This is a genomic window from Streptomyces graminofaciens (assembly GCF_030294945.1).
GTDB classification, from domain to species: domain Bacteria; phylum Actinomycetota; class Actinomycetes; order Streptomycetales; family Streptomycetaceae; genus Streptomyces; species Streptomyces graminofaciens.
This window is the reverse complement of the sequence record NZ_AP018448.1, coordinates 8641113-8756455: the sequence shown is the minus strand read 5'-3', so window position 1 is coordinate 8756455 and position 115343 is coordinate 8641113. Positions and strand designations below refer to the sequence as shown.

The following is a 115343-nucleotide window of genomic DNA, read 5'->3' as shown; positions in this document are numbered from 1 at the left end:
TCGCCGAGGTTTCTGCCCGATGAAACCCGATTGCCACCAGGTGGCAGAGCGGCCTGCTCAGGATGTTCTTTCGGGCTCCGCGCATATCTGTGGCAGTGCAATCCAGCCCTTCGGGGAGAATTTCTCCTGCCGGGCGGTGACTCTTCGTGCGCAAATCGCCACCATGCGTTTCGCGTATTCCGTCTGGTGGCAATCGGGATTCACTCAACAGAAACCGTACTGAATACATCTGAAAAGAACCGTCCCTAGTGTTGCGACCTATTCAGGAGGTGGGGCATGGGTGAAACGTCGACACGGACTGCGGAGCGGGCGATGGCTCTGCTCGGCGTGGTCTGCGAGCACGGGGCCATCACCCTGGCGGAGAGCGCCCGGGAGACCGGGCTGGCGGCCAGCACCGCGCTGCGCCTCTTGCGCGCGCTGGAGAACGGCGGTTTCGTACGACGCGAGGCCGACGGATCGTTCCGCCCCGGCACCCGGATCGTGCAGTTCGGGGCACGGGCCCTGAGTCACGAGTCCCTGGTGCCGTACTGCCGCGAGGCGATGGAACGGATCGTCGCGGTGACCCGGGAGTCGGTGTACCTGAGCATCCCCTCGCACGAGGACACCGCCCTGTACATCGCGATCACCGAGGGCACTCACTCGGTCCGGCACACCAGTTGGGTGGGCCGGACGATCCCCCGGCGCGCCAGCGCGGTCGGGGCGGTGTTCGCGGGGGAGACGCCGGCCCGGGGTTACGTCGTCGTGGAGGACGGCGTCGAGAACGACGTCACCGCGATCGCGGCACCACTGCTCACCGGGTCCAGGGTGATCGCCGCCCTGAGCGTGGTGGTCCCCGACTACCGGCTGCGCGGCGACAAGGTCGTACGGATCGGGGTCCGGCTCGCCGGTGAGGCCCACGACCTGTCGCGTTCGCTCGGCGGGCAGCTACCGCCGCCGGCACAGCTGGCACAGCCGACATACGGCCCCGTAACGGAGAGAATGTCATGATCCGATTCGACAACGTCACCAAGGCATATCCGGACGGTACGGTCGCCGTCGACCGGCTCAGCCTGGAGGCACCGACCGGGAAGATCACCGTTCTGGTGGGGCCGTCCGGCTGCGGCAAGACCACCTCCATGCGCATGGTCAACCGCCTGATCGAGCCCACCTCCGGCACCATCACGCTGGGCGGACAGCCGGTCTCCGGGACCGACGCCACCGAGCTGCGGCGGAAGATCGGTTACGTCATCCAGCACGCCGGCCTCTTCCCGCACAAGAACGTCGCCGACAACGTCATGGCGCTGCCCCGGCTCCTCGGGCTCGGCCGCCGCGAGGCCCGGACCCGGGCCCTGGAACTGCTGGAACGGGTCGGCCTCGGCCCGCAGTTCGCCGACCGCTACCCCTGGCAGTTGTCCGGCGGCCAGCAGCAGCGCGTCGGTGTCGCCCGCGCGCTGGCCGCCGACCCGCCCTACCTGCTGATGGACGAGCCGTTCAGCGCCGTCGACCCGGTCGTACGCGCCCAGTTGCAGGAGGAGTTCCTCCGCCTCCAGCGCGAGATCGGCAAGACGATCGTGCTGGTCACCCATGACATCGACGAGGCGCTCAAGCTCGGCGACCAGGTCGCGGTGCTCCGCGAGGGCGGGCGGCTCGCACAGGCCGCGGCCCCGGCCGAGCTGCTGGCCCGGCCCGCCGACGCCTTCGTCGCGGGCTTCGTCGGCCGTGACCGGGGCTACCGGGCGCTGGGCTTCGCCGGTACGGGAGACGGCGTGATTCCCGCCGCCGAGCCTGCCGTCGTGCTCGGCGCGACGCGCGCCGAGGCCGAGGCGGCGGCGCTGGACGGCTGGATCCTGGTCACCGCCCCCGGCGGTGAGCCGATCGGCTGGGCCGCGCTCGACCGGCTCGACGGCGACCGGGTCACCGAGCAGGACCTCAACCTCAGCGCCACCACGGCCCGTACGGACGGCACCCTCCGCGAACTGCTGGACGCGGCACTGTCCTCTCCCAGCGGTCGCGGTGTCCTGGTCGACGCCGAAGGGCACCTGGCCGGGACCGTGTCGCCGACAGCCGTGGCCCGCGCGATCGAAGAGGCCGCGTCGGTGACCGCCCCTGCGGGGGCCATCGCCGGGTCCGCCGTCGAGTCCGCCGCAGGGGTCACCGCCGGGTCCGTCGAGCCCGCCGCCGGGTCCGCCGCCGAGGCCCCCGCCGGGAGCCACCTGTGACCGCCGCGGAATGGCTCCGCCGCAACGCCGGAGAGATCGCCGACCTCACCGCATGGCACCTCTGGCTGTCCATACTGCCGCTGCTCATCGGCCTGCTGGTCGCGCTGCCGCTGGGCCGGCTGGCCCACCGCAGCCGCCGGCTCTACCCGATGCTGGTGGCGCTGGCCGGGCTGGTCTACACGGTGCCCTCCCTCGCTCTGTTCATCCTGCTGCCGAAGTTGCTCGGCACCCGGATCCTCGACCCGGTCAACGTGGTCATCGCGCTGAGCGTCTACACAACGGCGCTCCTGGTGCGGGTCGTGGCCGACGGGCTGGCGGCCGTACCCGCCGACGTCATCCAGTCCGCCCACGCCATGGGCTACCGGTCGCACCAGCGGCTGATACGGATCGAACTGCCCATCGCCGTACCGGTCATCGCCGCCGGGCTGCGGGTCGCGGCGGTCTCCAACGTCAGCATCGTGTCGATGGCCGCGCTGCTCGGTGTGCCGCAGCTCGGCTCGCTGTTCACGCAGGGCTTCCAGCTGCACTTCTTCACCCCGATCGTCACCGGCGTCGTACTGAGCCTGGTCATCGCGCTGGTGCTGGACGGGCTGATCCTGCTCGCCGGCCACTCGCTCACCCCTTGGCAGCCCAGGAGGTCCGCCCGATGAGCACGAGCATCACCGGCTGGCTCACCGATCCCGTCAACTGGAGCGGTCCCGACGGCATCCCCGCCCAGACCCTGGCCCACCTCGAACTGTCCGGCATGGCGCTGACCATCGCCCTCGTCATCGGCGTGCCCGTCGGCCTCCTGATCGGTCACACCGGGCGCGGCGCCTTCCTGGTCGGCGGCCTCGCCAACGCGCTGCGTGCCCTGCCGACGCTGGGTGTGCTGATGATCGCGGTGCTGCTGATCACCCCGCACATCGCCTCCGACCTGGCGTTCACCATTCCGAGCCTGATCGTGCTCGTCCTGCTCGCGGTGCCGCCGATCCTGACCAACACCTACGCGGGTGTCTTCGCGGTGGACGCCGCTGCCGTCGACGCCGCGCGCGGCATGGGCTGGCGTGGCCGGGACATCCTGCTGCGCGTTCAACTGCCGTGCGCGCTGCCGCTGATCCTGTCCGGGATCCGGGCCGCGGCGCTCCAGATCATCGCGACCGCGACCGTGGCTGCTTACGTCTCGCTCGGCGGTCTCGGCCGGTTCCTCATCGACGGCCTCGCCCAGAGCGACTACGCGCAGATGGCGGGCGGAGCGATCCTCGTCGCCGCGCTCGCCCTGGCCGTCGAACTCCTCCTGCTCGGGCTGGCCAGGCTCCTCGTCTCGCCCGGCCTCACCCGCAGGGTCTCCCGCCGCACTTCCCCTCCCGCAGTACCGGCATCCGCCACCGCCACCGCCACCGCACAGTGAAGAGAGTCCCATGAACAGCGCGTCCACAAGAAGCAAGAAGCTCCTCGGCCTCGCGGCCTTGACCGCCACCGGCGCCCTCGTCCTCACCGCGTGCGGCAGCGGCGGTGACCCTATGAGCACCAGCGCCACGGCCGGCGCCTCGTCCGCCGCCGACACCATCACCGTCGGGTCGGCGAACTTCACGGAGAGCCAACTCCTCGCCACCATCTACGCGGAGGCGCTGAAGGCCAAGGGCGTCAAGGTCAAGACCCGGCTGAACATCGGCAGCCGGGAGACGTACATCCCCGCGCTCAAGGACGGCTCGATCGATCTCCTCCCGGAGTACACGGGCGCGCTGCTCCAGTACTTCGACCCGAAGACGAAGGCCAGCAGCCCGGCCGAGGTCTCCGCCGCGCTGACCAAGGCGCTGCCCTCTGGCATCTCCGCGCTCAAGCAGTCCACGGCGGAGGACAAGGACGTGCTGGCCGTCACCCAGAAGACGGCGACCGCCCACGACCTCACCACCATCTCCGACCTCGCCCCGGTGGCCGGCACGATGGCACTGGGCGCACCGCCGGAGTGGAAGACCCGGGTCAACGGCGTGGTCGGGCTGAAGAGCGTCTACGGGTTGTCCTTCAAGAAGTTCGTCTCGCTGGACGCCGGAGGCCCGCTGACCCTCGCCGCCATCACCAACAACCAGGTGCAGGTCGGTGACCTGACCAGTACGGACCCCGCCATCGCCAAGAACAAGCTCGTCACCCTCAAGGACGACAAGAACCTCTTCCTGGCCGAGAACATCCTGCCCGTCATCAACAAGGACAAGGTCACCCCCACCGTCACCAGCACCCTCAACGCCGTGTCCGCGGCGCTGACCACCGAGGGACTCATGGAGCTGAACAGCAAGGTCGCCAAGCTCGACGACATGAGCGACGTCGCCAAGGCCTGGCTCACGTCCGCCGGTCTGAGCTGATCTCCATCGCCTTCTCAGCCTCGTCTCACGTTCTCTCGCCAATCTGGGTCTTCGAACTTGAGCGGTGTGCCCTTCGTGTGCGCTGACTGACAGTCACTGCATGGTGGTGGGTGGGCTGTTGGTGGCCCTGGACGCAGGACGCCCGTGGTCCTGGGCGATCATTTCTGTTCTCTAGGCAGAATGATCGTCTGGGAGCCACGGGCTTGGTCAACGATACGACGTTGCTGCTGGACCTCGACGGGGTGTCCGTCATGCGGGTCGAGCGGCTTCAGTGCGGTGGGCGCCGGGTCCATCTGGCCACGGCGGATGCCTCGGCCAGGGCCTGCCCGGCCTGCGGGGTCTTCGCCTCCCGCGTGAAGGGCTGGGCGGCCCTTACCAATCAGTGCCGATTCACGCCGTTCTTGCAGGTCAGGTGGGTTGATGTATGTCGGTGCTCCTCAACCCTTGTCGGTCTGTTCCTGTCCTTGCGGCCCCAACGCGGCCTCAATGAGGCTCAACGGGACCAGACCAAAGGTTTGGGGGACGATCGCGCCAGCTCGGAAAAGGGTCTCGAACTCGCCCGCAGCGGATTGACCTTCCAACGCGCAGAGGCTGCGCTCGTGGATCGGGTCAGCCGAGGACATAGGTCTTGTCACCGAGGGGTGTTGCCGCACCTGAGCGGAGTGCGGGTGGAGCAAGCGAGCCCAGAGGGCGGGGTGTTGCGCATCGTGGCCTCAACCCCGGAGTGGGCTCCGGTGCCGGTCGGCGCGTGAGTCCCTTCGGTCGGATCTTTCTGTCGCAAGATCGTTCCTACCAGGGGCCCTGCATCTGCCTGAACTTGGGGATGCCGCAGATCACGCGACGCACCTCGCACTCACGGACGGTGGCCGACGGTTACCGGGAACAGCTCATCGGAGACGAAGAGTGCGCTCGTTCCCTTTCGTCAGCACGGGCGCGGATCCCTTCATTCGAACAGTATCCGGTTCCGTCTCGCTTCAGGCATAGCAGACCCAGCAGTCGACCGAAATCATCGACCACCGCCAACCGACGTCGCGCCTCGAATCTCATCGCTGTTGTAGCAGCATCAAGTGGGTATGACGCCAGCACCGTTCTGCCGACGAGAGTTCCGAACTCCGTGACGGCCGCGGAATTGGAGGCGGATTCGGGGATGTCCGGTCGCTCGATCGTCGTCATGAGCCGTCCGTCGTCCGGGTGGACGACCAGGGCCATGTGGACGTGATCGTCGCTGAAAAAAGCTCGGAGGTCGTCCACCCTGGAGAGCGGTCCCAGGGTCTTGGGACAGGTGACCATGACATCTGCGACGCGACTCCGCACAGCGGATTCACAGGTCATGGATCTGCCAGTGACGTTGCTCATTACAGGTACCTGTACTTCATCTTCGATTCCTCATCTCACGGCATTGCTCCGAAACTGAAATGCCTTCTTCCGCGACACCCGCAACGGTGTGGGCGCGTGCCCGAACTCGGCGGATCCGAGGACGGTTTCGCGACCCAGCACCGGCGCATGGTTCCGGCGCCGGGCGACTCGGGGTCGCCGGCCGGGTAGTGCCGTCAACGCGGCGCGGTAACCGTCGACGGAGAGCAGGACCACGTGTGATCATCCGCCGCTGATCGGTGGCAGCACGGCGATCTCGTCGCCGGCCACGCACGGGGCGCCGTACATCGCGTCGTTCAGCATCTCTCCGTTGAACCACACCCGTGAGTTCGCCAGCACGTGGGCGAACTCACCGCCGTAGCGCCGGCGTGCCTCGTCGAGCACCTCGCCGAGCGTGCCGCCGGGAATCACGTCGCGCCCTCGGCCCGCCGCCTCCCGCGCGGCCGCGAACAGCAGCATTGTGGGCATGAGCCAATCTCCCCTTCGTTCCAGGTCACCCACCGATGTAGGACATCTCCACCCGATCACCGCGCGAGGGTGCGCGGCTTCCGCGCAACTCCGAATAGCGGTCCTCCCGGGCGCCCCAGAGTGCGCGCACGGCGGAGCACAGTTCCTCGTCGGAGGCGCCCGCTCGCAGCAACGCCCGCAGGTCGGTCCCGCCGGAGGAGAACAGGCACGTGTGGACCTTCCCCTCGGCGGACAGCCGGGCTCGCGTGCAGTCCCCGCAGAACGGCCGCGTCACCGAGCCGATGACACCGATCTCCCCGGCGCCGTCCAGGAAGCGGTAGCGGGTGGCCACCTCACCGACGCCGGTCGCGTCGAGAGGTTCGAGCGGGTAACGGCCGTCGATCAGGCGCACGATCTCGGCGGCGGGCAGCACCTCACCGAGCTGCCACTCGTTCGTGGCCCCTACGTCCATGTACTCGATGAAGCGCAGGATGTGGCCGCTGCCCCGGAACCGCTCGACCATCGGCAGCACGCAGCCGTCGTTGACTCCCCGCTTCACCACCATGTTCACCTTGACGGGGTTGAGGCCGGCGCGTGCGGCCGCGTCGATCCCTTCGAGGACCCGGCGCACCGGCACCGCGGTGTCGGCGACCGCCCGGAACACGGCGTCGTCGAGCGCGTCCAGGCTCACCGTCACCCGGCGCAGCCCGGCCTGTGCGAGGCGCTCCGCGAAGGCCGGCAACAGCAGCCCGTTGGTCGTCATCGCGAGATCGAGCCCGGGTACCGCGGCGAGCAGCGCCACGAGGTCCGCGACGCCGCGACGCAGCAGCGGCTCACCCCCGGTGAGCCGGATCTTGCGCACGCCGAGGAAGGCGAACACCCGCGCCAGGCGCGCGATCTCGTCGAAGGTCAGCAGGTCGGCGGGGTCGAGGTAATGGTGCCCCGGGCCGAAATGCTCGCGCGGCATGCAGTACCGGCATCGGAGGTTGCACCGGTCGGTGATGGAGATCCGCAGGTCGCGAAGGTGACGGTACCGGCGGTCGGCGACGGGCATCATCATCATGCCGGTTCCGGGTTCCGGGCGAGGCACCAGCGGTGCGCCGCGGCGGGGACGTCGTCGATCCGGTTCCCGGTCGCCACCCAGCCGCTCGTGCCGTCCCCGCTGTATTCGCGTTTCCATACCGGAACGGAGTCCTTGAGGACGTCGATGCAGAAGCGGGCCGCGGTGAACGCCTCGCCGCGGTGGGGTGCGGAGACCACGACCAGGATGCTCGCCTCGGTGACCGGCACCGGCCCGACGCGGTGGAACAACGCCACGCGCCCGAGGGCGGGCCACCGGTCCCGGGCGGCTTGGGCGATCTGGCGGAGTCGCGGCTCCACGTGCCGGTCGAACGCCTCGTAGTCGATCCCTACGATCCCGGTGCGGTGGCCCTCCAGGTCGTCGTTGTGGTCGCGCACCGTACCGGTGAACGTGACGACCGCGCCACAGTGCGGCACGGTCGCCCATTCGATCGCCTCGGCGACCGGGACGCGGTCCGGGGTCAGGGCCACTCGGACGTCCTCGACCGGTTCTTCCGGACTGCGGATCTGATCATTCACGACGGCTGTCACGATGTGTTCCCTCGCGTTCTGGACCGGCACTGGCGTTCATCCTCACCGGCCCGGGCCTGCCGTACCGGACTCCGCGCGACAGGCATTTGACCGGCGACGACGGGTACGTGCCGCTGAATCAGGGTTTTCCAGTTATTTACACGGCAACAACGATCCGCCTCTGGACATGGCCGACACTCTGGTGGACGAGTATTCGTGCAACGCCGAGCCGAGTGGACACGGGATACGAGCGAGGTAGGCCATGACGGTGGTGGGCTCGAACGAGACGAACACCAGCCGGCGAGAGGTCTGGCGGGAGCTCCTCCGGGACCATTTCGTCAGCCTGGACGTGGACGTCGAGCGGGACGGCGGCACATTCGACGGCGCCGTGCGCAGCGACTTCCTCGGCCACCTCCGGGTGTCGGGAGTCCGCTCGGTGGACCAGGACGTCCTCCGTACGAAGGAACTGCTGCGGCGCGACGGCGACCGCTACCTCCAGGTCTGCCTGGTCCGCCGCGGTGCGGCGCGTGCCGAGCAGGACGGGCACGACGCGGTGCTCCGCCCCGGCGACTTCGTCGTCTACGAGACGGAGCGGCCCTTTCACTGGTCGCTTCGCTCGGGTGCCGGCTCCCCCTGCTGGGACATCGCCGTCTTCACCTGGCCCCGCGACACGATCCGGCTCAGCGACAGCGAGTCGGCCAGGCTGACCTGCCGGACGCTGGACGGCGGCAGCGGTATCACCGGGGTGCTGAGCAGGATGCTGACCGACCTGCTCGTCGAGAAGCCGGCCATCAGCGAAGGGGGCGCCATCCGGATCGCCGACGAGATCGGCGACCTGGTGGCGACCATCGCGACAGAGGCACATGGCTTCGGCGCCGGCACCGACCGCCACGCGAGCCTGCTGCGGCAGATCGACACCTACATCGCGGAGCATCTCGGTGATCCGGACCTGTCCCCGGAACGCGTCGCGCAGGCGCACTTCGTGTCGACACGCCAGCTCCAGCGGATGTTCGCCGGCCGGGGACAGACGGTGTCCCAGGTGATCCGGCGGCAGAGGCTGGAGCGGTGCCGGCGCGACCTGCTGACCCACCGGGGAGGCGAAGCCACCCTCACCGAGATCTGCGTCCGCTGGGGGTTCACCGATCTCGCCGTGTTCAGCCGGGCGTTCCGCGAGGTGTACGGCACCTCGCCGACCGCCTACCGCGCTCGGGCCCGGGCGTAAGGGCCGCTCACAGGCCGTCGCTGGAGTGCCCCGGCACGGTGCCCAGCGTGGGATCGACCACGGGGGCGAGGTGGTTCACCGCGAGTGCGGCCTCGCCGAAACCGACCGAGATCAGCGCGACCTTGCCGTCGTAGTCGGCGATGTCGCCCGCGGCGTACACGCGCGGCCGGCTGGTGCGCATGGTCCGGTCGACCACGATGTGCCGGCCCCGCATCTGAAGCCCCCACGTCGCGAGCGGGCCGAGGTTCGCGACGAAGCCGAGCGCCGCCACCACGGCATCCGCCCGCAGGCTCTCGGTCGCGCCGGTCTCGAGGTTGCTCAACTCCACCTGTTCCACGCGGGTCTCGCCGCTGATCCGCTGTACCTCGTGCGGGGTGTACAGCCGCACCGACGACGTGCGCAGCAGCCGGACGCTGTGCTCGTGTGCCCGGAACCGCGGCCGGCGGTGGACCAGCGCGACCGAGCGGGCGAGGGGTTCGAGCGCCAGCGCCCAGTCCACCGCGGAGTCCCCGCCGCCGACGACCACCACGTCGGCGCCGGTGAGTTCGGCCGGCTTCGGCACGAAGTAGCGCAGGCCGCGGTTCTCGTACTCGGAGCCCGCGGGCAGCGGGCGCGGCGTGAAACTGCCGATCCCGCCGGTGACCAGTACGGCCTTCGCCGTCACCACGGTGCCCCGGTGGGTGGTGACGGCGATGCCGTCCGCCGTGTCCTCAAGGGCCTGCGCGGTGTGGCCCAGCAGGTACCGGGGCTTCGCCTGCGACGCCTGCCCCACCAGGGCGTCGACGAGGTCCTGCGCCTTCACGGCAGGGAATCCGGCGACGTCGTAGACCTTCTTCTCGGGATACAGCGCCGCCATCTGGCCGCCGGGCTGGTCGAGCGCGTCGATCACCGTGACCGACATGCCCCGGAACCCGGCGTAGTAGGCCGCGTAGAGACCGACCGGCCCGGCGCCGACGATCAGCAGGTCGCTGGCGTACCCGTCGGCGCCGCAGCCGATCTCGTGCTCAGCCTTCACCGGTGGCACGCCTTTCCCGCAGCAGGGGGTGGTCGACACCGACGGGTCCGCGCGAGGACGCACCGCCGGCCGCGTCCTCGTGCTCTTCGAAGAACTCGACGGCAGCCGTGGTGAACGGGGCCAGTTCCACGGGAATCCTGTGCTCCCAGTGGATCGCGTCGCTGGGGCAGACGGTCATGCACTTCCCGCAGTCGACGCATTCGTCGGGGTGGATGTACATCATCCGGTCCCCCTGGTAGATGCAGTCCACCGGACATTCCTCGACGCAGGACTGGTCGAGGATGTCCACGCAGGCGTCGGTCACGACGTAAGCCATGGTCAGGCCTTCTCTATCTGGACGAGGGTGTCGGAGAACGTGGGCGCGTTGCCCAGGTCGGCGAAGGCGGTGGGGTTCAGGGACGCCATCGTGGACAGCGACTTCGTGTGCATGCGCCAGCCGCCGTACGCCGACACGGCGACGCCCGCCAGGACGGACTTGTCCGCCTTCGCCTTCACCACGAACGAGCCGCGGTCGTTGAACACCCGCACGTCGTCGCCGGTGGCGATACCGCGCTCGGCGGCGTCGTCGGGGTGGATGAGGACGGTGGGCTCCCCCTGCACGCGCCGGTGGAGCGGCAGGTTGGCGCTGCTGGAGTTCAGGTAGGCATGCGGCTTCGGGGTGACCAGGTTGAGCGGATGCCGCGCGGCCAGTTCGGGGTTCGCGCGCGCCGATTCGCGAGGCGGGATGTAGTGCGGCAGCGGATCGACCGGCGTGCCCGGCTGGTGGTCGTTGGAGCCTTGCCGGAACAGCGGCACCACGAAGTTGCCTACGGCTTCCGCGATGGAGGATTTGAGCTCCACCTTGCCGGACGGGGTGGGGAAGTTGCCCTCCGCGTAGGGGGCGTACTGGTCCGGGGGCGGCACGGTCAGCCGCTGCCAGCCCTTCTCCCGCAGTGACTCGAGGGTGATGCCCTGCATTGCGGGCGCCGACCAGTCGAACGCCTCGGCGATCATCTCCTCGTCCGTGCGCCGGAACACCGGCTCGGTGAAGCCCATGCGCGCCGCCAGCCGCCGGAACAGCTCCGTGTTGGGCACGGCTTCGCCGAGCGGCTCGATCGAGCGGTGGTTGTAGGTGACGTAGAGGTGGCCCCAGGAGAACATGATGTCGTCCTGCTCCAGCTGGGTGGTGGCGGGCAGCACGATGTCGGCGAACTGGGCGGTGTCGGTCATGAACTGCTCACTGACCACGGTGAACAGGTCGTCCCGCTGCAGCCCCTCGATCAGCCTCTCCTGGTCCGGGCACACGACCACCGGGTTGGAGTTGTAGACCACCAGCGCCTTGATGGGCGGGTCCAGGTCGAGACCGCCGGTCAGCGCCTGCCCCAGCAGATACTGGTTCACGACCCGCTTGCCGGGTTCGAGCATCTCCGGGTGCATCATCGCGCCCCAGTTGACGGGGAACGCCCACAGCGGCAGCTGAAGAATCCCGCCACCGGGCTTGCGCCACGCGCCGACCAGTCCGGGCAGACAGGCGAGCGCCCGTACCGTCTGGCCACCGCCGGCGTGCCGCTCGACGGCCACACCGATCCGGATGACGGACGGCTGTGTGGTGGCGTACGCCCGGGCCAGCTTACGGATGTCCTCGGCCGGAACGCCGGTCTCCTCGGCGGCCCACTCCGGTGAGTACTTCCGTACGCGCTCGGCCAACTCCTCGTATCCGACGGTGTAGTCGGCGATGTAGTCGTCATCGGTGAGTCCCTCTTCGATGATCACGTTCATCATCGCCAGCGCGAGGGCACCGTCGGTGCCCGGCCGGATCGGGATGTGCCAGTCGGCCGCCTTCGCGGTACGGGTCTTCACCGGGTCCACCACGACCACGGTGGCGCCCCGCTTGCGGGCTTCGGCGATGAACGGCCACAGGTGAAGATTGGTGCTCATCACGTTGCAGGCCCAGATCAGGATGAACTTGGAGTGGACGAGGCTTTCGGGGTCCACTCCCGCACAGTCGCCGATGGTCATCGTGTACGCGGTGCACGAGCCGGAGTCGCAGTAGGTGCGCTCGGCGATGGTGGCGCCCAGCTTGGCGAAGAAGGGGTCGCCCACGTTGAGGCCGTTGAGGATCCCCTGCGTGCCGAGGTAGCTGCACGGCATGACGGCCTCGGGCCCGAACTCCGCGGAGATCGCCCGGAACCGGTCCGCGATCTCGTCCAGCGCCTGATCCCAGGTGATCCGCTCGAACTGTCCGCTGCCCTTCGGCCCCGTGCGCCGCATCGGGTACAGCACACGGTCCGGGCTGTACACCCGGTCCAGATAATTGTCGACCTTCACACACAGGCCACCGCGCGTGTACGGGTGCTCCCGGTCGCCGGTCACGCTCACGGCCTTGCCGTCCGTGACGGTGATCCTCATCGCGCAGGTGTCGGGGCAGTCGTGCGGACACGCACCCCGCACCTCGACAGTACCGGTGGTCGCTGCTGTTGCGCTCATCTGTCTTCCCCTCGGATCGTGTCTGTCTCGATCGTCGAAGTTCCGGCAGCCGGCGGGTAGGCGACAGGCGACAGGCTCTTGGCCAGGCGCGACAGACCCGGGTCACGCGTCTGTGCGCTGACGGTCCGTCCGCGGGCAGCGTCGCCACGCCTGGGCCGTGGTTCCCGAGGTGTCCGGTCACCGGCCTGACGAAACCGAGACCGTCTTCGTCGCCTTCGTCGCGCCGCAAGACCCGCTCGCGGCGCCCCTCCGCGCGCCGATCAGCTCGGTTTCGAGTCCGGTGCTCAAGCTGGTCGGCTTCGGCACGGCAGAAGCCGTGGCGGGCGAAGACCACGCGAACGTCGCCGCCGACTCTCCCACCCCGCCAGCAACGCTTTCCGCCCCCTCGCCATCCTCCACATCACGTGATCAAACCGGACACAACCCCTTGCGTACCGGTCCTGCGGCGAACAGGCTCTCGAACGTGCATTTGCTCGGCTCGGCAACGAAAAGACCACCAGGCAGAACCCGCGGGAGCACGGTTGGTCCCGCCGCCATCGACACGCTTCCCCGGTACCGTCGGCCTCAGGATGGCCTCAATTCATTGCCCTGTCGCAGCAGAGCCGACCAGAACACGTCTCACCAGCCACGCATCCGCGCGCATACGTGCAGGTCAGAGGAACGTCAGCCGACGCAGACCAACCTGGCCCCAGACTCGCGAGCAGCGGATTCAGTCCGTTCAGGCAAAGTTGACGATCCGACACCCAAAAATGAACGTTTCCGCAGGTCAGAGACCTGCATTGGTGGGGCGGGTGGGACTCGAACCCACGGCCGACGGATTATGAGTCCGCTGCTCTAACCGGCTGAGCTACCGCCCCGTACGGCGTGTCGCGCACATTTGTGCGCGCCGTCTGCCGCAGCATAGCCGCTCATACGATCTCCTGCTTCGGATGGTCGGCCTTCGCATGCGCTTCTTGACCTTGAGGACTTCGGCGCGGCTCGCGCGGTTCCCCCGGACATGAAAAAGGACCCCGTCGGGGCCCTCCTTCAGGTTGCTCTCCCGACTGGACTCGAACCAGTAACCTGCCGGTTAACAGCCGGCTGCTCTGCCAATTGAGCTACGGAAGATCGAAGCTCCCCCGACTGGACTCGAACCAGTAACCTGCCGGTTAACAGCCGGCTGCTCTGCCAATTGAGCTACGGAGGAATGCCTCGTTGCATCGAACGCACTCACCTGGGTATTCGCCAGGGGGCGTGCGCTCGCTGCGACACATACATTAGCGCAAGCTGGGGGGTGCTCCGCCAATCGATACTCCCCGCGCCCCGCGTCCCACGCCGGGGCGACGCAGACGCAGAAGCAGACGCAAGGAAGGGTGGCCGCCATGCGCTATCGGCTCACGTTCGTCGTCGGACTGGCCCTGGGATACGTGCTGGGCACACGCGCGGGGCGCGAACGCTACGAGCAGTTGAAGAAATCCGCACAGCACGTCGCCCAGAACCCGGCCGTACGCAACACCGCGGAGTCGGCGGCCCAGCAGGGCCGCGTCTTCGTGGGCAAGGCGTACCACCTGGTCAGCGAGAAGGTCGGGGACCGGGTGCCCGACTCGGTCGCCGGGCGTGTCCGGTCGCTCCGGGAGCGCAACGGCTCCGTCGGGGACGACTGGGGGACCAGCAACACGTAGACGCTCCGCCGAGGGCGCCGAGGAACGCGGCGGAGCCGCATACGCCAGGGCCTCGCGCCCCCTGCGGGCCCGAACCCCGGCGCCCGGCACGCCCCACCCCTTCCCGTGCGGCAGAATTTATGGCATGGGGATAGTCGCCGGGCTGGATAGTTCGCCCGATTTTACGCGCATTGTCGTCTGTGACTCGGACACAGGGGCCGTGCTCAGGCAGGGGTATGCCCCGCACCCGTTGGAGTCGGCCGACGGCGGGGGGCGTCCGTCGGACGTCGATCCGCAGGCATGGCTGCTGTCCCTGGGGGAGGCGGCCGGCGGCGGGCTGCTCGAAGGTGTGCAGGCGATCGGGGTGTCCTCGCAGCAGAACGGGCTGATCGCGCTGGACGCGCAGGGCAACACCGTGCGTCCGGCGATGGTCGGCGGCGACAGGCGGTCGCAGGTCGCGGCCGCCGATCTCGTCGACGCGCTCGGGGGGCGCGGGGCGTGGGCGGAGGCCGTCGGGTGCGTCCCGGGGGCCGCGCAGCCCGTGACCAAGCTGCGCTGGATGAGCCGTACCGAACCGGATGCCGCGATGCGTACGGCCGTGCTGCTCCAGGCCCACGACTGGCTGGTGTGGCAGTTGCTCGGGCGGCCGGTCAGGAGGACCACCGACCGAGGGGGCGCCTCGGGGACCGGGTACTGGAACGCGGCGACCGGCCAGTACCGGACCGATCTCGTCGAGCTGGCGCTCGGCCACCAGGTGATGCTGCCCGAGGTGCTCGGGCCCTCGGACGCCGCCGGTACGACGCCGGAGGGGCTCCTCATCTCCGCCGGCACCGGCGAGACCATGGCCGCGGCCTTCGGGCTGGGCATAGGGCTCGGTGACGCCGTGGTGTCGCTCGGGGCCTCCGGGTCCGTCATGGCCGTACACCACGAGGCGCTCGTCGACTCCAGCGGGATGATCACCTCGTTGGCCGATGCGACCGGGATGCACCTGCCGGTGGTCACGACGCTCAACGCCGTACGGACGCTGCGGGGCGCCACTGAGATGCTCGGGGTGCCCGATCTGGAGGGGCTGTCCGACCTCGCGATGAAGTCCACGCCCGGTTCGCACGGGCTGGTGCTGCTGCCCTATCTGGAGGGCGAGCGGACGCCGAACCTGCCGCACACCGCCGGGACCCTGGCCGGGCTGCGGCGGGAGTCGATGCGGCCGGAGCACTTCGCGCGGGCCGCGTTCGAGGGCATGCTGTGCGGGCTCGCGGACGCGCTGGACGTGCTGCGCGGGCGCGGGGTCGACGTACGGCGGATCTTCCTGCTCGGCGCGGTGGCCGAGCTGCCCGCGGTGCAGGCGGCGGCGCCCGCGCTGTTCGGGGTGCCGGTGGTCGTACCGCAGCCGGCGGACTACGCGGCGGTCGGCGCGGCGCGCCAGGCCGCGTGGGCGCTGGGCGTCTCGCAGGGGACTCTCGATCCCCGTATGCCGCCCGTCTGGCCCGGGGCGGCCGCGCAGCTGCTGGATCCGGGGGACGAGCTGGCTGTGGGGCAGGCGGTACGGCAGCAGTACGTGTCGGTTCGGGAGCAGACCCATCCGGGGGCTTTCCGCGCCTGAGGGCCGCTGGGCACCGGTCGGGTTAATTCAGTTGAGGTAACACGGGTGGAGTGTTCGACGATGGGGGGTGGTGCATCCCATCCCCGTCGCCGACTCCGAGAGATCTCGCGTGCTCATACGACTACTACGGACGTATCTCCGCCCGTACAAGAAACCCATCGCCCTGCTGGTGCTGCTGCAGTTCGTGCAGACCTGCGCCACGCTCTACCTGCCCACTCTCAACGCGGACATCATCGACAACGGTGTCGTCGAGGGCGACACCGGCTACATCCTGTCCTTCGGGGCCCTGATGATCGGCGTCTCGCTGGTGCAGGTCGTCTGCAACATGGGGGCCGTGTACTACGGCGCCCGTACCGCGTCGGCGGTCGGCCGGGACATCCGGGCAGGCGTCTTCGACCGGGTCCAGTCGTTCTCGGCACGTGAGGTCGGTCACTTCGGGGCGCCTTCGCTGATCACGCGGACGACGAACGACGTCCAGCAGGTGCAGATGCTCACCCTGATGACGTTCACGCTGGTGGTGTCGGCGCCGATCATGTGCGTCGGCGGCATCGTGCTGGCGCTCGGGCTGGACGTGCCGCTGTCGGGGGTGCTGCTGGCGGTCGTTCCGGTGCTCGGTGTCTCCGTGAGCCTGATCGTGCGCCGGCTGCGCCCGCTGTTCCGCACGATGCAGGAGCGGCTCGACACCGTGAACCAGGTGCTGCGCGAGCAGATCACTGGCAACCGTGTCATCCGTGCCTTCGTGAAGGACGACTACGAGAAGGACCGCTTCCGCAAGGCGAACGTCGAGCTGACGGACGTGTCCCTGGGAACGGGCCGGATGCTGGCGCTGATGTTCCCGATCGTGATGACGGTCATCAACTTCTCGTCGATCGCGGTGGTCTGGTTCGGCGCCCATCGGATCGACAGCGGCGGGATGGAGATCGGCGCCCTCACCGCGTTCCTCGCCTATCTGATGCAGATCGTCATGGCTGTGATGATGGCCACTTTCATGTTCATGATGATGCCGCGCGCCGAGGTGTGCGCCGAGCGCATCCAGGAGGTGCTCGACACCGAGACCAGTGTCGTACCGCCCGTCGAGCCCGTACGGGAGCTGCGGCGGAGCGGGTTCCTGGAGATCCGGGGCGCGGGATTCAGGTATCCGGGTGCCGAGGAGCCGGTGCTCAAGGCCATCGAGGTCGTGGCGCGGCCGGGTGAGACGACCGCCTTCATCGGGTCCACGGGCAGCGGGAAGTCTACGCTGCTCGGGCTGGTGCCCCGGCTGTTCGACGTCACCGAGGGCGAGGTGCTCGTGGACGGCGTGGACGTACGGACGCTGGATCCCCAGCTGCTGGCCAGGACGGTGAGCCTGGTGCCGCAGAAGCCGTACCTCTTCTCCGGGACGGTGGCGACGAATCTGCGGTACGGCAATCCGGACGCCACCGACGAGGAGCTGTGGCACGCGCTGGAGGTCGCGCAGGCGAAGGAGTTCGTGTCCAACCTCGAGAACGGGCTGGACTCCCCCATCGCGCAGGGCGGGACCAATGTGTCGGGCGGGCAGCGGCAGCGGCTCGCGATCGCGCGGACGCTGGTGCAGCGCCCGGAGATCTATCTGTTCGACGACTCGTTCTCCGCGCTCGACTACGCGACGGACGCGGCCCTGCGGTCGGCCCTGTCCCGCGAGACCGCCGAGGCGACCGTCGTGATCGTCGCCCAGCGTGTGGCGACCATCCGGGACGCCGACCGGATCGTGGTCCTCGACGAGGGCCGGGTCGTCGGCACCGGACGCCACCACGAGCTGATGGCGGACAACGAGACGTACCGCGAGATCGTCCTCTCCCAGCTCACGGAAGCGGAGGCAGCCTGATGGCCGGGCCGTTGGCACGGATGGCGGGCGCCGGAGGCCCCGATCAGCACTCCATGGACTTCAAGGGGTCCGGGAAACGGCTGCTCGCGCAGTTCAGGCCCGAGCGGTTCACGATGTACGCGATGCTCGTGTGCGGAGTGCTCAGCGTCGGGATGTCGGTGCTGGGGCCGTGGATACTCGGCAAGGCGACCGACCTCGTGTTCGCGGGGGTCGTGGGGCGCGAGATGCCGGCGGGCAGGACCAAGGCCGAGGTGCTCGAGGGCATGCGTGCCGGCGGGGACGGCGGCGTCGCCGACATGTTGCAGGGGACGGACTTCACGCCCGGCAAGGGCATCGATTTCGGGGCGGTCGGCGGCGTGCTGCTGGTTGCCCTTGGCATCTTCCTGGTCGCCGGGCTGCTGATGGCGGTGTCCACGCGGCTCTCCAACCGGGCCATCAACCGGACCGTGTACCGGATGCGCGAGGAGCTTCAGGCGAAGCTGTCGCGGCTGCCGCTGTCGTACTTCGACCAGCGGCAGCGGGGTGAGGTGCTGAGCCGGGCGACGAACGACATCGACAACATCGGGCAGACGTTGCAGCAGTCGATGGGGCAGCTCATCAACTCGCTGCTGACGATCATCGGTGTGCTGGTGATGATGTTCTGGGTGTCGCCGTTGCTGGCGCTGGTCGCGTTGGTGACCGTGCCGCTGTCGTTCGTCATCGCCACGCGGGTGGGCAAGCGGTCGCAACCGCACTTCGTGGCGCAGTGGCGGGTCACCGGGAAGCTCAACGCGCACATCGAGGAGATGTACACCGGGCACACGCTCGTGAAGGTGTTCGGGCGGCAGGAGGAGTCCGCGCGGCGGTTCGCGGAGGAGAACGACCGGCTGTACGAGGCCGGGTTCAAGGCCCAGTTCAACAGCGGGATCATGCAGCCGCTGATGTTCTTCGTGTCGAACATCAACTATGTGCTGGTGGCCGTGGTGGGTGGACTGCGGGTCGCGTCGGGCACGCTGTCGATCGGTGATGTGCAGGCCTTCATCCAGTACTCCCGCCAGTTCTCGATGCCGCTGACTCAGGTGGCCTCGATGGCGAACCTGGTGCAGTCGGGTGTGGCGTCCGCCGAGCGGATCTTCGAGCTGCTGGACGCGGAGGAGCAGCAGGCCGACCCCGTGCCCGGCGTACGGCCGGAGGAGCTGCGGGGGCGGGTGGCGCTGGAGGGCGTGTCCTTCCGGTACGAGCCCGAGAAGCCGCTCATCGAGGATCTGTCGCTGGTCGTCGAGCCTGGGCACACCGTGGCGATCGTGGGGCCGACCGGGGCCGGGAAGACGACTCTGGTGAACCTGCTGATGCGGTTCTACGAGGTCACCGGTGGGCGTATCACGCTGGACGGTGTCGATATCGCGGCCATGTCCCGGGACGAGCTTCGGGACGGCATCGGGATGGTGCTTCAGGACACCTGGCTGTTCGGGGGGACCATCGCCGAGAACATCGCGTACGGGGCGGCCACGTCGCGGAAGGTCAGCCGGGGGGAGATCGAGGAGGCGGCTCGGGCGGCGCACGCGGATCGGTTCGTGCGGACGTTGCCGGACGGGTACGACACGGTGATCGACGACGAGGGGACGGGGGTCAGCGCGGGTGAGAAGCAGCTGATCACCATCGCTCGGGCGTTTCTGTCCGATCCGGTGATTCTGGTGCTGGACGAGGCGACGAGTTCCGTGGACACGCGGACCGAGGTGCTGATCCAGAAGGCCATGGCCAAGTTGGCGCACGGGCGGACCTCGTTCGTGATCGCGCATCGGTTGTCGACGATTCGGGATGCCGACACGATTTTGGTGATGGAGAACGGGGCGATCGTCGAGCAGGGCGCTCATGCCGAGTTGTTGGCGGCGGATGGGGCGTATGCGCGGTTGTACAAGGCGCAGTTCGCGGAGGCTGTGGCTGAGGTGGATTGAGTTCGCCGGGGGGGCGGGCCTGGTTTGGTTCGCCCCCGCCGCCCCTGCCCGTCCCATCCCCAGGGGCGGCCGCCCCTTCGACCCCGCCTGCGCCTGAGAGCTCGGGTGGGGTCGGTGCGTTGGCGGGTGCGGGTTCGTCGTGGTTGCTCGCGCGGTTCCCCGCGCCCCTGGAAAGACGGGGCTGCGCCCCTGCCTTTCCAGGCCCGCAGAGCGCGGCCCCAGGAGCTTGTCGGAGACTTCTCAGTCCAAGTAGCCCCTCAGCTGGTCCGCGAAGGCGTGGTCCCTGAGTTTGTTCAGGGTTTTGGATTCGATCTGCCGGATGCGTTCGCGGGTCACGCCGAAGATGCGACCTATCTCCTCCAGCGTGCGGGGGCGGCCGTCCGCCAGGCCGTAGCGGAGTTGGACGACCTTGCGTTCGCGTTCGCCCAGGGTCGACAGGACCGCTTCGAGGTGTTCGCGGAGGAGCAGGAACGCCGCCGATTCGACCGGGCTCGTCGCGTCGCCGTCCTCGATGAGGTCGCCGAGGGCCACATCGTCCTCCTCGCCCACGGGCGCGTGGAGGGACACCGGCTCCTGGGCGAGGCGGAGGACCTCGCTGACGCGTTCGGGCAGCAGGTCCAGGTGGGCCGCCACCTCCTCCGGGGTCGGCTCGTGGCCCCGCTCCTGGAGCATGCGGCGCTGGACGCGGACCACGCGGTTGATCAGTTCCACGACGTGGACCGGGACGCGGATCGTCCGGGCCTGGTCGGCGAGGGCCCGGGACATGGCCTGGCGGATCCACCAGGTCGCGTACGTGGAGAACTTGTAGCCGCGGGCGTAGTCGAACTTCTCGACCGCCCGGATGAGGCCCAGGTTGCCCTCCTGGACCAGGTCGAGCATCGTCAGGCCACGGCCGACGTAACGCTTCGCCACAGACACGACCAGCCGCAGGTTCGCCTCGATCAGGCGGCGCTTGGCCATGCGGCCCATGACGACCAGACGGTCCAGGTCGAGGGCCAACTGGCTGTCCAGATCGGGGGTGTTGCTCAGCTTCTCCTCCGCGAACAGGCCTGCCTCGACCCGGCGGGCGAGTTCGACCTCCTCGGCGGCCGTCAGGAGCGGGACACGGCCGATCTCGCGGAGGTACTGGCGGAACAGGTCCGAGGACGGGCCACTGGTGTCGGCACGCGCGCGCGTCGGTACTTCGACGGGCTCAGGGGGCTCCGCGAGCTCCGCCGGTTCCTCGGGCGGGCCGTCCGGGCCTGCCTCGGGGTGGTGCGCGGCGCGGCTCTGCGCGGGAACCGCCGTGATGACGTCGGTCTCCGCGTCGGTCTCCGCGCCGTCGGTACTGATCTCGGTACTGCTGTCGTTCTGGACGAGGGTCTGGGTCTGCACGGGGGCGACCTCCAGGAATGTCGCTGCCAAGGCGTACGACAGCGGTACGTCTGGGATGGCGCGGCGGCCCCGCCGCCGTCCATCCCGTACTCATCGAGCGGAACCGCGGGGATCTCGGACCCGTGGGGGGACGGGTCGGCCGCGCTCCGAGGACTCAGGCACCGGAACCCAGTGTGGAGTACGACACACAGCCGCCACGAGGGGCGTGCGGTGACTTTTTGCGTCCGGTGCGTGACCCATCGGTCACTCAGCCGTTCGTGTTTTCCCGGGAATGCGCTGCTGAGAGGGCGTGGAAGCGCGTTCTGTCGGGTTCCGCGGAATCCTCAGAGCGCTTCCGCGCCGCGCTCCCGCAACGCCTGGTCGTACTGCTGGAGGACCCACAGTTCGTTCTGGGCGGCGGCCAGGGCCGCCGGGTCTCCGACGGTCGACAGGCGGGTGAAGGTGGACTGGACGTCGAGGATGCGGCGCTCCACCGCTCGGCGGCGGACCGTGACCAGGACCATGCCCGCGTACATCTCGTCGACCGTGCGGCGCATGATCGGTTCGACGGCCAGTTCGGTGACCATCGCGCGGACGGCGTCGTCCGGCGCCACCTCGCGGGCCTGGACCACGTAGTCCTGCGGGTTCTGCACGCCGTACTCGACGCCGCCGGCGTCACCGATGACCCGACGCACGGCGGCGTACGGCTCGGCGGTGAACTCGTCGACCTCGAACGCGTCGAAGGCCGGGGAGACCAACTCCGGTCGCTGGAGGGCCAGTTTGAGCAGTTCGCGTTCCGTCTTCGCCGCCGGGTTGCGCAGCGTCAGGGGTGGGCCCGCGAAGGGGCGGGCGGATGTGACTCCCTGGGGCTCCCCCGCGCGGCCGGTTCTCGGTGCCGGGCCCTGGCCCTGGCCGGAGCCGCGTCGGTGGAGGAAGCCGACCCGGTCCACCACGAACTCCGGGTCGAGGATGCCGACCAGGCCCGCGAGCTCCACAGCCATCTCGCGGCGCGCGGTGCGCTCCTTGATCCGGGCGGCCACGGGAGCCGCCTCGTCCAGGGCCGCCGCCCGGCCCCCGGCCGTGTTCAGGTCGTAGCGCTGCACGATCTGTTGGAGCGCGAACTTGAACAGCGGGGTGCGAGGCTCGGCCAGGTCCGCGACCGCCTCGTCACCCTTGGCGAGACGCAGGTCGCACGGGTCCATGCCGTCCGGCGCGATCGCGATGTATGTCTCGGCGGCGAACTTCTGGTCGTCCTCGAAGGCGCGCAGGGCCGCCTTCTGGCCGGCCGCGTCGCCGTCGAAGGTGAAGATCACGCGTGCGCTGCCGTTGTCCATCAGCAGCCGGCGGAGGATCTTGATGTGGTCGCCGCCGAAGGCCGTGCCGCAGGTGGCGATGGCGGTGGTGACGCCGGCGAGGTGGCAGGCCATGACGTCGGTGTAGCCCTCGACGACGACGGCCCGGCTGGCCTTGGCGATGTGTTGCTTGGCCAGGTCGATGCCGTACAGGACCTGGGACTTCTTGTAGATCGCCGTGTCGGGGGTGTTCAGGTACTTCGGGCCGTTGTCCGCCTCGTAGAGCTTGCGGGCGCCGAAGCCGACGACGTCCCCCGCGATGTCCCGGATGGGCCACATCAGGCGGCCACGGAAACGGTCGATGGGGTTGCGGCGGCTTTCCTGCGACAGTCCGGAGAGGAGCAGCTCCTTGTCGGTGAAGCCCTTGCCGCGAAGGTAGCTCGTGAGGTGGTCCCAGCCCTGGGGGCTGTAGCCGACACCGAAGTGGACGGCGGCGGCCTGGTCGAAGCCGCGCTCGGCGAGGAAGATCCGGCCGGTCTCGGCCTCGGGGCTGGTGGCCAGCTGCTCCGCGTACCACTCGGCGGCGATCTTGTGCGCCTCGACCAGGCGGATGCGCTCGCCGCGCTGGTGGGAGGGGTTGTACCCGCCCTGCTCATAGCGAAGGGTGATGCCGGCCTGGGCGGCGAGCCGCTCGACCGCCTCCGAGAAGGAGAGGTGGTCGACCTTCATCACGAACGTGATGGTGTCGCCGCCCTCCTGGCAGCCGAAGCAGTGGAAGAGCCCCTTGCTCGGGCTGACCTGGAAGGAGGGCGACTTCTCGTCGTGGAACGGGCAGAGCCCCTTGAGGTTCCCTCCGCCCGCGTTGCGCAGCTGGAGGTACTCGGACACCACGGCGTCGATCGGGACCGCGTCCCGAACCGCCTTCACGTCCTCGTCGTTGATCCGTCCTGCCACGCAGTGATTCTAAGGGGGTCCGCCGACAGCCACGGGGCACGGGAGCGCCCCCGTAAGGGGCGCGGGGCTGTATGTGATCTGCGGCTGCGCCGCGTGGGCGCGAGCAACCACACACCACCCGCACTCGGCCCCACGCCCCCCATCCCGCAGCCCCTTAGGGGATCAGGCCCTCCAACGAGACCTGTGGACTCGACAGCGCCTCCACATCCACCCGCGCCCGGGACCGGATCAGCCGCTGGATCGGCTCAGTGACATCCCACACGTTCACGTTCATCCCGGCCAGCACCCTCCCCTCCTTCACCCAGAACGCGATGAACTCCCGCTTCCCCGCGTCCCCGCGGATCACCACCTGGTCGTAGGAGCCCGGGGGCGCCCATCCCGAGTACTCCATCCCCATGTCGTACTGGTCGGAGAAGAAGTAGGGCACACGGTCGTACGTGACGTCACGGCCGAGCATCGCGCGGGCCGCCGCCGGGCCGCCGTTCAGCGCGTTGGCCCAGTGCTCGACGCGCAGGCGGGTGTCGAAGAGGGCGTGCGGGAACGACACGACGTCGCCGGCCGCGTAGATCGAGGGGTCCGAGGTGCGCAGCTGTGCGTCGACCACCACTCCCCCGCCGTGGGCGCGGTCGGCGATCTCCAGGCCCGCGGCTTCGGCGAGTCCGACCCGCGGGGCCGCGCCGATCGCCGCGAGGACGTCGTGCGCCGGGTGCTCGTCGCCCGTGTCGGTGCGGGCCGCCAGGACCATGCCGTCCTGGCCGACGATCCCGGTGAGTTTCGCGCCGAAGTGGAAGCGGACGCCGTGCTCGCGGTGCAGCTCGGCGAAGAGGTTGCCCAGCTCGGGGCCGAGGACGCCGTGCAGCGGGGTGGCCTCGGGCTCGACGACCGTGACCTCCGCGCCGTATTCACGGGCCGCGGCCGCCACCTCCAGGCCGATCCAGCCCGCGCCGGCGATCACCAGATGCCCGTTGTCCCGGCCGAGGGCGGTGAGGACGCCCTTGAGGCGCTCGGCGTGGGCGAGGCGCCGCAGGTGGTGGACGCCCGCGAGGTCCGTGCCCGGGATGTCCAGACGGCGGGGTTCGGCGCCGGTCGCGAGGAGCAGTTTGTCGTAGTGGACGAGGGTGCCGTCGTCGCCGAAGCGGACGGTCTTCGCGGTGCGGTCGATCGCGTCGACGGTCTGGCCGAGGTGCAGTTCGATGTCGTTGCGCGCGTACCAGGACGGCTCGTGGACGAAGACACTGTCGCGTTCTTCCTTGCCGAGCAGATAGCCCTTGGACAGGGGCGGACGCTCGTAGGGGTGGTCGCGCTCGTCGCAGATCAGTATCACGCGGCCGGTGAAACCCTCCGCGCGGAGCGTCTCGGCCGCCTTGGCGCCGGCGAGACCACCTCCGACGATCACGAATGTCTGATCCGCGTCGACCACTTGTTGCCTCCTCTTTGAGGGTGCCGCCATATGCGAGCGTCCCGCACACTGCGTGAAGCGGGAAGAGGGAGTGACCCGATCAGGCCACGGAGGGTCACGTACGAGTCACACCCGTCTCGTCAGTCTCGCGTGCAGCGTGCGGGCCGAGGCGTCGGTGAGGGAGGCGATCTGGTCGACGATCACCCGCTTGCGCGCGCGGTCGTCCGGCGCCCGGTCGAACGTGGCACGGAACTGGGGTTCGAGTCCGTCGGGTGCGCGGGCCGTGAGCGCCTCGGCCAGTTCGGCGACGACGATCCGCTGGTCGGCGCGGAGCCGCGCCTGCTCGGCGCGCTGCATCACATACCGGTCGGCGACGGCCTTGAGCACCGCGCACTCCAGCCGGGTCCCGTGCGGGACGACGAGTTCGGCGGCGTACCGGCTGAGGCGGCCGCTGCCGTACGCCTGTCGGGTCGCGCCCTCGGCGGCCAGGCAGAAGCGGCCGATGAGCTGGCTGGTGGCGTCCTTCAACCGGGCCTGCGCGACGGCCGATCCGTCGTAGCCGTGCGGCCACCACTCCTGGTCCAGCAGGCGGTCGAGGGCCTCGGCGAGCTCGGCCGGGTCGGTGTCGGCGGGGACGTAACGGCCGCGGGCCACCTCGAACACCGCCTGCCGTTCCGGCTCGGCCTGCAGGACGTTGGGGTCGATGTGGCCGGCGTGCAGACCGTCCTCCAGGTCGTGCACCGAGTACGCCACGTCGTCGGACCAGTCCATGACCTGCGCCTCGAAGGTCGTACGGGTGCCGGGGGCGCCCTCTCTGACCCAGTCGAACACCGGGCGGTCGTCCTCGTAGACGCCGAACTTCGGCGACTTGGGGTCGGTGGGGTGGGAGCCGCGCGACCAGGGGTACTTGGTGGCGGCGTCCAGGGTGGCGCGGGTGAGGTTGAGGCCCACCGAGCGGGTGCCTTCGGCGGTGAAGCGTTTGGGTTCGATGCGGGTCAGGAGCCTCAGGGACTGGGCGTTGCCCTCGAAGCCGCCGCAGTCCTCGGCGAATTCGTTGAGGGCCTGTTCGCCGTTGTGGCCGAACGGGGGGTGGCCGAGGTCGTGCGAGAGGCAGGCCGCCTCGACGAGGTCCGGGTCGCAGCCGAGGGCGGCGCCCAGTTCTCGGCCGACCTGGGCGCACTCCAGGGAGTGCGTCAGGCGGGTGCGGGGGCTGGCGTCCCAGGCTTGACTGCGGGTGCCGGGCGTCACCACTTGGGTTTTGCCTGCGAGACGTCTCAACGCCGCGGAGTGCAGTACGCGGGCGCGGTCGCGTTGGAAGGCGGTGCGGCCTGGGCGTTTGTCCGGCTCTGTGACCCAGCGTTCGGCCGAAGTCGGGTCGTAGCCGGGGGGTGAGATGTGGTTTTCGCCTTCCATGTCTCGACAGTAAGCGGAGGGTGTGACAAAAGGGGGCCTACTCGTCTGCCGGGTTCTGTTTTACGGCGGGTGCGGGTTGTTCGTGGTTGCTCGCGCCCACGCGGCGGAGCCCCACATCGATACAGCCCGCGTGCCTAAAGGGGTGCTCCTGCCAGCGCCCGCTGCACGATCGTCCCCGGCGTCGCCATCGCCTCGTCGTAGCGGTGCAGGACCAGGCGGGCCATTGCCGGGTGGGCGCCCAGGGGGGCCGCGGCGATCCGAGGGGCCGCGTTCGCGCACTCCGTCGCGAAGCGGCCGGGGGCCGTGAAGTAGGAGGCCACGGCTATGCGGTGGTGGCCGCTCGCGGTCAGGGAGCGGACGGCTTCGTGGACCGTGGGGGCGGCGGCGGAGGCGTACGCGTTGACGACGGGGACGCCCAGGCGGTCGGCGAGGAGCGCGGCGGTGCGGCCCGCGTCGACGGCCGCCTCGGGGTCGCGGGAACCGGCGGCGGCCAGGACGACGGCGGCGCGCTCGTTCGTCCCGGTGCGCCAGCCGGCCTCGACGAGGCGGGTGTGGAGGGTCTCCACCAGGAGGGGGTGCGGGCCGAGCGGGGCGGCCACGCGCGTGCGTGCCTCCGCTGCCGCGGCCATCTCGGGGATGTCCTGCTTGACGTGGTAGCCGCGGCTGAGGAGGAGCGGGACGAGTACCGCCTCCCGGTCACCGAGGGCGGCGAGCGTGTCGGGGAGCAGGGGCTCGTTCAGCTCGATGTGGCCGAGGTGAACGGAGAGACCGGGGCGCTGCTCGCGTACGCGGTCTATGAGGGCCCGCACGGTGGCCAGTGCGCGGGGGTCACGGCTGCCGTGGGCCACGAGGACCAGGGCGGGCGCGGCGGGGCGGCGCCGGGTTCCGTCGCGGGAGACGCGACCGAGCTGGCCGGCCGGCTGAGTGGTCCTCTGGTGAGTCGCCGTCATGAACCGATGGTGGCGGGAGGACGTTGCCTTCCGGTTGCGCCCGAATAACGGGTGTTTTCCACGGGATCACAGTGGGCGGGTAGGGGTGTGTGAGGCGTGCTGACCTGCCCTTTCCGCTGATCCGAGTGAAGCGTGTCACGGTGTGGACAATGAACCGGATCGCTGCGGATGACGTCTTGCCGAGGACGGAGACGGTCGAAGACCGGTCGGGGCGGACGGGGGATCACGGTGATGCGAGGCGTGCTGCGACGCGTGGAGCGGCGGCTGCGTCTGCCTCGTATGCCGCGTACGCGTGCGGGGCGGCGGCGGGCCGTGCAGGTGGTCATGCTGCTGTGCGTACTGGCGCTGCTTCCCGCCACGTGGATGTTCACGGCCGCCGACGGCCGGCTCCGGACGACCGCGGATGTACCGCGAACGAAGGTGGCGATGGTCTTCGGCGCGGGGCTGTGGAACGGCGAGCCGTCGCCGTATCTGGCGCGTCGGCTGAACGCGGCGGCGGAGCTGTACCGCTCGGGCCGGGTCGAGGTCCTGCTGGTCACCGGTGACAACAGCCGCAAGGAGTACGACGAGCCGGACGCGATGCGCACGTATCTCACCGAGCACGGCGTTCCCGACAAGCGCATCGTCAGCGACTACGCCGGGTTCGACACCTGGGACTCCTGTGTCCGTGCCAAGAAGATCTTCGGTGTCGACCGGGCGATCCTCATCAGCCAGGCCTTCCACATCCGCCGCGCGGTCGCCCTGTGCCAGGAGGCGGGCGTCGAGTCGTACGGCGTCGGCGTCCAGGACCGGCACGACGAGACCTGGTACTACGGCGCCACCCGGGAGCTGTTCGCCGCGGGCAAGGCCTCCCTGGACGCGCTGTTCGAGCCGGACCCCCGGTTCCTCGGACCCGAGGAACCGGGAGTGGCTCAGGCGCTCGCCTCGGACCGCTAGGGCGTGCCCTGGGCCCCGACCGGCCCAGGCGTGATCCGAACGGCAGGAGCTAGCTCTGGTGGACGGTGCCCCACGTGCCCTGGTCCACGGCGCAGGCCCACTTCTTGCCGGCCGAGGTCTTGCCGTACACGGTGAACTTCACCTCGTACTTCTGGGTGTTCAGCATGTGTGTGCTGACCTTGAAGGCGGCGCTCTTGCCCGGCTTCAGCGTCTTGGCGGCGATCTTGACGATCTGGTTCGTCTTCTGGGTGATCCGGGCGCCCTTGGTCGTCACGGTCGCCTTGCCGAAGCGCAGGCCCTTGGTGTTCTGGACCTTGAGGCTGACCTCCTTGAAGGTCTGCTTCTTGCTCACGTTCTTGAGGCCGAAGCGGAGGCCGCCGTTGGTCACCCAGTTGTTCTTGTCCAGGTAGAACTTCGACAGGTAGGTGACCTCCATCGGGCAGGCGGCCTCGGTCGGCGCGGCGGTCGACGCGGACGCGGCCCCGGCGAGGCCCAGCTGAGCGGCGGTCAGGGCGCCGGCTGCGCCCAGGACGGCGGCGGTCGTGCGCATGCGGTTCACTACGGGTTACCTCTCCCCCTACGGCCCTATGGGGCCATGTGACAGGACACGCGCCACATCGGTCGTACCGGGTGACCCCCGTCCCGGTGGCGCCCGTAGTTCCTAGCACGCCGAGACGGACGTCGAGGCGCCTCTCGGTACCGCGACCGCAGACGGTGACAGAACCGGGACAGACGGGGCCCTCACGCCGTCGCCGGGCCCGTCGGGAGGTCCCCGTCCCGGCCGCGTAACGAGGTTCGTCGCGGCGCGTAACACGCTCGACGCACGCTGAACGGTATGCAGACCTCCGCGACGCCCACCCACTGCCCGTACTGCGCCCTGCAGTGCGGGATGAGCCTCACGCCCGAGCCGGAGGGTGGCGTCGCGGTGGTCGAGCGCCCGGACTTCCCGGTGAACCGGGGCGCGCTGTGCGGCAAGGGACGTACGGCGCCGGCGGTGCTCTCGTCCCGGGTCCGGCTGACCACTCCCCTGGTCAGAAGGGCGGGCGTCCTGGAGCCCGCCTCCTGGGAGGAGGCACTCGACCGGATCGCCGAGGGGCTCACCCGCACGCGTACGGAACATGGCCCGGACGCGTGCGGAGTGTTCGGCGGCGGCGGGCTCACCAACGAGAAGGCGTATCTGCTCGGCAAGTTCGCGCGGATCGTGCTCCGCACCTCGCAGATCGACTACAACGGCCGCTTCTGCATGTCCTCCGCGGCGGCCGCCGGGATGAAGGCGTTCGGTCTCGACCGGGGGCTGCCGTTCCCGCTGGAGGACATCCCGAAGACCGGGTGTGTCGTCCTCGTCGGCTCGAACCTCGCGGAGACCATGCCGCCCGCTCTGCGCTATCTCACCGAGCTGAAGGAGAACGGCGGCACGCTGATCGTCATCGATCCGCGTCGCACCCGCACGGCCGAGCAGGCCGATCTGCATCTGTCCCCGCGCCCCGGCACCGATCTCGCGCTGGCGCTCGGACTGCTGCATCTGATCGTCGCCGAGGGACGGACGGACGAGGAGTACATCCGGGAGCGGACCAGCGGCTGGGAAGAAGCCCGGGCCGCGGCGATGGCGCACTGGCCGGAGTACGTGGAACGGATCACGGGGGTGTCCGTTCCCCAACTCCGCGAGGCGGTACGGCTGTTCTGCGAGCCGGAGAACGCGATGGTGCTCACCGCACGCGGGCCGGAGCAGCAGTCCAAGGGCACGGACACCGTCGGCGCGTGGATCAACCTGACGCTGGCGACGGGCCGCGCCGGACGGCCGCTGTCCGGGTACGGCTGTCTCACCGGGCAGGGCAACGGGCAGGGCGGGCGGGAACACGGCCAGAAGGCCGACCAGCTGCCCGGCTACCGCAAGCTCGTCGACCCCGAGGCGCGGCGGCACGTGGCCGAGGTGTGGGGCGTCGACCCGGACTCGCTGCCGGGGCCCGGCCGGAGCGCGTACGAGCTCCTTGACGCACTCGGCACCGACATCCGCTCGCTGCTGCTCATGGGGTCGAACCCGGTGGTGTCCGCGCCGCGCGCCGCGCACATCGAGGACCGGATCAGGTCGCTGGACTTCCTCGCGGTGTGCGATGTCGTGCTCTCGGAGACGGCCGAGCTCGCGGATGTCGTGCTGCCGGTTACCCAGTGGGCCGAGGAGACCGGCACGACGACCAATCTGGAGGGCCGGGTGCTGCTGCGGCGGCGCGCGATCACCCCGCCGGACGGCGTCCGCAGCGACCTGGAGGTCATGCACGAGCTGGCCGCCCGGCTGGGCGTCGAGAAGGGCTTCTCGACCGACGCCGAGGAGGTCTTCGAGGAGCTGCGCCGGGCCAGTGCGGGCGGGGCGGCGGACTACTCGGGGATCACCTACCGGCGGCTGGCGGAGGAGAACGGGGTGTTCTGGCCCTGTCCCACAGCGGCCGAGGAGGCGCACCCGGGCACGCCCCGGCTCTTCCTCGACCGGTTCGCCACCGAGGACGGGCGGGCGGTGTTCGCGCCCGTGTCGCACCGGGCGATCGCCGAGGAGCCGGACGAGGAGTACCCGGTGCTGCTGACCACCGGGCGGGTCGTGGCGCAGTACCAGTCCGGCGCGCAGACCCGCCGGGTCGACGAGCTGAACGCCGCCGCGCCCGGCCCGTTCGTGGAACTGCATCCCCGGCTGGCCGAGCGGCTCGGGGCGGCCGAGGGCGACCCGGTGGCCGTGGTCTCCCGGCGGGGCCGGGCCGTGGCGCCGGCGCGCATCACGACGAACATCCGCCCCGACACGGTGTTCATGCCGTTCCACTGGCCGGGCGAGGGCCGGGCCAACACGCTGACGAACCCCGCCCTCGACCCCACCTCACGCATGCCGGAGTTCAAGGCGTGCGCGGTGCGGCTGGAGACCGTCGGGAAGTGAACCGCCGTACATTTCGCTGACATTCCCCTTGTCGTTCCCCCCTGACATTCCCCTTGTCGTTCCCCCCTGACATTCCCCTTGTCATTCCCCCTGGCATTCCCCCTGCCGCCCTGATCGACGACATCGTTCCGCGAATCGCTTGAACTTTCATGCGTTCCGATGCGTAGATCCTGTGTGGTGGAGACTCGGCACGACGGCCGACCCGGGGGGATCGCATGCCGCAGGACGACAGAGACCGGTGGACCCGCTCCTACCCGTGGAGCCTCTCCTACCGCTGGGGCCACTCCGCGCTGACCGCCGACTTCGACCTGAGCGGCGACACACCCCGGCTGGTGCGCGTACGGCACCCCGGCGATCCCGAGCCGGCGGTGCCCGAGGAGGGCAAGGCCGAGGTCACGCTCCCGCTCCTGGATGTCGTCCTGCTCGGTGACGGCGTCGGCTACTCGGGCCCGCGTTTCACGGGCACGGCGCTCGGGCGGCGTATGACGTACCGGGCGCACCGCTCCACGTACGGCGACGGCTGGCACCGGCTGACCTTCGAACTCCGCGACGCGGCAAGCGGGTTGACCGCCTTCGTCGAGTACGCCTCACCGGACGGCGTCGCCGTTCTGCGCTCCCGGGTGCGGCTGCGCAACGACGGCGCCGGAACCGTCACCGCGCGCTCGGTGGGCAGTCTGCTCGTGGGCGGGCTGCCCGGCGCCGACGAGCTGCTGGTGTTCCGGGCGCGCAACGACTGGGGCGCGGAGTGCCGTTGGTACGCCGAGCCGCTGCGGGACTCCGTGCCCGACATCAACCGGGAGGCGCACGGGCACACCGGGCACGCGGCGGCCCGTCTCGCCGGGCGCGGCAGCTGGCCCACCGACGGGCATCTGGCGATGGGCGGTCTGGTGCACCGTACGGACGCGCGGAGCTGGCTGTGGCAGATCGAGTCGGCGTCGAGCTGGAGCTGGGAGGCCGGCGAGGCGGAGGGGCACACGTATCTGGCGCTCGGCGGTCCGAACCACGACGAGCACCAGTGGCGTGAGGTCCTGGCGCCCGGCGGGGAGTTCACGGGCGAGTGGGCGGCGCTCGCGCTCGGTACGTGCTTCGACGGGGCTCTGGCCGAGCTGACGGCGTACCGCCGGCTCGTCCGCCGTCCGCACCCGGACCACGAGCGGCTGCCGATCGTCTTCAACGACTACATGAACACGCTGATGGGCGACCCGACGACGGAGAAGCTGTTGCCGCTGATCGACGCGGCGGCGGAGGTCGGTGCCGAGTACTTCTGTGTCGACGCCGGGTGGTACGACGACGAGCCCGAGGGGGAGGGAGCGGGCGGGGGCTGGTGGGACAGCGTCGGAGCGTGGCTGCCGTCGGCCCGGCGGTTCCCCGGCGGGGGCATCGGGGTCGTGCTCGACCGGATCCGGGAGCGCGGGATGGTGCCGGGGCTGTGGCTGGAGCCGGAGGTCGTCGGGGTGCGCAGCCCACTCGCCCGGGAGCTGCCGGACGAGGCGTTCCTGCGGCACGCGGACGGCAGCCGGGTGACCGAGCAGGGCCGTCATCAGCTGGACCTGACCCATCCGGCGGCGCGTGCGCATCTCGATCGGACGGTCGATCGGATCATCGGCGAGTGGGGAGTCGGCTATCTGAAGCTCGACTACAACATCACGACATCGGCGCCGGGGCATCTGGACCACTCCCGGGCGTGGCTCGCCTGGCTGTCGTCGGTCCTGGACCGGCACCCCGGGCTGGTCGTGGAGAACTGTGCGTCGGGCGGTATGCGGATGGACGGCGCCTCGCTGGCGGTGGCGCAGGTGCAGTCCACGTCCGATCAGCAGGATCCGCTGCGTTGTCCGCCGATCGCGGCCTCCGCGCCTACGGCTGTGCCGCCCGAGCAGGGGGCCGTGTGGGCGTATCCCCAGCCGTCGTACACGGACGCCGAGATCGCGTTCACGCTCGGGTCGGCGCTGTTGGGGCGGGTGCATCTGTCCGGGCGGCTGGATGGAATGACAGAGCGTCAGCGGGGGCTGGTGCGGGAGGCGTTGGCCGCGTACAAGGAGATCCGGGGGGATCTGGGGGCGGCTGTCGCCTTCTGGCCGTTGGGGCTGCCGGGGTGGGAAGACGACTGGGTCGCGTTGGGGGTGCGGGGGGCCGACGTGGAGGCGGGGCCGGTGTATGTGAGCGTGTGGCGGCGGGGTGGGGACGTCGCCGAGCGGGTGCTTGCGGTGCCGCGGGTGGCGGGGCTCGGGGAGCGTGGGGTGCGGGTGGAGGTGGTGCATCCGCAGGTGACGGGGGGCACGGCGGAGTGGGACGGGGTGGGGGTGCGGGTTCGGATGCCTGAGGCGCCGATGGTGGTGGTTCTGCGGGTGACTGTGGTCTAGGGGATCTTTTCGCCCCCGCCGCCCCTGTCCGTCCCGTCCGCGTCCCGTCCGCGTCCCGTCCTCCAGGGGCTGCCGCCCCTTCCACCCCGCCGGCTTGCGCTTGAGAGCTCGGGCTTGCGCTTGAGAGCTCGGGGGGCTTCGTGCGTTGGCGGGTGCTGGATCGTTGTGGTTGATCGCGCCCACGCGGCGGAGTCGCAGAATGGCACAACCCAGCGCCCCTTACAGGGGCTCCCTCCGCCACTACCAAGCTATAGCGCACCCTGGGGGTTGCGGCAAGGGCCCCTGTGTGGCGCATCATCACTGGGCTTACCGTCTGGACCTGCGGAAATGAGGGATCTTCTACGTGAGCCCGCTTAGCACTAGCGCGTTCGACCTGCCCGAGCGGCTCGCCCCCAAGGCCGATCCGGCGCTGATCGGTCGGGACGAGGAGCACTTCGCCGCCGTCGCGGAGTGTCTGGAGCAGTCGATCGCCGAGCTGTCCGGCCGTCTCGACGCCGAGCGCAGGGCGCCCGGCGGCATGGGGCGGCAGGCGATGGAGCGGGACATCGAGATCCATCGGCTGACCAGTCGGCTGCGCACCCTGCGCCGGTTCGGGCTCGACCTGTGCCTCGGGCACATGGCCGGGGCGGACGACGCCGAGCCCGTGTACGTCGGACGGCTCGGCCTCACCGACAGCACGGGGCGCCGGCTGCTGCTCGACTGGCGCTCCCCCGCGGCCGAGCCGTTCTTCGCGGCGACCCACGCCAACCCGATGGGGCTGGCGAGCCGCCGCCGGTATCGCTGGACCCGTGGCCGGATCAGCGACTACTGGGACGAGGTGTTCACCGCCGACGAGCTCGAAGGGCACGCCGCGCTCGACGACCAGTCCGCCTTCATCGCCAGCCTGGGCACCAACCGGTCGGAGCGGATGCGTGACGTGCTCGCCACCATCCAGGCCGACCAGGACGCCATCATCCGCGCGGGATCCCGGGGCGCCCTCGTCGTCGACGGCGGGCCCGGCACGGGCAAGACCGTCGTCGCGCTGCACCGCTCCGCCTATCTCCTCTACTCCGACCCCCGCCTCGGTCACCGTCGGGGCGGCGTCCTGTTCGTCGGTCCGCACCGGCCCTATCTGGCCTATGTCGCGGACGTCCTGCCCAGCCTCGGCGAGGAGGGCGTGCAGACCTGCATCCTGCGGGACCTCGTCGCCGAGGGAGCGGCGGCCACGGCCGAGTCCGACCCGGACGTGGCCCGGCTGAAGTCGTCCGCGGACCTGGTGAAGGGGATCGAGAAGGCCGTCAGGTTCTACGAGGAGCCGCCCGGCGAGGGGATGACGGTCACGACCCACTGGAACGACATCTGGCTGAGCGCCGACGACTGGGCCGCGGCGTTCGACGCGGCGGAACCCGGCACTCCGCACAACGAGGCGCGCGACCAGGTCTGGGAGGAACTGCTCACGATCCTGGTGGACGCGCACGAAGGCGACGCCTCGCCCGAACTGCTCCGCAAGTCGCTGCGGCAGAACAGGGAGCTGCTCACCGCCTTCAACCGCGCGTGGCCGCTGCTCGAAGCGGCCGACCTCGTCTCCGACCTGTGGTCGGTACCCGCCTATCTGCGGCTGTGCGCTCCCTGGCTCGACCGCGACGAGGTGCGAAAGCTCCAGCGCGCGGACGCCCAGGCCTGGACGGTGTCCGACCTGCCGCTGCTGGACGCGGCACGGCAGCGGCTCGGCGACCCGGAGACGGCCCGGCGCAAGCGCCGGAACAAGGCCGTCCTCGCCGACCAGCGCGAGCAGATGGAGCGGGTCGTCGACAACCTGATCGAGGCCGTGTCCGGCTCCGGCGCCGACGGTGACGACGGCGAAGGCCTGGTGACCATGTTGCGCGGCGAGGACGCCAAGGCCAGCCTGGTCGACGAGAGCGCGCTGCCGGTTCTCGAACCGGACGTGCTCGCCGGGCCGTTCGCGCACATCGTGGTCGACGAGGCCCAGGAACTCACCGACGCGGAGTGGCAGATGCTGCTGCTGCGCTGCCCGTCCCGGAGCTTCACCATCGTCGGCGACCGTGCCCAGGCCAGGCACGGGTTCACGGAGTCGTGGCAGGAGCGGCTCGCGCGGATCGGGCTCGACCGGATCGACGTGGCCTCGCTGAGCGTCAACTACCGGACGCCGGAGGAGATCATGACGGAGGCCGCGCCGGTCGTGCGGGCCGTGCTCCCGGACGCGAATGTGCCGACCTCCATCCGCAGCAGCGGCGTCCCCGTCGTCCACGGATCCGTCGCGGAACTGGACGCCGTCCTCGACCGCTGGCTCGCCGAGCACGCCGACGGGATCGCCTGCGTCATCGGCGCGGGTGACATCGGGGAGGGCAGGTTCCGGGCGACTTCCCGCGTCCGGTCGCTGACCCCGGAGCTGTCGAAGGGGCTCGAGTTCGACCTGGTCGTCCTCGTCGACCCCGAGAAGTTCGGCACGGGCGTCGAGGGAGCGGTCGACCGCTATGTCGCGATGACCCGGGCGACCCAGCAGCTCGTCGTGCTCACGAGCCCCTGACGCCGGCACCGGCGACCGCAGGCCGCCGGGGTGCGTCCCCGGCGGCCGGCTCCGGTCAGCGGCGCGCCCGCCAGTCCCCGCCCTCGATCAGCTTGCCCCACGCCCGCAGACGGACGGCGACGGCCGGGGCCGCCACGTACACCCAGGCCCGTACGACCGTGCCGTCGTCGAGGGTCGCCGGGCGCTCCACCCGCTCGTACAGGTTGGCGGGGTCGCCCGGCGCGTACTCCTCCAGCAGGTCGAGGGAGCGCAGGAGTTCGCCGTACGCCTCGGGGCGGGCGGTGACCACCTCTCCGGTCACGAGCCCGTCGGCGCTCCCGGGCTCCTCGACGGCGTACGGGTACCCGGGGCCGTCGTAGAGGACCACGCCGCGCATCGTGGCCGGTTCCTCGGCGTGGGTGCGGCCGCGCAGGAAGAGGTCGTGGTTGGGCTCGCCGGGGCGGAGGGTGCCGTAGACGAAGAAGGGGAGCATGAGCATCGTCCGCATCGTTCTCCAATCCTCCAAGGACGGCAACCACGTGCAACGGCTCGACCGTGACCGGCTTCGGCTTCGGCTTCGGCTTCGGCAACGACAAGCTGGGGGCGATGCGGGGAGCACCGAGCACAACGCGGTGGCGGCGACGTGGAGCGCGGTGTCCGTGGGCAGACACAGACTCCGCTAATTGCGTGGCCGGTGCGCGGCGGGCGTGGTTACGCTCCACCGTCCCCCTGCCACGCGACCTACGGAGACCCATGACCTCCAGGGCCAGACTGCACGCCGACGAGCTCGACATCGACGAGACGCTCGTACGGCGGCTGCTCGCGCGGCAGTTCCCGCACTGGGCCGGGCTGCCGCTCACGCCGGCGCCGGCCGCCGGGACCGACAACGTCATGTACCGGCTGGGCGACGACATGGTCGTACGGCTGCCCCGGAAGCCCGATGGCGCCGCGCAGGCCGACAAGGAGCACCGGTGGCTGCCCAGGCTCGCCCCGCTGCTGCCGCTGCCCGTGCCGGAGCCGCTCGGCAAGGGGGAGCCCGGGGAGGGGTATCCGCTGCCGTGGTCGGTGCTGCGGTGGCTGGACGGGGAGAACGCCTACGACGCCCCCATCACCGAACTCGCCGCTGGCGCCGATATGTTGGGTGGTTTCGTGGCGGCGCTGCGGAAGGTGGACGCCATCGGTGGGCCCGTCTCCTTCCGGGGCGGGCCGGTGGGTGTGGAGGACCGCTGGGTGCGGGACGCGATCCGGGAGCTGGGTGCCGACGGCTCGGTGGACGCGGTCGCCGCGACCGCGCTCTGGGAGGAGACGCTGGCGCTCCCCCAGTGGACGGGCGACCCCGTCTGGGTCCACGCGGACCTGCTGCCGGGCAATCTCCTCACCCGCGGCGGCCGACTCGGCGCGGTCATCGACTTCGGCGGCCTCGGGGTGGGCGACCCCGCCTGCGATCTGATGCCGGCCTGGACCCTCTTCACCTCCGGCACCCGCGCCCGCTTCCGGGAGGCCGCCGACGCCGACGACGCGACCTGGGCACGGGGACGTGGCTGGGCCCTGTGCTTCGGACTCGTCGCGGAGCACTACTACCGGGACAAGGGGCACGTGCTCGCAGAGGTGGGGCGGCGGGCAGTGGGTGAGGTACTGACGGAGTACGTGGGCGGCGCGTGAGCGAGGGCTGTTCACGGGGGCCGGAATGCGCCCATCGGAGTGGGGCTGTAACCCGTGCGACGGCCCCGGATGGTGGGACCGCGCGGCCTGACTGACGGTGGATCACGCCAGGGCCGGGTCACTTGAGCTGACGTAGGGCCAGCTGCTCGGGCTTGGCGGAAGGACACTGACATGCGTTCTGCCCGGATGCTGTTCGCCGCGGCGACGGTCTCGGCCGCCCTCGCGGTCACCGCGCCCACCGCCTTCGCCGACTCGGCGGAAGACTGGAGCCGCGGCGACTCCGCGGTCAGCAAGGAGAGCCACTCGTCGGAGACCGACCAGGGCGACCACGGCAAGGAGTGGGAAAGCAAGCAGGACAAGGAGTGGAGCGGCAAGGAGGGCAAGGAGGAGAAGGACTGGGGCGCCAAGGAGGAGAAGGACTGGGAGGGCAAGGAGGACAAGGAGGACAAGGAGGACAAGGAGTGGGGCGGCGACCACGACAAGCCGAAGGGCGGGATTCACACGGGTGGCGGCGGGCTCGCCTCGCCGGGTGTCACCGGCGGCGGGCTGGCCGCGCTGGGCGTCCTCGGCACCGGGATGTACGCGCTGCGACGCAAGAAGGCCGCCGAAAGCGGGGTCTGAGCCGTGCCTGACGCCATAGCCGCGATAGCGGTCCGGGTCGCCACCCCAGCACTCCGGTTCTCCGGTGGCGGCCCGGCCGTCGTCCCACCGCATCACCAACCCCCGTGCTCCCCGTTGTGTCCGCGTCGTGTCCGCTCCCCTCCGCACCCGAGCGAGGTCGTCCTTCGATGGCAGCCAGCCCTCCTTCCCCTTCCTCACCCACATCCGAAAAAGCGTCCGGCACCTCTGCGGGCGCATCGTCCGGAGCGCTCTCCGGAAGGTCGTCCCGGCGGTTGGCCCGGGTGAGCGCGGCCGTGTTCTGGGGCCTCGTCGTACTCGTCGCCACAGTGATCGTGGTCGGGGGCTCCGGTGGGGACGGCGACAAGGAGTCGTCCGGTCCCGCGCGACACGCCCCGCAGGTCCCCGCCTCCGAATCCGCCGCACCGTCCGCGCCCTCGGACACGCGGTCGGCGGGCAAGCGGCTGCCCCGGTCCCGGCCGACCCGTCTCGTCATTCCGAAGATCTTCGTCGACGCCCCCTTCACCGACCTCGCCATCGACCGCTCGGGGCAGTTGGAGCCCCCTCCGGCCAAGGACACCAATCTCGTCGGCTGGTACGCCAAGGGCGTCTCCCCGGGCGAGGCGGGCACCTCGATCATCGCCGGGCATGTGGACACCGCGACGTCCCCGGCCGTGTTCGCGAGCCTCAGCGACCTGAAGAAGGGCGACGAGTTCCATGTCGTGCGGGAGGACGGGAGCAAGGCCTCCTTCGTCGTCGACGGCTCGGAGTCCTTCGAGAAGGACCGCTTTCCGAACGAGCGCGTGTACGCCGACACGGACCAGGCCCAGGTGCGCCTGATCACCTGCGCCGGGAGCTACGACCACGAGGCCAAGGACTACACGGAGAACCTGGTGGTCTTCGCGCATCTCGTCTAGGGCCTGTTCCAGGTTTCCCGTCGTCCGCCCGTAGGGCGGGCCCTGCGGCGTCCGGCGCGGTGCCTCGGCGTGCGGCCGGATCGTCCTCGTACTGGACGTACTTGGATGATCCGGCCGTGCGGCGAGGTGCCGTGCCGGGCGTCGCGGGGCAGGCGGGAAACCTGGAACAGGCCCTAGGGCCCTTCCGGCGGGCCCTGGTACGGCCCGGCCGAGGGACCGGCGCACGCGGTCACACCCCGCCCAGGAGGGAGGCGAGGCCGTCGTCGAGGACCGGTTCCAGGTCTTCTCCGCCCGGTGCGACGACCGTGAACGAGCGGCGCAGGAAGCGGTGGAGGGCGGCTCTGCCGAAGAGGATCATGGCCATGCCGTACGGGGAGTGGAGTTCGACGACCGTGCGGGTCGGGCCGCAGGGCCAGATGTGGACGTCGCCGATGCCGGTCGGGGCGGTGAGACCCTCGGCGAGGAGGGTGCGGGCGAACGTCCAGGTCACGCCCTCGTCGTCGGCCGAGGCCGCGGGCGGGAAGTCGATGTGCACGGCGAAGGGGTCGGCGGAGGTGTAGCGCAGGGTGACGCGTACGGGGACCTCCTCGTAGTCGGGGGTGACCAGGCGGGCGAGGGCGGGCTGTTCGAGAACGGTGTGCATGGGGGGCTCCGATTCGGGCGGCGTCGGCGGTCGTGAGGTGCTGTGCCTTCTCGACCTCGGGGAGGGGCCCGGTATTACGCCGATACAGAAGTAACTCACTGTGACGTGTATCACCTTCTGTAGATTGTTTAACTTTTTGCCATCTGGCCATACAAAATCATCGTCGTCCCATCAGCAGGCCACTGAGAGAGCGTTCCTGCCATGAACGACGGTCACGCCACCGCCACCATCGAGTACACGCAGATCTTCGAGGAGCAGCACCCGCGGCTCGTCGCGTACGCCCGCTCCCTCACCCGGAACAGCTGGGCGGCCGAGGATCTCGTCGCGGAGGCGCACTTCCGGGTCTGGCGGCGGATGTCCGCGGGGCACGAGATCGACAACGTACCGGCGTATCTGATGACGACGGTCCGTCATCTCGCGGCCGCCGTCGGGAGCGCCACGCGGGAGACGCCGCAGGATCCGCTGACCGCCGCCGAGCGGGTCGAGGCGGGTGGCGCGGGCGGTCCCGTGGGTGCCGCCGGCGGTCACGCCGACGACCCGGCCGAGCAGGTGTCCTCCGTCGACCTGCTGGTGCGGGTGCTGGGGCAGTTGCCCGAGCGGTGGGTGGAGGCGTTGTGGCTGGCCGAGGCGGAGGGGCAGCCGCTGGAGGCGGTCGGGCGGCACATCGGCGCCAAGCAGGGCGCGACGGCGGTGCTGCTGCACCGGGCCCGTGAGGGGATGCGCCAGGCCTTTCTGCGGGTGCAGCCCGGGGTGCCGAACGATCCCGCGTGCGAGGCGTATTGGGGGCGGATACCCGCGTACGTACGCGGTACGGCCTCGGCGCGGCAGTCCGAGCAGTTGCTCGGGCATGTCGACGGGTGCGACGACTGCCGGGCGCGGCTCGCGGCGCTGATGCGCACGAACGACCGGCTGCCCGCGCTCGTCGGCCCGGCCCTGCTGGTGTTCGCGGTGGGCGGCACCGGCAAGTACCTGCTGTCGTCCTTCGCCTCGGCGTCCGCGCTGGGCGCGCACGGCGGGGGTCAGTTGCTGCACGCGGTACAGCACACCGTGACCGGCGGGGCGAAGGTGAAGGCGCCGACGGCGGTCGCGGTCGGCACGGCCGCGGCTGCCGCCGCCGTCGCGGCCGGCATCGTCCTCGGCTCACTCGGCCCGTCCTCGGTCCCGCTACGGCGCATACCGGTCGCGGAGGCACCGGTGGCCCAGCTGCCGCAGGGGCCGGCCACGGAGAAGTCCGACGGGCGGGACCGGGTCAGGGACATCGTGACGTTGGCGGACAACGGACGGGGCGCGGCGGATGCCGGCGCGTCGGCCGGCGCCAGGGGGCCGGTGTCGGAGGTTGTCCGGCCGGGGGCCGACGAGGCGGCCGACGGCGGCGGCACGGGGGTGCGGGAGGGGACGGCGCCGGAGGTCACGGGGCCGGTTGTCGAGGAGGACGAGCCCGCGGAGGGCGGGGACGAGGAAACGGGAACGGGGACGGAGGCGGGAACGGGAGAGGGCTCAGGCGACGGAGACGGGGACGGGACGGGTGTGGTCGTGCCTGACCCTCCGGTGACGGAGCCGGAGGGGCCGGGGACGCCTGAGGTGGAGACACCCGAGACGCCGGAGACACCGGAGACACCGGAGACACCGGAGACACCGGGGACCGAGACCCCGGGCACGCCCGACACGGACACGCCCGAGACCCCGGGAACGCCCGACACCGAGACGCCCGGGACGGAGGACCCCGGCACGGACTACCCCGGGGCAGAGGACCCCGACACGGAGACGCCGGAGCCCGAAACCCCGGTGACGGACACGCCGGAGCCCGAAACCCCGGAGCCCGAAACCCCGGTGACGGACACGCCGGAGCCCGAAACCCCGGAGCCCGAAACCCCGGTGACGGACACGCCGGAGCCCGAAACCCCGGGCGACGGCTACCCCACGGACCCGACTCCGGAGACTCCCCCGGCCCCGGAGCCGACCGACCCGACCCCCGTGGACCCCACCCCGGTCGACGAGACGCCCACCACGCCGGAGGTCACCGACCCGGCACCGACGACGCCCACCCCCGTGGACCCGGCACCGGCAGACCCGGAGCCGGCCGAGCCCACCCCGCCCACCCCGCCCACCCCTCCTGGTGGCAACTGCTGAGCGGGTGGCCGACACGGCCGTCGACCGGACGTACGGCAGTTCGGCCGACGGCCGACGGCCGCCGGCCCGGCAGCGGTTCGGCGCCGGAGCCTCCGGGCCCCAGCCGGGAGGCTCCGGCACCCGAGCCTCCCGACCCAGCCGGGACGCGAGCCCGCCGCCGGAACAAGGCGTCCGGCGGGGGGCGGCACAGCCGGCCCCCGCACCCCGTCGCCCCTCACCCCCGTCACCTTCGTCACCCCTCGTACGGCCACCTCCCCCGCGCCTCCCTCAGCCCCTTCCCCCACCAACCCAGCTGATCCAGCATCACCTTCGCCGCGGCATCCGGGCCGGACGGGTCCCTGAGGTGACCGGTGTCGTCGAAGGAGGCGTGGGCGTTGTGGAAGGACACCGTGTCGCGGACGGTGGTCGCGTGGAGTTCGGCGAAGACCTGCCGTAGGTGTTCCACCGCGCGGAGGCCGCCCGCGAGGCCGCCGTAGGAGACGAGGGCGACCGGTTTGGCGCGCCACTCGTGGAAGTGCCAGTCGATGAGGTTCTTCAGGGCTGCCGGATAGGAGTGGTTGTACTCGGGGGTCAGCACGATGAACGCCTCGGCGGCGGCGAGCTTCGGGGTGATCCCGGCCAGTCGTGCCGTCGCCTCCGGGGTCGGGGCGAAGGTCGTCGGGAGGTCGTCGGTCTCGGCGACGTCCACGACGTCGACCTCGAAGTCGTCGCGCCCGCGCACCCGGTCCAGCAGCCAGTCGGCGACCACCGACCCGAACCGGCCGGCCCGGTTGCTGCCGATCACCACCGTCACCCGGACCGGCGCGACACGAACATCTGTTGAGGTATCCATGGCGGTTTCCATGACGGCCACCCTCATGCCTCAACCTTGCTTGAGGTCAAGCCACCGCCGTCACCCGTTCACAGCTCTCGACCCCCGTCCAGCCGTTCTTTTCCGAGTCGCCTCCCGCACCACCGCGATGACCTGCTGAAACGCAAGCCATCCGCACTCCGCCGAGTACCGGCCGGCCTCCCTCCACCACCCGTTCACCACATTTCTGACGTGGTCTCAGGGAGCGCTCGGCCCCCGCTGGCACTTACCTCGAAGGAGCAGGAACCCCGGAAGTGAGCTCGGAGGAACAGGCCCGATGCGACGTAGCGCCCGAACCGTCCGTACCGCCCGGCTGCTGACCGGAACCGCGCTGGCCGTCGCCGTCGCGGGGTCGGCCGCCGCGCCCGTGTACGGCGACGCGGGCGGCGGACGGCTGGAGCTGGCCCCGGTCGGTGTCGTCCCGGGCGCCGAGGTCATCGCGACCGCGGCGGGCTGCGGCGTGGGCGGTACCGCGGCCGGTGACGCCAGCGCGGTCGGGGCGGGCTCCTTCTCCCTCGCGCCCGGCGCCGGAGCACGGCGGCCCACCGGGCGGTTCGAGGTGCCGCCGAGCGCCCAGCCGGGGACGTACGAGATCGTCGCGACCTGCTCGCGCGGTGGCCGGCGGGTCACCGGCGACCTGGTGGTCGCCCTCACCGGCACGCGGGAACAGCGGCCGGCGCATCCGACGCATCCGCGAGGAAGCGTGAAGACGGGGGTCGGTGGCGCGCTCGGTCCCGACCCCGTGCAGACCGCGGCCGGCGTGGCGGCTCTCGCCGTCGCCGCCGCGGGCGGTACCTGGCTCCTGCATCGCCGGGCGAGAGGCGACGGGATCTGACGGACACCCTCCGCCGTCCGTCCACCGGTACCGCGGTCCCCTCCCCTCCGGGCCCGACGCCCCTCGCGGCCCGGAGGGGAGGAACAACCAGCCGACCCCGACAGGAGCCCCGTGTGCGCCGGTTCGCCAACTCCGCCATAGCGGGCGTCACCGTCGTAGCCCTCTGCGCCGGCGCCTGGCTGCTGCGCAACGGCACCGCCTCCCATCCGCCTCCGCAGCCGTCGGCCGCCCAGGCCCACGGCAGCCCCCGGGCGGAGAGACCGGCCGCGCCCGCGCTCGCCCCCTCCCCGCCCGACCGCGTCCGCATCCCGTCCCTGCACGTGGACGCCCCCCTCATGGGCCTCGGCCTCACCCCCACCGGCAGCCTCGACGTCCCGCCCGCGCGGCCGAGCAACCTCGCCGGCTGGTACGAGGCGGGCACCACCCCCGGTGAGCGGGGCACCTCGATCGTCGCCGGGCACGTCGACAACGCGGAGGGGCCCGCCGTCTTCTACCGGCTGGGCGCGCTGAGACGCGGCGCCACCATCGAGGTGGACCGGCGGGACGGCAGCGTCGCGGTGTTCACCGTGGACGCGGTGGAGGCGTACGACGCGCGGGACTTCCCCGACGAGAAGGTGTACGGGGCGGCGCGGAGGCCGGAGTTGCGGGTCATCACCTGCGGCGGGGGGTATTCGAGGGCGACCGGTTACCGGGGGAACGTGGTCGTGTTCGCGCACCTCGCGGGAAGCCACGTCGGCTGATCGTCGGCCTCCCCGTGTCCTCGCGCGGCAGGCCGTCAGACCTCCGTCAGGCCGCCTGGCGCCCGAGGGGCCTGAGCCGGAACACCGACGGGCGCCGGCCGGCCGACTGCCGCACCTCCGCCGGCACCTCCGTCAGCCCACCCACTGTTCGTACCCCATCTTCACCACCAGCGTGAACACCACCGTCAGCAGCACGACCCGGACGAACCCGCTGCCCTTCTTCAGCGCGGTGCGGGCCCCGACCGTCCCCCCGACCAGGTTGAAGACGGCCATCAGCGCGGCCAGCTGCCAGTACACCGTGCCCTTCCAGGCGAAGGTGGCGAGGGCGCCGGCGTTGGTGCAGCAGTTGACGATCTTGGCGGTGGCGGAGGCGGTGACCAGGTCGAGGTGGAGGACGGCGGTCAGGGCCAGGACCAGGAAGGTGCCGGTGCCGGGGCCGATGAGGCCGTCGTAGAAGCCGATGCCGACGCCCGCGAGGCCGATCGCGGCGAGGACGCGGCGCGCGGAGACCGGCCCGGTGGAGGGGGCCGTGCCGAAGGAGGGGCGCAGGATCACGAGGGTGCCCACGGCCAGCAGCACCACCATGACCACCGGCTTCAGCACGTCCGTGCTCATCCCGGCGGCCACGAAGGCACCGGCCGTGGACCCGGCGAGCGCCGCGAGGCCGATCCGTACGGCGATCCGCACGTCGACCGGGGTGCGGCGCGCGTATGTCACCGCCGCGCCCGTCGTGCCGACGATGGCCACCGCCTTGTTGGTGCCGAGCGCGTACTGCGCGGCCGAGGCGCCGTTCGGCAGGCCGAGCAGGAGGGTGGGGAGCAGGAGCAGTCCGCCACCGCCCACGACCGCGTCGATCCAGCCGGCCGCGAGGGCCGCGAGGCAGAGGACGACGACCGTGGTCAGGGATATGTCGGGCATGATCGCGACCCTACGGGGCGGGACAGGTGTGCCCTCCATCGACCTGGGCGTCTTGTGGGCTTCCGGCGGCGGCGCGGGGGCCGGACGTGAGCTACGGCACCCGGGGCCCGGCGCGCACGACCACCCGCGCTCCCGCCCCCGCCCTCCCGTATACGCCCGTATCCCATCCGTATCACCAGGTCAGCGGCGCTTCGGCGGCTGTCCTCACACTCCACCCCGCCGCGCCGGAAACCCCTCACACTCCCCTCGGGGGCGCGAGGAGGGCAGCGTTCCTCGCGAGAAACAGACGTGATGCGGTCGGGAAACACCGGCACCGCACGCTCAAGGGCATGACCTCGAACAATCGCGTGGTGGTGATCGGCTCCGGCCTGGCGGGCGTACGTCTCGCCCGGCGGCTCGGAGAGCTCGGTGTGCCCGCCACGCTCGTGGGCGAGGAGGAGCACACACCGTACAACCGGGTGCTGCTCGCCGATGTCCTGGCCGGTCGGTACGCCCCCGAGGTCATCGCGCTGCCCGCGCCGCCGCAGCTGACCCGCGGCCGGGTCGTCCGTATCGACCGCGAGATGCGAGCCGTACATCTCGCGGACGGTACGGAGCTCTCCTACGACACCCTCGTCCTCGCGACCGGCTCGAACCCCGTGCTGCCGCCGCTGCGCGGCCTGTGGGACCCCGAGCGGCACGAGTTCCCCGACGGTGTGCACGCCTTCAGGACGATGGACGACTGCCTCGGGCTGTCGAAGGCCGTCCGGCCGGGTGTGCGTGCCGTCGTCATCGGCGGCGGGCTCCTCGGTGTCTCCGCCGCCCGGGCGCTCGCCCAGCGCGGCGCCCAGGTCGTCCTCGCCCAGCAGGGCGAGCGGCTGATGGAGCGCCAGCTCGACCCGTCCGCCTCGAAGCTGGTCCGCCGGCATCTCGCCGACCTCGGCGTCGAGGTGCACACCGAGACCCGTGTACGGGCCGTGCGCAGCATCGGCGGAACCGTACGGTCGGTGTCCCTGGCCGACGGCTACGCGCTCGACGCCGACCTCGTCGTCATCGCCTGCGGCGTCCACCCCCGGGTGGGTCTGGCGCAGGAGGCGGGGCTCGCGGTGCACAAGGGCGTCATCGTCGACGAGGAGCTGCGCAGCTCCGACCCGCACATCCACGCGATCGGCGACTGCGCCCAGTTCGAGGGCACGGTCTACGGGCTCGCCACCCCGGCGCTCGAACAGGCCGACGCGCTCGCCGAGCTGCTGGCGGGGGACGTGAACTCCCGTTACACCGGCACCCGCGCCCTGACCCGGCTGACGCTCGCCGGAGCGGACTTCCTCGATCTCGCCGCGTTCGGCGAGCCCGAGCCCCGGCCCGGGGACGACGTCATCCAGCTCGCCGACGCCACCCGCGGCACGTATCGCAAGGTCGTCGTCCGCGACGACCGCCTGGTCGGCGGGGTCCTCGTCGGCGAACTCGGCACCGTCGGCGCGCTCGCCCGCGCCTGGGAGGGAGCAGAGCCGCTCCCCACTGACGGCGGCCCCCTGCTCCACCTGCTCACCAACGATGGAGGCTCCTGATGACCGCCACCCTGGGGGCCACCCCCACGATCGTGCTCGTCGGCCACGGCATGGTCGGCCAGCGCTTCCTCGAAGCGCTCGCCGAGCGCGGCCTGACCGCCACGCACCGCGTGGTCGTGTTGTGCGAGGAGCCGCGTCCCGCGTACGACCGCGTCGCGCTCACCTCGTACTTCTCGGGCAAGACGCCCGAGGACCTGTCGATGACCGACATGGCGTTCATCGAGCAGCACGGCATCGAGCTGTACGTCGGTGACCCGGCCGAGACCGTCGACCGCGAGGCGAAGACGGTCACGGCCCGCTCCGGCCAGGTCTTCGAGTACGAGACCCTCGTCCTCGCCACCGGCTCGTTCCCCTTCGTGCCGCCGGTCCCGAACAAGGACGCCGAGGGCTGCTTCGTCTACCGCACGATCGAGGACCTGCTCGCGATCGAGGAGTACTCGAAGAAGGCCCAGGTCGGTGCCGTGGTCGGCGGCGGTCTGCTGGGTCTTGAGGCGGCGGGCGCCCTGAAGGGCCTCGGGCTGACCTCGCACATCGTGGAGTTCGCGCCGCGGCTGATGCCGGTGCAGGTGGACGAAGGCGGTGGCGCGGCCCTGCTGCGCACCATCGAGGACATGGGCCTGTCCGTCCACACCGGTGTGGGCACGCAGGAGATCGTCGTCGGCGAGAACGGCGCGGTCACCGGGATGAAGCTGTCCGACGGCTCCGAACTCAGCACCGACCTGGTGGTGTTCTCCGCCGGTGTCCGCCCCCGCGACCAGCTGGCCCGCGACTGCGGTCTGACGGTCGGCGAGCGCGGCGGCATCAGCGTCGACGAGCAGTGCCGCACGGTCAACGACCCGCACGTGTTCGCGATCGGCGAGTGCGCGCTGGCCGCGGACGGCCGGGTGTACGGCCTGGTGGCCCCCGGTTACGAGCAGGCGGAGACGGCCGCCGCGACGATCGCGGCGGACGAGGCGTCCTTCACCGGCGCCGACCTGTCCACCAAGCTGAAGCTGCTCGGCGTGGACGTGGCCTCCTTCGGTGACGCGCACGGCGCGACCGCCGACTGCCTCGACGTCGTCTACTCCGACTCCCGCTCGGGCCTGTACAAGAAGCTGGTCATCGGCCGGGACGGCACGCTGCTCGGCGGCATCCTGGTCGGCGACGCGGAAGCCTACGGCACCCTGAAGGCGTTCACCGGTTCGGTCCCGCCGGTCTCGCCCGAGTCGCTGGTGCTGCCCGCCGGCGCCGGGGAGTCCGTCCAGCTCGGCCCGTCCGCGCTGCCGGACGACGCGATCATCTGCTCCTGCAACAACGTCCGCAAGGGCACGATCCGCGGCGCGGTCACCGAGCACAACTGCACCACCGTGCCCGAGGTGAAGAAGTGCACCAAGGCCGGTACGACCTGCGGCTCCTGCGTCAAGGTCCTCGGCCAGCTGGTCACCGCCGAGCTCGAAGCCAGCGGTGTGGTGGTCGACAAGGGCCTGTGCGCCTGCTTCTCGCAGACCCGCGAGGAGCTGTACGAGATCGTCCTCGCCCTGCGCATCAACACCTACCAGGACCTGCTGGACCGTTACGGCCGCGACGAGGCCAAGGGCGGCGACGGCTGCGACATCTGCAAGCCGGCGGTCGCCTCGATCATCGCCTCCCTCGCCCCGACCATCGGCGCGAGCGGCTATGTCCTCGACGGCGAGCAGGCGGCGCTGCAGGAGACCAACGACCACTTCCTGGCCAACCTCCAGAAGAACGGCTCGTACTCGGTCGTCCCCCGCATCCCCGGCGGTGAGATCACCCCCGAGGGCCTGATCGTGATCGGCGAGATCGCCCGCGACTTCGGCCTCTACACGAAGATCACCGGCGGCCAGCGCATCGACATGTTCGGCGCGCGCGTCGAGCAACTCCCCCTGATCTGGACCCGGTTGGTGGACGCCGGCTTCGAGTCCGGCCACGCCTACGGCAAGTCGCTCCGTACAGTGAAGTCCTGCGTCGGCCAGACCTGGTGCCGGTACGGCGTCCAGGACTCGGTCCGCATGGCGATCGACCTGGAGCTGCGCTACCGGGGGCTCAGGTCGCCCCACAAGCTCAAGTCGGCGGTCTCCGGCTGCGCCCGCGAGTGCGCGGAGGCCCAGTCGAAGGACTTCGGCATCATCGCCACCTCGGGCGGCTGGAACCTGTACGTCGGCGGCAACGGCGGCGCCACCCCGCGCCACGCGGACCTGCTGGCCCAGGACCTGTCGGACACCGAACTGATCAAGCTGATCGACCGCTTCCTGATGTTCTACATCCGCACCGCGGACCGCCTGGAGCGCACGTCGACCTGGCTGGAGCGCATTCCCGGCGGCCTGGACCACGTACGCGACGTGGTCGTGGAGGACTCCCTCGGCATCTGCGAGGAGCTGGAGTCCCTGATGACGGACCATGTGTCCCACTACGCCGACGAGTGGGCGTCGACCATCAACGACCCCGAGAAGCTCGCCCGGTTCGTGTCCTTCGTCAACGCCCCCGACACCCCGGACCCGGTCGTCGGCTTCGTCCCCGAGCGCGACCAGATCAAGCCCGACCTGCCGCTGCTGTCCATCGGCCTGCGGCCCGCCGCCGCCGAAGAAGTCCTGGAAGGAAGCGCCCAGCGATGACCCTCGCCCCCGAGAAGACGGACCTGAAGGTCCAACTGCTTGTGAACGACGACTGGTTCACGGTCTGCGATCTGAACGTGCTGCTGCCCGGCCGGGGCGTGGCGGCCCTGCTGCCCGACGGCAACCAGGCCGCGCTCTTCCTCGACCGCGCGGGCAAGCTGTACGCCGTCGACAACCGCGACCCGTTCGGCGGCGCCGCCGTCCTCTCCCGCGGCCTGACCGGCAGCCAGCAGGGCCGCCCGTTCGTGGCCTCCCCGCTCCTGAAGCAGCGCTTCGACCTGGAGAGCGGGCAGTGCCTGGACGACGAGTCGGTGCGGATCGTGACGTACGAGGTGCGGGCGGCGTAGACCCACGAGATCGGCTCACGACGGCGAATCTCGACTCACGATGGCGATTCTCGACTGATCGTTCTCATGGAACCTGGGCTGCGGTACGTGGCCAGGACCAAGGAGTTCCATCCCGAAGCCGCGCTGCGGGCAGCCCTGGAGCTGTTCCGGCAGCGCGGCTTCGACGTCGATGTCCGACCTCGTCGAGCATCCCGGTGTCGGCCGGGCCGGCACCTACACACAGCTGGGACCAGTTGGAGACCGAGCTGCACTCGGCACTGGTCCGCGCCCGGGCACAGGGCGAACCGGCCGCCGACCGCGATCCGCTCGCCCTCGGCCTCATGCTGTTGGTGCTGCTGTTGCGGGTGGCCGTCACGCCTTGAGGGCGTCGTACGTCACCCCGGTCAGCTCCTCCGAGGCCTCCCAGAGGAGTTCGCCCGCGCGGTCGTCGAGGGTCCAGGGGGCCCGCTTCGACGTGGTGGGAGCGCCGCGCCACATCGCGAAGGACGGCCCGACGAAGGTGTCGGGGCCGACGCCGGGCGCGGTGGCGGCGTAGAGAGTGGGCAGGGCGCCGGCCTCGGCGGACTGGGCGAAGACCCGGTTCCCGATCCGCATGAACCACTCGGCGCCCTTGCGCCCCTCCGCACTGGGCCCGGCGGTCTGGAGGTTGGTCGCCGCGTACCCGGGGTGCGCGGCCGCCGCGACGACGTCCGAGCCGGTGGCGGTGAGCCGCCGGGCCAGTTCGTGCGTGAAGAGCAGGTTGGCGGTCTTGGAGCGGGAGTAGGCGGTCCAACGACGGTAGCCGCGTCGGCTGTTGAGGTCGTCGATGTCGATGTTCGACCGCATGTGCATCATGCTGGAGAGGGTCACGACGCGGGCGCCGGCGGGTGCGGCGAGGAGGGCGGGGAGCAGCAGTCCGGTGAGCGCGAAGTGCCCGAGGTGGTTGGTGCCGAACTGCGTCTCGAACCCGTCGGCGGTACGGCCCTGGGCCACGGCCATCACACCGGCGTTGTTGACGAGCAGATCGAGGTGCTCGTGAGCGCGGCGGTAGCCGTCGGCGAACTCCCGCACGGAGTCCAGATCCCCCAGATCGAGCCGCGCCAACTGAATTGTGGCGCCCGGCACTTCACCCACCATCCGCTCCCGGGCGGCGGCCCCGCGTTCCTCACTCCTACAGGCGAGGACCACATGGGCGCCGCGGCGGGCGAGTTCACGGGCGGCGACGTATCCGATCCCGCTGTTGGCACCGGTCACGACGGCCGTGCGGCCACTCTGGTCGGGGATGTCATGCACGTTCCAGCCGGCCATGGACGGCTCCCTCCCAAGCGAGGCGCTATGTTGCCTCAGCGTACGACAGCCCCCGCGAGCGTCTCCGGCCGACGCCCCAGCCGCTTCCTGTGGGCCTGAAGGCCGCGGCAGGCTTCGGCATCCCCGGCACCCGCACCGACGACCCCGACCTCCGCGCCCGGCTGTCGGTCAAGGCCGTCCGCGACATGGTCTCCGGGCTCTTCCTGCTGATCGTGCTGCTCGGCGCCGGCTGCCGCTGTCCTGACCGCGGCGAGGGCGAGGGCGAGCGCAAGGGCAGGGGCAGGGGCAGGGGCAGGGGCAGGGGCAGGGGCAGGGGCAGGAAAGAACCCCCGTCACTCGGCCCAGTCACGCCCCCGCCGAGGCAACGGCGACCCGGACTCCTCCGCCCCCGGCATAGGCCGCGTATCGAGATAGAACCACTCAGCCGTGGGCCCAGGCCCGGAGGACCGCTGGTTCCCCGGATTCCCCACACTCGCCGCCCCGACACCCGCGAAGTCCCACGCATGGGCCTCGTCCACCCCCACCTCCACACCCGCTGCCGGAGGCGAGAAGTCCCGAGGCATGGTCGAGTAATCCCAGGTCGGAGCCACGTGATCCGGAGCTGAGTAACCCGGAGCCGAGTAACCCGGAGTCGAGCCGTCGGGAGTCGAGCGGTCCGGGGTCAAGCGGTGAGGAGTCAAGCGGTCGGGACTCGAATCCAAGGGCTCCGGCATTCCCTCGCCCCCGGCCACCGCTGCCGCCACCTCGGCACTCACCTTCCCCGCAGCACCGACCTTCCCCAGATCCGGCATCAACAACTCCACCCGCAGCCCAGCCCCCCGCTGCTGCGCCACGAACTCCTCCACCTGAGTCCGACACGCGTGATCGAGATGAGTCACCCCGAGCAGATCCAGTCGAATCCGCGGCTTGCCGGAGGCGGCGGCGTTCTCCAGGGCGTCGATGAGCCGCGGCAACCGCAGGAACGTCGCGTTCCCCGCCATCACCACCTTGGCCGTGTCGTCCTCGATGTGCTGCCGCACCACGGTCTGGGACATCCGCAACGCGGCCAGCACGACACCCGCGGCCAACCCGATGAGTACGCCCTCCAACAGCGCCGTCGCCGTGATCACCAGCGTCGTGACCGTCATGACCGCGAACTCACCCCGGTCCTGCCGCCACATCTTCGGGAACTCCTCCGGCGCGAACAGCTTCCAGCCGCTGTGCACGAGGACACCCGCGAGCACCGAGATGGGGATCAGCGCCAGCACCTGCGGCAGCAGCAGCGCGAAGGCGAGCAGCCAAAGACCGTGCAGCGTACGGGAGATACGGGTCTTCGCCCCGGCCTGGACGTTCGCCGAGCTGCGGGCGACGACCGCGGTGACGGGCAGCGCCCCGAGCACCCCGGCGATCGTGTTCCCGGCCCCCTGGGCGATGAGCTCGGTGTTGTAACGCGTACGCGGCCCGTTGTGCATCCGGTCCACGGCCGCCGCGGTGAACAGACTCTCCGCCGACGCGATGACGGTGAAGGTGAGGATCGCCGTGATGATCCCCGCGTCGGCCAGCCCCGCCAACTGCTCCGGCCCCGGCACATCCACGGACGCCAGCAGATTGCCGACCTGGAGCGTCTTCACGTCCACACCCGGCAGCGAGGCCACCCCGATGCCGATCCCGACGGCCACGAGCGCGGCCGGCATCTTCCTGACCGGCCCCGGCACCTTCTTCCACAGGAAGCTCAGGACGATCGTCACGACACCGAGCCCGGCGGCGATCAGCGCCTGCGGATCGGTCGCGGTGTCGGCGATCAGCCCGGGGACCCCGGCCATGTTCTCCAGCGGGGTGCCGGGGGCCTTGGCATCGGACATCGGGTACAACTGGCTGAACATCAGCGGCAGTCCGATCCCCGCGAGCATGCCCTGCACCACGGCCAGCGAGATCGCCTGGAACATCCGGCCGAGCTTCACGAGCCCCAGCACGATCTGCAGGATGCCGGAGAAGAGGACGATCACACCGAGCATCGCCACGCCGAACTCCAGCACGGTCTCCGCTACGAGCGCGGCGAGTCCGGCCGCCGGCCCGCTCACCTGGAGGGTGCTGCCCCGCACCGCACCGACGACCAGACCGCCGATCACCCCCGAGATGATGCCCAGCTCGGCCGGCACACCGGACGCGACGGCCACCCCGATACAGAGCGGCAGCGCGACCAGGAACACGACGAGGGAGGCGGTGATCTCCGTACCGAGGTCGACACGACCACCGGAGCCACCCTTCGCGGAACGGGAACCACCCGAGGCCTTGGCCGGCTTGGACTCGTAGGGTTCATGAGGAGCCTCGGCCTTGGCCACCCGCGAGGCCCTGTGCGCATGCGCCCCGCTCATGACCCGTGCACCCGGAACCGGCCGTCCTCGTCCAGCTCATGGACCGTGCCGGTGTCGATCTCGTAGTACCAGCCGTGCAGCCGCAGCCGCCCCGCGTCGAGCTGCTGCCTGGCGACCGGGTAACCACGCAGTACGGCCAGCTGGTTACGGACGTTGAGCTGCACGACCTCCCGCAGCCCCAGATCCCCGGCCCCGTCCTCCTCCGCGGCCGTCCCGCCCAGCGCGGGTTCGAGCGCGGGCCGGGCGTAGTCCAGCCACGCGTCGACCCGGGGCAGCCCGGACAGGTCCGCGCCGTGCTTCAGCGCCCCCATGGCCCCACAGTGTGAGTGACCGCATACGACGATGTCCTGAACGCCGAGCACCTCCAGCGCGTACTCGATGGTGGCGGCCTCACCGGAGGCGGCCCCGTACGCGTCGTGCGGCGGCACGATGTTGCCCGCGTTTCGCAGCTCGAATATCTCGCCGGGCCGTGCCCCGGTGATCAGCGCGGGAATGACCCGCGAGTCCGAGCAGGTAATGAAGAGCGCCTCGGGAAATTGGCCGACGGCCAGTTTCCGGTATTCGTCGCTCTCGAAGTCGACCCGTCGCTTGAACGACCGGGCGCGATCCAACAACGCCTTCATCATGCCTCCCTGAAATTCCTGAGAATCCTGAAGGATGCCCTTATACGGCCTTTACACTGGTTCCGACCAGGCACTACGACCCTAGGAGAGCGATGACCAGAGGAAGGTTAAGGGAACACTAAAGCGCCGCCAGTTTTCCCACAGATTTCAGCTCGACAGATCTTCGAGACGATCCGGACGAGCGCATACCGGGGTTTCCTGAGGGTCATTTCACAATGGCCCGGATTCCCCGTCCACAACTGCGTGATCTCTTGTAGCGTGTCGACCCCACAACACGGGATTCGTGTTGTCCGGACGTCAGGAGACAGGCCGCCATGGGCGTACGAGTGCTGCTCATCGAGGACGACGAGACGATCGCCGAACCTCTCGCCGAGGGGCTGCGGAACTTCGGTCTGACGGTCCACCATGTCGCCACGGGCGCGGACGGACTGAGAGGGCCGCACGGCGATGTCGTCCTGCTGGACCTCGGCCTGCCCGACATGGACGGCATCGACGTCTGCCGCGGCATCCGCCGCACCTCCGACGTCCCGATCATCATCCTCAGCGCGCGCGGCGAGGAGGCCGACCGCGTACTGGGCCTGGAGCTGGGCGCCGACGACTACTTGGCGAAACCATTCAGCATCCGCGAACTGGTGGCCCGGATACGAGCGGTGTCCCGCCGCCACGTACGACCGCCGGCCCAGCCGACGTCATGGACACACGAGCCGACACCGACCCCCGTCCCCATGCCGACCCCCGTCCCCATGCCGGTGCCGGTCCCGGCACCCCCGCCGCAGGGCCAACAGCCCTCGTACGCCTACCAGTCGACAGGCAGTCCCGAGCCGGGCGGCACCTACGACTGGACAGCCGCGTACGAGACCCCGGCACACGGCACCCCCGCGTACGCCACGCCCACGTACCCCACCCCACCCCACGGCACCCCGGCCTACGCCCCGCTCAACCCCCCTGCGTACGAACCCCCCATGTACGAGACCCCCGCGTACGAGACCCCCGTATACGAACCACCCGTGTACGAGCCCCCCGCCTACGAACAGGCCCTCCCCGAAGTCCCCACCCCACGCGACCCCGCGCACGCACCCGACAGGCCGATGCCCCCCGGCCCCCTCGTCGTCGACCGGCGGACGCGGCAGGTGTGGGTGGGTGAGACGCCGGTCGCGCTGACGCCGAAGGAGTTCGAGTTGCTGGCACTGCTGTCCGAGGACCCGGGCGCGGTGTACTCCCGGCAGCAGATCCTCAACCGCGTCTGGGACGACCACTACCAGGGCCCGACCAAGACGCTGGACGTACACGTGGCGACACTGCGCCGGAAGCTGGGCGACCCGGCGTGGATCCAGACCCTGCGAGGTGTCGGCTTCCGGCTCGCCGTACGCACCCCCGGCCAGGGCCGGGGCAGGCGGCGGCACGCCCCCGAGGCCGCGGCCTCATGACCCGCCGCCTGCTGCTGAGCTATCTGAGCCTCGCCGCGCTGGTCCTGCTCGGCCTGGAGATCCCGCTGGGCTTCGTCTACTCGCGGGCCGAGCAGGAGCGGGTCGTCAACGCCGCCAACGACGAGGCGGAGTCGGTGGCGGCCTTCGCCGCGCTGTCCCTGAGCGCCCACCGCCGCGACGAGCTGATCGCCCGGGCGAAGCACTGTGCCGCGCGCATCGGCGGGCAGGTGGTCATTCTCGACGCGGACGGCGCCCTCCTCGCCACCTCGCACCAACTCTCCGCCACCGAGGAACGCGCGCAGGCGTCCCGCCCCGAGGTCGCCGCGGCCCTGCGCGGCCAGGCCACCACCGACGTACGCACGACGACGATCGGCGGGGTGAGCTACCTGGCGGTGGCGGCCCCCGTGGGTCACGCGACGGCGGGCACGGGAGCATCGGGCGCCGTACGCATCACGCTGCCGACCGAGATGGTGCACGCGCGCGTGCACCACGTCTGGCTCATCCTGGCCGCTGCCGGGCTCGCGGTGCTCACCGGCGTCGCGGCGGTGGCGTTCGCCTTCGCCCGCTGGACGGGCCGCCCCATCCGGCAACTGGAGGAGGCCACACACCGCCTGGCCGACGGGAGTTCGACACCGGCGAGCGTGAAGGTGACGTCGGGCCCGCCGGAGGTACGCAGCCTGGCGGCGGCCTTCAACACGACGGCCGCCCGCCTCGACCACCTGCTCGCCTCCCAACGCGCCTTCGCGGGCGAGGCGTCCCACCAGCTCAAGACCCCCCTGGCAGCCCTGCGCCTCCGCCTGGAGAACCTCGAACCGGACATCGCCCGCCACGCCCGCCCCACCCTCGACGCGGCGGTCACGGAGACGGACCGGCTCTCCCGCATGATCGAGGGCCTGCTGGCCATGGCCCGGCTGGAGGAGAACGCGGCCACGCCCGTCGAGGTGGACCTGAGCGCGATCTGCGCGGAACGCCACCGCACCTGGGCCCCGTTGTTCCAGCGCCAGGGTGTCTCCCTCGTCCTCTTCGCCGGCACCGTCGGCCCGGTCCTCGCCCTGCCCGGAGCCGTGGAACAGATCCTCGACAACCTCCTCTCCAACGCCCTGCGCCACTCGCCACCGGGCAGCACGGTGACCATGGAGCTACGGCTCCACCTCCCCACCCGCCGCGCCCTGCGCGACAGCCGCCCCCGCTGGGTCGACCTCCACGTCACCGACGAGGGCCCCGGCATGACCCCCGAACAGCGCGCCCGCGCCTTCGACCGCTTCTGGCGCGCACCCGGCGCCCCCAAGGGCGGCACGGGCCTCGGCCTCTCCCTCGTCCAACGCCTCACCCACGCCAGCGGCGGCGACATCGAACTCCGCCCGGCGGCCACGGGCGGCCTGGACGCGGTCGTACGCCTGCCGTCGGCGCAGCCACCGGGGCCGGGGTCATGGACCAACGGGACCGGTCACGGGCAGGGCGAGCGCCCAGGGCCGCCGTCGGGGCAACGGAGGCGGGGCGCACCGGCGTTGCGGGCGTGAGCGGCGCATTGAAGCGTGGCGCCTGTCAGATCAGCCCCCTGTGAATGCCACCACGAGGCCATGGATTGTCCATGTCCCGTCAATCACACTCGCCTAAGTTCCCTCACCGCGCGACCCCGTCACCGACCGGCGACGGGCCCGGTCAAGGCACCCCTTTGCACCCCTTGGAGCGACAGTGGAACGTCGTACTCTCCTACGCGCGGCCGTCCTCGGCGGCTCTTCGGCCGTCTTCGGCGGCACCCTGTGGCGCGGCGCCGCGTACGCCGCCCCCGCCCAGCCCGGCACGGGCCCCTACGGCGCCCTCGGCTCCCCCGACGCCAACGGCATCCGCCTCCCCTCGGGCTTCACCAGCCGCGTCATAGCCCGCTCCGGCCAAACGGTCCCAGGCACGTCGTACACCTGGCACAACGCCCCCGACGGCGGCGCGTGCTACGCGGACGGCACAGGCTGGATCTACGTCTCGAACTCGGAGATCAACCCGAGCGGAGGCGCAAGCGCGGTGAAATTCTCCTCAACGGGCACGATCACCTCGGCGTACCGCATCCTCTCCTCCACCCGCCAGAACTGCGCGGGCGGCAAGACCCCGTGGAACACCTGGCTGTCGTGCGAGGAGGTGGACAGAGGCTACGTCTACGAGACGGACCCGTGGGGCACCCAGACGGCGACGCAACGCCCGGCGATGGGTCGCTTCAAGCACGAGGCGGCGGCGGCCGACCCGGTCCGCCAGGTCGTCTACCTGACGGAGGACGAGACGAACGGCCGCTTCTACCGCTTCGTCCCCACGACCTGGGGCGACCTCTCCTCCGGCACCCTCCAGGTCATGGTCGCCGGCACCGCCACGTCCGGCTCCTACACCTGGGCCAACGTCCCCGACCCCGACGGCTCCCCCACGACCACCCGCACCCAGGTCTCGGGCTCGAAGTCCTTCAACGGCGGCGAGGGCTGCTACTACGCCGACGACAAGGTCTGGTTCACGACGAAGGGCGACAACCGGGTCTGGCAACTGAACCTCACCACCAGCACCTACGAGTTGGCGTACGACGACTCCCTGGTCACCTCCGGCACGGCCCCCCTCACGGGCGTCGACAACATCACCGGCACGGCCTCCGGCGACCTCTTCGTGGCGGAGGACGGCGGCAACATGGAGATCTGCGTGATCACCCCGGACGACGTGATAGCCCCCTTCCTCCGGATAGACGGCCAGTCGTCATCAGAGATCACGGGCCCGGCGTTCTCCCCCGACGGCAGCCGGCTGTACTTCTCCAGCCAGCGGGGCACGAGCGGGAGTTCATCGGGTGGGATCACGTATGAGGTGAGGGGGCCGTTCCGGGTCTGACCGTCACGGTTGTCAGGGCATTCTCAGGGTTGCTCTCGGGGCCGTCTCAGGAAGATCACTGATGTCTTCCGGCGGCGGGATCAGCAGAGTTGTGGTGATCCAGTCGGCCACGCCCAGGGAGCAACCCGATGCGCCACCACCCTTCCGCCCTCCGCCGCATGTACGTGACCGGCGCGGCCCTGGCCATGACGACCGTGAGCGCGACGGTCCCGGCCATGGCCGTGACGAAGCCACCTCTCGCGCCCGAACGATCAACGACATGGGCAACCTCCACACCCGCCCCAGACCCCGACCCCGCCCCAGGCCCTGCCCCCGAACAGATGCGGACCCTACTGGCGCGCCTGCCCGACCAGGTCGTCGCGGGCGCGCTGGTGAGGCTGACGGATACGACAGGCGGCACAACAGCGACGCCCTGGACAGGAACCGCTGGTCAGGTGTCCCGCGACGCCCACTTCCGCATAGGCAGCGTGACCAAGACCTTCACCAGCACGGTGGTCCTCCAGCTGGCCGCCGAACACCGCGTCACGCTCGACGCCCCGGCCCGTCGCTACCTCCCCACGCTGATCCCGCCCGCCTACGGCAAGGTCACCGTGCGCCAACTCCTGGACCACACCAGCGGCGTCCCGGCCCCGGCCGGCATCCCGGGACCGGCCGACGGCCCCGGCTGGTGGCTGAAGAGCATGACGCCGCAGGCGGTAGTACGGCAGGCCTTCGCGAACAAAGAAGAACCGAGTACCCCACCCGGCACGACCCAGCAGTACAACGGCGTCAACACCTTCATCGCCGGCCTGCTGGTCGAAAAGGTGACGGGCCACACCTTCAAGGCCGAACTCACCCGCCGCATCATCCGCCCCCTGGCCCTGCACGACACCAGCCTCCCCGCCCCCACCGACACGACCGTCCCGACACCGCACGCCCACGGATACGTCGGCACGGACGAGGTGACCGAACAGAGCCCATGGCCCTGGGCCGAAGGCGGCCTGATCTCCACGGCCGCCGACCTGGACCGCTTCATGACCGCCCTGTTTCGCGGCCGCCTCCTCCCACCCGCCCAGCAGCGGCTGCTCTTCACCGTCCCCGACGTCCCCAGCGCACCCACGAACACGAACTGCATCAACCACACAAGCTGCTTCAGCACCGGCGGCCTGATGCGGGTCACCCTCGACAACGGCATCACAGTCTGGGGCAAGACAGGCTCCCGCCCCGGCTGGACCACCGGCACGTTCACCACCCGAGACCTGAAACACCGCGTGACCTACTCGCTCAACCCCACGGGCACGGCGTCCGAACGCCCCCACGTCATGGCGATAGTGAACGCGGCCTTCGCGACAACCCGAGAGAACACCAAGAAGGGTGGCACCCCATGACGAGCTGCGACCCTCCTTCCTCACACCCCCACCACCACTCAGTCCCGCCGAATCAACTCCGGATCGATCCGCCGCCCGACAAGGGGCAACGCGCCGAGGGCGGCAATCGCCACAACACCAAGCGCGGAGACAAGAAGCAGAGGCGTACCGGCACCGTCCCAGAAGATGGCTCCTCCCCCGGTGATCAGATAGCTGGACTCGGCCATCTTCCCGAGAACCACCGCGAGCACGAGCCCCACGCCAAGCGGCAGAACCACCTGAGCGACCTGCACGGCCCGCAACGTCCGCGGCCGCGCCCCGAGCAGGGCGAGCGCCGTGACCTGGGGCTTACGTTCCACTGCGCGGTCGGTGGCGGCGACGAGGTAGGCGGCGACGCCGATGATGAGGCCGAGGATCATGCCGATCGCGAGGAGGGTCTTCACGACGGTGATCTGTTGGAGGGAAGTGACGACGACACCAGGCGTCTCCACCGCGATCGTGGGATCGACGCCTCCGATTCCGTCGAGAACCGCGCGCACGGTGTCGGGCTCCGAGCTGCTGAGGAGAACGAGCGTGGCCTCCTCTGGGCGGAACCCGGCGGGCAGCATGGAAGGCGTGAGGAGAACCGTGCCACTACGGAAGGGCGAGAGTCCGGACACGTCGTCGTACCGGGCCTCGCGGCGCGGCACTGCCACGGTCATGACCTGATGACGCCCTTCAGGATTCCGCAGGCGGAACTGGAAACTCGTGCCCGGCACGCTGTCCTCCATGGGCGCCTCGGCCGGATTCACCAGCCGTGCGGAACGCCTGTCGACGCATGTCCCGAGCTCAGGAGCCATCCGGCGCACCTGTGCACACGTGGCGACCACGGCCTCAATGTACGGAGGCCGCTCCGCGACGCCGGGCTTCCACCATGAGGTCAGACTGAGGGCATGGGCACGCACACCTGGCACCGTCTCGAGAGCGTGCTGCTGCTCGTCGCTGACGTCGTCGAGCGAAAGGGTGTACGTCTGGACGCCCGAAGTGTGCTTGGCCACTTGGTCGATCTCAATGAGCACACCTTGGACCAGGGATGCCGCAAAAACCAGGACTACCAGCCCGGTCGCCACCCGCAGCGCGCCTCCGGGCTCGACTTCGTTCCGCCGCATGGCGAGACCGAGTGAGACCGAGCGGGTGGAGCGGGCCACCATTCGGGCAAGGCTCCGGGAGATGACCGGCAGCATCAGCACGAGTCCGGTGCCGACAAGGACCACCGCGAGGGGCATAAGGATCGACGACAGTCCAGTGTTTCTGGGCGCGTGGCCCGTTGCGCCGGCCACGCAGTACCCGGCCACGATGCCCAGGCCCGGGACGAGTGGCAGCAGACCCCACTTGCCAGGCGGCCTCTCCACAGCGCTGCGCCGCACGGCCAGCGGATTTGCGGCAGCCTTCCTCGCACTGGCCCTCCCCACGAACCATGCCAGAACCGGACAGCCGACGACGCAGACGAGGATGGTTGAGACGGACAGTGCCCCATCGGAGGGATACCACTTGAAGCCGGGTAGGCCAGCCCGCGAGACAAGCTGGTTGACAGCCGAATAGGCGCCGAGCCCGAGCCCGGCTCCCAGCAACGCCGAGGCGACGGTCTCAGCGGCATTGACGCGCTGCGTACCTCTGATGCTCAGCCCCAGCAGCCTCAGCGCAGCAAGCCTTCGTGCGCGGGAGGCCGCGGACAGCCGGGCGCACACGGACAGGAAGACCGCCAGGGGCAGGAGCACGACGCCGGCGAGGGTGAAGCGCACAATATCGAGCGCCGAAGGCTCGACCGTGGGATAGCGCGCGTGTGTGTCGCCAAACTTCGCTACGGGGTCGCCCTCTGCCTCGAGTTCGTCGCGGCTTACACCGACGTACGCGTACAACTCATCAGGATGCGCCAGCCCTTGCGCTGTGATGAGGCCCTTGTACTCACCCGGCACGAGTTGTGCCATGGCAGGTTCACGCTGGAGCACCTCGCGCAGTCGTGGAGATACGAACAGCTCTCCCGGAGCGGGGAACTCAGCCAGCCCAGGTGGTGGCTCGATGCTGTCCGCGCCCCGAGCCAGAAAGACCCGGGTGAAGGGCTCCGAACCGAAGGGGCCCATTCGAGTGAGTTCGAGGGAGCCGTCCTTGAGCAGCACGCAGGCCGCTCTGCGTGGGTCCGGGATGCAGTCCGGCTGACGCGCCGCCTTACGCCCATCCTGCGCTTCCAGAATCCCGGGAATCGCAAGAACGATCGCCAGGCAACACACGCCGATCGCGCTACCGAAGGTCATGAGCAGGAAGCGCACGCGGTTGCCACGTCCGCTGCCGGTCAACAGCCGTAGCCCCAGGAGGAGTTCTCTCACGACACCTCCCGCATCTGGGCCGTGAGGGTGCCGTCACACATCGTGTAGCGGCTGTCGGCGCGAGCTGCCACCTGGGAATCGTGCGTCACCAGCACCACAGCTGTTCCCTGGGACCGGGCGAGGGTCAGGAACTCCTCCAGTACGGCTGTGGCATTGGCACTGTCGAGCGATCCGGTCGGCTCGTCGGCGAAGACCACGGCAGGCTTGTGGACCAATGCCCGGGCCACCGCGACGCGTTGGCTCTGGCCGCCGGACACCTGCGAGGGACGTCGCTGACGCAGGTCCGCGAGACCGAGGCGCTCCAGAACCTCCGAGGCCGCGTCGAGTGCTTCCTTCTTGCGCCTGCCTGCAAGCCGCAGCGGTAGCGCGGTGTTCTCCTCCACCGTCAGTTCCGGGAGGAGTTCCCCGTACTGAAAGACGAACCCGAACCGCTCTCGCCGCAGTTCGCTGAGCTCCTCGTCATCGAGTTCGCCGAGAGAACGCCCTTCGAATCGGACTTCGCCACGAGCCACCGGCAACACCCCTGCCAGGCAGTACAGCAATGACGACTTCCCGGATCCGCTCTGCCCGGTGATCGCCGCGACCTCCCCTCGACGCAGGGAAATCTCCGCTTTCCTGACTGCGGGAGTCTCCCCGTAGAGAAGGTCGACCTCCTTGGCCCGCAGGACTTCTGACATGTTGATCTTGTTCTCCTGGAGAAAGAGAGCAAGAGCCCAGGCGAAGCTGCCTGGGCTCTCGATGTCGGGCAGGCCTCAGCACTTCACGGGCTTGAAGTGCCTCGTGGGAGAACAGTTGTCCGGACGGAGGCTGCCCCGGTCACGACAGGCTCGAAGGTCTGTACTGCTGGGCCCCGGACCACGTCGAGTGGTGCAAGAAGACGGTCCGTCGCTGCTTTCCGTCGTAGCGAGACCAGTTATGACCTTCGGCACGGGCTTGCATGTAAACGTTGTGATCGTCACCCGCGATACGATCGACCAGGTATCCCTTCCACTCGAACGAGCCATGGTTCTTGCCCGTCGGGTTGAACCGATACTCCGCCCGCTCGAAGCCCACACCGGTTGAACGCAAATGGCGCATCCCACGCCAGGAATCAGCCACCGCGGTCCCCGCCCCGGCGAGGAACACTCCCGCCGCCACCAAACCTGCCACTGCCTTCCTCATATGCACCTCCGCAGTCAGCAGCAGCCCCACCGGCCACCGCCAGCGCAGATGACGGACTGTAATATTCCAGGAACAGAGAGAAACGATCTTCCTTCAGATCACCACCTCATCAGGTGGTCCAGAAGCACGAAAAGCGCAGGAAGGGCGCCCCACAGGGGTCTGCCTCCTCTTTCCGCGCCAAGGCAGTCCTCTTGCCCCGGAAAGGGCAACTGACAGCTGACACCGGCCTGGCCCGTCTCGGCCCTCAGCGAGCGAGAGGCCAGGTAACCGACAGCCGATCGGAAGCGACCGTGATCTCGAACCGCTCCAGTCGAGGCGCCCCAGCAACGCGCCACCGGCCAACCTGCTCCTCGATCGCGTCCCAGATGCGAACTGGCCCGCTCTGCCGAACCAACCACCGTCCCCCGCTCTCCCACAGCACTGCCCAGGCACCGCTGTCGACGTCGAGGAACAAGTGCTCAGTGCGGCTGGCGCGGTTGCGGCAGCCGCAGCCGAGGACCACCTGACGCGCCACGAGCGTGCAGGCGGTCGACCTGGGCCACGGGGCGAAGGCCATGGAGCTGGCGGATGCCGCTGCCGCCGCGTCCCCGAAAGCCGGTCCCCGGATGCAGGCGTTCCTCTCCGGTCAGCAAGCACACGCCGCCGCGCAGAACGGGGACCGCGCGAGCGCGCTGCGGTACATCCGCGAAGCGGAGGCGGCCATGGACCGTGCCGAGTCGCGTGGCAAGCCGTTCGGCTCGTACGACCCCGCTGCGCTCAACTACCACATCAGTCAGGTCCGTTATGAACTCGGCGACGTTCCCGGCGCCATCGAAGCCATGCAGGAGTCCGACAAGGTGCGTTACAGCGTCTATCGCCGCGCCCGAGTACGGCACCGCGGCACCCTCGCCGAGCGCCAACTGGAGATCGGCCACCTCGAAGCCGCCTGCGTCACCTGGCATCTGGCCCTCGACGACTACCCCTTGGTGCAGTCCGGCCGCGCGGACGACCGGATCAGGACGATGTTCGGCCTTCTGCGTCCTCACCTGAAGAACCCGACGGCACGCGATCTATATGACCGGGCACGAACCATCGCGCCTTCAACACTGGCCAGTTGACCCCTCCGGACCGGATCTTGGAGAGCGAGGACATCCTGAGGAAGTCACCAGGCTATGCGAAGGCCCAACCGCTCCACTGTTCGACGTGGATGGCCACCACGGGTCCCTCGGGAGGGCAGCCCTTGTACTGGTCGTACTTGCCGCACAGCAACCCGACCGCACGGTCTCGCTCCTGCCCCTCCTCCAACACCTCTCCACGGCCGTCGGCACGAGCCCACCACAGACTTGACCAGTCTTCGTCGTACTGGTCGACCAGCACCGCCACGGAGGGATTCTCTCGAATGTTCCGTAGCCGCCGCAGGTTCCACGTGCTCTTGGGTTTGTGATCGACCGCGAAGTACAGGACGTCGTGCTCGGCGACAAAGGTGACAGGAACCGCGTGGGGTACGCCCTGAGCGTCGGCTGTCGCCAGCCTGGCGACCGGCGATGCGACAAATCGTTCCCGGGCGACGAGCGACGAGAGCTTCATGCGTTCCACCGTAGTCAGGAGCTCAGAGCATCCAGCTCGCTTACGGACTGCCGACTTCGGCGATCACGCCGAGCCGGGCCGGCGCGCTCTGCCGGTCCGACAGCGGTGCCGCAGACCCTGGCGAGTGCGGGTCTGCGGCTGGGCCGTAGAGGGAGACGAGGCGTGGGGCGCCGGGCCGATCAAGCCGTCGCCGCGCGGACGAAGCGCAGAGTCGCCGTCACCGTCGTCAGGCCTCGCATCATGCCGAGCTGGTTCCAGCCCATGCCGTAGTCGGCCCGGTCCACGATGAACTCCGTCTCCAGGGTCGCCGCGGCGGCGCCTGCCTGCGGGACGCTCGCGGTGAGGGAGATCGGGCGGCTGATGCCGCGTACCGTCAGCTGGCCGGTCACGTGGACGGTGTCGCCCGCGCGCAGCTCGGCCGCGCGCACCGCGAAGGTGATCTGCGGGTGGTTGTCGACGTCGAAGAAGTCGGCGGAGCGCAGATGCTTGTCGCGCTTCTCGTGCTTGGTGTCGAGGGAGGCGACGTCCAGCGTGACGGTGCCGTGGGCGGAGCCGTCGGACAGGACCTCGCCCTCGCCGTGGAAGGTCGCGAAGGTTCCCTTGACCGTGACCAGGCCCCACATCGTCTTCTGCTTCAGGGCGACGGTGGAGGCGGTGCGGTCGAGCTGCCACGTACCGGTTTCTACGGCCACGGTCATGATCAGTACCCCTGGTTCACGTCGTCGTTCAAATTTGGATGACCCCGGGAGCTCACGCTAGCTCATGTTCCAAATTTGGACAACAGGTAGACTCGCCCTATGGCCGACCTGCCCGAATGTCCCGCAACCAGCGCCGAAGACGGGCTCATCCCGACCGAACTGCGTGCCTGGATGTTGATGCTCGCCGCGACCGGAGCGGTCGAGCAGCAACTCCGGCCCCTGGTCAAGGAGACCCTCGGTGTCTCGCACGACGAGTTCCTGGTGCTGTGCCTGCTGGCCGACCGGCCCGGCGGCGGCCTACGGATGACCCGGCTCGCCGAGTTGCTGGGCCGCCCCAAGACCCGGCTCACCTACCAGATCGCCTGCCTCCAGCACGCCGGGCTCGTCACCCGGGCGTCGGTCTGCGGCGACAAGCGCGGCATCGAGGTCACCCTCACCGAGAAGGCCCGGCAGCTGCTGCGGGAGACTTCCGGCGCGCTGGCCGAGACGGTGCGGCGGGCGATGACGGACTACATGGGGCCGGAGCAGCGGTCGGCGATGGGCACATTGGTGCCGGAGGAGTGCGGGGAAGGATCGGTGTCGGGTGCGGCCGAGGCGTGAGGGGATTTGAGGGAGGGGGACCGTCGGTGACGTCGCCGACGTAAGCGGACCCCCACCACGTCGATCGCCCGGCGTCCACGCCCATCGGCGCCGCATCCACGCCCATCGGCGCCGCGCCCACGCCCATCGGCGCCGCGTCCACGCCGATCGCGCCGCCGTCAGCGCACTGCGGCGGCCTCGCCCGCCCCGACCGCACGCAGGGCGCGCTCGACCGTCTCCTCGTTCTCGCCGACCGGAGCCACGTAGTCGAGGACCTCGACCGCGGCGGCCTCCCCCAGCGTGCGAGTGATCACCCACGTCGCCAGGTACTGCGATGACAGACAGCCGCCCGCCGTCGCGATGTTGCCCTCGGCGTGGAACGGGGCGTCCAGCACCGTGACGTCGCAGGCCTCGACGAACGGGCGGCTCTTCTTGTCCGTGCAGGCCGGCATGGAGTTCAGCAGTCCGAGCCGGGCGAGTACCAGCGCGCCGGAGCACTGCGCGCCGATCAGCTGGCGCGACGGGTCGAGCCGCAGTCGGGAGATCAGCCGGTCGTCGGCGACCACCTCGCGCGCCTTCACCCCGCTGCCGATCAGCACGACGTCGGCCTCGGTCACGAACTCCATCGGGCGCTGCCCGGTCACCTCGACGCCGTTCATCGACGTCACCACCGGTGTCGGCGTCGTGATGAAGGCCTCCAGGCCGTCCTTGCGGCACCGGTTGATCAGCGCGGAGGCGATGAAGCTGTCGAGCTCGTTGAACCCGTCGAAGGTGACCACTGCTACCTGCATCACAGCTCCCTCAAGCAAGTACGGCATCGGAGATCCCCAGCCTCCGCGGCGCGCCGTTGCCGGTCGAGAGCCAATCAGCGGCTGGTGGCATGTCCACCACCAGCCGCCGCCATATGGGCGCTTACGCCGGCCAACCCCCGTACGGCACAGTGATCAGTTCCATCGCGTGGCCCGCCGGGTCCATGAAGTACACGCCACGGCCGCCGTCGTTGTGGTTGATCTCGCCGGGCTGTCTCCGGTGCGGGTCGGCGTAGTGCTCGATGCCGCGCTCCCTGATCCGGGCGTACGCCGCGTCGAACTCCTCCTCCGAGACGAGGAAGGCGTAGTGCTGCGAGGCGATCCGGTCCGCGGGGATCGTGGCGAAGTCCAGCGTGACGCCGTTACTGAGGTCCACCGCGATGAACGGGCCCCACTCGCTGGTGATCGCAAGGCCCAGCAGGCCCGCGAAGAACTCCGCGGACTCCCGGTTGTCCCGGGCGTGGACGATCGTGTGGTTCAACTTGACTGACAAGGAATGCCTCCGTGGGCATATCCCGACACCTCCATGCCTCACCCAGCCGGTGACCGACACGCGATGCTGCCGTCAAGGCTAGTCGTTCTTGCCGCCCCGAGACATGGGTCCTGAACCACCACCGAACGGCCCCCGAAAAAGAAGGCGGCACCCCCCGCACGGGGTGCCGCCCTCCCTTTCGTGATCCGGAACCGCCGCCCATCGGTGAGGGTCGGTCGGGGACGAGCGGCGGTTCCGGGGTCCGCAAAGCCGTACGGGTTACCGGTGGTCGCTGCCCACCGACTCGGACGCTGCCCGGCCCGCCTCCAGGCGCGCGACCGGGATGCGGAACGGCGAGCAGGAGACGTAGTCCAGGCCGACCTCGTGGAAGAAGTGGACCGACTCGGGGTCGCCGCCGTGTTCGCCGCAGACGCCGAGCTTCAGGTCGGGGCGCGTCTTGCGACCCGCTTCCACCGCGAGCTTCACCAGCGAGCCCACGCCGTCCTTGTCGATCGTCTCGAACGGGCTGACGCCGAAGATGCCCTTCTCCAGGTACGCGGTGAAGAACGAGGCCTCCACGTCGTCGCGGCTGAAGCCCCACACCGTCTGTGTCAGGTCGTTCGTGCCGAAGCTGAAGAACTCCGCCGCCTCGGCGATCTGGCCCGCCGTGAGCGCGGCTCGCGGTAGCTCGATCATCGTGCCGATCGCCAGCTTCAGCTTCGTGCCCGTCGCCGCCTCGACCTCCGCGATGACCTGGTCGGCCTCCTCGCGGACGATCTCCAGCTCCTGGACCGTACCCACCAGCGGGATCATGATCTCCGCGCGCGGGTCGCCCTTCGCCGCCTTCCGCTCGGCCGCCGCCTCCGCGATGGCCCGGACCTGCATCGTGAACAGGCCCGGGATGACCAGGCCGAGGCGTACGCCGCGCAGGCCCAGCATCGGGTTCTGCTCGTGCAGGCGGTGCACGGCCTGGAGGAGGCGGAGTTCGTTCTCGTGCGGCTCCTGGCGGGACTCCGCCAACGCCACGCGGACCGACAGTTCCGTGATGTCCGGCAGGAACTCGTGCAGCGGCGGGTCCAGGAGGCGGACCGTCACCGGCAGGCCGTCCATCGCCGAGAACAGCTCCACGAAGTCCTGCTTCTGGAGGGGGAGCAGCTCCTTCAGGGACTCCTCGCGCTCGACCTCCGTGTCCGCCAGGATCAGGCGTTCGACCAGCTCACGGCGGTCGCCGAGGAACATGTGCTCCGTACGGCACAGACCGATGCCCTGGGCGCCGAAGCGACGGGCGCGCATGGCGTCCTCGGCGTTGTCCGCGTTGGCGCGGACACGGAGACGGCGCTTCCTGTCGGCGAAGGCCATGATCCGGTGGACCGCCTCGACCAGTTCGTCGGCGTCCTGAGCACCCGCGTGCATCCGGCCCTCGAAGTACTCGACGACCGGGGAGGGGACCACGGGCACCTCGCCCAGGTAGACCTTGCCCGAGGAACCGTCGATGGAGATGAGGTCACCCTCCTCCACCACACGGCCACCCGGCACGGTCATACGGCGCCGCTTGGTGTCGACCTCCAGCTCCTCCGCGCCGCACACACACGTCTTGCCCATGCCGCGCGCGACCACGGCGGCGTGGGACGTCTTGCCGCCGCGCGAGGTCAGGATGCCCTCGGCCGCGATCATGCCGTCGAGGTCGTCCGGGTTGGTCTCACGGCGGACCAGGATCACCTTCTCGCCCGAGCGCGACCACTTCACGGCCGTGTACGAGTCGAAGACCGCCCGGCCGACCGCCGCACCCGGCGACGCCGCGATGCCCCGGCCGATCTTCTCGACCTTCGCCTCCTCGTCGAAGCGGGGGAACATCAGCTGGGCGAGCTGGGCGCCCGTCACCCGCTGGAGCGCCTCCGCCTCGTCGATGAGGCCCTGGTCGACGAGCTGTGTGGCGATACGGAACGCGGCGCCCGCCGTGCGCTTGCCGACGCGGGTCTGGAGCATCCACAGCTGACCGCGCTCGATCGTGAACTCGATGTCGCAGAGGTCCTTGTAGTGGTTCTCCAGCGTCTCCATGATCCGCATCAGCTGGTCGTACGACTTCTTGTCGATCGACTCCAGCTCCGCGAGCGGGACGGTGTTGCGGATGCCCGCGACCACGTCCTCGCCCTGGGCGTTCTGGAGGTAGTCGCCGTAGACGCCCTGGTGGCCGGAGGCGGGGTCGCGGGTGAAGGCGACGCCCGTGCCCGAGTCCGGGCCCAGGTTGCCGAAGACCATCGAACAGATGTTGACGGCGGTGCCGAGGTCGCCGGGGATGCGCTCCTGGCGGCGGTACAGCTTCGCGCGGTCGGTGTTCCAGGAGTTGAAGACCGCCTCGATGGCGAGGTCCATCTGCTCGCGCGGGTCCTGCGGGAAGTCGCGGCCGGCCTCGGTCTTGACGATCCGCTTGTACTTGGTGACCAGCTTCTTCAGGTCGGCGGCTTCGAGGTCCGTGTCGACCGTGACCTTCTTGGCCGCCTTCGCCGCGTCCAGCGCCTCCTCGAAGAGGTCGCCGTCGACGCCGAGGACCGTCTTGCCGAACATCTGGATGAGCCGGCGGTACGAGTCCCAGGCGAAGCGCTCGTCGCCCGCCTGCTCCGCGAGGCCCTTGACCGACTTGTCGGAGAGGCCGATGTTCAGGACCGTGTCCATCATTCCGGGCATCGAGAACTTCGCGCCGGAGCGGACGGAGACCAGGAGCGGGTTGTCGGGCTGGCCGAGCTTCTTGCCCATGGTCTGTTCGAGGGCGTCCAGATGGGCGGTCACCTCGTCACGGAGTGCCGCGGGCTCCTCGCCGCTGTCGAGGTAGACCTTGCAGGCCTCGGTGGTGATGGTGAAGCCGGGAGGCACGGGAAGACCGAGGTTGGTCATCTCGGCGAGGTTCGCGCCCTTGCCACCGAGGAGGTCCTTGAGGTCCCTGTTGCCCTCGGTGAAGTCATAAACAAACTTCACGCCCTCAACGCTCCGAGCTACGTGGCCTACGTGGGGATCTTTGTTTTCCGACACGGGTCCCAACTCCTTGAGGACGCGGTGGCTGCCCTGACGGCCAGGAACATACCCAGATCGAAGGCACCTGGGTACGTCCACTTGCGCGTCATGCGCCTGTAACCACCCGTCCGCCAGCAGATCGAAAGTCAAAGCTTGGCAAGGAGTCGAGGGTTTATGTGTTCACTTCTTGAATGTGCAGCGCGCCACAGGTCCTCGAATTTGCTCAGATGAGCGGCAATCGGCACGCCTGAGTTCGATCGATGAACGATCAAAGGGTGGCACTGGGTGCCACCCTTTTGGAAGGCAGAATCGGTCAAGATCCGCTCATCTGAGCGCCACCCCTATCAAGGGTGGCGAGAATCACGCAGCCGGAGGCGACCAGATTTCACCATGCGGACGCTCAGCACACCGCTCACGCGCCGCTCACACGCTCGCCGCACGGCCCGCGCCCCCGCTCACGCGCCGCTCACACGCTCGCCGCACGGCCCGCGCCCCCGCTCACGCGCTCGCCGCACGGCCCGCGCCCCCGCTCACACGCCCAGCGCCGCCAGGCGCTCCTCCGCCCGCTCCGGCGCGTAGAGGTGCTCGACGACCAGCGCACCCGCCCCGACCAGGCCCGCACGCTCTCCCAGCCGCGAGGTCACCACGTCCAGGTGGGCCGTGGAGCGGGGCAGCGCCCGCTGGTAGAGCAGTTCCCGTACGCCCGTGAGGAAGGGGGTCCCGGCCAGATCCCCGGCGATCATCAGGACCCCGGGGTTCAACAGCGTCACCACCGTCGCCAGCACGTCCCCCACGCACCGGCCCGCCTCCCGCGCCAGCGCCGTCGCCGCCGGGTGCCCGGCGGTCAGCAGATCGCGCACATCTGAGCCCGAGGCCGCCGGAACGCCCGACTCCGCCAGGCTCCGGGCGACGGCGCCGCCGCTCGCGACCGCCGCCAGACAGCCGTACGAGCCGCAGCGGCACAGCGTGTCCGCGCCCTGCGGCACCCGGATGTGGCCGATGTCGCCCGCGCCGCCGTCGATGCCCCGGTATATGGCGCCGTCGACGACCACACCCGCGCCTATGCCCGTTGACACCTTGATCAGGACGAAGGCCGAGCAGTCCGGGTAGCCCGCGCTCTGTTCGCCGTACGCCATGAGGTTGGCGTCGTTGTCGACGAGGACCGGGACGCCGGCCGGGGCGCCCGCGTGCTCGGTGAAGGCGCGGGACAGGCGGCCTCTTATGTCGTAGCCGTCCCAGCCGGGCATGATCGGCGGCTGGACGACACGGCCCGTGTCGGAGTCCACCGGGCCGGGCACCGCGAGGCCGATGCCGCACACCGCGTCCGCCGTACGGCCCGCCTTCTCCAGCAGCTCCGCGAACCACCGACCGAGGCCGTCCAGTACGGCGTCGGGGCCGTCCTCGATGACGAGGGTGCCGGAGTGCTCGGCCTGGATCTCACCCGTGAGGGAGAGGACGGCGGCGCGGGCGTGGCGGGTGTCGAGGTCGGCGGTGAGGACGACCGCGTGTTCGTCGTCGAACTCCAGCGTGATGGAGGGGCGACCGCCGAGCGGGGAGTCCACCGGGCCGCCCGCGCCCTCGCGCAGCCAGCCCGCCCGGAACAGCCGGTCCAGGCGCTGGCCGACCGTGGCCCTGGACAGGCCCGTGGCCTGCTGGAGCGCGCCCCGAGTGGTGGCCCGGCCGCTGCGGACCAGCTCCAGCAGATCTCCGGCACCGGCGTGACTGCCCACCTTCACGGACCTTCCCCTCGTGCGATCACTCACCCGATCATCCACCCGCGCCGACGACCCCCGCGCCGCCCGACGGCACGCGGTAACGCGGCGTTCATTGCCGCGCACCCCCTTGCGTTCACCAACTCTGCATTACATCCTGGGTTTTGCGTGTTAAATAGACGTAACCCTACGGTAGCTACTGCCGAACCGGTCGGCACCTTGTCCTCAGGGAGCCCTGCGTGGACCGCACAACCCAGCTCACCGCCCTTCGACCAGGCCCGAGCGCGCCTCGCGACGTCGATGTATACGATCCGTCCGCCCTGGCCGGATCGCTGCACCGCCGGGCCGCAGACGTGCTGGAGGCGAACTGGACGGGGACGTCGACGGTTCCCTCGCGTGGCCTGTATCCGCACCAGTGGTCGTGGGACTCGGCGTTCATCGCGATCGGGCTGCGGCATCTGTCACCGCTGCGGGCGCAGACCGAGCTGGAGACGCTGCTGGACGCGCAGTGGGGCGACGGCCGGATCCCGCACATCGTGTTCAACCCCTCCGTGCCGCTCGACGCCTACTTCCCGAGCCCCGACTTCTGGCGCTCCTCGACCGCGGGACGCGCCGCGGGCGCCCCGCTCACCACGCAGACCTCGGGCATCGTGCAGCCGCCGGTGCACGCGCTGGCGGCGTGGCTGGTGCACCGCTCCGACCCGGGGCTGTCCCGGGCGCGTGGCTTCCTGTCCCGGGTGTACCCGCGGCTGGCCGCCTGGCACCGCTATCTGCTGCACCGCCGTGACCTCGGCGGCGGCGGGCTCGCCTCCGTGGTCCACCCCTGGGAGCAGGGCATGGACAACAGCCCCACGTGGGACGCCCCGCTCGCCCGGATCACCCCGGCTCCGGCCCGCTCCTTCCGCCGCGCCGACCTCGACCACGGGGCGGCCGAGGACCGGCCGACGGATCTGGACTACGGGCGGTATGTGCGGCTGGCGACCGACTACCGGGACGGGGGGTACAGGGACCGGGCGGGCGGGGGGTACAGGGACCGGGCGGGCGGGGGGTACAGGGACCGGGCGGGCGGGGGAAACAGGGCCGGGCACGGCGAGTTCGGCGTCGAGGACCCCGCCTTCAACGCGCTGCTCATCGCCTCCGAACACGCGCTCGCCCGGATCGCGAAGGAACTGGGCGCCACGGACACGGCCCGGCACGCGCGCGCCGAGCGGCTGACGGCGGCCCTGGTGGAGCGGCTGTGGGACCCGGCGGAGGGGATGTTCTTCTGCCGCGATGTGATCGGGGACGAGCTGGTGCCCGAGCGCAGTGTCTCCGGGCTGCTGCCCCTGCTGCTGCCCGGCCTGCCCCGCGCCATCGTCGCCGCGCTCGTCCGGACGGCCCACGGGCCCCGTTTCGGGCTCGGCGACAGCACCCGGCTCGCGCCTTCGTACGACCTGACCGGTGAGGCCTTCGATCCGCACCGGTACTGGCGCGGGCCCGCCTGGTTCAACACGAACTGGCTGCTGGAGCGCGGGCTCAGGCTGCACGGCGAGACGGGGCGGGCCGACGCGCTGCGGGCCGCGTTCCTGACGACCGCGGGCGAGTCCGGGTTCGCCGAGTACGTGGACCCGTACACCGGAGAGGCCTGCGGAGCGCTCGGCTTCGGCTGGACCGCCGCGCTCACGCTCGACCTGCTCCACCAGGACGATCACCGCACCAACCAGACCATGTTCGACAGGGGCGTCAAGGGAGGGGACCGGGGATGACGGACCGGCATCATCTGCTCGTACACGGGGGGACGTTCGCCGCCGTGGGCGACGGCGGCGACATCAGCGGAGTGCGGGGCAGCGGCTCTCCCGACGGGTTGTTCGTCCGCGACGCCCGGCATCTGAGCCGCTGGCAGCTCACCGTCGACGGCGCCGTGCCCGAGACGCTCACCCCGGTCGTGGACGGGGACACCGCGCGCTGTGTGCTCGTACCGCGCGGCGGGCGCCAGGAACCGCCCGCGTACACGCTCTTCCGTGAACAGGCCGTCTCCGACGGGGCGTTCGTCGAGTCGCTGCGCGTCACCAGCAACCGCCCGGTGCCGGCCACGGTCCGGATCGCGGTCACCGCGGACGCCGACTTCACCGACCAGTTCGAGCTGCGCTCCGACTTCCGTACGTACGCCAAGGCCGGCGCCGTCAGAAGGCGCGAAGTCCTCGACGACGGGGTGGAGTTCACCTACCGGCGCGGCGAATGGCGGTCCTGTACGACCGTCACGGCCGAGCCCGCGCCGGACTCCGTGGAGGAGACGGGGACGGGCGCGCGGCGGCTCGTCTGGGCCCTCGACCTCGAACCGCACGGCTCGGTGGAGCTGATCCTGCGGGTGATGGCCCGGCCGCACGGCGACAGGCGGGCCCTGCGGGTGCCGCGCGACCCGGCCGCCGTGCGCGAGCAACTCCTCGCGCTGGAGGGCGACTTCGTGGAGGGCGTCGCCTTCCCGACCGGCTGGCCGGAGTTGGCCGCCGCCTGCGCCCGGGGCCTCACCGACCTCGCCGCGCTCCAGGTCCCGGCGACCGGCCTCGACGGCGAGGTCCTGCGCGTACCGGCCGCCGGAGCGCCCTGGTTCCTCACCCTCCTCGGTCGCGACGCCCTGCTGACCTCCCTCTTCGCCCTCCCCTACCGCCCGGAACCGGCCGCCGCCACCCTCCTCGCGCTGGCCGCCGCCCAGGCGACCGAGGTGGGCCTGGAGGCCGTCGCGCAGCCCGGCAAGATCGTGCACGAGGTGCGCCACGGCGAACTGGCCCACTTCGGGCAGGTGCCGTACGGGCGTTACTACGGCTCGGTGGACGCGACCCCGCTCTTCCTCGTCCTGCTCGGCGCGTACGTCGAGCACACCGGCGATGTGGCCCTGGCCCGGCGCCTCGAACCGCACGCCCGGGCGGCGATCGGCTGGATGCTGGACCACGGCGGCCTCACCTCGCGCGGCTATCTCGTCTACCGCGCCGACCAGGGCGGCCTGTCCAACCAGAACTGGAAGGACTCCCCCGGCGCGATCTGCTCCGCCGACGGCAGCCGCCCGGCCACCGGCCCGGTGATGGCGGCGGGCGCGCAGGGCTACGCGTACGACGCGCTGCGCCGCACGGCCGGGATCGCGCGGACGGTGTGGGAGGACGAGACGTACGCCGCGCTGCTGGAACAGGCCGCCGGTGACCTCCGCGACCGTTTCCAGCGGGACTTCTGGATGCCCGAGGCGGCGTTCCCCGCGCTGGCGCTGGACTGCGAGGGCCGCCAGATCGACGCGCTCGCCTCCGACGCGGGGCATCTGCTGTGGTCGGGGCTGCTCGACAAGGAGTACGGCGAGGTCGTCGGCCGGCGGCTCCTCGAACCCGACTTCTTCTCCGGGTGGGGGGTGCGCACGCTGGCCTCCGGGCAGCCGGCGTACCACCCGCTGTCGTACCACCGGGGGTCGGTCTGGCCGCACGACAACGCGCTGATCACGCTGGGGTTGGCGCGGTACGGGCTGCACGACGAGGCACGCGCGGTCGCCGGGGCGCTGGTCGACGCGGCGGTGGCCTCCGGCAATCGGCTGCCCGAGGTCATCGCGGGGTATGGGCGAGGGGCGCACGCGGAGCCTGTGCCGTATCCGCACGCGTGTGTGCGGGAGGCTCGCTCTGCGGCGGCGCCCTTGGCGTTGCTCACGGCTGTAGGCGGGGCGTAGGGGTATTGGCGGGTGCGGTCGTGGGGAGACTGCGGGTCCGTTGTGGCCGGTCGCGAAGTTCCCCGCGCCCCTTAACTCGGGAGGCTCGCTCTGCCGCGGCGCCCTTGGCGTTGCTCACGGCTGTGGGCGGGGCGTAGGGGCACTGCCGGGTGCGGTCGTGGGGAGACTGCGGGTCCGTTGTGGCCGGTCGCGCAGTTCCCCGCGCCCCGTGAAGGGCGCTCCCCTCACCGGCGTTTCAGGTGGTTGTCTCCAGCAGTCGGTCCGCCTCCCGCCTCGCCTCCCCCTCCGTCCATGCCCAGGTGGCTGTGGTCGTGGGGCGGTGGGCCGTCCAGGTTTCCCAGTAGTTGCGGGTCTTGCCGTAGCGGTCGGCCACCACGACGTGGGGCAGGTCCAGCAGCAGGCAGAGGACGTGGCCGTGGAGGCGGTCGGTCACGGCCACTCTGCCCGCCGTCAGCAGGCGGCAGCCGCGCGCCAGTTGGAGGCGGGCGAGGCCGTCGTACGCGGCGATGAGGGAGGGCATGGCACCCGTCGGGTCGCCGGAGGAGGCCCGGCACAGGGCGCGGGCGCGGTTGCGCCACAGCGCCTCCTTGGCCTGGCGCCAGCTCTCGTCGCCGCCCTCGCGGATCCAGTCGAAGACGTACGGGCCGCCCGAGGGCTCTCGTGCCGGGCCCCGCCGCGCCGGTGGGCCCTTCGCCGACTCCTTGTCCTCTCTCGCCAGCCAGACCACGTCATGGGTGACCGCGGCGCTCGCCAGCGCCCCCGGTGGCACCGCGAACGCCAGGTCGGGGGCGAGCAGCGAGGGCGCCTCGAAGACCGTACGGGCCCGGTGCAGGCTGTGCCGGTCGCGCAGCAGCAGTGTCAGATCGGGGTGGGCGTCGAAGACCCGGCGGGCCCGGGTCAGGTTCCTGTGCTTGGTGAAGTGGATGGACTGGGGGAGCTGCACGATCCGGCGGTTCGGGAAGTCCCGCATCACCTGCTCGCGCAGTTCCTGGTTGTCCGGCCACAGGTCGCCGATGCGGCCGCCGCCCCCGAGCAGGATCGGGCCCTCGGGCAGGCAGGCGGCGAGTTGCCCGGCGTCGTACGACATCAGGTCGCAGGCGTAGCGGACGTTCGCGCCGAGCGCGCCGAGCAGGGCCCGCTGGCCGAGCCAGATCGCGCTGTCGCCGACGTTGGAGTGCAGCGGCGCGTCGATGAGGGCGCACTTGGTGCCGGCCGGGACCAGGCGGTCCAGGACGGTGACGACGTACGAGACGTAGTGCGCGCAGTGGGCGACGTAGGAGGAGGGGCTGGTGTACGGGGAGGGGTAGGAGTAGCGGACGCCGGGCCGCTCCGGCGGTCTGTCCGGCTTTCGCGCCGGGGGCTTCCTCGGCGGCCTCTTCACATGGGTCTTCGGCGCATTCGTCTTCGGTACGTACTCCTTCGGTACGTACTCCTTCGGTACGTACTCCTTCGGTACGTACTCCTTCGGCACGTACGTCTTGGGTGACTTGTCCGGCGACTTGCTCGGCGCCTTGCAGGGGGTCTCATTCGCTCCGCACACCGGGTGGCGCTACCCGGACATTTCCACACCCATTCCCAGATGTCGGAAACCGGCCGTACAACGACCGGAACGCCGACCGGACACGCACCGAAGCGGCCCGAACGGGTCAACTACCCTCCGGACGTGTCCAGTTCGGCGTCCTCGCTCACACCCGCGCAGTCGTACGGGTCCTTGAGCCAGCCGTCGGGCAGGACGACACGGTTGTTGCCGGAGGTACGGCCGCGCGGGCCGTCGGCGCCGGTCGGCCAGGGCTGGTCGAGGTCCAACTCGTCGAGCCCGGATCGGAGTTCCTCCAGGGAGGACGTGATGGCGAGACGCTTGCGCATCTCGCTGCCGACCGCGAAGCCCTTCAGGTACCAGGCCACGTGCTTGCGGAAGTCGACGACGCCCTTGGACTCGTCGCCGATCCACTCGCCGAGGAGCGTGGCATGGCGGACCATGATGTCGGCGACCTCGCGGAGGGCGGGGCGGGCGATGTCCTCGTTCCGGCCCTCGAACGCGGCGACCAGGTCCGCGAACAGCCAGGGCCGGCCCAGGCAGCCACGGCCCACGACGACTCCGTCGCAGCCCGTCTCCCGCACCATCCGCAGCGCATCCTGAGCCGACCAGATGTCGCCGTTGCCGAGGACGGGGATCTCCGGGACGTGCTCCTTGAGGCGGGCGATGGCGTCCCAGTCGGCCGTGCCGCCGTAGTGCTGGGCGGCGGTGCGGCCATGCAGGGCGATGGCCGTGACGCCCTCCTCGACGGCGATACGGCCGGCGTCGAGGTAGGTGATGTGGTCGTCGTCGATGCCCTTGCGCATCTTCATCGTCACGGGCAGGTCGCCGGCGCCGGACACCGCCTCGCGCAGGATCGCGCGCAGCAGGTTGCGCTTGAACGGGAGGGCGGAGCCTCCGCCCTTCCGCGTCACCTTCGGGACCGGGCAGCCGAAGTTCAGGTCGATGTGGTCGGCGAGGCCCTCCTCCGCGATCATGCGGACGGCCTTGCCGACGGTCGCCGGGTCCACGCCGTACAGCTGGATCGAGCGCGGCTTCTCGGTCGCGTCGAAGCGGATCAGCTGCATGGTCTTCTCATTGCGCTCGACCAGCGCCCGGGTCGTGATCATCTCGCTCACGAACAGGCCCTTGCCCGCGCTGAACTCTCGGCACAGCGTACGGAAGGGCGCGTTGGTGATCCCGGCCATGGGGGCCAGGACGACGGGCGGCTGGACGGCGTGCGGGCCGATCCGCAAGGGGGACACGGGCGTGGACATTGCTCCATTCTCACGTACCGGACGAGGTGCGGCGAAATTCATTAGTTAGGCGTACTATTCATGCATGCCCGAGCTCAGCCACCGACGACGCCGGCTCGTCCTAGCGATCTGCTGCATGAGCCTGCTGATCGTGAGCCTCGACGTCACCGTCCTCAATGTCGCCCTCCCCTCCATGCGGGAGGAACTCCACGCCGACACCGCCGGTATGCAGTGGACCATCGACGCCTACACCCTCGTGCTGGCCTCACTGCTGATGCTCGCGGGCTCCACGGCCGACCGGATCGGCCGCCGGAAGGTCTTCATGGCGGGCCTGGTCGTCTTCACGATCGGCTCGGTGCTGTGCTCGCTCGCCCCGAATCTGGAGCTGCTGATCGTCTTCCGCATGGTCCAGGCGGTCGGCGGCTCGATGCTGAACCCGGTCGCCATGTCGATCATCACCAACACCTTCACCGACCCGCGCGAGCGCGCCCGGGCGATCGGCGCGTGGGGCGCGGTGGTCGGCATCTCCATGGCCGCCGGTCCGCTGATCGGCGGGCTGCTCGTCGAGTCGGTCGGCTGGCGCTCGATCTTCTGGATCAACCTCCCGGTGGGCCTGGTCGCCCTGCTGGCCACCTGGCGGTACGTCCCCGAGTCCCGCGCCCCGAAGGCCCGCCGCCCCGACCCGGTCGGCCAGGTGCTGGTGATGGCGCTGTTCGGCTCCCTGACGTACACGATCATCGAGGCGCCCACCGCGCCGGTCGCCTCGACGGCCGTCTTCGCCGGTATCGCGCTCGGCGCCTTCCTCGGTCTGCTGTGGTACGAGCCCCGGCGCGATGAACCCCTCATCGACCTGCGTTTCTTCCGCTCGGTGCCGTTCAGCGGGGCGACGGTGATCGCGGTCAGCGCGTTCGCGGCACTCGGCGGCTTCCTGTTCCTGTCGACGCTGTATCTGCAGAACGTACGCGGCCTGGACGCGCTCCACGCCGGTGTGTGGATGCTGCCGATGGCGTTCCTGTGCTTCGTCTGCGCGCCGGTGGCGGGACGGCTGGTCGGCAGCCGGGGGCCGCGGCTGCCGCTGCTGGTCGCCGGGATCGCGATGACGGCGTCCGGGGTGCTGTTCGCCGCCTTCGAGGGCGAGACCTCGAACGTGACCCTCTTCCTCGGCTATGTGCTGTTCGGGCTGGGCTTCGGTTTCGTCAACGCGCCCATCACCAACACCGCGGTGTCCGGGATGCCACGGTCCCAGGCGGGTGTCGCGGCCGCGGTCGCCTCCACCAGCCGCCAGTTCGGCCAGACGCTCGGCGTCGCGGTGATCGGCGCGGTGCTGTCGGCGGGCATCGGCTCGTCCTCGTACGCCGAGTCGTTCCTCCCCGCGGCCCGGCCCGCGTGGTGGATCGTCGCCGGGTGCGGGTTCGCGGTACTGGTGCTGGGCGCGCTGACGACCGGGCCGTGGGCGCGCGGGACGGCGGAGCGGGCGGCGGAGCGGCTGGAGTCGCCGGAGGTCAAGGAGGCGGCGGGGGTGCGGGCGGACGCGTAGGCCCGCCTCTCCCGTCAGCGGCCCCCGCCCTCACATGCCCGGGAAGAGGTTGCGGGCGTGGTCCGGGTTCGGGGTGACGAAGACCGCCTCCCCCGTCACCAGGGGTCTGGTGGGATCCGCCTCCGTCGCGATCGAGCCCGTCACGTGGAGCGTGCGGTTCTCGCGGGCGGTGACCCCGGCCCGTACGAGGAGGGGGGTTTCCAGCGGTACGGGTCCCCGGTAGCCCAGCTGGAGTGACACCGTCATGGCGGGGGTGCCCTCGGCGGCGCAGGCCCAGCCCATCAGTTCGTCGAGGAGCATGGCGCTGAAGCCGCCGTGGCCGTAGCCGGGCGGGCCCTCGTGGGCGATGCCGAGGACGCACCGGCCGACGACGCCGTCGTCGTCCGACGGGGTCACGCGCAGGGGTGGTGCGACAGGGCTGCCGGTGCCGGTGACCGGGCTGTTCATGCGTGTCCCGCCGGGGAACTCGTCCACGTCCGGGATCTCCGCGCGCGTCCGGCGGCGGCCGGTCAGCCGGGCGACGAGCCCACGGACGCCGGCGGCCACGCCGTGCAGGGTGTCCGGCGCGGCCTCGGTGCGGACGGTGGCGTCGACCAGGGTCCGGAGTTCGTGCCCGAGGGCCGCGATGGCCGCGCGCCGGTGCTCCAGTTCCATGTCCGGGCCGGTGCTCGTGGGTTCGGGCGCGAGCGGGGTGCCGTTCATGTTCACGGGGTTTGTCGTACGAAGACGGGCTTGAGGTGCTTCTCGGGTACGGCGGCGAGGTCGCGCTGAACGGTCGTACGGCCCTCTTCGGTGAGGGCACCGGTCGGGGCGGTCAGCCGGATCATCGGCATGGCTGCTGCTCCTGAGTTTTCCGGGTCTCCCGATGATCTATAACGATCGTTACAGGCAGGGCCACGTTAGACTATGACGGCCGTCATGACCAAGAGGCGAGAGGGGAAGCGCACAGGTGAGCCGTAGCAACAGCACGCCGTCCCGTGAGCGGATCGTGGCCGGGGCCGCCGACATGATCAGTCGGCGGGGACTGAGCGCCACGAGCATTCGGGAGATGGCCAAGCACGCCAAGGCGCCGCTGGGCTCGACGTACCACTACTTCCCCGACGGCAAGCAGCAACTGGCCACGGAGGCCGTGCGGTTCACGGGCGGGTGGGTGGCCCGCAGGCTGCGCACGGAGTTGGAGGAAGGCCCGGTCGCGGGGCTGATGGCGTTCCTCGCCCTGTGGCGGAAGATCGTCGTCGACAGCGACTTCCACGCGGGCTGCCCGGTGCTCGCGGTCGCCATCGAGGAGCCCCCGGACGACGAGGCCCCGCCCGCGCTGGTGGCCGCGGCCGAGGTGTTCGAGGAGTGGGAGTCCCTGCTCGCCGCCTCACTGCGGGCGCACGGCGCCGAGGCGGGGCAGGCGGCCCAGCTGGCGACGCTCGTCGTCGCGGCCGTCGAGGGCACGGTGGCCCTGTGCCGAGCCAAGCGCAGCGCCGAGCCGCTCGACAGCACGGCGGAGCAGCTTCGGGCGATCGTGGCGGGGGCGATCAGCAGCTGAGCAGGGGCGGCCGCCAGGGGCTGTTCAGCGGCCGGGGACCGAGGGAACTCCGGCCACCGGATCCAGGGCGGCGGCGTCCGTCACGACGGGCCCCGCCCCCGGGAGAGCGCGGCGCGGACGGCCTTCGCCTTCTCCTCGGTGAACACGCCGCTGTCGAGGAGGGAGAGGACGGACAGGACTCCGCCGCTCGATCCCCAACTGCCCTCGTCGATGACGCGGAAGTTGACCCACCAGGCCGGCGACGGGGCTGCTAGGGCCTGTCGTCAAATTCCCGTCGTCCGCCCGGAGGGCGGGCCGCGCGGCGGCGTGGGGGTACCTCCCGCTCGAGCGGAGCCGAGAGTGGGGGAGCGTGCTCTCGGCGTGCCGGGCGCAGGCCCTCGTACTGGTAGTACGTGGGTCTGTGTCCGGTGCGGTGAGAGTGTGTGCATGGCGTCGCGCGGCAGGCGGGAATTTGACGACAGGCCCTAGGCCGCAGGCGTCGGCCAGGGCCGCCGGGAGGCGTTCGACGGCCTCGGTCCGTACCTCCTGACGCCAGTCGCCGTCCATGACCGCCACGTCGATCACCATCACGTCCAGGCCCTGTTCGGCGTCGGCGAGCAACTGGCCCCCGATGGCCATCATGTCGGGCTCACGCTCGACGAAGTGCACCTGGAAGCCCACCCGGGCGGCCGGGGCGAACTGCCCGACCTCGGGCACGAGCACCGCGTCCGTCAGGGTCTCGGCCAGTACGCGGCGCTGCTCCCGGTCCAGGGCGATCGCGTGCAGCCTCTTCGTCCGGCCGGGGAGTCAGGGCTGGGCGCGCTCGCGCTCGCCGTCGGCCGGGGGTGGCCGGAGCCGGACCGGGCCGTGCTGCTGGCGGGCGTGGCGCTGACGACGTGCTGCTGGCGGGCGTGGCGCTGACGATCGGGCCGATCCTGCGGCTACCGAGAGTCATCGGCTGGAACACCAACATCCCGAGGGTGCAACCCCGTTGGCATCGGTCATGCTGCACACTCCTGAACGACGAAACGAGACCCGTCTTCCGGAGGCGTCATGCCGCAGTTGGACACGAGCAAGGTGAGTCGCTGGGACCAGCACGGGCGCGAACACACCGTGCGGGTGCGGCGCACCGGCATACAGCGCACGATCAGATGCGACACCTGCGGCTGGCGCAAGGGCGCGCAGTTCCTGCCGTGGCTGAAGGCGGAGGAACACCTCGCCGAGGCCCATCAGGCGACGGTGGACCCGTCGGCGTGACGGCGCGCCGCGAACCGGCCTCCCTCTACGCGCCGTTGCCGCGAGCGCGGTGGGCGCGCACCTTGTGGCGGTTGCCGCAGTTCTCCATCGAGCACCAGCGGCGGCGGCCGGGGCGCGAGGTGTCGGCGAAGACGAGATAGCAGCGCTCGCCGGAGCACATCCGGATCCGGTCGGCGTACGGCCCGGTGAGGAGGTCGACGGCGTCCCGGGCGGTGGTGGACAGGAGTTGTGCGCCGGTGGCCGTCTCCGGGGCCCAGTGCCGGGTGCCGTCGGGGCCGAGGGCGGGGGCCAGCGGGGGCCGGGCGGCGGCCCGGTTGATGACGTCGAGGTCGGCCGGGCCGGCGGCGGAGACATCCAGGCCGGGCAGGCCGTCACCCCGTACGCGCGTCACGACCGTACGGAAGAGCGCGTCGCGCAGCCGCCGGGCGTCGGCCACATCGTCGTCCGTGATGTCGAGCGCGGGGGTGGGGGTGAGCCGGGAGCGCTCCGCCCAGGCGACCAGGTCGTCCGGCGTGCGCAGCGCCTCGTGCCGGGCGAGGTCGCCGGGACCACCGGTGGTGAGCACTTCGAGGGAGAGGGCGCCCGCGTCGAAGCGATAGCGGGTGCCGATGTGGGAGCGCAGGACGATGCCGGCACCCGGCGACACGCCGGATCCGGATCCGGCCGATGCCATGGACGAAGAAGCCATGTAACCAATATAACCGGTTACATGACTGCCCCACTGCACTGGAAACTGGTCATCGACACGACGGACGCGCAGACGCTGGCCGACTTCTGGGCCGCCGCGCTGGGTTACGAGGTGGAGGACCAGAGCCGCCTGATCGCTCAGCTGCTCTCCTCCGGCGACCTCCCCGAGGCCGCGGTCACCGAACACGACGGCCGCCGCGCCTTCCGCGGCCTGGCCGCCGTACGGCATCCCGAGGACCCGTACGACGCCTTCACCGGCATCGGCGCCGGTCGCCGCCTCCTCTTCCAGGACGTCCCGGAACCGAAGACGGTGAAGAACCGCCTCCACATCGACGTCCACGCCGAACCGGACGGCCGGGACGACCTGGTCGCCCGCCTGGAAACCCTGGGCGCCACCCGCCTCCGCGAGGTGAACCAGGGCCCGGCCGGGCACTGGTGGGTGATGCTGGACCCGGAGGGCAACGAGTTCTGCGTGGCGTGAGGGGCCCCGAGCGCGTGAGTAGCCGATGACAGCCGGACTCAGTCCGCCCGCAACCCCCGCACCACGAGGTCCACGACGGCCGTGAAGTCGTCCATGACCCCCGGCTTCTCCCAGGCGCGGGCGTACCCGGGGTCGTGGAAGCGGCCGGTGGCGTGGAAGACGGCGCGGGCAGCGGTCGCGGGGTCGGTGGTGGTGAACGTGCCGCTGTCGACGCCGGACTCGATGATCCGGGCCAGCTGCCCGGTCAGCTCGTCGATGTGGACGGCGACGGCGTCGCCGTGATCCCCGGTCAGCACCTGGTAGGTGGCGAACAGCTCGGGGTCGTCGCCCGCCTTGCTGCGCTTGGCGGCGAACAGGGCGGCCAGCCAGTCGCGGAGCCGGGACTCCGCGTCCCGGTCCTCCTCGGCGATGACGGTCAACGTCGCCGTCGCCCGGTCCAGCCACCGCTTGGTCACCGCCTCCCGCAGCGCCGCCTTCGTACGGAAGTGGCGGTACACGCTGCCGTGACTGACCCCGAGCGCGCGGGCCACGTCGACCACGGTGGCCTTGGCCGGGCCGTGGCGGCGCAGCACCTCCTCGGTCGCCTCGAGGATGCGCTCGGGGGTCAGGGTCTCGGAGGTCGGTGCCATGAGGGGAACCGTACCCGGCGGAAGGATCAGCGCTCGCTGTCGAGGTGGGCCATCGCCGCCGCCGGGTAGCGCTCGCCCGCCGCCGACCCGACCGGGACGGCCTCCTCGATCGCGGCCAGGTCACCGGCGTCCAGGGTCACGTCCAGCGCGCCGAGCGCCTCCGTCAGCCGCTCGCGGCTGCGGGCGCCGATCAGCGGCACGATGTCCTCGCCCCGGGAGAGCACCCAGGCGATCGCGATCTGGGCCACCGACACCCCCTTCTGCTCGGCGATCTTCCGCAGCGCCTCGACCAGGTCCAGGTTGTGCCGGAGGTTGTCCCCCTGGAAGCGGGGCGAGAACGCGCGGAAGTCGCCCGCCGCCAGCTGCCGGCCCCGGGTGAAGTGGCCGCTGATCAGCCCCCGGGAGAGGACCCCGTACGCCGTGATCGCGATGCCCAGCTCACGCGTGGTCGACAGGATCTCGGCCTCGATGCCGCGCGAGATCAGCGAGTACTCGATCTGGAGGTCGACGATCGGAGCGGTGGCGGCGGCCCGCCGGATCGTCTCGGCGCCGACCTCGCTCAGACCGATGTGCCGGACATACCCCTTCTCGACGAGTTCGGCGATCGCGCCGACGGTCTCCTCGATCGGTACGTCGGGGTCGACGCGCGCGATCCGGTAGACGTCGATGTGGTCCGTGCCGAGGCGCTGGAGCGAGTACGCGACGAAGTTCTTCACCGCCGCGGGCCGCCCGTCGTAGCCGGTCCACTCGCCGTCCGGGCCGCGCAGCGCCCCGAACTTGACACTGGTCAGCGCCTGTTCGCGGCGGGCGGCGGGGGCGGCGCGCAGGGCCTCGCCGATCAGCAGCTCGTTGTGTCCCATGCCGTAGAAGTCGCCGGTGTCGAGCAGTGTCACGCCCGCTTCCAGCGCCGCGTGGATGGTCGCGACGGACTCGGCCCGGTCCGTGTCGCCGTACAACGCGGACATGCCCATGCAGCCGAGGCCGAGGGTGGAGACCTGGGGGCCGGCGGTTCCGAGGGTTCGGGATCGCATTGTCATGAGACCACCATGGCATGACAGCTGACAGATTTCAATATCTGTCAGCTGTCACATGTCACCTGTCGGCCCTCTCTCGACCCGCTGTCGGCTACCCCTGTCGCAGCCGGATCGCCAGGTCCCCCACCTGCCTCCCCTGCGGGAAGCTCCCCAGCGACGTCGCCCTGCCCGTCAGCAGGTCGACGCGGAAGGTCCGCGTGCCCGTCACCGCGTACCCGGCGTTCGCCCCGCCACGGTTCGACGTGTAGATGTCGAAGCCGGAGCCGAGGGGTGCGTCGGTGCCGAGCTTGCCGGTGGGGGCGAGGTTGCCGGCGTTGGCCGGGGACTGGAGGGCGATCTGGTCCTGGGCGGTGTCCAGGTCGAAGAGGGTGGTCGCCGTCGCGGTGTCGAGGTCGTTGTTGGTGTACGCAGCCCCGGTCACACCCTGGGCCGTGGCGCCGGTCGTGGCGGGCGGCACCGGCGGGTTGGCGAGGGTGCCGTCGACGGCGGTGGTCCCGGCGGCCGGGGCGCCCTGCGGGTCGTCGAGGTTGTGCCGGAGGTTCTGCCCGGTGTCGCTGATGACGCGGAGCCGGTTGGCGGCGGGGTTGAAGTCGACGCCGAACGCGGCGCCCTGAAGGGCGACGGTGAGCTGCGAGACCTTGGTGGCCTTGGCGCCCACCTCACGGAGGGTGTAGATGCCGCCCTTGTCGCCGACGCCGTACAGCTTGCCGTTCTGGACGCGGTAGTCGATGCCGATGAGCCTGGTGTCGCCCTTGAGGCCGCCGACCTTGCCGAGCGGGAGGGCGGCGCCGGGCCGGTCCACCCGGAAGACGACCAGTCGCTTCCCGTCCGTCGTGAGCCCGATGGCCTTCAGCCCGCCCGGAACGGCCGCCCCACCGAGACCGCCGCCCTTGGACTCGATGCCGGCGCCGGAGGAGGCGGAGGCGGAGGAGGCGGAAGCCCTCGAGAGCTCCGTCGTCCCCGACGATCCTGACGCCGATCCCCCGAACGCCCCCGACCCGACCGCGCCGACCGTCCCGATCGCCACCGCCATCGTGAGTACGCCGATGACTGCCTGCTTGCGCATGTAAGCCCCCGTAGAAGATGCGCGGCCCACCCCCTGCGGGCCGTATGCCTTCTCGTTCGGAGCGGTGGTCGGGGCGGATTGGTGTCCGTGTACGGGTTTTTTCCCGCTGTTCCGGAAATTCTCCCTCACACTCCGTTGGACACCGATCGCCCCCTCTCCCACACTTTGACTTGTCGGCGCGCAGTCAGCTCGGAGCGGCGCCTGCCACCGGCCGCGCGACTACCTGCGCCGCCCGAGGAGGGCGCCATGACCGTCCGTATCGCCACCTACAACGTCGAGAACCTGTTCCGGCGCCCCGCGGTGTTCCGGGTCGCCGACGAGGAGGCGCGGGAGAAGGTCCTGCGGGAGTTCAACGAACTGGTGGACATCCTCGACAAGGAGGTCTACTCGGAGGACGACAAGGCGCGGATCGCCGAACTGGTCGAGGAACACCGCGCCTTCGACACCGTTCCCGAGACCCGGGGGCCGATCTTCGTCAACCAGCTCAAGGGATCGGGCGCCAAGCTCTTCACCCTGTCCGGGGACCCCGACAACCCCACCGTCAAGATCGTGGCCAAGGGCCGGACGAAATGGTCGGGTTGGGCCGAGCTGGTGCGCGACGACCTCAGCCTGGAGTCCGTGCGGAACACGGCACGGGTGATCACCGAGGTCGACGCCGACATCGTGCTCACGGTCGAGGTCGAGGACCGTCTCACCCTGGAACGCTTCAACCAGCAGATCGTGGGCGGCACACCGGGGAGGAAGCCGTACCCGTTCAACATGCTGATCGACGGCAACGACAAGCGCGGTATCGACGTGGGGATACTCAGCCGGCACCCCATCAGGTCCATCCGCTCCCACATCTTCGACGAGCGCAACGGCTCCGGGGAGCGGCTCTTCAGCCGGGACTGCCCCGAGTTCGAGACGGGGCCGGGCGGAACACCGCTGTGGATCCTGGGCAACCACTTCAAGAGCCAGATAGGCGGCGGCGGTGGCCTGCGCCTGGAACAGGCGAAGAGGGTCAGGGAGATATACGAGGCGGCCCTGGACCGCTCGGCGCACGTCATCGTCGCCGGTGACCTCAACGACAACCCGACCAGCGAGCCGATCAAGCAGCTTATGGACGCCGGCCTCCAGGACGCCATGAGCCACCACAGCTACCAGGGACTCCCCGGCACCCACGAACAGGGCACGTCGCCCAAGGGCAAGATCGACTACCTGATGTTCTCGCCCGGGTTGTTCGACCGGGTGCGGAAGGTGGGGGTGGAACGCCGAGGCATCTGGGCCCCGAACACCTTCCCCCACTTCGACACCGTGACCTCGCACCTGACCCAGGCCTCGGACCACGCGGCCCTGTACGCCGACCTGGACCTGTAAACAAACGGTTCCCCGCACCCCGTGAGGGGCGCGGGGAACCGCGCGGCCAGCCACGAACAAACAAACCCGCAGCCGGCCGATCGCCCGGGCCAGGCAACGCCTGACCAGCGAACCAACCGACTAGCAGCCCACGAGCCGCGCGGCCAGGTACCCCTCGATCTGGTCCAGCGACACCCGCTCCTGCTTCATCGAGTCCCGCTCACGCACGGTCACCGCGTTGTCGTCCAGCGTGTCGAAGTCCACGGTCACGCAGTACGGCGTGCCGATCTCGTCCTGGCGACGGTAGCGCCGCCCGATCGCACCGGCGTCGTCGAACTCGATGTTCCAGTTCTGCCGCAGCGCCTGGGCGAGCCCCTTGGCCTTCGGGGACAGCTCGGGGTTGCGGGACAGGGGAAGGACCGCGACCTTCACCGGGGCGAGCCGGTGGTCGAGGCGCAGCACCGTCCGCTTCTCCAGCTTGCCCTTGGCGTTGGGCGCCTCGTCCTCGGTGTACGCGTCCAGCAGGAACGCCAGCATCGTACGGCCGACACCGGCGGCGGGCTCGATGACGTACGGGGTGTAGCGCTCGCCGGCCTCCTGGTCGAAGTAGGAGAGGTCCTGGCCGGAGGCCTTGGAGTGGGCGCCGAGGTCGTAGTCGGTGCGGTTGGCGACGCCCTCCAGCTCACCCCACTCGTTGCCGCCGAACTGGAAGCGGTACTCGATGTCGGCGGTGCGCTTGGAGTAGTGGGAGAGCTTCTCCTGCGCGTGCTCGTACCAGCGCATGTTCTCTTCGCGCAGGCCCAGGCCGGTGTACCAGTTCCACCGCTCCTGCATCCAGTACTCCTGCCACTTCTCGTCCTCGCCCGGCTTGACGAAGAACTCCATCTCCATCTGCTCGAACTCGCGGGTGCGGAAGATGAAGTTGCCGGGCGTGATCTCGTTGCGGAAGGACTTGCCCATCTGCGCGATGCCGAACGGCGGCTTGCGGCGCGAAGTGGTCTGCACCTGGGCGAAGTTGGTGAAGATGCCCTGGGCGGTCTCGGGGCGGAGGTACGCGATCGAGCCGCTGTCCTGGGTGGGGCCGAGGTGGGTGGCGAGCAGACCCGAGAACTGCTTGGGCTCGGTGAACTGGCCCTTGTTGCCACAGTTCGGGCAGTTGATGTCGGCCAGGCCGTTGGCGGGGGCGTACCCCTTCTTCTCCTCGTACCCCTCCTCCAGGTGGTCCGCCCGGTACCGCTTGTGGCAGGCGGTGCACTCGGTGAGCGGGTCGGAGAAGGTGGCGACGTGACCGGAGGCCACCCAGACCTCGGAGGCCAGGATGACGGACGAGTCGATACCGACGACGTCCTCGCGCGACGTCACCATGTAGCGCCACCACTGGCGCTTGATGTTCTCCTTGAGCTCGACACCCAGCGGTCCGTAGTCCCAGGCGGCGCGCTGGCCACCGTAGATCTCGCTGCACGGGAATACGAAGCCACGGCGCTTGCTCAGGCTGACGATGGTGTCGATCTTGTCGGCGGCCACGGTGCTCTCTTCATTACGACGACGGGCGACGAAGCGGATGCGCTCCTGGAGGGAAGCGACGCGCTTCAGAGCGAATGCTTCAGGTTACCGGCGCGGGCTCCCCTCCGATCAAATCGGTTGGGGGCCAGACCGGACAAAGGCCTTACCCAGGGCTTACCAACCGGCTTGTTGACAATCGTTTCCAGATAAGTTGAAAATGACTGTCATGAACGTAGTACGACGACGCCTCATACCCACGGCGGCGACCGCCGCAGCCACCGCCCTCGCCCTCGGTGCCCTCTCCGCCTGCTCGGGCACGGCCGCCGCCGGCAACACGGACAAGTTCGACGTCGTCGCGTCGTTCTACCCGATGGCCTACCTCGCGGAGCAGATCGGCGGCAAGTACGTCAACGTCACGAGCCTGACCCAGCCCGGCCAGGAGCCGCACGACCTGGAGATCAGCGCCAAGCAGACCGCGCAGCTCCAGGAGTCCGACGCGGTGCTCTACCTCAAGGGGCTGCAGCCCTCCGTCGACGACGCCGTCGCCCAGTCCGGGCTCAAGACGAAGATCGACGCGGCCACGCTGACCAAGATGGAGGAGCACGGGAACGAGGTCGGCGGCCACGCGGCCGAGCACGACGACCACGAGGACCACGAGACGTCCGGCCGCGACCCCCACATCTGGCTCGACCCGGTGAAGTACGCCGAGGTCGCCAAGGGCGTCGGCGCCGCCTTCGAGAAGGCCGACCCCGAGCACGCCTCCACCTACAAGGCCAACACGGAATCCCTGGTCCTGAAGCTGGGCGCGCTCGACGACCAGTTCACAAGCGGCCTGAAGAACACCAAGACCAAGGTGTTCATCACCACCCACGCGGCCTTCGGCTATCTCGCCGAGCGCTACGGCCTGACCGAGGAGGCCATCAGCGGCCTCGACCCCGAGTCGGAGCCGAGTGCGGCCCGGGTGCGGGAACTTGAGAAGATGGCGAAGGCCGACGGCGTCACCACCGTGTTCTACGAGACGCTCGTCAGCGACAAGACCGCCAAGACCATCGCCGCCGACTCCGGGCTCAAGACGGACGTCCTCGACCCGATCGAGGGCATCACGGACAAGTCCCGGGGCGACGACTACTTCCAGGTCCAGCAGGCCAACCTGAAGGCGCTCCAGACGGCCCTGGGAGCCAAGTGACCGAAGTGACCCAAGTGATCAACCGGAGGAAGCAGGCATGAGCGAGCCCGTCATCTCCCTGCGCGGCGTCCGCGCCGAACTGGGCTCGCGCACGGTCCTGCGCGGCATCGACCTCACCGTGAACCGCGGTGAGGTCGTCGCGCTGCTCGGCGCCAACGGCTCCGGCAAGTCCACGGCCATCCGCACGGTGATCGGCCAAGTGCCGGTCAGCGACGGCGAGATCGAGCTGTTCGGCACGGCTCGGCGCGCCTTCCGCGACTGGCGGCGCGTGGGCTACGTACCGCAGCGCACGACGGCCTCCGGAGGCGTGCCCGCGACGGTGACCGAGGTCGTGTCGTCCGGCCGGCTCTCCCGCGCCCGCTTCGGCATCCTGCGCAAGGCCGACCACGCGGCCGTACGCCACGCCCTGGAGCAGGTCGGCATGGCGGACCGCGCCAAGGACCCGGTCGACGCCCTCTCCGGCGGCCAGCACCAGCGGGTGCTGATCGCCCGGGCGCTGGCCTCCGAACCCGAGCTGCTGATCATGGACGAGCCGATGGCGGGCGTCGACCTGGCCAGCCAGGAGGTGCTGGCGCGCACGCTCAGGGGCCAGGTCGAGCGGGGTACGACGGTCCTGCTGGTCCTGCACGAACTGGGCCCCCTGGAGCCCCTGATCGACCGGGCGGTCGTGCTGCGCGACGGCTGTGTCCTGCACGACGGCCCGCCCCCGAAGGCCGTCGGCCAGCACGCGCTGCCCGGCCACGACCACGTCCACCCGCACGCGGCCCCCGGCGCCGAGCCGCTCCGCACGGGCCTGCTGAGCTGAGAAGGCGCCCCTGATGGAATTCCTCGACTACGCCTTCATGCAGCGGGCCCTGCTCGCCGCCGTCCTCGTCGGCATCACCGCGCCCGCGATCGGCATCTACCTGGTCCAGCGCCGCCAGGCACTGATGGGCGACGGCATCGGCCATGTCGCGATGACCGGCGTCGGCCTCGGCTTCCTGCTCTCCTGGTCCCCGGTGTGGATGGCGACCCTGGTCTCCGTACTCGGCGCGGTCCTCATGGAACTGATCCGCTGGTACGGCAGGACCCGCGGCGACATCGCGCTCGCCATGCTCTTCTACGGCGGTATGGCGGGCGGGGTGATGCTCATCAACATCGCGCCCGGCGGCACCAACGCGAACCTGATGTCGTACCTCTTCGGGTCGCTGTCGACGGTGTCCGAGGAGGACATCCAGGCGATCTGCATCCTCGCCGCGTTCGTGATCGTGATGACGCTGGCCCTGCGCCGACAGCTGTTCGCGGTGAGCCAGGACGAGGAGTTCGCCCGGGTCACGGGCCTGCCGGTGCGTGCCCTGAACCTGCTGACGGCGGTCACGGCGGCCGTGACGGTGACGGTCGCGATGCGGGTCGTGGGCCTGCTGCTGGTGAGCGCTCTCATGGTCGTGCCCGTCGCGGCGGCGCAGCAGCTCAGCCGGAGCTTCGCGGCGACGTTCGCGATCGCGGTGGCCATCGGGGTGGTCGTGACCATCAGCGGCACGATCACGTCGTACTACCGGGAGGTGCCGCCCGGTGCGACCATCGTGCTGCTGACCATCGGGGCGTTCCTGCTGCTCACGGCACTCGCCGCACCGCTGGCGAAACGGCGGGCGAGGGCACTGGAGGCGACCGCGGGAGACCCTGCGGAGTGTGTGATTCCGACTACGCGAGGCGTGGGTGACGAAGTGGGCGTCTGACCGCGCACGGTCCGGCTGGCACAATGGCCCGGCAGGACAGCAGACGTGAGGAGGCACCGGTGACGACCGCTGGACCCGTACGAGGTCGATCCACCAGACAGCGGGCGGCCGTGGCGGCGGCACTCGACGAGGTCGACGAGTTCCGCAGTGCGCAGGAACTCCACGACATGCTCAAGCACAAGGGCGACTCGGTGGGCCTGACCACCGTGTACCGCACCCTTCAGTCCCTCGCCGACGCGGGCGAGGTCGATGTCCTGCGCACGTCGGACGGCGAGTCGGTGTACCGCCGCTGCTCGACCGGCGAGCACCACCACCACCTCGTCTGCCGCGTCTGCGGCAAGGCCGTGGAGGTGGAGGGCCCGGCGGTCGAGAAGTGGGCGGACGCGATCGCGGCGGAACACGGCTTCGTGAACGTGGCCCACACGGTGGAGATCTTCGGCACCTGCGCGGAGTGCGCGACGAAGACCGTCTAGGGCGTGTTTCGAAAGTCCCGTCTGCCCCGCGACGCCTGGCACGGCACCTCGCCGCGTTGTCGGGATCGTCCGCGTACGCCCAGTACGCGGACGACCCTCCGCCTTGCGACGCACCGCACCAGACGCCGCGGGCCCCGCCCTCCGGGCGGACGACGCCACTTTCGAAACACGCCCTAGGAGCCCGACGCCGTGCGGCCGAAGCAGCGCTCCAGCTCGTTCAGCTCGTAGAAGGCGCTGCCCCTGGACACCGGTCGGCAGCCGGCCTTGAAGGCGGTCTCCTTCTCGTTGTAGAGCATGCGGACGAGATACGTGGAGCCCTTCTCGAAGACGTCCCATCGGATGTTCGCGCCCAGCGGCGCCACGTTCGCACCGCGCCAGGGGTTGTCGGCGTAGGTGTACGGCTGGCCGGCGGTGGCGGCCTTCGTACTGCCGGGCAGGCCCATCAGCGCGGCGAGCGGGATGATCTCTGGGGCGCGGAGCGGGAGCCGTGCCGGGAGACGTTCTCCGTGAACACCGGGACGAAGCCGCCGGGCGGGCGCTGGTGCGTGCGGGCGTTCTGCCGGGGCGCGTACGTGGCCTTCGTCCCGTAGCCGAGGGTGCTGCCGGAGGGGTGCCCTGCGGCGGCCCGGGCCGGCAGCGGGGCGAGCAGCAGGGCGCTGAGCGCGAGGGCCAGGGTTGGGGTCGTGCGTCTCATGGCCTGCATGATGCGCGGACGAGTTGAACGCGCCACGGCTGAGAAGTATGGCTTCTCTCAAGCGTCCCGCCGGCTCCTACAGCCGGGTCAGGTTGTTGCGGTCGAGGAGGGCGCGGAGGCGGTCGGCGTCGGCGGGGGTGCGCAGGCCGCTCTTCGGCAGCATCGTGAAGCGGGTGGCGTGGGTGCCGTCGCCGAGCAGGACGAAGGTGTGCGGGGTCTCCGCGTAGCGGGACACCTGTGACCAGCGGGCCAGGCGTTGGGTGCCCCGGTCGTGCTCGGCCGTCACGCCCCACAGGTCCAGGACCGTGCGGTGGGTGCCGAGCAGCGCCGCCCGGCGATGGAGCAGGCGGGCCTGGAGGCGCGGCAGCACCAGCAGGCCGAGCACCGCCGCGGCCACCATCACCAGGACCTTGGGGTCCGGCGCGGCGCCCAGCAGCAGGGGCACCGCCGCCACGGCCAGCCCCAGCCCGCCGGAGAGGAGCAGCAGTCCCCGCCCCCACCGTCCGAGGGCCGAGGCCCGCTCCGACACCCTCAGTGCCTCGCGGTACTCCCCGGCCGTCGCCCGGTACACCAGCTCGACGTGCTCCCCACCGGCCTCGGCCAAGGGTCAGTCCTCCGTCCGGCCCTCCATGGCCAGCAGTTCCTCGTTCGGGATGGCTCCGCCGAAGCGGCGGTCGCGGGACGCGAACTCGATGCATGCCCGCCACAGGTCACGGCGGTCGAAGTCGGGCCACAGAACGTCCTGGAAGACCATCTCGGCGTACGCGCTCTGCCACAGCAGGTAGTTGGAGGTGCGCTGCTCGCCGCTCGGGCGCAGGAACAGGTCCACGTCCGGCATGTCGGGGTAGTAGAGGTACTTGGCGAGGGTCTTCTCGTTGACCTTCGACGGGTCGAGCCGCCCGGCCTTCACATCCTCCGCGAGCGCCTGCGCCGCGTCGGCGATCTCGGCACGGCCGCCGTAGTTCATGCAGAAGTACAGCGTCAGCTTGTCGTTGCCCTTGGTCTGCTCCTGGGCGACCTGGAGCTCCTTGGCCACCGACTTCCACAGCTTGGGCATACGGCCCACCCAGCGGACCCTGACACCCAGTTCGTCGAGCTGGTCGCGGGTCTTGCGGATGAAGTCGCGGTTGAAGTTCATCAGGAAGCGGACCTCGTCGGGCGAGCGCTTCCAGTTCTCGGTGGAGAAGGCGTACAGGGAGATGTTGCGGACGCCGATCTCGATGGAGCCCTGGAGGACGTCCAGGACGCGCTCGGCGCCGATCTTGTGGCCCTCGGTGCGCGGCAGGCCGCGCTCCTTGGCCCAGCGGCCGTTGCCGTCCATGACGATCGCCACGTGCTCGGGGACCAGTTCGCCGGGGAGCTTCGGCGCGCGGGCGCCGGACGGGTGCGGCTCCGGCGCCTTGTACTCCCGACGCTGCCGCCCCAGGAACCCGCGTACGACCATGTCTTTCTCGTCTCCTCTGTACTTACTTTTCCACGTAACGAAGGGAACGCAGTCCGCGCTCCAGATGCCAGTGCAGGTACGCGGAGACCAGTCCGCTGCCCTCCCTGACGTACCGCGGCTCGCACGCGTCCGCCGTCTCCCAGTCCCCCGTCAGCAGCGCGCCGAGGAGTGCCAGGGTCTGCGCAGAGGGTACGACGCTGCCGGGCACCCGGCAGTCGACGCAGATGGAGCCGCCGGCCGCGACCGAGAAGAACCGGTTGGGGCCGGGCAGCCCGCACTTGGCGCAGTCGCCGAAGCTCGGGGCGTACCCGTTGACGGCGAGTGAGCGCAGCAGGAAGGCGTCGAGCACGAGGTGCGGGGCGTGCTCGCCGCGGGCGAGGGTGCGCAGCCCGCCGACGAGCAGCAGATACTGCTGCACCGCGGGCTCGCCCTCGTGGTCCGTGAACCGCTCGGCCGTCTCCAGCATGACCGTGCCGGCGGTGTAGCGGGCGTAGTCGGTGACGATGCCGCCGCCGTACGGGGCGATGGTCTCGCTCTGGGTGCAGAGCGGCAGCCCACGCCCCACCAGCTCACTCCCCCGCGCGAAGAACTGCACGTCCACATGGGAGAAGGGTTCGAGCCGCGCCCCGAACTTCGACTTGGTCCGCCTGACACCCCGGGCCACGGCCCGCACCCGCCCATGGCCACGCGTGAGCAAGGTGATGATGCGATCCGCTTCACCCAGCTTCTGGGTGCGCAGCACGATGCCGTCGTCGCGGAACAGACTCATGGGGCCCATTCTCGCCTACGGCGCCCGTGCTCCGGGCCGGGCGGCAGCTTTCCGCCACCCCGGGGGACGCCCGGGCCGGCCCCCGGCGGGCCTCCTTCAAGGGACCTCACCCCGGCTGCGGGCGTTCTCGTACGCCGTCGCCGCGCGCAGCCGCTCTATCGTCGTCGCGGCCCGTACGGACTCGGGGGCGCAGTCCCACTCCCGTCCTCCGCCGACCGGCCTCAGCTGTACGTACGGCCCCTCGTGCCCCATCACACGGCCGACCTGCCCGGTGCGGGTGTCGACCGCGTACGTGCCGATCGGCGGCTTCTTGCCGTTTCCACTCACCGCGGGGCCACCGCCGGGCATGCCGCGGCCCTGGCGGAACAGCCGCCCCAGTCCTCCACCGTTTCCTCCGCCTCTTCGGCGCCGCGCGCCGCGTCTCGTCCCCGAGTGCTTCGCCCACTGACCCCTCGGTGCTCCCCTGGCCTCGCGACTTTCACTCTTCGCTTCTCCGCGGTGACCTTCAGTGCCTAGACTCGGCAGGAGTCTGTGCTGCACGCGCGCGGGGCCCTGCCCCTGCCGTCGGACTCCCGCCTGCCCGAGCGGCTTCCGAACGGCGTCCGAGTGGCTTTCGAACGGCGTCCGAGTGGCCGGTCCAGCTCTGGTGAAGCGGATGCACGGCCCATACGATCTGATCGGGCCGCCGGGCCGTAACCGGAAGGCGGCTCTTGCCCTGATCCCCTGATCGAGCCGGTGGCCGAGGACCCAAGACGATGTGCGAGTACGACCGCGACGGCGCTCTCGGTCCGGGAGGCTGACGGCGTGCGGCGTCTCCCGGCACGTGATCTCCGCCTGCCCCTTCCGTCCGCACTGATCACCGTTCGCACCACGCCTTCACAGCAAGCACATACTCGAGTTCTGAATCTCCGCACGGTCTGCCGTGGATGCCCGCTGGTTCCCCCGTTTTCCGACAAGTCTCTGGCGCATCATGCGTCGTGGGAAACCACTACGGCGTGCATCCGCGTCGAACGTTGCGTGAGCAACCGCTGTCCCGGCGGTCAGACAGCACGGAAGATGGGGACCCGTGGAGCTGGAATTCCGACTGCTCGGCCCGGTCGAGGCATGGCACGGCGGGAAGACCCTGCGGCTGGGCGGGCCCAAGCCGCGGGCGCTGCTCGCCGTGCTGCTGCTGAGGGCCGGGCAGGTCGTGCCCGCCGACGCCCTGGTCGACGTGATCTGGGGGGACGATCCTCCGGACACCGCGCGGGCGCTGGTGCAGACGTATGTGTCGGCGCTGCGGCGGGCGTTGCCCGAGGAGGCGGCGGACGCGATCGAGACCCGGCCGCCGGGGTATGTGCTGCGGCCCGGGGTCGGCCGGGTCGATCTGGCGGAGTTCGAGGCGCTCACCGGTGAGGCTCGGCGGGCCGCCGCCGACGGGGACCACGAGGCCGCGGCCCAAATGCTCCGGGAGGGGCTGCGGCTGTGGCGGGGGCCCGCGCTCGGTGGGCTCGGGGGCGCGTTGCGGGGCGAGGCCGGGCGGCTGGAGGAGGCGCGGCAGGCGGCCCTGGAGGAACGTATCGGTGCCGAGCTGGAGGCCGGCGGGCACGAGGCCGAGCTGGTCACCGAGCTGACCGCGCTGGTCGGGGCGCATCCGACGCGGGAGCGGCTGCGCGGGCAGCTGATGCTCGGGCTGTACCGGCTGAGCCGGCAGGCGGACGCCCTCGCGGTGTACGGGGAGGGCCGGGCCGTGCTCGCCGACGAGCTGGGCATCGATCCGGGGCCGGAGCTGAACGCGCTGTACGAGGCGATCCTGCGGGCGGATCCGGCGCTGCTCGGCAATGCGGCGACCGCGGCCGAGACCGCCGAGCCGACCCCCCGGACCGTCTCCCTCCTCCCACCCGCCATCGGGGACTTCACCGGCCGCGAGGAGGAGCTGACGGCCGTCGTCGAGGGGTTGAGCGGGCCCCGGGAGGCGACGCCCGTGGTCGTGGTGTCGGGGGCGGCCGGGGTCGGCAAGTCCGCGCTCGCCGTGCAGGCCGCGCACCGGGTGGCGGCCGAGTACCCCGACGGGCAGCTCTACGCCGAACTGCACGGCTTCAGCGACCCGGTGCCGCCCGGCGAGATCCTCGGCCGGCTGCTGCGCGCGCTGGGCGCCGACCCGCCGGAGGACACGGCCGAGCGCTGCGACCTGTTCCGCAGCCTGCTCGCGGGCCGGCGGATCCTGCTGGTCCTCGACGACGCGGGCGGCGAGGCACAGGTGCGCCCGCTGCTGCCGGGAAGCTCCGGCTGCGGGGTGCTCGTCACCTCGCGGTCCCGGCTCGGCGGGCTGGTCGGCGCCCGGCGCACCGACCTCGACGTCCTGGACGGCGTACGGGGCCTTGAGCTGCTGACCCGGATCACCGGGCCGCAGCGGGTGCGGGAGGACCCGCGCGAGGAGGCCGCGGCGCGGCGGATCGTCGAGCTGTGCGGTGGTCTGCCGCTGGCCCTGCGGATCGCCGGTGCCCGGCTCGCGACCCGCCGCCACTGGACGCCCAGCGTGCTCGCCGAGCGCCTCGCCGACGAGCACAATCGCCTGGACGAGCTGTCGGTCGGCGACCTGGAGGTACGGGCGAGCCTCGGGCTGAGCTACCAGGCGCTGGACGCCGACGCCCGCCGGGTGCTGCGCCGCCTCGCCACGCTGGGCTCCGCCGATGTCGCCGTCTGGACGGCGGCCGCCCTCGCCGATCTGCCGGAGGACGAGGCGGAGGAGGTCGTGGAACGGCTCGTCGACGCCCAGCTCCTGGACTGCCCCGGCACGGACCAGCTGGGCCAGCCCCGCTACCGCCTGCACGACCTCGTCCGGGTGTACGCCACCGAGCGCGCCGAGGCCGAGGACCCGGTCGCCGACCGTACGGCCGCGGTGGGGCGCGCCCTGGTCGCCGGGCTGTGGCTGATGGACCGGGTGACGGAGGCGGCGCCGTCGGGTGCGGTGATCCTGCGGCAGCGGCTGGACGGCATCGGGAAACCGAAGGGGTCGGCCGCCGCACAGGCGTGGGAGCCGTACGCCTCCGATCTGCACAGCCCCGATCCGCTGCCTTCCGTCGGGCCACGGACCACCCGGCGGGCCCTGAACGACCCCTACGGGTGGTTCGACGCGGAGGCGGACGCGCTCACCACGGCTGTGGAGCGGGCCGCCGCGATGGGGCTGCACACGCTGGCCTGCGAGGCCGCGGCGGCGCTGTGCTCGTCCTCGTTCGCGATCAGCAACCGGTTCGACGCCTGGTGGCGCAGCCACGACGCGGCGCTGGCCGCCGCCCGGCGCGCCGAGGACCGCGGCGGCGAGGCCCTGCTGACCGTCGGCCTGGGACAGCTGCGCTACGAGCAGGACCGCATCACCGAGGCCCAGGTGTACTTCCGGCAGGCCGAGCGGATCCTCGCCGAACTGGGTGATGTGCGCGGCCGGGCCGCCGCCCTCGGAGGGCTGGGCATCGCCTGCCGCGAGGTGGGCGAACTGCGCGAGGCGCAGCGGGTGCTGGCCGACGCGGCCACCGGTTTCCGGCAGGTCGGCGACGACACCGGCATCGGGTTGACCTGCCGGTACGCCGGTTCCGTGCTGCTCGAACTCGGCGACCGGGAAGGGGCGTCGGTACTCCTCGACGAGTCGCTGGGGGCGTACCGCAGGCTGGGCAGCAAGCGCGGGGAGGCGCTCGCGCTGCGCACGCTCAGCCTGGTGCACCGCTCCTTGGACGACTACGCGGAGGCGGCGCGCATCGCGGACCGGGCGCTGGAGCTGCTGCGCCCCCTCGGCGATCCGCTGATGGCGGCGTACGCGCTGCGGGCCGGGGCGAAGGCGCGGATGCGGCTGGGCCGGACGCGGGAGGCGGAGGCGGAGCTGGGCGGGATCCTGGAGGTGTGCCGGACCCATGGGGACCGGTTCGGCGAGGCCCTGACCATGCGCACGCTCGGCGAGTGCGCGCTCGCCGAGGGCCGGTTGGAGGAGGCGGATCAGCGGCTGGTGACGTCCGTCGCCCTGTGGGACGTACTCGGGCTGCCGCTGAACCGGGCGCGTGCCCTACGGAATCTGTCGACCGTGCGGGAGGCGCTCGGCGACACCGCCGGGGCGGCCGCGCTGCGGGCCGAGGCGATGGAGGTGTTCACCCTCTGCGAGGCCCGCGAACGGCTCGAACCATGGCCGCGGGTGTGAGGCGGGCGGTGGCGGCTTCCGGGCGGCGGGCTCTGAGCTGTCGCCAGGTGGGCTTGGGGCAGCGGCCCTTGGGCCAGGGGTCGGTGAAGTCCGTGTAGGGCACGATGAGCGGCGGCAGGCCGATCTCGACCCAGTGGGCCTTGCCCGACCTCAGGTCCCAGCCGTCGTTCGGGATGCGGATGTGGTCGGAGCGGTGGTCCTTGTCCTGGCTGGTGATCTTGAGGACCTCCACATGGCGGAGACGGGTCCTCATGACCACGCAGTAGCGTTCCTTCCCGGCGTCGGAGTCCCGGAAGGGGACGAACGCGTGCCAGATCTCGCCGGGGGCCGGGCGGCGACGGCCGTGGTTGAAGCCACCGTTGTCCCACCAGCGCACGGCCAGATGGCTGAGGAACGCGGTGAGTCCGGCGGCCCCGCCCTGCGCCAGCGCCCGGGAGCTCCAGTCCGGCGAGTCGAACCGGGTCTCGGCCCAGGCCACCGCGGCCCGGCTCGCCACGAGCACGACCGCCGCGTGGGCGAGGTAGGTCCACCAGGGGCTGGGCCGGGACCACCGGGTGAGCGCGGCGACGCCGAGCGCGACGGCGACGGGGGCGCCGTACACGACCGCGTGCTGCTCGAAGCCGTGCAGCCGCACCGGGGGGTCCTGGGAGGCCATCAGGTCGACCACGGTGACCGGCAGTGCCAGGACAGAGCCGACGACCGTCCACACGCTCAGCAGCAGATAGCCCTTGACGGCAAGGCCGAGGCAGGACGTGTTGGTGCGACGGGCCACCGGTCCCCCTTTCCCGAAGATCAGGAACATGATCCGGGCGCGGGGTGCGGTCCGGGATCCGTGGAATTACGTACACGTTCAGGGAAGGCGAGGCGTCCGGGGCGTACGGCGGGTGAGTGCGGCCAGGCCGATGGCGATCCAGGCGGTGTTGAGCAGGGCGGACGGCCAGGCCTGGTGGTAGCCGGAGTTGAGGGTCAGGGCGGCCGCGCCGAGGAGGTTGAGGAGTTGGAAGGCGCGGCCTCCGGCGGGGATGCGTTCGGCGGAGGCCAGCGCGTAGGCGGCCAGGAGCAGGGCGGCTCCCATCCAGCCGACGGCGGTGATCGCCGTCTGCGCCGCCGTCACGACTCCTCGTCGAGGAGGGCGTACGCCCGGACCGGGAAGGTGCCCATGCCCTCGACGGCCGGGGGTGCGGCATGGAAACGGAAGCCTTGCGGGGGCAGCTGGTCCAGTGCGCACAGGTGTTCCACGATCGGGATGCCGGCGTCGAGCAGCGTGGTGTGGGCGGGGCGGGTGCCGTCGTCGGTGTCGTCGATGTTGAGGGAGTCGATGCCGACGAGGGCGGCGCCCTGCTCGGCGAGCCAGGCGGCGGCGTCGGCGGTGACGTACGGGTGGCCGTGGCCGTAGGCCTCGGTGCCCCAGTGGCGGGACCAGCCGGTGTGGATCAGTACCGCCCTGCCCGTGACGTCGTACGGCAGGAGGGCCTCGCGGTCCACGACCCGGCGGCCGCTGTCCTGGACGCGTACGACCAGGCCGTCGAGGTCGATGAGGCGGGTGAGCGGCAGTCCGGCGATGTCGTGGCGGCCGGTGAAGCGGTGGAAGGGGCTGTCGAGGTAGGTGCCGGTGTTGGACGCCATCGAGATGTGGCCGATGGCGAACTCGGTGCCGGGCGCGTAGACGTCCCGGGACGCCTCGTGGGTGAGGAACATGCTGATCTCGGGGGTGGGCAGGCCGGGGTAGGTGACCATGCCGTGGCGGATGGGGTGGCTGAGGTCGACGAGCCGGCGGCTGCCGGTCCCCCTCCCCCCGGGCCGCGGGCCGGTGACGCCCCGCGAGCCCTTGTGCGGCTCGCGCAACGGCTGCCGCCCGCTGATCCGGACCTCGTCGACCATGAGCAGTCCGAGGTGGCGGACGAGCAGGTCGGCCAGCTCGGCGTCGCCGATGTCCGCGTCGGGCACGTCCAGGACGAAGCCCTGGGTCTGCAGGCCGCCGCCGTTGGTGAAGGTGATGTCGGCGTCGAAGCGGACCCGCCACTGCTCATCGTTCTTGTCGCTCATGCCCCGATCTTCTGTGCAGTCCAGCTTTACTACAAGCAAGATTTTCTGAAGCGGCACTACAGTGCTACTTATGGAACTGGACCCTCGGCGCCTGCGCGTCCTGCGTGCGGTGGCCCTGCGTGGCGGTGTGGTCGACGCGGCCAAGGTGCTGCATCTGACGCCCTCGGCGGTCTCGCAGCATCTGGCCCAGCTGGAGCGGGAGGTCGGCCGGCCGCTGATCGACCGCTCCCGCCGCCGGGCCGGGCTCACCCCCGCCGGACGGCTGCTGGCCGCCCGCGCCGAGCGCATCGAGCAGGAACTCGCCGAGGCCCGCCGTGAACTGGAGCTGCTGTCCGGCCGTTCGACCGGCCCGGTGACGATCGCCGCGTTCTCCTCCGCCGTCTGCCATCTGCTGGTCCCGGCGCTCGCCGCCCTTGCCCGCACCCACCCCGGTCTGGAGCCGAGGGTGGTCGAACTGGAGGGCGCCGAGGCGCTGCGCGAGCTGCGCACCGGAGGGCTCGATCTGCTGGTCGCCGAGTACGACCGCGACGACGGGCCCGACCCCGACCGGCAGGGCAAGGACCTGGACTCCGCCGCCGTGGCCGACGACGAGTACCGGGTCGTCACGCCCGCCGACTGGACCCCCGTGCCGCGCACGGTCCGGGATCTCGCCGAACGCCCGTGGGTCGCGAGCCCGCCCGGCACCGCCTGCGGTCGCGCCCTGGAACGGATCTCCGCGCAGTACGGCTTCACCACGCGCCGCGTCCACGAGTGCCGGGAGTTCCCGACCGTACTGGCCCTGGTGCGGGCCGGGCTCGGCGCGGCCGTCGTACCGACTCTCGCCCTCGCCGACGCCCCGCCCGAGACGGTCGCGCTCCCGGCCGTCCCGGTCGCGGGTCACCGCCGGATCGCCGCGGTGTGGCGCGCCGCCCGCTCCGGCCCCGAGCCGCTGACGTCCACGCTGGTCGGAGCGCTCCAGGAGGCCGCGGTGGGACTCGGACTCACGCCCGCGTCGACGACTTGAGGTGCTGCCCCGGCCGGCTTGAGGTGCTGCCCCGGTCGGCCAACGGCGGCTGGAATCCGCTTGCGGCGGACTTGCAGAGAACTTCCAGCGGAGTGGACGAGTCTGGTTGCTCTCGGGGGAACAACGGATCGGCCGGGCGACCACCGCCCGGCCGGTCGGCCCACCGGAACGGACGGGGGTCGAGCCGGTGGACACCAGAACGGATCCGGGGGAACGTCCGCCTCCGGAACACAGACCATCACTCCAGGGGGGAAGCCCCCGGGGAGGGACATCAGGGGATCAGGTCCCTCCCCGGGGTGCTGCCGCGCAGCCCCCCGACGCACCCCTCACGCACCGGCCCCGTGCACTCCGTGTAACCCGTGGAAGACGCCGCATGCCCTCGATCATTCTGATGAACGACCCCGAGGTCGCCCGCGTCCCCGTCCGGGACTGCGAGGAACCCCTCGTCGATCTGCGGGAGTTGCCCTTCGTGACGGTGGACCCCCGGCAGGCCGACGCCGAGGGTGCCTACGCACTGATCCGCGAGGGCGTCGCCTGGCGGCTGGCCCGCGCCGCACGTCTGCTTCCCGACGGTCTGCGCCTCCTCGTCACCGAGGGCTACCGTCCGCTCTCCCTCCAGATCCACTATTTCGAGTCGTACGCCGCCGAGCTGCGGCGCGCCAACCCCGACTGGTCCGAGGAGCACCTGCGCACCCAGACCAGCCGTTCCCTCTCCCCGCCGGAGATCGGCCCGCATGTCGCCGGGGCCGCCGTGGACCTGACCCTGTGCACGGCCACGGGCGAGGAACTCGACATGGGGACGGCGGTCGACGCGAGCCCCGAGGAGAGCGACCTCGCCTGCTACACCGACGCCCCGAACATCTCCGACACGGCCCGCCACAACCGCCGCGTCCTGTCCGCCGCGCTCGGCACGGCGGGGCTGGTCAACTACCCCACCGAGTGGTGGCACTGGTCGTACGGGGACCGGTACTGGGCCCTGATGACGGGCGCGCCGACGGCCCTCTACGGCCCGGCGGACCCGCTCCGTTAGAGGAGCTCCGCCGAGCCCGGCGCGAACACGTCGATGAGGGTGTCGATACGGATCCGCAGGTCACCCGAGTCCGCGCCGGTGACGGTCACGGAGACCTCGTCCTCGCCCGCCTCCCGGGCGAGATGGACGTCTATGACGTGCGCGGGACCGACGAGGGTGAGGGTGTGCTCGTACGGGGCGCACTCCGCGTACGTCGTGCCGAGGGCGGGGGCGAGCGCGTCCCAGTCGATCACCTCGGTGTCGACGTGGTCGCCGCGGACGACGTAGTCCCAGAGGTGTTCCAGGAAGCGGCGCAGGCCGGTGGGGGCGACGGTACCGCCCACGTCGTCGGGGCCGCGGCGTGAGCGCCGGCGGGTGTGGTCGTCGTCCTTTGGCGGGATGCGGTCGGGCAGGCCCTCGCTCACGGCGCACCAGCCCTGCCCGGAGATGTGCGAACCCGCCCAGAGGTCGAGCCACCGGACGACGGAGACGGGGTCGTACGCCGCCGTGGGGAGCTGCGGGACGCGTTTGCGGCCGGTCGGATCGAGGCGGTACGGCGTCCTGAACGCCTCGGCCCAGCGGTCGAGTTCGGGGCCGAACCGCTCCTCGGCCTCCTGCGCCCCGACGCCCAGGTAGTGCGCGATCTCCGCCCAGGACGCCCCGCGTTCACGCTCGTACACCACCGCCCGGACCAGGACCCCCTCCGCGGCCCGCGTCAGATACACCGCCTCACTGACCCGGCCACCGAGGCCGGTGTACGTGTCGTGGCGGGTCGGCACCAGCGCGTGGGCACCGCCGGCGGTGCCCACGGCGGCGGAGGAGAGGGCGAGGCGGGCGAGGGCCTCGCGGGAGAAGGCGGCGCGTTCGGCGTCGTACGGGGTGGTGTCGTAAGGGGTGGTGTCGGGCGGGGTGGTGTCGGGCGGTGTGGTGTCAGGCGCGGTCACGGGGGTCAGGGTGGCATGGCCCTGACGGAGGCGTCGCGTCGTTTTCCGGGGGCGGCGACGCTGGTGACGGGGACGGGTGGAGGACGTCGAGGAGTACGGCCTCGGTGCGGGTACGGGCCTCGGGGGGGGGCAGCCCGGTGCGGGCCGGATGGCCGATGAGCGCGCCCAGGAGGGGGCCACGTACGCGCTGTGCATCACCGTGTCGCCCGCCGACTCGCTGACGGACGGCGCCGCCATGCCGCTGCCGGACACGTCGTACGACTCGGTCGTCTGTTTCGTGTCGGTGGAGGTGCACGAGCGGGGCGGCAGCCTCCGCTTCCGGGGACGCCGTCCCTGAGGTCAGCGCACCTTCTCCAGGCTCGCGCTCACCGACTGCTCGGTGCCGTCCCGCTTGAACCCGGTGTAGGCGAAGTCCAACACGCCGTCCGGCTCAGCGGTGAGGATGATCCGGCCGCCCTTGACGCAGTTGCCGGACTCGATGTACTCGCCGAGCGTGACGGCCGCGTTGTCCGGGTTCATCCCGGTCAGGGTGACGACTCCATGGCACTCGGACGCCGCCATCTCGTAGTGGATCTCGCCCACTTCGCCCCCGAGGTCACCCCCGGTCAGTTCGAGCCGCACGCGGTAGGAGTCGACCGAGTCGCTGTCCAGTTCCGTGGCCGTACCGACCCAGGCTCCGGAGAACTCCGTCGGCAGCCGGCCCGGTTGGACCTCCGCCCGCGTCACCGAGGCCGAGGCCGACGGGGTCGATATGGACTCGGCCGACCCCGACGGCGTGGGCGTGGGGGACGGCGTGGGCGTGGGCGACTGCGCCGACGACGACGGTGTCTCGGCGGCCGCCTGCCGTGAACCGGCCTCGGACCCGGCGCCCATCACCACCATCGTGGTGATCAGCGCACCCGTGATGGTCGCCGCCGCCGTGATGAGGGCGGCGAGGATCGTCGTACGGCTGTGCCCGGACGTGTCGGGCGGGTAGGGCGGGGACGGTGGCGTGGGCGGAGATTGCGGTGTCGTCACTGAGCAGCCTCAGGTGCGGAGTTCGGTGGACGTGTTCCGGCCAGGTCGGCAGGGTGATCAGCCTCATAGTGCCGTCCGAACTCGGACAACGGACCGCTTTCCTCGGATTACCCCAGAAATATCAGGACTGGATCACGCGGAATCGATTCAGCATCCTCAGTAGTCCCGGAAGCCCCGCACATACCTCCGCTGCCACGGCGTCTCCACCGCATGCCGGTCGTAGTTCCTGCGTACGTACGCCACCGCCTCCTCCGGCGGTACGCCGTCCAGAACCGCCAGACAGGCCAGGGCCGTTCCGGTGCGGCCGCGGCCGCCGCCGCAGGCGAACTCGACGCGGTCGCTGTCGGTCCGCTTCCAGGCGTCCCGGAAGACCTCCGCGGCCCGCGCCCGGTCGGCGGGCAGTCGGAAGTCGGGCCAGCGCAACCAGTGGGACTCCCAGGGAACTTCGGGCGGCTGCTTGCCGAGCAGGTGGACGGCGTATGTGGGGGGCGGGCCGTCCGGCAGCGGGTTTCTGAGGCCCCGGCCGCGCACCAGTCGGCCGGAGGGCAGCCGCAGTACGCCGGGGTCGGTCGGGTTCCAGGGGTCGGTCATGGGCTGAGCGTAGGCAGGGCTGAGCGTGCGCGTCCGGCACTTCGCAGGCGTCGCGGGCGTCGCGGGCGTCGCAGGCATCGCAGGCATCGCAGGCGTCGCAGGCGTCGCAGGCGGAGACGAGCGCCTCGACGCCGGGTGCTTCGGCCGCGCGCGCCCTGCGCAGGCGCGCCCGTCGCGCTTCTCGCGCCCCTTCGATCGCTCGTACGCGCGGAGGAACGAGGGATCCGAAAGGTTCGGTGGTCGGCGGGAGAACGCGTGGCTGGACAGCGGTTCCGTCATCTCCCAGCCGACGGCACCGAGCTGGAGTCCAAGGCGTCCCGCACCTGACGGTGACCGGTCTCGTCACGGGACCAGACACACACGTGACGGCTCGGCCGCTCCCGGTGCCAGCTGTCGTAGTCCCTGACGGCGATCGTCTCCGACAGCCGCCAGCGCGAGGAATCCCAGGAGGCCTCGGGCACCTCGCGCAGGCCGTCGAGGAGTTCCACCGCCCGGGCGACGGCACCTCCCATGGGCCAGGGCCGCCAGGTCGCGACGCCGTCGGTGAGGGCGTGGGACTCGATCAGGTGCGGGATCGAGGGGGCGACCCGGAGGTAGGGGCTGCCGCCGTCGACGTCGGTGCCCACGCTTCCGTCGGTGTGGAGCAAGTCGCGGCAGGGCTTCGACACCCGCTCGCCGATCCATTCGAAGTACCAGCCCTCGCCGCCGGGGTCCTGCCACGCCCGCGTGTCGACGCCCATGTGGTCGTACTCCCAGCCGTAGGCCCGCTCCCACCGCTCGCCGTCCACGACCAGGCTGCGGCGTACCTCGTAGCGGAGGCCGCCGAATCTCCGCTCGAATCCCTCGCATCGGACGACGAGGTCCATGGGGGCGGGGACGAGGACGCCGTGGCGGTCGCGTGCCCGCCAGAGTTCGATCGGGACCTCGAACCGCGAAGGGCGCTGGCGTCGCCCCGAGCGATGGAGGAAGTCCCTGGCGCGGGCGGAGAGTTCCGAGGGGTCTTCCAGGATGTGCATCCCGAACTTCGTTTCCCGAGGAAGTGAGGCTGTCGGGCGGACACGCTACCGGGCACGAGACTCCCGTGCGGGCCGTGGCCCGATCCCGCGGAAGTGGAGCTGAGGTATCCACGAAGGACACCGGCGGCGGCAATGGGTAGAACGGAACGGTAACCGCTATTACCGGTTACGACTACAACAGCACCTGGGACCCGACGCGGATCGCGCGACCCGACCCCGATGGTCGGCCCGGTTCCGCTGCCACGGGTCGAGCGCGCCCGGGATCAACGCCATGGCCGGGGAAGGCTTACAACGAGATACCCGGTAACGACGTACGGAACTTCCAGGGAGCCCGCATGACCGTCCTCGCCGCCCCGCTGACCGGTGTCGTCCCGCCCGTCTGCACCCCGCTGACACCGGAGGGCGAGGTGGATGTGCCGTCGCTGGTGCGCCTGGTCGACCATCTGGTGGGCAGTGGCGTGTCGGCGCTGTTCGTCCTCGGTTCGTCGTCGGAGGCGGCGTATCTGACGGACGCGCGGCGGCGCCGGGTCGTCGAGACGGTGGGCGCTCATGTGGCGGGGCAACTGCCGGTGCTGGCCGGGGTGATCGACATGACGACGCCAAGGGTCCTGGACCACGTCAGGTCGGTGACGGAGGCCGGCGCGAACGCCGTCGTCGCGACGGCCCCCTTCTACACCAGCACCCACCCCGCCGAGATCGCCCGCCACTTCCGCCTGCTCGCGTCCCGTTCACCCGTCCCCGTCTTCGCGTACGACATCCCTGTCTCCGTCCACAGCAAGCTGAGCGCGGAGGTGGTACTGGAGCTGGCGGCGGAGAGGGCGCTGGCCGGGCTGAAGGACTCCAGCGGCGACCTGGCCGGGTTCCGAGCGGTCGTCACGGGTGCGCGTACCGACGCGGGCGTCACCGGATTCACCGTCCTCACCGGGTCCGAGCTGGTCGTGGACGCGGCGTTGGCGATGGGGGCGGACGGGGCGGTGCCGGGTCTGGCGAACGTGGACCCTGCCGGGTACGTACGCCTGCACCGACTTTGCCGGGCCGGGGACTGGGAGCGGGCTCGGGCCGAACAGGAGCGGTTGTGTGAGCTGTTCGGCATGGTGAGGCTCGGGGCGCAGACGGGGCGTATGGGCGGTAGCTCGTCGGCGTTGGGCGCGTTCAAGGCGGCGTTGTATCTGCGGGGGGTGATCGCGTGCCCGGTGACGGCGGAGCCTCAGGTGGGGTTGTCCGACGGGGAGATCGAGGGGGTGGGCAAGTTTTTGGCGAGGGCGGGTCTGCTGTGAGGGGTGGCCTTTCCCGCCCCGCCGCACCGCGCCCCTGAAATCCCGGGGCGCAGCCCGGCTTTTCAGGGGCGCGAGGAACTGCGCGAGCAACCCACCACAACCCGCACCCGCCAACACACCCCACGCGCCCGGCAACACCGCCCTGCCGGCCCGCCATCAGCCGCCCGCCCCGGCCTCCCCCGGCGTCACCAACCCCGACTCATACCCCACGATCACCAACTGCGCCCGATCCCGTACCCCCAGCTTGCCCATGATCCGGCTGACATGCGTCTTCGCGGTGAGCGGGCTCAACCCCAACGTCTCCGCGATCTCGGTGTTGTTCAGGCCGCGCGCCACCAGCGTCAGGACCTGCTTCTCCCGGTCGGACAGACCGTCCGGCCCGGCCTCCGACGACCCCACCGGCACGGCGGGGGCCCGCAGCAACCGGGCGATCAGCCGGGCCGTGGGACCGGGCGAGAGCAGAGCGTCACCGGCAGCCACCGTACGGATCGCGTCCAGGAGTTCCGCCGGCTTCGTGTCCTTCACCAGAAACCCGGACGCCCCGGCCCGCAGGGCCTCCACCACATGCTCGTCGGTGTCGTACGTGGTGAGGACGAGAACCCGTACGCCCGCGAGATCCTCGTCCGCCGCGATCAGCCGGGTCGCCTCGATGCCGTCGAGGTCGGGCATCCGCAGATCCATGACGACCAGATCGGCCCGCGCGCTGCGCGCCAGCTCCACCGCCTCCCGTCCGCTCCCCGCCTGCCCGACGACCTCCATGTCCCGCGCCGACTCCACGAGCATGGCGAAGGCGGCGCGTACAAGGGTCTGATCGTCGGCGAGGAGTACGCGAATGCGTTCGTCGGCACCGACGCCCACGTCACCCATGCCCATGCCCACGCTCTTGCCCATGCCCGTCATCGCGTCCACCCCTCCCCCGTCCCCAACGGCAAGACCGCCTCCACCCCGAACCCACCCTCCGCCCGAGGCCCGGCGTCCACCGTGCCACCCACACTCCGCGCCCGCTCACGCATACCGACCAGCCCGAAGCCGGAGGAACCAGAGCCGGAGAAACCGGAGCCGGAGGAATCCGAGCCGGAGGAATCCCAGCCGGAGGACCCTTCCGCGTCCACCTGGCCGGCGGCACCCGCCCCGTCGTCCAGCACCGCCACCCGCAACACCCCTCCCCCGCCCCGCAACCACACCCGTATCCCCACGCCCTCTCCCCCGTGCCGAACCGCGTTGGTCAGCGCCTCCTGCACGATCCGGTACGCGGCGGCGCCCACCCCGGGCGGTACGTCGTCCACCGTCACCTCGACCTCGACCCGCGCCCCGGCCGCCCGGGCCGCGCCCACCAGGTCGGGGACGCCGTCCAGACCGGGCAGGGGGCCACGTGCCCCGATGCCGCCACCACCCCGCTCACCCTCCCGCAACACCTCCAGCGTGCCGCGCAGTTCGCCGCGGGCGGTACGGCAGGTCTCGGCGATGTCGTCCAGCGCCTTGGCGACGGCCGCCCGGTCGAGGCGGTCGGGGTCGGCGGCCAGGACGTGCGCGGCGACGGACGTCTGGACGCCGACCAGGGTGATGCTGTGCGCGAGCAGATCGTGCAGGTCACGGGCGATCCGCAACCGTTCCTCGGCCACCCGGCGGCGGGCCTCCTCCTCGCGGGTGCGTTCCGCGCGCTCGGCGCGTTCGAGGACGGAGGCGACGTACTGGCGATGGATGCGGACGTATACGCCGAAGATCAGTACGGAGACGATCCAGCCGGAGATACGGAGGAACTCCGGGATCTGGTGGGGCGTGAACAACGCGTTCACCGCCAGCGTCACGCCGACGACCGCGGTCCCGGCAACGAGAGTGCGGCGGGCCGTGCCGGCCACCGCGACCGAGTAGAGCGCCACCATGGCCGGTGCGACGGCGGCGGGGTGGTTGTTGTCGAGCGCGTGGTACGGGGCGACCAGGACCACCAGTACCCAGAGCGCGAGCATCGGTCGGCGCCGCCGCCACACGAGCGGCACATGCACGGCGAGCAGCAGCGCCATGCCGAGTCCGTCGGGCCTGCGGCCGTCCCCCGGGACGTACAGGGCGATCACGCAGTCCGCGACGGCCAGCACGGCGGCCAGGCAGGTGTCGTACCGCAGCACGTCGCGCCCCGCCGCCGTACGGATCCTGTCGGCGAGGCCCGACCCCACCCCCGGACCCGACCCCACCCCCGGACCCGACCTCATCTCCGGACCCGACCTCATCTCCGGACCTAGCCCCGACCCCCACCCCGGACCCCGCCGCGACCGGCCCGCCCCCGCCATCCAACCGGCTCTCTCCATCGCCCCCACGACCTCATCCTCCGTCAGAAGGGTGCCCCTCCGGGAGGGCGGGGCACCCCTGCGGTTCTCGCGGCGCTCAGCCGACAACGGCGCGCTCCCGCACCCGCGTCTCCCCGGGCGGCGGCTCGGGCGCCCGCGACAGCCGGCCCGGCCACCACACCTTCCGCCCGAGCGCCACACTCGCGCTGGTCACGAGGTACGTACGGACGAGGAAGGTGTCGAGCAGCACGCCCACCGCGATGACGAAGCCCAGCTCGACGAGCTGGACGAGCCCCATGTTGAGCAGTACGGCGAAGGTCGCGGCCAGGACGAGCCCGGCGGAGGCGATCACCCCGCCCGTCGTGCGCAGCGCGGTGAGCGCGGCGGCGCCCGGTTCGGCCCCGCCCAGGCACTCCTCGCGCATCCGGTGCATGAGGAAGATGCCGTAGTCGACGCCGAGGGCGACGAGGAAGACGAAGGAGAGCAGTCCGAGCCCGGGGTCGGTGCCCTCGATGCCGAGCACCGGTCCGAAGACGAGCCCGCCGATGCCGAGCGCGGCCCCCCACACCGCGACCACGGCGACGACGAGCAGCAGCGGCGCGACCAGGCTGCGCAGCAGCGCCACGAGGATGAGGAACACCGACAGCAGCACGATCGGTACGACGACGAGCCGGTCCCGGTCGTTGGTGTCCCGCAGGTCGAGCTGCTCGGCGCTCGGCCCGCCGACGTACGAACCCTTCAGCTCCTCACGCAAAGATTTGATGGTCGCGGTCTCGGCGGCCGACTGCGGGGCGCTCTTCGCGGTGACGGTGATCTCGGTCCAGCCGTCCCCGCTGCGCCCGGACTCGGCGGTGGCGACCCCGTCGTTCTCCCGGATGGTGGCGAGGGCGGCCTCCGCCCGCCCGGTCGGCGCGATCACGCTGATCGGCTGGGTGCTCTGCTCGGGGAACGCCTTCGCCAGGCTCTCCATCGCCGCGACGGCCTCGGGCTTGTCGACGAAGGAGTCCTCCTGCTTGAGCGAGCCGGGCAGGTTGAACGCGCCGAGCGCTAGGGCGCCGAGCAGGACGGCCCCGCCCGCGAGCACGGCCAGCGGCCGCCGCCCGGCGGAGCTGCCCATCGCGGAGAACAGGCTCCGCCGCTGCTTCGGCGCGCTGCCGAACGCCGGGACGAGCGGCCAGAACACGCGCCGGCCCAGCAGGACGAGGAGCGCGGGCAGCAGGGTCAGCATGGCGACGAGCGCGCACAGCACCCCGAGCGTGCCGAGCGGGCCCATGCCCCGGCTGCTGTTGAGGTCGGCGGCGAGCAGGCACAGCAGCCCGGCGGCGACCGTCCCGGAGGAGGCGAGCACGGCGGGCCCGCAGCCGCGCAGGGCGACTTTCATGGCGTCGTACGGCCGTTCCACGCGCCGGAGTTCCTCGCGGTAGCGGGAGACGAGCAGCAGGGCGTAGTCCGTGCCCGCGCCGAAGACGAGGATGGTCATCACACCGGAGCTCTGCCCGGAGACGGTCGTCCCGAAGGCCTGGTTGAGGCCGTACGCGGCACCCATGGACATGTAGTCGGCGATCCCGGCGACGACGAGCGGGACCAGCCACAGCACCGGGCTGCGGTAGATGAGGATCAGCAGGACGGCGACGACTGCGACGGTCGTGTACAGCAGGGGCCCGCCGAGCGACTCGTACACCTTGCTCGCGTCGGTGGCGAGGGCCCCGGAGCCGCCGACCTCGACGGTCAACCCGCCCTCGCTGCGGGCGACTTCGCGTACGTCGTCGACGAGCGCGTCCCGCTTCTTCTCGTCCGTGCCGGGCTCGGTACTGGCGACCGGGTACATGAGCGTGGTCCCGTCCTTCGACGGAACCCCCCGCGGTTCGGCGACCAGCCGGTGCCGGTCGGCGATCGCGGCGACCTGGTCGGCCGCGGCCTTCTCGTCCGCCGCCGTGAGCCCGCCGTCCCGGTGGTAGACGAGCACCAGCTCGGTGGTCTCGCCGCCGGGCAACTGCTCCTGGATCTTCGCCACTTGGGTGGAGTCGGCGCTCGCCGGGAGGTAGTCGACGGCACGGTCGTGCTGCACATCGGACAGCTTCGCCGCGAAGGGCGCGACGACGGCGAGCAGCACCACCCACAGCCCGAGCACCAGCCAGGGCACGGTTCGGCGACGGGCGGCGGTACTCGTCCGAGTAGGACTTCCGGGCTCTACGGGCCCCATGGCGGGGTCCCCCCTCCTCGCTGGATGTCTGGGACGTTCACCAGACTCCCGGCGGCGGAGGGCCGATACGTCGCGCCTGAGGGCGAGTTGATCCGTACTGCCCGGGGCGACAAGCAGAACCGATTACTCCCGTGGGAGTAACGGCGACGGCGCTACGACGGCGTCCGGGCCGCCGCGAGCAGCCGGGTCACCTCGTCCGCACCGATCGTCAGCGCCGCGCCCACGATCGCCAGGACGTCACGCTCGGCGGGGGTGTACGGCCCGTCGGCCAGGGCGATGCGGGCGCCCTGGAGGAGGATCGCCTCGCGGCCGGTGGGCGCGAGGTGCGGGGCGAGCGGGTCCAGGGCCTCGTGGAGCTCTATGGCGAGCCCGGCGCCGCACGGCTCCCCCTGGATGCGGCCGGTGTCGGCGGCGAGGGCCTCGACCAGGGCGCTGAGCTGGTCCTCCGTGCAGTCGTCGAAGCCGGCGTTGCGGACGGCCCCGGCGGCCACCGTCAGGGCCGTACGGGAGCAGGCGCCGCCGGCGGCCAGGACGGCCAGCGCGACGGTGTGGACGGCGTCGCGGAGCATCGCCGAGAAGCGGACGGTGGTCGGGTGGCCGAGGACCTCCGTGCCGTAGTGGCGCCGGCAGGCCGCGCACTCCACGACCGGGCCGGTCTCGCCGCGCGGCAGCACGGGGACGCCGAGGAGGGTGAAGCGGCGGCGGCCGGTGAGTCGCTGATAGTTGCGGTCGCCTCCGCAGCCGGGGCAGAAGAACTCGCCGTCGCCCACCGGGGTCCACGCCACACGGGTGCCCATGACGCGCGAAAGGCCGGCGGCACGGCCGTTTGGTCCCCGTCCTGGCAGCACGTCGCACCTCCGTTACGCCACGGCAACATCGCCGCTGCTTGCGTGATGTTAGCCACATCGGCGAGGCGGAGTCAGCACCCAGGCGAGACCCGTTCGTGATGGGGCGAACGAATGGCCGGTTAACGACGGATCCCCGTCCACCCGGACGGGTGGACGGGGATCCCCGGGATTCCTCGGGATTCCTCGGAATTCCTCAACCCTTGGCCTAGCGCGCCGCCCGGTTCACCGCCGAGACGACCGCCTTCAGCGAGGCACGCGTCGTGTTGGCGTCGATGCCGATGCCCCACAGGACCTTGTCCTCGATGGCGACCTCGATGTAGGAGGCGGCCTGTGCGGAGGCGCCCTCGCTCATCGTGTGCTCGGTGTAGTCCAGCAGGCGGGCGTCAATACCGATGCCCTGCAGCGCGTGGAAGAAGGCCGAGATCGGGCCGTTGCCGGTGCCGACCAGAGTGGTCTCGGCGCCGTCGACCTCGGCTTCGACGGTCAGCGTGTCCACGCCGTCCTTGTCGGTGGTCGACTGGCCGCTCAGGACCTGGATACGGCCCCACGGGTTCTCGGGGTTCGGCAGGTACTCGTCCTGGAAGACCGCCCAGATGTCACCGCCGGTGACCTCGCCGCCCTCGGCGTCCGTCTTCGCCTGGATGAGCTTCGAGAACTCGATCTGCATCCGGCGCGGCAGGTCCAGCTTGTGGTCGTTCTTCAGGACGTACGCGATACCGCCCTTGCCGGACTGCGAGTTGACGCGGATGACGGCCTCGTAGGAGCGGCCTACGTCCTTGGGGTCGATCGGCAGGTACGGCACGGCCCACTCGATGTCGTCGACCGTCTTGCCCTGCTCCGCGGCGGACGCCTCCATGGCGTCGAAGCCCTTCTTGATGGCGTCCTGGTGGGAGCCGGAGAAGGACGTGTAGACCAGGTCGCCCACGTACGGGTGGCGCGGGTGGACCTCCATCTGGTTGCAGTACTCCCACGTACGACGGATCTCGTCGATGTCGGAGAAGTCGATCTGCGGGTCGACTCCCTGGGAGAACAGGTTCATGCCCAGGGTGACCAGGTCGACGTTGCCGGTGCGCTCGCCCTGCCCGAACAGGCAGCCCTCGACGCGGTCGGCGCCGGCCATCAGCGCCAGCTCGGCCGCCGCGACGGCCGTACCGCGGTCGTTGTGCGGGTGGACGGAGATGACGACGTGCTCGCGGCGGGAGATGTTGCGGCCCATCCACTCGAAGCGGTCCGCGTGCGTCGAGGGCGTCGATCGCTCCACCGTGGCGGGCAGGTTGAGGATGATCTCGCGGCCCGGGCCGGGCTGGTAGACGTCCATCACCGCCTCGCAGAC

At 70.9% G+C, this 115343-nt stretch carries 98 protein-coding genes, 3 tRNA genes and 5 pseudogenes (1 of these 106 only partly in view); 48 read left to right on the top strand and 58 right to left on the bottom strand.

The features are described 5' to 3' along the window. Positions 1–276 precede the first annotated feature (276 nt). From SGFS_RS38500 to SGFS_RS38480, 5 genes are read left to right on the top strand one after another with little or no spacing between them, the layout of a single operon-like run. Positions 277–987, top strand: a complete 711-nt coding sequence (locus SGFS_RS38500) for an IclR family transcriptional regulator (protein WP_286256829.1) — start codon at positions 277–279, stop codon at positions 985–987. Then, entirely contained in the window at positions 984–2198 is a 1215-nt protein-coding gene (locus tag SGFS_RS38495; RefSeq protein ID WP_286256827.1) for an ABC transporter ATP-binding protein, read from the top strand. Before SGFS_RS38500 ends, SGFS_RS38495 begins: the two co-directional genes overlap by 4 nt. After that, a complete protein-coding gene (locus tag SGFS_RS38490) occupies positions 2195–2848 on the top strand; it encodes an ABC transporter permease (protein ID WP_286256825.1) in 654 nt (217 codons plus the stop codon). Before SGFS_RS38495 ends, SGFS_RS38490 begins: the two co-directional genes overlap by 4 nt. Then, a complete protein-coding gene (locus SGFS_RS38485) occupies positions 2845–3588 on the top strand; it encodes an ABC transporter permease (protein ID WP_286256823.1) in 744 nt (247 codons plus the stop codon). The genes SGFS_RS38490 and SGFS_RS38485 overlap by 4 nt, the downstream gene beginning before the upstream one ends. Positions 3589–3598: 10 nt before the next feature. Further along, entirely contained in the window at positions 3599–4537 is a 939-nt protein-coding gene (locus tag SGFS_RS38480; protein ID WP_055634690.1) for an ABC transporter substrate-binding protein, read from the top strand. A 1596-nt stretch (positions 4538–6133) separates the two neighbouring features. On the opposite strand, the gene SGFS_RS38475 is transcribed toward SGFS_RS38480, so the two are convergent. Genes SGFS_RS38475 through SGFS_RS38465 form a run of 3 tightly spaced genes read right to left on the bottom strand, consistent with a single transcriptional unit; the run spans position 6134 to position 7969 of the window. After that, positions 6134–6379, bottom strand: coding sequence for a MoaD/ThiS family protein (locus tag SGFS_RS38475; protein WP_286256819.1), 246 nt, complete (start codon positions 6377–6379; stop codon positions 6134–6136). A gap of 25 nt (positions 6380–6404) precedes the next feature. After that, a complete protein-coding gene (moaA, locus tag SGFS_RS38470) occupies positions 6405–7421 on the bottom strand; it encodes a GTP 3',8-cyclase MoaA (RefSeq protein ID WP_286256817.1) in 1017 nt (338 codons plus the stop codon). After that, entirely contained in the window at positions 7418–7969 is a 552-nt protein-coding gene (locus SGFS_RS38465; RefSeq protein WP_286256815.1) for a molybdenum cofactor biosynthesis protein MoaE, read from the bottom strand. Before SGFS_RS38465 ends, moaA begins: the two co-directional genes overlap by 4 nt. A gap of 241 nt (positions 7970–8210) precedes the next feature. Between SGFS_RS38465 and SGFS_RS38460 the strand changes: the two genes are divergently transcribed. Continuing rightward, entirely contained in the window at positions 8211–9170 is a 960-nt protein-coding gene (locus tag SGFS_RS38460) for a helix-turn-helix domain-containing protein (protein WP_286256814.1), read from the top strand. A 7-nt stretch (positions 9171–9177) separates the two neighbouring features. Here the strand turns inward: SGFS_RS38460 and SGFS_RS38455 are convergent, their stop codons facing one another. The 6 genes from SGFS_RS38455 to SGFS_RS38430 form a co-directional block, all read right to left on the bottom strand. Continuing rightward, positions 9178–10185 (bottom strand): NAD(P)/FAD-dependent oxidoreductase, encoded by a 1008-nt coding sequence (locus SGFS_RS38455; protein ID WP_286256813.1) that lies wholly within the window; start codon positions 10183–10185, stop codon positions 9178–9180. Beyond that, on the bottom strand, positions 10175–10501 hold the full coding sequence (fdxA, locus tag SGFS_RS38450) for a ferredoxin (protein ID WP_257548836.1): 327 nt from the start codon (positions 10499–10501) through the stop codon (positions 10175–10177). Before fdxA ends, SGFS_RS38455 begins: the two co-directional genes overlap by 11 nt. Positions 10502–10503: 2 nt before the next feature. Then, positions 10504–12651 carry a molybdopterin-containing oxidoreductase family protein gene (locus SGFS_RS38445; protein WP_286256811.1) on the bottom strand — a complete coding sequence of 716 codons (2148 nt, stop codon included), beginning with the start codon at positions 12649–12651 and terminating at the stop codon, positions 10504–10506. Between the two features lie 780 nt (positions 12652–13431). Then, positions 13432–13508 (bottom strand) — tRNA-Ile (locus SGFS_RS38440). 177 nt (positions 13509–13685) lie between these two features. Beyond that, a tRNA-Asn gene (locus SGFS_RS38435) sits at positions 13686–13758 on the bottom strand. 6 nt (positions 13759–13764) lie between these two features. Beyond that, positions 13765–13837: transfer RNA gene (locus SGFS_RS38430), tRNA-Asn, on the bottom strand. A gap of 175 nt (positions 13838–14012) precedes the next feature. On the opposite strand from SGFS_RS38430, the gene SGFS_RS38425 reads away from it, so the two are divergent. From SGFS_RS38425 to SGFS_RS38410, 4 genes are all read left to right on the top strand, one after another. Continuing rightward, positions 14013–14312 carry a YtxH domain-containing protein gene (locus SGFS_RS38425; protein WP_286256810.1) on the top strand — a complete coding sequence of 100 codons (300 nt, stop codon included), beginning with the start codon at positions 14013–14015 and terminating at the stop codon, positions 14310–14312. A 124-nt stretch (positions 14313–14436) separates the two neighbouring features. Further along, complete coding sequence (locus SGFS_RS38420; RefSeq protein WP_286256809.1) at positions 14437–15891, top strand: FGGY family carbohydrate kinase; 1455 nt, start codon at positions 14437–14439, stop codon at positions 15889–15891. Between the two features lie 109 nt (positions 15892–16000). Further along, a complete protein-coding gene (locus SGFS_RS38415) occupies positions 16001–17734 on the top strand; it encodes an ABC transporter ATP-binding protein (protein ID WP_286260279.1) in 1734 nt (577 codons plus the stop codon). Further along, complete coding sequence (locus SGFS_RS38410) at positions 17734–19668, top strand: ABC transporter ATP-binding protein (RefSeq protein ID WP_286256808.1); 1935 nt, start codon at positions 17734–17736, stop codon at positions 19666–19668. Before SGFS_RS38415 ends, SGFS_RS38410 begins: the two co-directional genes overlap by 1 nt. A gap of 240 nt (positions 19669–19908) precedes the next feature. Here the strand turns inward: SGFS_RS38410 and SGFS_RS38405 are convergent, their stop codons facing one another. From SGFS_RS38405 to SGFS_RS38385, 5 genes are all read right to left on the bottom strand, one after another. Beyond that, entirely contained in the window at positions 19909–21042 is a 1134-nt protein-coding gene (locus SGFS_RS38405; RefSeq protein WP_286256807.1) for an RNA polymerase sigma factor, read from the bottom strand. A 323-nt stretch (positions 21043–21365) separates the two neighbouring features. Next, positions 21366–23267 (bottom strand): DNA primase, encoded by a 1902-nt coding sequence (dnaG, locus tag SGFS_RS38400; RefSeq protein WP_286256806.1) that lies wholly within the window; start codon positions 23265–23267, stop codon positions 21366–21368. Between the two features lie 154 nt (positions 23268–23421). Further along, on the bottom strand, positions 23422–24687 hold the full coding sequence (locus SGFS_RS38395) for an NAD(P)/FAD-dependent oxidoreductase (protein ID WP_286256805.1): 1266 nt from the start codon (positions 24685–24687) through the stop codon (positions 23422–23424). A gap of 105 nt (positions 24688–24792) precedes the next feature. Next, positions 24793–26079, bottom strand: a complete 1287-nt coding sequence (locus SGFS_RS38390; protein ID WP_286256804.1) for a deoxyguanosinetriphosphate triphosphohydrolase — start codon at positions 26077–26079, stop codon at positions 24793–24795. A gap of 134 nt (positions 26080–26213) precedes the next feature. After that, positions 26214–27029 carry a sirohydrochlorin chelatase gene (locus tag SGFS_RS38385; protein WP_286256803.1) on the bottom strand — a complete coding sequence of 272 codons (816 nt, stop codon included), beginning with the start codon at positions 27027–27029 and terminating at the stop codon, positions 26214–26216. A 231-nt stretch (positions 27030–27260) separates the two neighbouring features. Between SGFS_RS38385 and SGFS_RS38380 the strand changes: the two genes are divergently transcribed. Further along, the gene (locus tag SGFS_RS38380) at positions 27261–27965 is read left to right on the top strand and encodes a SanA/YdcF family protein (protein WP_434028120.1); all 705 of its coding nucleotides are present in this window, start codon (positions 27261–27263) and stop codon (positions 27963–27965) included. Between the two features lie 49 nt (positions 27966–28014). On the opposite strand, the gene SGFS_RS38375 is transcribed toward SGFS_RS38380, so the two are convergent. After that, positions 28015–28515, bottom strand: coding sequence for a hypothetical protein (locus SGFS_RS38375; RefSeq protein ID WP_286256802.1), 501 nt, complete (start codon positions 28513–28515; stop codon positions 28015–28017). Between the two features lie 285 nt (positions 28516–28800). On the opposite strand from SGFS_RS38375, the gene SGFS_RS38370 reads away from it, so the two are divergent. From SGFS_RS38370 to helR, 3 genes are all read left to right on the top strand, one after another. Then, complete coding sequence (locus SGFS_RS38370; protein ID WP_286256800.1) at positions 28801–30882, top strand: molybdopterin oxidoreductase family protein; 2082 nt, start codon at positions 28801–28803, stop codon at positions 30880–30882. A gap of 215 nt (positions 30883–31097) precedes the next feature. Beyond that, positions 31098–33242, top strand: coding sequence for a glycoside hydrolase family 36 protein (locus tag SGFS_RS38365; RefSeq protein ID WP_286256799.1), 2145 nt, complete (start codon positions 31098–31100; stop codon positions 33240–33242). Between the two features lie 343 nt (positions 33243–33585). Beyond that, the gene (gene helR / locus SGFS_RS38360) at positions 33586–35769 is read left to right on the top strand and encodes an RNA polymerase recycling motor ATPase HelR (RefSeq protein WP_286256797.1); all 2184 of its coding nucleotides are present in this window, start codon (positions 33586–33588) and stop codon (positions 35767–35769) included. 55 nt (positions 35770–35824) lie between these two features. Here helR and SGFS_RS38355 read toward each other — a convergent pair whose 3' ends face one another. Beyond that, positions 35825–36241: a gamma-glutamylcyclotransferase family protein gene (locus tag SGFS_RS38355; protein ID WP_286260275.1), complete on the bottom strand. Its 417-nt coding sequence runs from the start codon at positions 36239–36241 to the stop codon at positions 35825–35827. A 260-nt stretch (positions 36242–36501) separates the two neighbouring features. On the opposite strand from SGFS_RS38355, the gene SGFS_RS38350 reads away from it, so the two are divergent. The 3 genes from SGFS_RS38350 to SGFS_RS38340 all read left to right on the top strand — a co-directional run bounded on the left by SGFS_RS38350 (position 36502) and on the right by SGFS_RS38340 (position 38945). Then, positions 36502–37410 (top strand): aminoglycoside phosphotransferase family protein, encoded by a 909-nt coding sequence (locus SGFS_RS38350; RefSeq protein WP_286256796.1) that lies wholly within the window; start codon positions 36502–36504, stop codon positions 37408–37410. A gap of 171 nt (positions 37411–37581) precedes the next feature. Continuing rightward, entirely contained in the window at positions 37582–38031 is a 450-nt protein-coding gene (locus SGFS_RS38345) for a hypothetical protein (RefSeq protein WP_286256795.1), read from the top strand. A gap of 167 nt (positions 38032–38198) precedes the next feature. Continuing rightward, positions 38199–38945: a class F sortase gene (locus SGFS_RS38340; RefSeq protein WP_286256794.1), complete on the top strand. Its 747-nt coding sequence runs from the start codon at positions 38199–38201 to the stop codon at positions 38943–38945. Between the two features lie 229 nt (positions 38946–39174). Here SGFS_RS38340 and SGFS_RS38335 read toward each other — a convergent pair whose 3' ends face one another. Then, the gene (locus SGFS_RS38335) at positions 39175–39588 is read right to left on the bottom strand and encodes an SsgA family sporulation/cell division regulator (RefSeq protein ID WP_286256793.1); all 414 of its coding nucleotides are present in this window, start codon (positions 39586–39588) and stop codon (positions 39175–39177) included. Between the two features lie 201 nt (positions 39589–39789). Here SGFS_RS38335 and SGFS_RS38330 point away from each other — a divergent pair, with 201 nt between their 5' ends. Next, positions 39790–41718 carry a sigma-70 family RNA polymerase sigma factor gene (locus SGFS_RS38330; RefSeq protein WP_286256791.1) on the top strand — a complete coding sequence of 643 codons (1929 nt, stop codon included), beginning with the start codon at positions 39790–39792 and terminating at the stop codon, positions 41716–41718. 232 nt (positions 41719–41950) lie between these two features. On the opposite strand, the gene SGFS_RS38325 is transcribed toward SGFS_RS38330, so the two are convergent. Beyond that, a complete protein-coding gene (locus tag SGFS_RS38325; RefSeq protein ID WP_286256789.1) occupies positions 41951–42550 on the bottom strand; it encodes an NADPH-dependent FMN reductase in 600 nt (199 codons plus the stop codon). A 295-nt stretch (positions 42551–42845) separates the two neighbouring features. Between SGFS_RS38325 and SGFS_RS38320 the strand changes: the two genes are divergently transcribed. Together SGFS_RS38320 and SGFS_RS38315 are read left to right on the top strand one after the other, a co-directional pair. Continuing rightward, positions 42846–43403 (top strand): hypothetical protein, encoded by a 558-nt coding sequence (locus SGFS_RS38320; RefSeq protein ID WP_286256787.1) that lies wholly within the window; start codon positions 42846–42848, stop codon positions 43401–43403. Between the two features lie 113 nt (positions 43404–43516). Beyond that, positions 43517–44143 (top strand): class F sortase, encoded by a 627-nt coding sequence (locus SGFS_RS38315; protein ID WP_286256786.1) that lies wholly within the window; start codon positions 43517–43519, stop codon positions 44141–44143. A gap of 132 nt (positions 44144–44275) precedes the next feature. On the opposite strand, the gene SGFS_RS38310 is transcribed toward SGFS_RS38315, so the two are convergent. Further along, complete coding sequence (locus SGFS_RS38310; RefSeq protein ID WP_286256785.1) at positions 44276–45061, bottom strand: sulfite exporter TauE/SafE family protein; 786 nt, start codon at positions 45059–45061, stop codon at positions 44276–44278. 329 nt (positions 45062–45390) lie between these two features. On the opposite strand from SGFS_RS38310, the gene SGFS_RS38305 reads away from it, so the two are divergent. The 4 genes and pseudogenes from SGFS_RS38305 to SGFS_RS38290 all read left to right on the top strand — a co-directional run. Beyond that, the gene (locus tag SGFS_RS38305; RefSeq protein WP_286256784.1) at positions 45391–46608 is read left to right on the top strand and encodes an NAD(P)/FAD-dependent oxidoreductase; all 1218 of its coding nucleotides are present in this window, start codon (positions 45391–45393) and stop codon (positions 46606–46608) included. Next, on the top strand, positions 46608–49220 hold the full coding sequence (gene nirB / locus SGFS_RS38300; protein ID WP_286256783.1) for a nitrite reductase large subunit NirB: 2613 nt from the start codon (positions 46608–46610) through the stop codon (positions 49218–49220). The genes SGFS_RS38305 and nirB overlap by 1 nt, the downstream gene beginning before the upstream one ends. After that, positions 49217–49567 carry a nitrite reductase small subunit NirD gene (gene nirD, locus SGFS_RS38295; RefSeq protein ID WP_286256782.1) on the top strand — a complete coding sequence of 117 codons (351 nt, stop codon included), beginning with the start codon at positions 49217–49219 and terminating at the stop codon, positions 49565–49567. The genes nirB and nirD overlap by 4 nt, the downstream gene beginning before the upstream one ends. A gap of 87 nt (positions 49568–49654) precedes the next feature. Continuing rightward, positions 49655–49920: pseudogene (locus SGFS_RS38290) on the top strand (TetR family transcriptional regulator); the annotation flags it as partial. Here SGFS_RS38290 and SGFS_RS38285 read toward each other — a convergent pair. From SGFS_RS38285 to SGFS_RS38275, 3 genes are all read right to left on the bottom strand, one after another. After that, positions 49919–50854, bottom strand: a complete 936-nt coding sequence (locus SGFS_RS38285) for an oxidoreductase (RefSeq protein WP_286256781.1) — start codon at positions 50852–50854, stop codon at positions 49919–49921. The pseudogene SGFS_RS38290 and the gene SGFS_RS38285 sit on opposite strands and share 2 nt — an antisense overlap. A 332-nt stretch (positions 50855–51186) precedes the next feature. Continuing rightward, the gene (locus tag SGFS_RS38280; RefSeq protein WP_286256780.1) at positions 51187–53208 is read right to left on the bottom strand and encodes a SulP family inorganic anion transporter; all 2022 of its coding nucleotides are present in this window, start codon (positions 53206–53208) and stop codon (positions 51187–51189) included. Further along, the gene (locus SGFS_RS38275; RefSeq protein ID WP_286260273.1) at positions 53205–53831 is read right to left on the bottom strand and encodes a carbonic anhydrase; all 627 of its coding nucleotides are present in this window, start codon (positions 53829–53831) and stop codon (positions 53205–53207) included. The genes SGFS_RS38280 and SGFS_RS38275 overlap by 4 nt, the downstream gene beginning before the upstream one ends. 314 nt (positions 53832–54145) lie before the next feature. On the opposite strand from SGFS_RS38275, the pseudogene SGFS_RS51890 reads away from it, so the two are divergent. The 5 genes and pseudogenes from SGFS_RS51890 to SGFS_RS38255 form a co-directional block, all read left to right on the top strand. Next, positions 54146–54503: pseudogene (locus SGFS_RS51890) on the top strand (response regulator transcription factor); the annotation flags it as partial. A gap of 53 nt (positions 54504–54556) precedes the next feature. Continuing rightward, positions 54557–55258 (top strand): winged helix-turn-helix domain-containing protein, encoded by a 702-nt coding sequence (locus SGFS_RS51885; RefSeq protein WP_434028234.1) that lies wholly within the window; start codon positions 54557–54559, stop codon positions 55256–55258. Then, positions 55255–56778 carry a sensor histidine kinase gene (locus SGFS_RS38265; protein ID WP_286256777.1) on the top strand — a complete coding sequence of 508 codons (1524 nt, stop codon included), beginning with the start codon at positions 55255–55257 and terminating at the stop codon, positions 56776–56778. Before SGFS_RS51885 ends, SGFS_RS38265 begins: the two co-directional genes overlap by 4 nt. Before the next feature lie 175 nt (positions 56779–56953). After that, complete coding sequence (locus tag SGFS_RS38260; RefSeq protein WP_286256776.1) at positions 56954–58114, top strand: alkaline phosphatase PhoX; 1161 nt, start codon at positions 56954–56956, stop codon at positions 58112–58114. Positions 58115–58242: 128 nt separating this feature from the next. Then, the gene (locus tag SGFS_RS38255) at positions 58243–59481 is read left to right on the top strand and encodes a serine hydrolase domain-containing protein (protein WP_286256775.1); all 1239 of its coding nucleotides are present in this window, start codon (positions 58243–58245) and stop codon (positions 59479–59481) included. Between the two features lie 38 nt (positions 59482–59519). On the opposite strand, the gene SGFS_RS38250 is transcribed toward SGFS_RS38255, so the two are convergent. The 3 genes from SGFS_RS38250 to SGFS_RS38240 form a co-directional block, all read right to left on the bottom strand. Next, positions 59520–61823 carry an FtsX-like permease family protein gene (locus SGFS_RS38250; RefSeq protein WP_286256774.1) on the bottom strand — a complete coding sequence of 768 codons (2304 nt, stop codon included), beginning with the start codon at positions 61821–61823 and terminating at the stop codon, positions 59520–59522. Further along, positions 61820–62500 (bottom strand): ABC transporter ATP-binding protein, encoded by a 681-nt coding sequence (locus tag SGFS_RS38245; protein ID WP_286256773.1) that lies wholly within the window; start codon positions 62498–62500, stop codon positions 61820–61822. The genes SGFS_RS38250 and SGFS_RS38245 overlap by 4 nt, the downstream gene beginning before the upstream one ends. A gap of 139 nt (positions 62501–62639) precedes the next feature. After that, positions 62640–63014 carry a hypothetical protein gene (locus SGFS_RS38240; protein ID WP_286256772.1) on the bottom strand — a complete coding sequence of 125 codons (375 nt, stop codon included), beginning with the start codon at positions 63012–63014 and terminating at the stop codon, positions 62640–62642. Between the two features lie 476 nt (positions 63015–63490). On the opposite strand from SGFS_RS38240, the pseudogene SGFS_RS38235 reads away from it, so the two are divergent. Continuing rightward, positions 63491–64081: pseudogene (locus SGFS_RS38235) on the top strand (transcriptional regulator); the annotation flags it as partial. Between the two features lie 52 nt (positions 64082–64133). On the opposite strand, the gene SGFS_RS38230 reads toward SGFS_RS38235, so the two are convergent. Both SGFS_RS38230 and SGFS_RS38225 read right to left on the bottom strand, forming a co-directional pair. Further along, positions 64134–64550 (bottom strand): TIGR03668 family PPOX class F420-dependent oxidoreductase, encoded by a 417-nt coding sequence (locus tag SGFS_RS38230; protein WP_286256771.1) that lies wholly within the window; start codon positions 64548–64550, stop codon positions 64134–64136. Between the two features lie 179 nt (positions 64551–64729). Then, entirely contained in the window at positions 64730–65248 is a 519-nt protein-coding gene (locus SGFS_RS38225; RefSeq protein ID WP_286256770.1) for a YceI family protein, read from the bottom strand. 99 nt (positions 65249–65347) lie between these two features. On the opposite strand from SGFS_RS38225, the gene SGFS_RS38220 reads away from it, so the two are divergent. Continuing rightward, positions 65348–65848 (top strand): MarR family winged helix-turn-helix transcriptional regulator, encoded by a 501-nt coding sequence (locus tag SGFS_RS38220; RefSeq protein ID WP_286256769.1) that lies wholly within the window; start codon positions 65348–65350, stop codon positions 65846–65848. Positions 65849–66006: 158 nt separating this feature from the next. Here the strand turns inward: SGFS_RS38220 and SGFS_RS38215 are convergent, their stop codons facing one another. From SGFS_RS38215 to SGFS_RS38200, 4 genes are all read right to left on the bottom strand, one after another. Further along, a complete protein-coding gene (locus SGFS_RS38215; protein WP_286256768.1) occupies positions 66007–66618 on the bottom strand; it encodes a DJ-1/PfpI family protein in 612 nt (203 codons plus the stop codon). A gap of 121 nt (positions 66619–66739) precedes the next feature. Continuing rightward, positions 66740–67129 carry a VOC family protein gene (locus SGFS_RS38210; RefSeq protein WP_286256766.1) on the bottom strand — a complete coding sequence of 130 codons (390 nt, stop codon included), beginning with the start codon at positions 67127–67129 and terminating at the stop codon, positions 66740–66742. A gap of 258 nt (positions 67130–67387) precedes the next feature. After that, positions 67388–70135 (bottom strand): pyruvate, phosphate dikinase, encoded by a 2748-nt coding sequence (gene ppdK, locus SGFS_RS38205; RefSeq protein WP_434028119.1) that lies wholly within the window; start codon positions 70133–70135, stop codon positions 67388–67390. A 512-nt stretch (positions 70136–70647) separates the two neighbouring features. Next, entirely contained in the window at positions 70648–71847 is a 1200-nt protein-coding gene (locus tag SGFS_RS38200) for an ROK family protein (RefSeq protein WP_286260272.1), read from the bottom strand. A 221-nt stretch (positions 71848–72068) separates the two neighbouring features. Between SGFS_RS38200 and SGFS_RS38195 the strand changes: the two genes are divergently transcribed. After that, positions 72069–73574: an MGH1-like glycoside hydrolase domain-containing protein gene (locus tag SGFS_RS38195; RefSeq protein ID WP_286256764.1), complete on the top strand. Its 1506-nt coding sequence runs from the start codon at positions 72069–72071 to the stop codon at positions 73572–73574. Further along, positions 73571–75511: an amylo-alpha-1,6-glucosidase gene (locus SGFS_RS38190; protein ID WP_286256763.1), complete on the top strand. Its 1941-nt coding sequence runs from the start codon at positions 73571–73573 to the stop codon at positions 75509–75511. Before SGFS_RS38195 ends, SGFS_RS38190 begins: the two co-directional genes overlap by 4 nt. 235 nt (positions 75512–75746) lie before the next feature. Here the strand turns inward: SGFS_RS38190 and SGFS_RS38185 are convergent, their stop codons facing one another. Together SGFS_RS38185 and dusB are read right to left on the bottom strand one after the other, a co-directional pair. Continuing rightward, positions 75747–77051: a polysaccharide pyruvyl transferase family protein gene (locus tag SGFS_RS38185; protein WP_286256762.1), complete on the bottom strand. Its 1305-nt coding sequence runs from the start codon at positions 77049–77051 to the stop codon at positions 75747–75749. A 110-nt stretch (positions 77052–77161) separates the two neighbouring features. Further along, positions 77162–78304, bottom strand: coding sequence for a tRNA dihydrouridine synthase DusB (gene dusB, locus SGFS_RS38180; protein WP_286256761.1), 1143 nt, complete (start codon positions 78302–78304; stop codon positions 77162–77164). Positions 78305–78368: 64 nt separating this feature from the next. On the opposite strand from dusB, the gene SGFS_RS38175 reads away from it, so the two are divergent. Further along, positions 78369–79820, top strand: coding sequence for an MFS transporter (locus SGFS_RS38175; RefSeq protein ID WP_286256760.1), 1452 nt, complete (start codon positions 78369–78371; stop codon positions 79818–79820). Positions 79821–79850: 30 nt separating this feature from the next. Here SGFS_RS38175 and SGFS_RS38170 read toward each other — a convergent pair whose 3' ends face one another. Both SGFS_RS38170 and SGFS_RS38165 read right to left on the bottom strand, forming a co-directional pair. Further along, on the bottom strand, positions 79851–80522 hold the full coding sequence (locus SGFS_RS38170) for a PaaI family thioesterase (RefSeq protein WP_286260271.1): 672 nt from the start codon (positions 80520–80522) through the stop codon (positions 79851–79853). A gap of 47 nt (positions 80523–80569) precedes the next feature. Beyond that, positions 80570–80653 (bottom strand): annotated as a pseudogene (locus SGFS_RS38165) (tautomerase family protein); the annotation flags it as partial. Between the two features lie 116 nt (positions 80654–80769). Here SGFS_RS38165 and SGFS_RS38160 point away from each other — a divergent pair. From SGFS_RS38160 to SGFS_RS38150, 3 genes are all read left to right on the top strand, one after another. Further along, positions 80770–81357 (top strand): TetR/AcrR family transcriptional regulator, encoded by a 588-nt coding sequence (locus tag SGFS_RS38160; RefSeq protein ID WP_286256759.1) that lies wholly within the window; start codon positions 80770–80772, stop codon positions 81355–81357. Positions 81358–81999: 642 nt separating this feature from the next. Then, positions 82000–82257 carry a hypothetical protein gene (locus SGFS_RS38155; protein ID WP_286256758.1) on the top strand — a complete coding sequence of 86 codons (258 nt, stop codon included), beginning with the start codon at positions 82000–82002 and terminating at the stop codon, positions 82255–82257. Positions 82258–82389: 132 nt separating this feature from the next. Beyond that, positions 82390–82593, top strand: a complete 204-nt coding sequence (locus SGFS_RS38150) for a hypothetical protein (RefSeq protein ID WP_286256757.1) — start codon at positions 82390–82392, stop codon at positions 82591–82593. A gap of 25 nt (positions 82594–82618) precedes the next feature. Here SGFS_RS38150 and SGFS_RS38145 read toward each other — a convergent pair whose 3' ends face one another. Beyond that, a complete protein-coding gene (locus SGFS_RS38145; protein WP_286256756.1) occupies positions 82619–83281 on the bottom strand; it encodes a CGNR zinc finger domain-containing protein in 663 nt (220 codons plus the stop codon). A gap of 21 nt (positions 83282–83302) precedes the next feature. Here SGFS_RS38145 and SGFS_RS38140 point away from each other — a divergent pair, with 21 nt between their 5' ends. Beyond that, on the top strand, positions 83303–83761 hold the full coding sequence (locus SGFS_RS38140; RefSeq protein WP_286256755.1) for a VOC family protein: 459 nt from the start codon (positions 83303–83305) through the stop codon (positions 83759–83761). Between the two features lie 38 nt (positions 83762–83799). Here SGFS_RS38140 and SGFS_RS38135 read toward each other — a convergent pair whose 3' ends face one another. From SGFS_RS38135 to SGFS_RS38125, 3 genes are all read right to left on the bottom strand, one after another. Continuing rightward, positions 83800–84390: a TetR family transcriptional regulator gene (locus SGFS_RS38135; protein ID WP_286256754.1), complete on the bottom strand. Its 591-nt coding sequence runs from the start codon at positions 84388–84390 to the stop codon at positions 83800–83802. 26 nt (positions 84391–84416) lie between these two features. Next, positions 84417–85427, bottom strand: a complete 1011-nt coding sequence (locus tag SGFS_RS38130; RefSeq protein WP_286256753.1) for an aldo/keto reductase — start codon at positions 85425–85427, stop codon at positions 84417–84419. 88 nt (positions 85428–85515) lie between these two features. Continuing rightward, positions 85516–86490: a DUF4394 domain-containing protein gene (locus tag SGFS_RS38125; protein ID WP_286256751.1), complete on the bottom strand. Its 975-nt coding sequence runs from the start codon at positions 86488–86490 to the stop codon at positions 85516–85518. Between the two features lie 246 nt (positions 86491–86736). Between SGFS_RS38125 and SGFS_RS38120 the strand changes: the two genes are divergently transcribed. Beyond that, complete coding sequence (locus SGFS_RS38120) at positions 86737–87846, top strand: endonuclease/exonuclease/phosphatase family protein (protein ID WP_286256750.1); 1110 nt, start codon at positions 86737–86739, stop codon at positions 87844–87846. A 120-nt stretch (positions 87847–87966) separates the two neighbouring features. Here the strand turns inward: SGFS_RS38120 and SGFS_RS38115 are convergent, their stop codons facing one another. After that, the gene (locus SGFS_RS38115) at positions 87967–89349 is read right to left on the bottom strand and encodes a glycine--tRNA ligase (RefSeq protein WP_286256749.1); all 1383 of its coding nucleotides are present in this window, start codon (positions 89347–89349) and stop codon (positions 87967–87969) included. A gap of 205 nt (positions 89350–89554) precedes the next feature. On the opposite strand from SGFS_RS38115, the gene SGFS_RS38110 reads away from it, so the two are divergent. From SGFS_RS38110 to SGFS_RS38095, 4 genes are read left to right on the top strand one after another with little or no spacing between them, the layout of a single operon-like run. Then, entirely contained in the window at positions 89555–90514 is a 960-nt protein-coding gene (locus SGFS_RS38110; protein WP_286256747.1) for a metal ABC transporter solute-binding protein, Zn/Mn family, read from the top strand. A gap of 37 nt (positions 90515–90551) precedes the next feature. Continuing rightward, positions 90552–91319: a metal ABC transporter ATP-binding protein gene (locus SGFS_RS38105; protein WP_286256746.1), complete on the top strand. Its 768-nt coding sequence runs from the start codon at positions 90552–90554 to the stop codon at positions 91317–91319. Positions 91320–91332: 13 nt separating this feature from the next. Continuing rightward, positions 91333–92229 (top strand): metal ABC transporter permease, encoded by an 897-nt coding sequence (locus SGFS_RS38100; protein WP_286256745.1) that lies wholly within the window; start codon positions 91333–91335, stop codon positions 92227–92229. A 59-nt stretch (positions 92230–92288) separates the two neighbouring features. Next, the gene (locus SGFS_RS38095; RefSeq protein WP_286256744.1) at positions 92289–92702 is read left to right on the top strand and encodes a Fur family transcriptional regulator; all 414 of its coding nucleotides are present in this window, start codon (positions 92289–92291) and stop codon (positions 92700–92702) included. Between the two features lie 173 nt (positions 92703–92875). On the opposite strand, the pseudogene SGFS_RS38090 reads toward SGFS_RS38095, so the two are convergent. The 6 genes and pseudogenes from SGFS_RS38090 to SGFS_RS38065 form a co-directional block, all read right to left on the bottom strand. Beyond that, positions 92876–93175: pseudogene (locus SGFS_RS38090) on the bottom strand (histidine-type phosphatase); the annotation flags it as partial. Beyond that, positions 93145–93396, bottom strand: a complete 252-nt coding sequence (locus SGFS_RS38085) for a hypothetical protein (protein WP_286260473.1) — start codon at positions 93394–93396, stop codon at positions 93145–93147. The gene SGFS_RS38085 and the pseudogene SGFS_RS38090, both read right to left, overlap by 31 nt. Before the next feature lie 76 nt (positions 93397–93472). Beyond that, complete coding sequence (locus SGFS_RS38080) at positions 93473–94000, bottom strand: YcxB family protein (protein ID WP_286256743.1); 528 nt, start codon at positions 93998–94000, stop codon at positions 93473–93475. A 3-nt stretch (positions 94001–94003) separates the two neighbouring features. After that, on the bottom strand, positions 94004–94840 hold the full coding sequence (locus tag SGFS_RS38075) for an isoprenyl transferase (protein WP_286256742.1): 837 nt from the start codon (positions 94838–94840) through the stop codon (positions 94004–94006). Between the two features lie 22 nt (positions 94841–94862). Further along, positions 94863–95609 (bottom strand): DNA repair protein RecO, encoded by a 747-nt coding sequence (gene recO, locus SGFS_RS38070; protein ID WP_286256741.1) that lies wholly within the window; start codon positions 95607–95609, stop codon positions 94863–94865. 96 nt (positions 95610–95705) lie between these two features. Then, positions 95706–95957 (bottom strand): hypothetical protein, encoded by a 252-nt coding sequence (locus tag SGFS_RS38065; protein WP_286256740.1) that lies wholly within the window; start codon positions 95955–95957, stop codon positions 95706–95708. A gap of 718 nt (positions 95958–96675) precedes the next feature. On the opposite strand from SGFS_RS38065, the gene SGFS_RS38060 reads away from it, so the two are divergent. Next, on the top strand, positions 96676–99774 hold the full coding sequence (locus tag SGFS_RS38060) for an AfsR/SARP family transcriptional regulator (protein ID WP_286256739.1): 3099 nt from the start codon (positions 96676–96678) through the stop codon (positions 99772–99774). Here SGFS_RS38060 and SGFS_RS38055 read toward each other — a convergent pair. The 3 genes from SGFS_RS38055 to SGFS_RS38045 all read right to left on the bottom strand — a co-directional run bounded on the left by SGFS_RS38055 (position 99725) and on the right by SGFS_RS38045 (position 101820). Continuing rightward, positions 99725–100546, bottom strand: coding sequence for a hypothetical protein (locus SGFS_RS38055; protein ID WP_286256737.1), 822 nt, complete (start codon positions 100544–100546; stop codon positions 99725–99727). The genes SGFS_RS38060 and SGFS_RS38055 overlap by 50 nt on opposite strands. Before the next feature lie 78 nt (positions 100547–100624). Then, a complete protein-coding gene (locus SGFS_RS38050; RefSeq protein ID WP_286256735.1) occupies positions 100625–100888 on the bottom strand; it encodes a CBU_0592 family membrane protein in 264 nt (87 codons plus the stop codon). Beyond that, entirely contained in the window at positions 100885–101820 is a 936-nt protein-coding gene (locus tag SGFS_RS38045; protein WP_286256734.1) for a cyclase family protein, read from the bottom strand. The genes SGFS_RS38050 and SGFS_RS38045 overlap by 4 nt, the downstream gene beginning before the upstream one ends. A gap of 70 nt (positions 101821–101890) precedes the next feature. On the opposite strand from SGFS_RS38045, the gene SGFS_RS38040 reads away from it, so the two are divergent. Beyond that, a complete protein-coding gene (locus tag SGFS_RS38040; protein WP_286256733.1) occupies positions 101891–102823 on the top strand; it encodes a LysR family transcriptional regulator in 933 nt (310 codons plus the stop codon). Positions 102824–103196: 373 nt separating this feature from the next. Then, complete coding sequence (locus SGFS_RS38035; protein ID WP_286256732.1) at positions 103197–103853, top strand: M15 family metallopeptidase; 657 nt, start codon at positions 103197–103199, stop codon at positions 103851–103853. Here SGFS_RS38035 and SGFS_RS38030 read toward each other — a convergent pair. After that, positions 103850–104776, bottom strand: a complete 927-nt coding sequence (locus tag SGFS_RS38030; protein ID WP_286256731.1) for a hypothetical protein — start codon at positions 104774–104776, stop codon at positions 103850–103852. The genes SGFS_RS38035 and SGFS_RS38030 overlap by 4 nt on opposite strands. A gap of 76 nt (positions 104777–104852) precedes the next feature. On the opposite strand from SGFS_RS38030, the gene SGFS_RS38025 reads away from it, so the two are divergent. Beyond that, positions 104853–105113: a hypothetical protein gene (locus tag SGFS_RS38025; protein WP_286256730.1), complete on the top strand. Its 261-nt coding sequence runs from the start codon at positions 104853–104855 to the stop codon at positions 105111–105113. A gap of 2 nt (positions 105114–105115) precedes the next feature. Here the strand turns inward: SGFS_RS38025 and SGFS_RS38020 are convergent, their stop codons facing one another. From SGFS_RS38020 to SGFS_RS38010, 3 genes are all read right to left on the bottom strand, one after another. Beyond that, the gene (locus SGFS_RS38020; RefSeq protein ID WP_286256729.1) at positions 105116–105793 is read right to left on the bottom strand and encodes a hypothetical protein; all 678 of its coding nucleotides are present in this window, start codon (positions 105791–105793) and stop codon (positions 105116–105118) included. 156 nt (positions 105794–105949) lie between these two features. Next, entirely contained in the window at positions 105950–106384 is a 435-nt protein-coding gene (locus tag SGFS_RS38015) for a protein-tyrosine phosphatase family protein (RefSeq protein ID WP_286256728.1), read from the bottom strand. A gap of 275 nt (positions 106385–106659) precedes the next feature. Further along, the gene (locus SGFS_RS38010; RefSeq protein ID WP_286256727.1) at positions 106660–107400 is read right to left on the bottom strand and encodes a hypothetical protein; all 741 of its coding nucleotides are present in this window, start codon (positions 107398–107400) and stop codon (positions 106660–106662) included. 335 nt (positions 107401–107735) lie between these two features. On the opposite strand from SGFS_RS38010, the gene SGFS_RS38005 reads away from it, so the two are divergent. Further along, positions 107736–108677 (top strand): dihydrodipicolinate synthase family protein, encoded by a 942-nt coding sequence (locus tag SGFS_RS38005; RefSeq protein ID WP_286256726.1) that lies wholly within the window; start codon positions 107736–107738, stop codon positions 108675–108677. A gap of 156 nt (positions 108678–108833) precedes the next feature. On the opposite strand, the gene SGFS_RS38000 is transcribed toward SGFS_RS38005, so the two are convergent. The 5 genes from SGFS_RS38000 to leuA all read right to left on the bottom strand — a co-directional run. Then, the gene (locus tag SGFS_RS38000; RefSeq protein WP_286260270.1) at positions 108834–109544 is read right to left on the bottom strand and encodes a response regulator; all 711 of its coding nucleotides are present in this window, start codon (positions 109542–109544) and stop codon (positions 108834–108836) included. Between the two features lie 29 nt (positions 109545–109573). Further along, complete coding sequence (locus SGFS_RS37995) at positions 109574–110884, bottom strand: sensor histidine kinase (protein WP_286256725.1); 1311 nt, start codon at positions 110882–110884, stop codon at positions 109574–109576. Positions 110885–111056: 172 nt separating this feature from the next. Continuing rightward, positions 111057–113162 (bottom strand): MMPL family transporter, encoded by a 2106-nt coding sequence (locus tag SGFS_RS37990; protein ID WP_286256724.1) that lies wholly within the window; start codon positions 113160–113162, stop codon positions 111057–111059. Positions 113163–113314: 152 nt separating this feature from the next. Further along, positions 113315–114010, bottom strand: a complete 696-nt coding sequence (locus tag SGFS_RS37985; protein ID WP_286256723.1) for a TerB family tellurite resistance protein — start codon at positions 114008–114010, stop codon at positions 113315–113317. 205 nt (positions 114011–114215) lie between these two features. Then, a protein-coding gene (gene leuA, locus SGFS_RS37980; RefSeq protein WP_286256722.1) for a 2-isopropylmalate synthase crosses the window boundary here: on the bottom strand, positions 114216–115343 show its 3' portion. Its footprint extends 594 nt past the window's final position; the window shows 1128 of its 1722 coding nt (coding positions 595–1722); the start codon falls outside the window, past its right edge; its stop codon occupies positions 114216–114218.

Bases quoted from the DNA above. Each gene is read 5' to 3' on its own strand.
- SGFS_RS38500 (WP_286256829.1), top strand. From the start codon at position 277: ATGGGTGAAACGTCGACACGGACTGCGGAGCGGGCGATGGCTCTGCTC.
- SGFS_RS38495 (WP_286256827.1), top strand. From the start codon at position 984: ATGATCCGATTCGACAACGTCACCAAGGCATATCCGGACGGTACGGTC.
- SGFS_RS38485 (WP_286256823.1), top strand. From the start codon at position 2,845: ATGAGCACGAGCATCACCGGCTGGCTCACCGATCCCGTCAACTGGAGC.
- SGFS_RS38480 (WP_055634690.1), top strand. From the start codon at position 3,599: ATGAACAGCGCGTCCACAAGAAGCAAGAAGCTCCTCGGCCTCGCGGCC.
- SGFS_RS38475 (WP_286256819.1), bottom strand. From the start codon at position 6,379: ATGCCCACAATGCTGCTGTTCGCGGCCGCGCGGGAGGCGGCGGGCCGA.
- moaA (WP_286256817.1), bottom strand. From the start codon at position 7,421: ATGATGATGATGCCCGTCGCCGACCGCCGGTACCGTCACCTTCGCGAC.
- SGFS_RS38460 (WP_286256814.1), top strand. From the start codon at position 8,211: ATGACGGTGGTGGGCTCGAACGAGACGAACACCAGCCGGCGAGAGGTC.
- fdxA (WP_257548836.1), bottom strand. From the start codon at position 10,501: ATGGCTTACGTCGTGACCGACGCCTGCGTGGACATCCTCGACCAGTCC.
- SGFS_RS38445 (WP_286256811.1), bottom strand. From the start codon at position 12,651: ATGAGCGCAACAGCAGCGACCACCGGTACTGTCGAGGTGCGGGGTGCG.
- SGFS_RS38425 (WP_286256810.1), top strand. From the start codon at position 14,013: ATGCGCTATCGGCTCACGTTCGTCGTCGGACTGGCCCTGGGATACGTG.
- SGFS_RS38420 (WP_286256809.1), top strand. From the start codon at position 14,437: ATGGGGATAGTCGCCGGGCTGGATAGTTCGCCCGATTTTACGCGCATT.
- SGFS_RS38410 (WP_286256808.1), top strand. From the start codon at position 17,734: ATGGCCGGGCCGTTGGCACGGATGGCGGGCGCCGGAGGCCCCGATCAG.
- SGFS_RS38390 (WP_286256804.1), bottom strand. From the start codon at position 26,079: ATGGAAGGCGAAAACCACATCTCACCCCCCGGCTACGACCCGACTTCG.
- SGFS_RS38385 (WP_286256803.1), bottom strand. From the start codon at position 27,029: ATGACGGCGACTCACCAGAGGACCACTCAGCCGGCCGGCCAGCTCGGT.
- SGFS_RS38380 (WP_434028120.1), top strand. From the start codon at position 27,261: ATGCGAGGCGTGCTGCGACGCGTGGAGCGGCGGCTGCGTCTGCCTCGT.
- SGFS_RS38375 (WP_286256802.1), bottom strand. From the start codon at position 28,515: ATGCGCACGACCGCCGCCGTCCTGGGCGCAGCCGGCGCCCTGACCGCC.
- SGFS_RS38370 (WP_286256800.1), top strand. From the start codon at position 28,801: ATGCAGACCTCCGCGACGCCCACCCACTGCCCGTACTGCGCCCTGCAG.
- SGFS_RS38365 (WP_286256799.1), top strand. From the start codon at position 31,098: ATGCCGCAGGACGACAGAGACCGGTGGACCCGCTCCTACCCGTGGAGC.
- SGFS_RS38355 (WP_286260275.1), bottom strand. From the start codon at position 36,241: ATGCTCCCCTTCTTCGTCTACGGCACCCTCCGCCCCGGCGAGCCCAAC.
- SGFS_RS38350 (WP_286256796.1), top strand. From the start codon at position 36,502: ATGACCTCCAGGGCCAGACTGCACGCCGACGAGCTCGACATCGACGAG.
- SGFS_RS38345 (WP_286256795.1), top strand. From the start codon at position 37,582: ATGCGTTCTGCCCGGATGCTGTTCGCCGCGGCGACGGTCTCGGCCGCC.
- SGFS_RS38340 (WP_286256794.1), top strand. From the start codon at position 38,199: ATGGCAGCCAGCCCTCCTTCCCCTTCCTCACCCACATCCGAAAAAGCG.
- SGFS_RS38335 (WP_286256793.1), bottom strand. From the start codon at position 39,588: ATGCACACCGTTCTCGAACAGCCCGCCCTCGCCCGCCTGGTCACCCCC.
- SGFS_RS38330 (WP_286256791.1), top strand. From the start codon at position 39,790: ATGAACGACGGTCACGCCACCGCCACCATCGAGTACACGCAGATCTTC.
- SGFS_RS38325 (WP_286256789.1), bottom strand. From the start codon at position 42,550: ATGGATACCTCAACAGATGTTCGTGTCGCGCCGGTCCGGGTGACGGTG.
- SGFS_RS38320 (WP_286256787.1), top strand. From the start codon at position 42,846: ATGCGACGTAGCGCCCGAACCGTCCGTACCGCCCGGCTGCTGACCGGA.
- SGFS_RS38310 (WP_286256785.1), bottom strand. From the start codon at position 45,061: ATGCCCGACATATCCCTGACCACGGTCGTCGTCCTCTGCCTCGCGGCC.
- SGFS_RS38305 (WP_286256784.1), top strand. From the start codon at position 45,391: ATGACCTCGAACAATCGCGTGGTGGTGATCGGCTCCGGCCTGGCGGGC.
- nirB (WP_286256783.1), top strand. From the start codon at position 46,608: ATGACCGCCACCCTGGGGGCCACCCCCACGATCGTGCTCGTCGGCCAC.
- nirD (WP_286256782.1), top strand. From the start codon at position 49,217: ATGACCCTCGCCCCCGAGAAGACGGACCTGAAGGTCCAACTGCTTGTG.
- SGFS_RS38285 (WP_286256781.1), bottom strand. From the start codon at position 50,854: ATGGCCGGCTGGAACGTGCATGACATCCCCGACCAGAGTGGCCGCACG.
- SGFS_RS38280 (WP_286256780.1), bottom strand. From the start codon at position 53,208: ATGAGCGGGGCGCATGCGCACAGGGCCTCGCGGGTGGCCAAGGCCGAG.
- SGFS_RS38275 (WP_286260273.1), bottom strand. From the start codon at position 53,831: ATGAAGGCGTTGTTGGATCGCGCCCGGTCGTTCAAGCGACGGGTCGAC.
- SGFS_RS51885 (WP_434028234.1), top strand. From the start codon at position 54,557: ATGCCGACCCCCGTCCCCATGCCGGTGCCGGTCCCGGCACCCCCGCCG.
- SGFS_RS38265 (WP_286256777.1), top strand. From the start codon at position 55,255: ATGACCCGCCGCCTGCTGCTGAGCTATCTGAGCCTCGCCGCGCTGGTC.
- SGFS_RS38255 (WP_286256775.1), top strand. From the start codon at position 58,243: ATGCGCCACCACCCTTCCGCCCTCCGCCGCATGTACGTGACCGGCGCG.
- SGFS_RS38245 (WP_286256773.1), bottom strand. From the start codon at position 62,500: ATGTCAGAAGTCCTGCGGGCCAAGGAGGTCGACCTTCTCTACGGGGAG.
- SGFS_RS38230 (WP_286256771.1), bottom strand. From the start codon at position 64,550: ATGAAGCTCTCGTCGCTCGTCGCCCGGGAACGATTTGTCGCATCGCCG.
- SGFS_RS38225 (WP_286256770.1), bottom strand. From the start codon at position 65,248: ATGACCGTGGCCGTAGAAACCGGTACGTGGCAGCTCGACCGCACCGCC.
- SGFS_RS38220 (WP_286256769.1), top strand. From the start codon at position 65,348: ATGGCCGACCTGCCCGAATGTCCCGCAACCAGCGCCGAAGACGGGCTC.
- SGFS_RS38215 (WP_286256768.1), bottom strand. From the start codon at position 66,618: ATGCAGGTAGCAGTGGTCACCTTCGACGGGTTCAACGAGCTCGACAGC.
- SGFS_RS38190 (WP_286256763.1), top strand. From the start codon at position 73,571: ATGACGGACCGGCATCATCTGCTCGTACACGGGGGGACGTTCGCCGCC.
- dusB (WP_286256761.1), bottom strand. From the start codon at position 78,304: ATGTCCACGCCCGTGTCCCCCTTGCGGATCGGCCCGCACGCCGTCCAG.
- SGFS_RS38175 (WP_286256760.1), top strand. From the start codon at position 78,369: ATGCCCGAGCTCAGCCACCGACGACGCCGGCTCGTCCTAGCGATCTGC.
- SGFS_RS38170 (WP_286260271.1), bottom strand. From the start codon at position 80,522: ATGAACGGCACCCCGCTCGCGCCCGAACCCACGAGCACCGGCCCGGAC.
- SGFS_RS38150 (WP_286256757.1), top strand. From the start codon at position 82,390: ATGCCGCAGTTGGACACGAGCAAGGTGAGTCGCTGGGACCAGCACGGG.
- SGFS_RS38145 (WP_286256756.1), bottom strand. From the start codon at position 83,281: ATGGCTTCTTCGTCCATGGCATCGGCCGGATCCGGATCCGGCGTGTCG.
- SGFS_RS38140 (WP_286256755.1), top strand. From the start codon at position 83,303: ATGACTGCCCCACTGCACTGGAAACTGGTCATCGACACGACGGACGCG.
- SGFS_RS38135 (WP_286256754.1), bottom strand. From the start codon at position 84,390: ATGGCACCGACCTCCGAGACCCTGACCCCCGAGCGCATCCTCGAGGCG.
- SGFS_RS38130 (WP_286256753.1), bottom strand. From the start codon at position 85,427: ATGACAATGCGATCCCGAACCCTCGGAACCGCCGGCCCCCAGGTCTCC.
- SGFS_RS38125 (WP_286256751.1), bottom strand. From the start codon at position 86,490: ATGCGCAAGCAGGCAGTCATCGGCGTACTCACGATGGCGGTGGCGATC.
- SGFS_RS38120 (WP_286256750.1), top strand. From the start codon at position 86,737: ATGACCGTCCGTATCGCCACCTACAACGTCGAGAACCTGTTCCGGCGC.
- SGFS_RS38110 (WP_286256747.1), top strand. From the start codon at position 89,555: ATGAACGTAGTACGACGACGCCTCATACCCACGGCGGCGACCGCCGCA.
- SGFS_RS38105 (WP_286256746.1), top strand. From the start codon at position 90,552: ATGAGCGAGCCCGTCATCTCCCTGCGCGGCGTCCGCGCCGAACTGGGC.
- SGFS_RS38100 (WP_286256745.1), top strand. From the start codon at position 91,333: ATGGAATTCCTCGACTACGCCTTCATGCAGCGGGCCCTGCTCGCCGCC.
- SGFS_RS38085 (WP_286260473.1), bottom strand. From the start codon at position 93,396: ATGAGACGCACGACCCCAACCCTGGCCCTCGCGCTCAGCGCCCTGCTG.
- SGFS_RS38075 (WP_286256742.1), bottom strand. From the start codon at position 94,840: ATGGTCGTACGCGGGTTCCTGGGGCGGCAGCGTCGGGAGTACAAGGCG.
- recO (WP_286256741.1), bottom strand. From the start codon at position 95,609: ATGAGTCTGTTCCGCGACGACGGCATCGTGCTGCGCACCCAGAAGCTG.
- SGFS_RS38065 (WP_286256740.1), bottom strand. From the start codon at position 95,957: ATGCCCGGCGGTGGCCCCGCGGTGAGTGGAAACGGCAAGAAGCCGCCG.
- SGFS_RS38045 (WP_286256734.1), bottom strand. From the start codon at position 101,820: ATGAGCGACAAGAACGATGAGCAGTGGCGGGTCCGCTTCGACGCCGAC.
- SGFS_RS38040 (WP_286256733.1), top strand. From the start codon at position 101,891: ATGGAACTGGACCCTCGGCGCCTGCGCGTCCTGCGTGCGGTGGCCCTG.
- SGFS_RS38035 (WP_286256732.1), top strand. From the start codon at position 103,197: ATGCCCTCGATCATTCTGATGAACGACCCCGAGGTCGCCCGCGTCCCC.
- SGFS_RS38015 (WP_286256728.1), bottom strand. From the start codon at position 106,384: ATGACCGACCCCTGGAACCCGACCGACCCCGGCGTACTGCGGCTGCCC.
- SGFS_RS38010 (WP_286256727.1), bottom strand. From the start codon at position 107,400: ATGCACATCCTGGAAGACCCCTCGGAACTCTCCGCCCGCGCCAGGGAC.
- SGFS_RS38005 (WP_286256726.1), top strand. From the start codon at position 107,736: ATGACCGTCCTCGCCGCCCCGCTGACCGGTGTCGTCCCGCCCGTCTGC.
- SGFS_RS38000 (WP_286260270.1), bottom strand. From the start codon at position 109,544: ATGGGTGACGTGGGCGTCGGTGCCGACGAACGCATTCGCGTACTCCTC.
- SGFS_RS37995 (WP_286256725.1), bottom strand. From the start codon at position 110,884: ATGAGGTCGGGTCCGGGGGTGGGGTCGGGTCCGGGGGTGGGGTCGGGC.
- SGFS_RS37990 (WP_286256724.1), bottom strand. From the start codon at position 113,162: ATGGGGCCCGTAGAGCCCGGAAGTCCTACTCGGACGAGTACCGCCGCC.